Source organism: Nocardia sp. NPDC006982, from assembly GCF_042869435.1.
Taxonomy (GTDB): Bacteria; Actinomycetota; Actinomycetes; order Mycobacteriales; family Mycobacteriaceae; genus Nocardia.
On the sequence record NZ_JBIAFV010000008.1, the window covers coordinates 57672 to 171133 of the forward strand.

Annotated in this window: 110 protein-coding genes and 2 tRNA genes (1 of these 112 only partly in view); 47 read left to right on the plus strand and 65 right to left on the minus strand. The window is 65.9% G+C overall.

The window, feature by feature from the left end; all coding sequences use genetic code 11:
• Positions 1 to 227: 227 nt before the first annotated feature.
• Complete coding sequence (locus ACFYOW_RS29485; RefSeq protein WP_387293348.1) at positions 228 to 1040, plus strand: neutral zinc metallopeptidase; 813 nt, start codon at positions 228 to 230, stop codon at positions 1038 to 1040.
• A gap of 6 nt (positions 1041 to 1046) precedes the next feature.
• Here the strand turns inward: ACFYOW_RS29485 and ACFYOW_RS29490 are convergent, their stop codons facing one another.
• The 9 genes from ACFYOW_RS29490 to ACFYOW_RS29530 all read right to left on the minus strand — a co-directional run bounded on the left by ACFYOW_RS29490 (position 1047) and on the right by ACFYOW_RS29530 (position 10685).
• The gene (locus tag ACFYOW_RS29490) at positions 1047 to 1994 is read right to left on the minus strand and encodes an exopolyphosphatase (protein ID WP_387293349.1); all 948 of its coding nucleotides are present in this window, start codon (positions 1992 to 1994) and stop codon (positions 1047 to 1049) included.
• 178 nt (positions 1995 to 2172) lie between these two features.
• Positions 2173 to 2703, minus strand: a complete 531-nt coding sequence (locus ACFYOW_RS29495) for a DUF501 domain-containing protein (RefSeq protein ID WP_387293350.1) — start codon at positions 2701 to 2703, stop codon at positions 2173 to 2175.
• Entirely contained in the window at positions 2700 to 3344 is a 645-nt protein-coding gene (locus tag ACFYOW_RS29500) for a septum formation initiator family protein (RefSeq protein ID WP_387293351.1), read from the minus strand. The genes ACFYOW_RS29495 and ACFYOW_RS29500 overlap by 4 nt, the downstream gene beginning before the upstream one ends.
• A gap of 17 nt (positions 3345 to 3361) precedes the next feature.
• The gene (gene eno, locus ACFYOW_RS29505; RefSeq protein WP_387293352.1) at positions 3362 to 4648 is read right to left on the minus strand and encodes a phosphopyruvate hydratase; all 1287 of its coding nucleotides are present in this window, start codon (positions 4646 to 4648) and stop codon (positions 3362 to 3364) included.
• Positions 4649 to 4805: 157 nt separating this feature from the next.
• On the minus strand, positions 4806 to 5531 hold the full coding sequence (locus tag ACFYOW_RS29510) for a lytic transglycosylase domain-containing protein (protein ID WP_387293353.1): 726 nt from the start codon (positions 5529 to 5531) through the stop codon (positions 4806 to 4808).
• Between the two features lie 210 nt (positions 5532 to 5741).
• The gene (locus ACFYOW_RS29515) at positions 5742 to 7340 is read right to left on the minus strand and encodes an ABC transporter ATP-binding protein (protein WP_387293354.1); all 1599 of its coding nucleotides are present in this window, start codon (positions 7338 to 7340) and stop codon (positions 5742 to 5744) included.
• The gene (locus ACFYOW_RS29520) at positions 7337 to 8200 is read right to left on the minus strand and encodes an ABC transporter permease (protein ID WP_387293355.1); all 864 of its coding nucleotides are present in this window, start codon (positions 8198 to 8200) and stop codon (positions 7337 to 7339) included. The genes ACFYOW_RS29515 and ACFYOW_RS29520 overlap by 4 nt, the downstream gene beginning before the upstream one ends.
• A gap of 44 nt (positions 8201 to 8244) precedes the next feature.
• Positions 8245 to 9168, minus strand: a complete 924-nt coding sequence (locus ACFYOW_RS29525; protein ID WP_387293356.1) for an ABC transporter permease — start codon at positions 9166 to 9168, stop codon at positions 8245 to 8247.
• Positions 9168 to 10685, minus strand: coding sequence for an ABC transporter substrate-binding protein (locus ACFYOW_RS29530; RefSeq protein ID WP_387293357.1), 1518 nt, complete (start codon positions 10683 to 10685; stop codon positions 9168 to 9170). The genes ACFYOW_RS29525 and ACFYOW_RS29530 overlap by 1 nt, the downstream gene beginning before the upstream one ends.
• 315 nt (positions 10686 to 11000) lie before the next feature.
• Here ACFYOW_RS29530 and ACFYOW_RS29535 point away from each other — a divergent pair, with 315 nt between their 5' ends.
• The 6 genes from ACFYOW_RS29535 (at position 11001) to ACFYOW_RS29560 (ending at position 18314) form a co-directional block, all read left to right on the plus strand.
• Positions 11001 to 12194, plus strand: a complete 1194-nt coding sequence (locus ACFYOW_RS29535) for a TauD/TfdA family dioxygenase (RefSeq protein ID WP_387293358.1) — start codon at positions 11001 to 11003, stop codon at positions 12192 to 12194.
• Complete coding sequence (locus ACFYOW_RS29540; protein ID WP_387293359.1) at positions 12166 to 13176, plus strand: ornithine cyclodeaminase family protein; 1011 nt, start codon at positions 12166 to 12168, stop codon at positions 13174 to 13176. Before ACFYOW_RS29535 ends, ACFYOW_RS29540 begins: the two co-directional genes overlap by 29 nt.
• A 152-nt stretch (positions 13177 to 13328) precedes the next feature.
• Entirely contained in the window at positions 13329 to 14687 is a 1359-nt protein-coding gene (locus ACFYOW_RS29545; protein ID WP_387293525.1) for an alanine racemase, read from the plus strand.
• 53 nt (positions 14688 to 14740) lie between these two features.
• Positions 14741 to 15772 carry a PLP-dependent cysteine synthase family protein gene (locus ACFYOW_RS29550; protein ID WP_387293360.1) on the plus strand — a complete coding sequence of 344 codons (1032 nt, stop codon included), beginning with the start codon at positions 14741 to 14743 and terminating at the stop codon, positions 15770 to 15772.
• A gap of 151 nt (positions 15773 to 15923) precedes the next feature.
• Complete coding sequence (locus ACFYOW_RS29555) at positions 15924 to 17330, plus strand: MATE family efflux transporter (protein WP_387293361.1); 1407 nt, start codon at positions 15924 to 15926, stop codon at positions 17328 to 17330.
• A 66-nt stretch (positions 17331 to 17396) separates the two neighbouring features.
• Positions 17397 to 18314 carry a putative PEP-binding protein gene (locus ACFYOW_RS29560; protein WP_387293362.1) on the plus strand — a complete coding sequence of 306 codons (918 nt, stop codon included), beginning with the start codon at positions 17397 to 17399 and terminating at the stop codon, positions 18312 to 18314.
• Here ACFYOW_RS29560 and ACFYOW_RS29565 read toward each other — a convergent pair.
• The gene (locus ACFYOW_RS29565; RefSeq protein WP_040695304.1) at positions 18296 to 18871 is read right to left on the minus strand and encodes a TerD family protein; all 576 of its coding nucleotides are present in this window, start codon (positions 18869 to 18871) and stop codon (positions 18296 to 18298) included. The genes ACFYOW_RS29560 and ACFYOW_RS29565 overlap by 19 nt on opposite strands.
• A 120-nt stretch (positions 18872 to 18991) precedes the next feature.
• Positions 18992 to 19468, minus strand: coding sequence for a hypothetical protein (locus tag ACFYOW_RS29570; RefSeq protein ID WP_387293363.1), 477 nt, complete (start codon positions 19466 to 19468; stop codon positions 18992 to 18994).
• A 701-nt stretch (positions 19469 to 20169) separates the two neighbouring features.
• Here ACFYOW_RS29570 and ACFYOW_RS29575 point away from each other — a divergent pair.
• On the plus strand, positions 20170 to 21591 hold the full coding sequence (locus ACFYOW_RS29575; protein WP_387293526.1) for a stealth family protein: 1422 nt from the start codon (positions 20170 to 20172) through the stop codon (positions 21589 to 21591).
• Here ACFYOW_RS29575 and ACFYOW_RS29580 read toward each other — a convergent pair.
• From ACFYOW_RS29580 to ACFYOW_RS29605, 6 genes are all read right to left on the minus strand, one after another.
• Entirely contained in the window at positions 21542 to 22492 is a 951-nt protein-coding gene (locus ACFYOW_RS29580; RefSeq protein ID WP_387293364.1) for a phosphodiesterase, read from the minus strand. The genes ACFYOW_RS29575 and ACFYOW_RS29580 overlap by 50 nt on opposite strands.
• 172 nt (positions 22493 to 22664) lie before the next feature.
• Complete coding sequence (locus ACFYOW_RS29585) at positions 22665 to 23756, minus strand: glycerol dehydrogenase (RefSeq protein WP_387293365.1); 1092 nt, start codon at positions 23754 to 23756, stop codon at positions 22665 to 22667.
• Positions 23757 to 23847: 91 nt separating this feature from the next.
• Entirely contained in the window at positions 23848 to 24480 is a 633-nt protein-coding gene (locus ACFYOW_RS29590; protein WP_387293527.1) for a MazG family protein, read from the minus strand.
• A 188-nt stretch (positions 24481 to 24668) separates the two neighbouring features.
• Positions 24669 to 28283, minus strand: coding sequence for a transcription-repair coupling factor (gene mfd / locus ACFYOW_RS29595; RefSeq protein ID WP_387293366.1), 3615 nt, complete (start codon positions 28281 to 28283; stop codon positions 24669 to 24671).
• 147 nt (positions 28284 to 28430) lie between these two features.
• Positions 28431 to 29078 carry a TetR/AcrR family transcriptional regulator gene (locus ACFYOW_RS29600; RefSeq protein ID WP_040695316.1) on the minus strand — a complete coding sequence of 216 codons (648 nt, stop codon included), beginning with the start codon at positions 29076 to 29078 and terminating at the stop codon, positions 28431 to 28433.
• Between the two features lie 181 nt (positions 29079 to 29259).
• Positions 29260 to 29874, minus strand: a complete 615-nt coding sequence (locus ACFYOW_RS29605) for a TetR/AcrR family transcriptional regulator (RefSeq protein WP_387293367.1) — start codon at positions 29872 to 29874, stop codon at positions 29260 to 29262.
• Positions 29875 to 30178: 304 nt separating this feature from the next.
• Between ACFYOW_RS29605 and ACFYOW_RS29610 the strand changes: the two genes are divergently transcribed.
• From ACFYOW_RS29610 to ACFYOW_RS29640, 7 genes are all read left to right on the plus strand, one after another.
• A tRNA-Gln gene (locus ACFYOW_RS29610) sits at positions 30179 to 30249 on the plus strand.
• Between the two features lie 116 nt (positions 30250 to 30365).
• Entirely contained in the window at positions 30366 to 31856 is a 1491-nt protein-coding gene (gene glmU, locus ACFYOW_RS29615) for a bifunctional UDP-N-acetylglucosamine diphosphorylase/glucosamine-1-phosphate N-acetyltransferase GlmU (RefSeq protein WP_387293368.1), read from the plus strand.
• Positions 31853 to 32833 carry a ribose-phosphate diphosphokinase gene (locus ACFYOW_RS29620; protein WP_387293369.1) on the plus strand — a complete coding sequence of 327 codons (981 nt, stop codon included), beginning with the start codon at positions 31853 to 31855 and terminating at the stop codon, positions 32831 to 32833. The genes glmU and ACFYOW_RS29620 overlap by 4 nt, the downstream gene beginning before the upstream one ends.
• 112 nt (positions 32834 to 32945) lie before the next feature.
• On the plus strand, positions 32946 to 33521 hold the full coding sequence (locus tag ACFYOW_RS29625) for a hypothetical protein (RefSeq protein ID WP_387293370.1): 576 nt from the start codon (positions 32946 to 32948) through the stop codon (positions 33519 to 33521).
• A 57-nt stretch (positions 33522 to 33578) separates the two neighbouring features.
• Positions 33579 to 33839: a hypothetical protein gene (locus ACFYOW_RS29630; RefSeq protein ID WP_387293371.1), complete on the plus strand. Its 261-nt coding sequence runs from the start codon at positions 33579 to 33581 to the stop codon at positions 33837 to 33839.
• 27 nt (positions 33840 to 33866) lie between these two features.
• A complete protein-coding gene (locus tag ACFYOW_RS29635; RefSeq protein WP_387293372.1) occupies positions 33867 to 34430 on the plus strand; it encodes a hypothetical protein in 564 nt (187 codons plus the stop codon).
• Between the two features lie 36 nt (positions 34431 to 34466).
• Positions 34467 to 35117, plus strand: coding sequence for a DUF2461 domain-containing protein (locus tag ACFYOW_RS29640; protein WP_387293373.1), 651 nt, complete (start codon positions 34467 to 34469; stop codon positions 35115 to 35117).
• Here ACFYOW_RS29640 and egtD read toward each other — a convergent pair.
• The 4 genes from egtD to egtA are packed head-to-tail and all read right to left on the minus strand — an operon-like array spanning position 35114 to position 39671.
• Positions 35114 to 36085 carry an L-histidine N(alpha)-methyltransferase gene (egtD, locus tag ACFYOW_RS29645; RefSeq protein ID WP_387293374.1) on the minus strand — a complete coding sequence of 324 codons (972 nt, stop codon included), beginning with the start codon at positions 36083 to 36085 and terminating at the stop codon, positions 35114 to 35116. The genes ACFYOW_RS29640 and egtD overlap by 4 nt on opposite strands.
• Positions 36082 to 36915, minus strand: coding sequence for an ergothioneine biosynthesis protein EgtC (egtC, locus tag ACFYOW_RS29650; RefSeq protein WP_387293375.1), 834 nt, complete (start codon positions 36913 to 36915; stop codon positions 36082 to 36084). Before egtC ends, egtD begins: the two co-directional genes overlap by 4 nt.
• Before the next feature lie 28 nt (positions 36916 to 36943).
• Positions 36944 to 38284, minus strand: a complete 1341-nt coding sequence (gene egtB / locus ACFYOW_RS29655; protein WP_387293376.1) for an ergothioneine biosynthesis protein EgtB — start codon at positions 38282 to 38284, stop codon at positions 36944 to 36946.
• A gap of 55 nt (positions 38285 to 38339) precedes the next feature.
• Positions 38340 to 39671: an ergothioneine biosynthesis glutamate--cysteine ligase EgtA gene (gene egtA / locus ACFYOW_RS29660; RefSeq protein WP_387293528.1), complete on the minus strand. Its 1332-nt coding sequence runs from the start codon at positions 39669 to 39671 to the stop codon at positions 38340 to 38342.
• Between the two features lie 266 nt (positions 39672 to 39937).
• On the opposite strand from egtA, the gene ACFYOW_RS29665 reads away from it, so the two are divergent.
• Positions 39938 to 41116, plus strand: coding sequence for an aminotransferase class V-fold PLP-dependent enzyme (locus ACFYOW_RS29665; protein WP_387293377.1), 1179 nt, complete (start codon positions 39938 to 39940; stop codon positions 41114 to 41116).
• The gene (locus ACFYOW_RS29670; RefSeq protein ID WP_387293378.1) at positions 41116 to 42033 is read left to right on the plus strand and encodes a ribonuclease Z; all 918 of its coding nucleotides are present in this window, start codon (positions 41116 to 41118) and stop codon (positions 42031 to 42033) included. The genes ACFYOW_RS29665 and ACFYOW_RS29670 overlap by 1 nt, the downstream gene beginning before the upstream one ends.
• 91 nt (positions 42034 to 42124) lie before the next feature.
• Here ACFYOW_RS29670 and ACFYOW_RS29675 read toward each other — a convergent pair whose 3' ends face one another.
• Entirely contained in the window at positions 42125 to 42703 is a 579-nt protein-coding gene (locus tag ACFYOW_RS29675) for a TetR/AcrR family transcriptional regulator (RefSeq protein WP_387293379.1), read from the minus strand.
• Positions 42704 to 42818: 115 nt separating this feature from the next.
• Between ACFYOW_RS29675 and ACFYOW_RS29680 the strand changes: the two genes are divergently transcribed.
• Both ACFYOW_RS29680 and ACFYOW_RS29685 read left to right on the plus strand, forming a co-directional pair.
• Complete coding sequence (locus ACFYOW_RS29680) at positions 42819 to 43499, plus strand: lysophospholipid acyltransferase family protein (protein WP_387293529.1); 681 nt, start codon at positions 42819 to 42821, stop codon at positions 43497 to 43499.
• A 124-nt stretch (positions 43500 to 43623) separates the two neighbouring features.
• Positions 43624 to 45261, plus strand: coding sequence for a fatty acyl-AMP ligase (locus ACFYOW_RS29685; protein ID WP_387293380.1), 1638 nt, complete (start codon positions 43624 to 43626; stop codon positions 45259 to 45261).
• Between the two features lie 18 nt (positions 45262 to 45279).
• On the opposite strand, the gene pth is transcribed toward ACFYOW_RS29685, so the two are convergent.
• Together pth and ACFYOW_RS29695 are read right to left on the minus strand one after the other, a co-directional pair.
• Positions 45280 to 45861 carry an aminoacyl-tRNA hydrolase gene (gene pth, locus ACFYOW_RS29690; RefSeq protein WP_387293381.1) on the minus strand — a complete coding sequence of 194 codons (582 nt, stop codon included), beginning with the start codon at positions 45859 to 45861 and terminating at the stop codon, positions 45280 to 45282.
• 24 nt (positions 45862 to 45885) lie between these two features.
• Positions 45886 to 46497 carry a 50S ribosomal protein L25/general stress protein Ctc gene (locus ACFYOW_RS29695; RefSeq protein ID WP_387293382.1) on the minus strand — a complete coding sequence of 204 codons (612 nt, stop codon included), beginning with the start codon at positions 46495 to 46497 and terminating at the stop codon, positions 45886 to 45888.
• A 302-nt stretch (positions 46498 to 46799) separates the two neighbouring features.
• Here ACFYOW_RS29695 and ACFYOW_RS29700 point away from each other — a divergent pair, with 302 nt between their 5' ends.
• Positions 46800 to 48443, plus strand: coding sequence for a peptide chain release factor 3 (locus ACFYOW_RS29700; RefSeq protein ID WP_387293383.1), 1644 nt, complete (start codon positions 46800 to 46802; stop codon positions 48441 to 48443).
• A gap of 10 nt (positions 48444 to 48453) precedes the next feature.
• On the opposite strand, the gene ACFYOW_RS29705 is transcribed toward ACFYOW_RS29700, so the two are convergent.
• Positions 48454 to 49008, minus strand: coding sequence for a nuclear transport factor 2 family protein (locus ACFYOW_RS29705; RefSeq protein ID WP_387293384.1), 555 nt, complete (start codon positions 49006 to 49008; stop codon positions 48454 to 48456).
• A 100-nt stretch (positions 49009 to 49108) separates the two neighbouring features.
• Positions 49109 to 49987, minus strand: coding sequence for an Abi-alpha family protein (locus ACFYOW_RS29710; protein WP_387293385.1), 879 nt, complete (start codon positions 49985 to 49987; stop codon positions 49109 to 49111).
• A gap of 331 nt (positions 49988 to 50318) precedes the next feature.
• Between ACFYOW_RS29710 and ACFYOW_RS29715 the strand changes: the two genes are divergently transcribed.
• The gene (locus ACFYOW_RS29715; protein ID WP_387293386.1) at positions 50319 to 51641 is read left to right on the plus strand and encodes a hypothetical protein; all 1323 of its coding nucleotides are present in this window, start codon (positions 50319 to 50321) and stop codon (positions 51639 to 51641) included.
• Positions 51638 to 52561, plus strand: coding sequence for an Abi-alpha family protein (locus ACFYOW_RS29720; protein ID WP_387293387.1), 924 nt, complete (start codon positions 51638 to 51640; stop codon positions 52559 to 52561). Before ACFYOW_RS29715 ends, ACFYOW_RS29720 begins: the two co-directional genes overlap by 4 nt.
• 102 nt (positions 52562 to 52663) lie before the next feature.
• Here the strand turns inward: ACFYOW_RS29720 and ACFYOW_RS29725 are convergent, their stop codons facing one another.
• Positions 52664 to 54454, minus strand: a complete 1791-nt coding sequence (locus tag ACFYOW_RS29725; RefSeq protein WP_387293388.1) for an ABC-F family ATP-binding cassette domain-containing protein — start codon at positions 54452 to 54454, stop codon at positions 52664 to 52666.
• 374 nt (positions 54455 to 54828) lie between these two features.
• Here ACFYOW_RS29725 and ACFYOW_RS29730 point away from each other — a divergent pair, with 374 nt between their 5' ends.
• The gene (locus tag ACFYOW_RS29730) at positions 54829 to 55677 is read left to right on the plus strand and encodes an LLM class flavin-dependent oxidoreductase (RefSeq protein ID WP_387293389.1); all 849 of its coding nucleotides are present in this window, start codon (positions 54829 to 54831) and stop codon (positions 55675 to 55677) included.
• Positions 55678 to 55689: 12 nt separating this feature from the next.
• Here the strand turns inward: ACFYOW_RS29730 and ACFYOW_RS29735 are convergent, their stop codons facing one another.
• Complete coding sequence (locus tag ACFYOW_RS29735; protein WP_387293390.1) at positions 55690 to 56625, minus strand: 4-(cytidine 5'-diphospho)-2-C-methyl-D-erythritol kinase; 936 nt, start codon at positions 56623 to 56625, stop codon at positions 55690 to 55692.
• A gap of 76 nt (positions 56626 to 56701) precedes the next feature.
• Positions 56702 to 57472: an SDR family oxidoreductase gene (locus tag ACFYOW_RS29740; protein WP_387293391.1), complete on the minus strand. Its 771-nt coding sequence runs from the start codon at positions 57470 to 57472 to the stop codon at positions 56702 to 56704.
• Positions 57473 to 57548: 76 nt separating this feature from the next.
• Between ACFYOW_RS29740 and ACFYOW_RS29745 the strand changes: the two genes are divergently transcribed.
• The 3 genes from ACFYOW_RS29745 (at position 57549) to ACFYOW_RS29755 (ending at position 59398) form a co-directional block, all read left to right on the plus strand.
• The gene (locus ACFYOW_RS29745; RefSeq protein ID WP_387293392.1) at positions 57549 to 58148 is read left to right on the plus strand and encodes a TetR/AcrR family transcriptional regulator; all 600 of its coding nucleotides are present in this window, start codon (positions 57549 to 57551) and stop codon (positions 58146 to 58148) included.
• Between the two features lie 147 nt (positions 58149 to 58295).
• Positions 58296 to 58502, plus strand: coding sequence for a heavy-metal-associated domain-containing protein (locus ACFYOW_RS29750; RefSeq protein ID WP_063036709.1), 207 nt, complete (start codon positions 58296 to 58298; stop codon positions 58500 to 58502).
• On the plus strand, positions 58502 to 59398 hold the full coding sequence (locus tag ACFYOW_RS29755; protein ID WP_387293393.1) for a hypothetical protein: 897 nt from the start codon (positions 58502 to 58504) through the stop codon (positions 59396 to 59398). Before ACFYOW_RS29750 ends, ACFYOW_RS29755 begins: the two co-directional genes overlap by 1 nt.
• Positions 59399 to 59891: 493 nt before the next feature.
• Here the strand turns inward: ACFYOW_RS29755 and rsmA are convergent, their stop codons facing one another.
• The 3 genes from rsmA to ACFYOW_RS29770 form a co-directional block, all read right to left on the minus strand.
• Positions 59892 to 60773 carry a 16S rRNA (adenine(1518)-N(6)/adenine(1519)-N(6))-dimethyltransferase RsmA gene (gene rsmA, locus ACFYOW_RS29760; RefSeq protein WP_387293394.1) on the minus strand — a complete coding sequence of 294 codons (882 nt, stop codon included), beginning with the start codon at positions 60771 to 60773 and terminating at the stop codon, positions 59892 to 59894.
• A 31-nt stretch (positions 60774 to 60804) separates the two neighbouring features.
• A complete protein-coding gene (locus tag ACFYOW_RS29765) occupies positions 60805 to 61932 on the minus strand; it encodes a transglycosylase family protein (RefSeq protein WP_387293395.1) in 1128 nt (375 codons plus the stop codon).
• Between the two features lie 205 nt (positions 61933 to 62137).
• Positions 62138 to 62965 (minus strand): TatD family hydrolase, encoded by an 828-nt coding sequence (locus tag ACFYOW_RS29770; protein ID WP_387293396.1) that lies wholly within the window; start codon positions 62963 to 62965, stop codon positions 62138 to 62140.
• A 104-nt stretch (positions 62966 to 63069) separates the two neighbouring features.
• Here ACFYOW_RS29770 and ACFYOW_RS29775 point away from each other — a divergent pair, with 104 nt between their 5' ends.
• Positions 63070 to 63258, plus strand: coding sequence for a hypothetical protein (locus ACFYOW_RS29775; RefSeq protein ID WP_387293397.1), 189 nt, complete (start codon positions 63070 to 63072; stop codon positions 63256 to 63258).
• Complete coding sequence (gene metG / locus ACFYOW_RS29780) at positions 63255 to 64814, plus strand: methionine--tRNA ligase (RefSeq protein ID WP_387293398.1); 1560 nt, start codon at positions 63255 to 63257, stop codon at positions 64812 to 64814. Before ACFYOW_RS29775 ends, metG begins: the two co-directional genes overlap by 4 nt.
• A 212-nt stretch (positions 64815 to 65026) precedes the next feature.
• On the opposite strand, the gene ACFYOW_RS29785 is transcribed toward metG, so the two are convergent.
• Positions 65027 to 65779 (minus strand): isocitrate lyase/phosphoenolpyruvate mutase family protein, encoded by a 753-nt coding sequence (locus ACFYOW_RS29785; RefSeq protein WP_387293399.1) that lies wholly within the window; start codon positions 65777 to 65779, stop codon positions 65027 to 65029.
• An 87-nt stretch (positions 65780 to 65866) separates the two neighbouring features.
• The gene (rsmI, locus tag ACFYOW_RS29790; protein WP_387293400.1) at positions 65867 to 66724 is read right to left on the minus strand and encodes a 16S rRNA (cytidine(1402)-2'-O)-methyltransferase; all 858 of its coding nucleotides are present in this window, start codon (positions 66722 to 66724) and stop codon (positions 65867 to 65869) included.
• Between the two features lie 233 nt (positions 66725 to 66957).
• Here rsmI and ACFYOW_RS29795 point away from each other — a divergent pair, with 233 nt between their 5' ends.
• Entirely contained in the window at positions 66958 to 68559 is a 1602-nt protein-coding gene (locus tag ACFYOW_RS29795) for a dolichyl-phosphate-mannose--protein mannosyltransferase (protein ID WP_387293401.1), read from the plus strand.
• Between the two features lie 3 nt (positions 68560 to 68562).
• Here ACFYOW_RS29795 and ACFYOW_RS29800 read toward each other — a convergent pair whose 3' ends face one another.
• Entirely contained in the window at positions 68563 to 68922 is a 360-nt protein-coding gene (locus ACFYOW_RS29800) for a GntR family transcriptional regulator (RefSeq protein ID WP_387293402.1), read from the minus strand.
• 7 nt (positions 68923 to 68929) lie between these two features.
• Positions 68930 to 70228 (minus strand): arginine deiminase, encoded by a 1299-nt coding sequence (gene arcA, locus ACFYOW_RS29805; RefSeq protein WP_387293403.1) that lies wholly within the window; start codon positions 70226 to 70228, stop codon positions 68930 to 68932.
• A 109-nt stretch (positions 70229 to 70337) separates the two neighbouring features.
• On the opposite strand from arcA, the gene soxR reads away from it, so the two are divergent.
• Positions 70338 to 70823 (plus strand): redox-sensitive transcriptional activator SoxR, encoded by a 486-nt coding sequence (gene soxR / locus ACFYOW_RS29810; RefSeq protein WP_040695381.1) that lies wholly within the window; start codon positions 70338 to 70340, stop codon positions 70821 to 70823.
• Here soxR and ACFYOW_RS29815 read toward each other — a convergent pair.
• The 7 genes from ACFYOW_RS29815 to ACFYOW_RS29845 all read right to left on the minus strand — a co-directional run bounded on the left by ACFYOW_RS29815 (position 70792) and on the right by ACFYOW_RS29845 (position 78953).
• Positions 70792 to 71670, minus strand: coding sequence for an SDR family oxidoreductase (locus ACFYOW_RS29815; RefSeq protein ID WP_387293404.1), 879 nt, complete (start codon positions 71668 to 71670; stop codon positions 70792 to 70794). The genes soxR and ACFYOW_RS29815 overlap by 32 nt on opposite strands.
• A 103-nt stretch (positions 71671 to 71773) precedes the next feature.
• Positions 71774 to 72901, minus strand: a complete 1128-nt coding sequence (locus tag ACFYOW_RS29820; protein ID WP_387293405.1) for a glycosyltransferase — start codon at positions 72899 to 72901, stop codon at positions 71774 to 71776.
• Between the two features lie 127 nt (positions 72902 to 73028).
• Complete coding sequence (locus ACFYOW_RS29825; protein ID WP_387293530.1) at positions 73029 to 74870, minus strand: putative bifunctional diguanylate cyclase/phosphodiesterase; 1842 nt, start codon at positions 74868 to 74870, stop codon at positions 73029 to 73031.
• Positions 74871 to 74913: 43 nt separating this feature from the next.
• Complete coding sequence (locus ACFYOW_RS29830) at positions 74914 to 77061, minus strand: Rv1355c family protein (protein WP_387293406.1); 2148 nt, start codon at positions 77059 to 77061, stop codon at positions 74914 to 74916.
• On the minus strand, positions 77058 to 77822 hold the full coding sequence (locus ACFYOW_RS29835) for a hypothetical protein (RefSeq protein ID WP_387293407.1): 765 nt from the start codon (positions 77820 to 77822) through the stop codon (positions 77058 to 77060). The genes ACFYOW_RS29830 and ACFYOW_RS29835 overlap by 4 nt, the downstream gene beginning before the upstream one ends.
• 256 nt (positions 77823 to 78078) lie before the next feature.
• On the minus strand, positions 78079 to 78513 hold the full coding sequence (locus ACFYOW_RS29840; RefSeq protein ID WP_063036732.1) for an effector binding domain-containing protein: 435 nt from the start codon (positions 78511 to 78513) through the stop codon (positions 78079 to 78081).
• Positions 78510 to 78953: a GyrI-like domain-containing protein gene (locus ACFYOW_RS29845; RefSeq protein ID WP_040695392.1), complete on the minus strand. Its 444-nt coding sequence runs from the start codon at positions 78951 to 78953 to the stop codon at positions 78510 to 78512. Before ACFYOW_RS29845 ends, ACFYOW_RS29840 begins: the two co-directional genes overlap by 4 nt.
• A 241-nt stretch (positions 78954 to 79194) precedes the next feature.
• On the opposite strand from ACFYOW_RS29845, the gene ACFYOW_RS29850 reads away from it, so the two are divergent.
• Both ACFYOW_RS29850 and ACFYOW_RS29855 read left to right on the plus strand, forming a co-directional pair.
• A complete protein-coding gene (locus tag ACFYOW_RS29850; RefSeq protein WP_387293408.1) occupies positions 79195 to 80484 on the plus strand; it encodes a M20 family metallopeptidase in 1290 nt (429 codons plus the stop codon).
• A gap of 19 nt (positions 80485 to 80503) precedes the next feature.
• Complete coding sequence (locus ACFYOW_RS29855) at positions 80504 to 81226, plus strand: uracil-DNA glycosylase (protein WP_387293409.1); 723 nt, start codon at positions 80504 to 80506, stop codon at positions 81224 to 81226.
• A gap of 9 nt (positions 81227 to 81235) precedes the next feature.
• Here ACFYOW_RS29855 and ACFYOW_RS29860 read toward each other — a convergent pair whose 3' ends face one another.
• Complete coding sequence (locus tag ACFYOW_RS29860; RefSeq protein ID WP_387293410.1) at positions 81236 to 81943, minus strand: hypothetical protein; 708 nt, start codon at positions 81941 to 81943, stop codon at positions 81236 to 81238.
• A gap of 453 nt (positions 81944 to 82396) precedes the next feature.
• Here ACFYOW_RS29860 and ACFYOW_RS29865 point away from each other — a divergent pair, with 453 nt between their 5' ends.
• The gene (locus ACFYOW_RS29865) at positions 82397 to 83647 is read left to right on the plus strand and encodes a KasA/KasB family beta-ketoacyl-ACP synthase (RefSeq protein ID WP_387293411.1); all 1251 of its coding nucleotides are present in this window, start codon (positions 82397 to 82399) and stop codon (positions 83645 to 83647) included.
• Here ACFYOW_RS29865 and ACFYOW_RS29870 read toward each other — a convergent pair.
• The 3 genes from ACFYOW_RS29870 to ACFYOW_RS29880 are packed head-to-tail and all read right to left on the minus strand — an operon-like array spanning position 83644 to position 85525.
• Positions 83644 to 84495: a GNAT family N-acetyltransferase gene (locus ACFYOW_RS29870; protein WP_387293412.1), complete on the minus strand. Its 852-nt coding sequence runs from the start codon at positions 84493 to 84495 to the stop codon at positions 83644 to 83646. The two genes, ACFYOW_RS29865 and ACFYOW_RS29870, sit on opposite strands and share 4 nt — an antisense overlap.
• A gap of 42 nt (positions 84496 to 84537) precedes the next feature.
• Complete coding sequence (locus ACFYOW_RS29875; RefSeq protein WP_387293413.1) at positions 84538 to 85035, minus strand: DoxX family protein; 498 nt, start codon at positions 85033 to 85035, stop codon at positions 84538 to 84540.
• A 55-nt stretch (positions 85036 to 85090) separates the two neighbouring features.
• The gene (locus ACFYOW_RS29880; protein ID WP_387293414.1) at positions 85091 to 85525 is read right to left on the minus strand and encodes a universal stress protein; all 435 of its coding nucleotides are present in this window, start codon (positions 85523 to 85525) and stop codon (positions 85091 to 85093) included.
• Between the two features lie 110 nt (positions 85526 to 85635).
• Here ACFYOW_RS29880 and ACFYOW_RS29885 point away from each other — a divergent pair, with 110 nt between their 5' ends.
• Positions 85636 to 86526: an alpha/beta fold hydrolase gene (locus ACFYOW_RS29885; RefSeq protein WP_387293415.1), complete on the plus strand. Its 891-nt coding sequence runs from the start codon at positions 85636 to 85638 to the stop codon at positions 86524 to 86526.
• Between the two features lie 67 nt (positions 86527 to 86593).
• Entirely contained in the window at positions 86594 to 87397 is an 804-nt protein-coding gene (locus tag ACFYOW_RS29890) for an SDR family oxidoreductase (RefSeq protein WP_387293416.1), read from the plus strand.
• Between the two features lie 93 nt (positions 87398 to 87490).
• Here the strand turns inward: ACFYOW_RS29890 and ACFYOW_RS29895 are convergent, their stop codons facing one another.
• Positions 87491 to 87802, minus strand: coding sequence for a hypothetical protein (locus ACFYOW_RS29895; protein ID WP_387293417.1), 312 nt, complete (start codon positions 87800 to 87802; stop codon positions 87491 to 87493).
• A 246-nt stretch (positions 87803 to 88048) separates the two neighbouring features.
• Here ACFYOW_RS29895 and ACFYOW_RS29900 point away from each other — a divergent pair, with 246 nt between their 5' ends.
• Positions 88049 to 88672: an antibiotic biosynthesis monooxygenase gene (locus tag ACFYOW_RS29900; RefSeq protein ID WP_387293418.1), complete on the plus strand. Its 624-nt coding sequence runs from the start codon at positions 88049 to 88051 to the stop codon at positions 88670 to 88672.
• A gap of 69 nt (positions 88673 to 88741) precedes the next feature.
• Here the strand turns inward: ACFYOW_RS29900 and ACFYOW_RS29905 are convergent, their stop codons facing one another.
• On the minus strand, positions 88742 to 90289 hold the full coding sequence (locus ACFYOW_RS29905) for an AMP-binding protein (protein WP_387293419.1): 1548 nt from the start codon (positions 90287 to 90289) through the stop codon (positions 88742 to 88744).
• 188 nt (positions 90290 to 90477) lie between these two features.
• Here ACFYOW_RS29905 and ACFYOW_RS29910 point away from each other — a divergent pair, with 188 nt between their 5' ends.
• Positions 90478 to 91179, plus strand: coding sequence for a class I SAM-dependent methyltransferase (locus ACFYOW_RS29910; RefSeq protein WP_387293420.1), 702 nt, complete (start codon positions 90478 to 90480; stop codon positions 91177 to 91179).
• Positions 91180 to 91284: 105 nt separating this feature from the next.
• Here ACFYOW_RS29910 and ACFYOW_RS29915 read toward each other — a convergent pair whose 3' ends face one another.
• Positions 91285 to 91953 carry a class I SAM-dependent methyltransferase gene (locus ACFYOW_RS29915; RefSeq protein ID WP_387293531.1) on the minus strand — a complete coding sequence of 223 codons (669 nt, stop codon included), beginning with the start codon at positions 91951 to 91953 and terminating at the stop codon, positions 91285 to 91287.
• Positions 91954 to 92547: 594 nt separating this feature from the next.
• On the opposite strand from ACFYOW_RS29915, the gene ACFYOW_RS29920 reads away from it, so the two are divergent.
• A complete protein-coding gene (locus ACFYOW_RS29920) occupies positions 92548 to 93192 on the plus strand; it encodes an HAD family hydrolase (RefSeq protein ID WP_387293421.1) in 645 nt (214 codons plus the stop codon).
• A gap of 757 nt (positions 93193 to 93949) precedes the next feature.
• Here the strand turns inward: ACFYOW_RS29920 and ACFYOW_RS29925 are convergent.
• The gene (locus tag ACFYOW_RS29925; protein ID WP_387293422.1) at positions 93950 to 94519 is read right to left on the minus strand and encodes a TetR/AcrR family transcriptional regulator; all 570 of its coding nucleotides are present in this window, start codon (positions 94517 to 94519) and stop codon (positions 93950 to 93952) included.
• A gap of 122 nt (positions 94520 to 94641) precedes the next feature.
• On the opposite strand from ACFYOW_RS29925, the gene ACFYOW_RS29930 reads away from it, so the two are divergent.
• Genes ACFYOW_RS29930 through xerC form a run of 4 tightly spaced genes read left to right on the plus strand, consistent with a single transcriptional unit; the run spans position 94642 to position 96503 of the window.
• Complete coding sequence (locus ACFYOW_RS29930; RefSeq protein WP_387293423.1) at positions 94642 to 95463, plus strand: enoyl-CoA hydratase/isomerase family protein; 822 nt, start codon at positions 94642 to 94644, stop codon at positions 95461 to 95463.
• Positions 95464 to 95472: 9 nt separating this feature from the next.
• Complete coding sequence (locus ACFYOW_RS29935; RefSeq protein ID WP_387293424.1) at positions 95473 to 95661, plus strand: SDR family NAD(P)-dependent oxidoreductase; 189 nt, start codon at positions 95473 to 95475, stop codon at positions 95659 to 95661.
• Positions 95651 to 95998 (plus strand): SDR family NAD(P)-dependent oxidoreductase, encoded by a 348-nt coding sequence (locus tag ACFYOW_RS29940; RefSeq protein WP_387293425.1) that lies wholly within the window; start codon positions 95651 to 95653, stop codon positions 95996 to 95998. Before ACFYOW_RS29935 ends, ACFYOW_RS29940 begins: the two co-directional genes overlap by 11 nt.
• Positions 95934 to 96503 (plus strand): tyrosine recombinase XerC, encoded by a 570-nt coding sequence (gene xerC / locus ACFYOW_RS29945; protein ID WP_387293426.1) that lies wholly within the window; start codon positions 95934 to 95936, stop codon positions 96501 to 96503. Before ACFYOW_RS29940 ends, xerC begins: the two co-directional genes overlap by 65 nt.
• Positions 96504 to 96580: 77 nt before the next feature.
• Here xerC and ACFYOW_RS29950 read toward each other — a convergent pair.
• From ACFYOW_RS29950 to ACFYOW_RS29970, 5 genes are all read right to left on the minus strand, one after another.
• A tRNA-Ala gene (locus ACFYOW_RS29950) sits at positions 96581 to 96653 on the minus strand.
• Positions 96654 to 96738: 85 nt separating this feature from the next.
• On the minus strand, positions 96739 to 97812 hold the full coding sequence (gene glpR, locus ACFYOW_RS29955; protein ID WP_387293427.1) for a gephyrin-like molybdotransferase receptor GlpR: 1074 nt from the start codon (positions 97810 to 97812) through the stop codon (positions 96739 to 96741).
• Between the two features lie 328 nt (positions 97813 to 98140).
• Complete coding sequence (locus ACFYOW_RS29960; RefSeq protein ID WP_387293428.1) at positions 98141 to 98791, minus strand: GNAT family N-acetyltransferase; 651 nt, start codon at positions 98789 to 98791, stop codon at positions 98141 to 98143.
• Positions 98792 to 98803: 12 nt separating this feature from the next.
• Positions 98804 to 100063 (minus strand): gephyrin-like molybdotransferase Glp, encoded by a 1260-nt coding sequence (glp, locus tag ACFYOW_RS29965; RefSeq protein ID WP_387293429.1) that lies wholly within the window; start codon positions 100061 to 100063, stop codon positions 98804 to 98806.
• Positions 100064 to 100265: 202 nt separating this feature from the next.
• Complete coding sequence (locus ACFYOW_RS29970) at positions 100266 to 101222, minus strand: UTP--glucose-1-phosphate uridylyltransferase (protein WP_387293430.1); 957 nt, start codon at positions 101220 to 101222, stop codon at positions 100266 to 100268.
• 86 nt (positions 101223 to 101308) lie between these two features.
• Here ACFYOW_RS29970 and ACFYOW_RS29975 point away from each other — a divergent pair, with 86 nt between their 5' ends.
• From ACFYOW_RS29975 to mscL, 4 genes are all read left to right on the plus strand, one after another.
• Entirely contained in the window at positions 101309 to 101896 is a 588-nt protein-coding gene (locus tag ACFYOW_RS29975) for a 5-formyltetrahydrofolate cyclo-ligase (protein ID WP_387293532.1), read from the plus strand.
• A gap of 69 nt (positions 101897 to 101965) precedes the next feature.
• A complete protein-coding gene (locus ACFYOW_RS29980; RefSeq protein ID WP_387293431.1) occupies positions 101966 to 102262 on the plus strand; it encodes an FmdB family zinc ribbon protein in 297 nt (98 codons plus the stop codon).
• Between the two features lie 110 nt (positions 102263 to 102372).
• Positions 102373 to 103086 carry an SAF domain-containing protein gene (locus ACFYOW_RS29985; protein WP_387293432.1) on the plus strand — a complete coding sequence of 238 codons (714 nt, stop codon included), beginning with the start codon at positions 102373 to 102375 and terminating at the stop codon, positions 103084 to 103086.
• Positions 103087 to 103196: 110 nt separating this feature from the next.
• Entirely contained in the window at positions 103197 to 103604 is a 408-nt protein-coding gene (mscL, locus tag ACFYOW_RS29990; RefSeq protein ID WP_387293433.1) for a large conductance mechanosensitive channel protein MscL, read from the plus strand.
• Positions 103605 to 103738: 134 nt separating this feature from the next.
• On the opposite strand, the gene ACFYOW_RS29995 is transcribed toward mscL, so the two are convergent.
• The 9 genes from ACFYOW_RS29995 to ACFYOW_RS30035 form a co-directional block, all read right to left on the minus strand.
• Positions 103739 to 104410, minus strand: a complete 672-nt coding sequence (locus tag ACFYOW_RS29995) for an MspA family porin (RefSeq protein WP_387293434.1) — start codon at positions 104408 to 104410, stop codon at positions 103739 to 103741.
• Between the two features lie 75 nt (positions 104411 to 104485).
• Positions 104486 to 105160: an MspA family porin gene (locus ACFYOW_RS30000; RefSeq protein WP_387293435.1), complete on the minus strand. Its 675-nt coding sequence runs from the start codon at positions 105158 to 105160 to the stop codon at positions 104486 to 104488.
• 309 nt (positions 105161 to 105469) lie between these two features.
• A complete protein-coding gene (locus tag ACFYOW_RS30005; RefSeq protein WP_387293436.1) occupies positions 105470 to 106141 on the minus strand; it encodes an MspA family porin in 672 nt (223 codons plus the stop codon).
• Positions 106142 to 106203: 62 nt separating this feature from the next.
• Positions 106204 to 106878, minus strand: a complete 675-nt coding sequence (locus tag ACFYOW_RS30010) for an MspA family porin (protein WP_387293437.1) — start codon at positions 106876 to 106878, stop codon at positions 106204 to 106206.
• A gap of 505 nt (positions 106879 to 107383) precedes the next feature.
• Positions 107384 to 107569: a hypothetical protein gene (locus tag ACFYOW_RS30015; RefSeq protein WP_083898204.1), complete on the minus strand. Its 186-nt coding sequence runs from the start codon at positions 107567 to 107569 to the stop codon at positions 107384 to 107386.
• On the minus strand, positions 107570 to 108064 hold the full coding sequence (locus ACFYOW_RS30020) for a molybdenum cofactor biosynthesis protein B (RefSeq protein WP_157187336.1): 495 nt from the start codon (positions 108062 to 108064) through the stop codon (positions 107570 to 107572).
• Between the two features lie 80 nt (positions 108065 to 108144).
• The gene (locus ACFYOW_RS30025) at positions 108145 to 109602 is read right to left on the minus strand and encodes a trypsin-like peptidase domain-containing protein (protein WP_387293438.1); all 1458 of its coding nucleotides are present in this window, start codon (positions 109600 to 109602) and stop codon (positions 108145 to 108147) included.
• 128 nt (positions 109603 to 109730) lie between these two features.
• Positions 109731 to 111203 carry an ATP-binding protein gene (locus ACFYOW_RS30030; protein WP_387293439.1) on the minus strand — a complete coding sequence of 491 codons (1473 nt, stop codon included), beginning with the start codon at positions 111201 to 111203 and terminating at the stop codon, positions 109731 to 109733.
• A gap of 15 nt (positions 111204 to 111218) precedes the next feature.
• Entirely contained in the window at positions 111219 to 111905 is a 687-nt protein-coding gene (locus tag ACFYOW_RS30035) for a response regulator transcription factor (protein ID WP_387293440.1), read from the minus strand.
• Positions 111906 to 112263: 358 nt separating this feature from the next.
• Between ACFYOW_RS30035 and ACFYOW_RS30040 the strand changes: the two genes are divergently transcribed.
• Positions 112264 to 113462, plus strand: partial view of an ATP-binding protein gene (locus tag ACFYOW_RS30040; RefSeq protein ID WP_387293441.1) — the beginning only. It continues 1594 nt past the right edge of the window; 1199 of the gene's 2793 nt are visible here — the first part of the coding sequence; the start codon lies at positions 112264 to 112266; its stop codon lies off the right edge, out of view.

The following is a 113462-nucleotide window of genomic DNA, read 5'->3' on the forward strand; positions in this document are numbered from 1 at the left end:
CCGATGTGGCCGGGCATGCCAGAACTGCCGCCGGAGCAATCCGCCAACCGGTACTTCCATCTTGGAAATACCGCTTCAGCGCGCCTGGCCAGCGAATCCGAGGCAATGTCAAATATTCGTCGCCCGCGCTCGGTGACGCACAGCGACGGGAAAACCGGAGAATTTCCCGGTAAAGTTCGCCTCGCTGGACGGGGAAACCTCGTTTGTTGGCTGGACGGGGGAACCTGATGAAGCGCTCGAGCGCCCATGCGGCGCTGCTGCTCACCGTGATCGGCGCGCTGGTGTCGCTGCTCGGCACCGGGTGCGCGTCGGTATCCGCGGTGGATGCCGAGCCCGTCGTCGGCGCGCTGCCGGAACCTCCGCTGACCGCCAATACGCTGCACGCCGAGCTGCGCTTGCCGCCGCTGCGGTGTCAGCTGCCGCCGATCGAGATGAGCGCGGCGGGCCAGCGGCAATTCGTGCAGACCGAGCTGGACTGCTTGACGAAGGCCTGGGATCCGGCCGTGCGCGCCGCGGGTATGGGCCTCGCGCCGCTGCAACTCGTGGTGGTCGACAACGTGACGACCGGCTGCTCGAAACAGGTCCAGTCCACCGATCCCGCGTTCTATTGCGGCGGCACTGTGTACTGGCCGACCGACGATCCCATCCATCGGGGTTGGGGTTCACAACTCGGGCAATACCTGATGTTCGTCGTGATGCACGAATACGGGCACCACCTGCAGTCCTCCACCGGCATCCTGCGCAGCGCCGATCGGGATATCGATTCCGCGGGCGAGAAGTCACCGCTCGGCCTGGAACTCAGCCGACGCATCGAACTCCAGGCCCAGTGCCTGGCCGGTGTGATGCTGGCGGCAGCTCAGGCCGGCGGCATGCTGACCCCGGCCGAGGCGGTCGATTTGATCGATATCCAATCCGATACCGAGGAGGATCCGACCCACGGCACCGGCGTGAACAGCCGACGCTGGGTCGAATCCGGTTACCGCACCGCTTCCACGTCATCGTGCAATACCTGGGCTGCCGCGCTCGACGAAGTGGAGTAACCAGCCTCAGGCTATGGAAAGGGCGATGCCGTCGAGAATGTCGTGTTCGCTGACGATCAGGGCGGAAATGTCGGCGCGGCGGGACAGTTCGTAGGCGAGCACCTCGGTGATGACCGCGCCGCCGCCGATCACATCGACGCGGCCGGGATGCATGGGGCCGAGGGCGGCGCGCTCGTCGTGGTTCATGCCGATCAGGCGATCGCAGACCTCACGCACCTGGTCCAGGGTGAGGCTGGTGAGATGGACTCGCTCCGAATCGTATTCGGGCAGATCGAGGGCCACGGCGGCGATCGTGGTCATGGTGCCCGCGACGCCGACCCAGGTGTGCGCGCCGTCGACGGGGACCTTGGCGAAGGCCTCGTCCAGTCGTTCGGTGGCGAATTCCCGTGCGGCGGAGACCTGTTCGGCGGTCGGCGGGTTACCCGGCAGGCATCGCTCGGTGATGCGGACGCAGCCGATATCGGCGGAGAATGCGGCACGGACACCATCACTGTCGCCGACGACGAGTTCGGTGGAACCGCCGCCGAGATCGACGACAACGAAAGGCCCTGCCTCGCTCGCCAATTCGCCGACCGCACCGGTGAAGGACAGCCGCGCCTCCTCGTCACCGGTGATCACCTCGGCCTCCGCACCCGCCACCACGGTGCCGAGTTCGGCACGGGCCATGGCGAAGAAGTCCTCGCGGTTGGCGGCATCGCGCGTCGCGGAGGTCGCGACCATCCGCACCCGATCGACCCCCGCCTCCCGCATCAGCGCGGCATAATCGGCGAGCGCAACCCTGGTGCGCTCGATCGCCTCCGGCGCAAGCGCCCCTGTGGCATCCACCCCCTGCCCCAGCCGCACAATGCGCATCTCCCGGTGCACATCCGCCAACCGCCCATCGCCGAGCACCTCGGCGATCAATAGTCGAATCGAATTCGTCCCGCAATCAACCGCCGCTACCCGATCGCTCATTGCTCAGCTCCGCTCATATCAGCCCCGGCCAATTTCCCACTCGCGCGCAACGGCGCGTCCAGTCATCCAAGTTCATGCGCCGCCCGCCTCGGTGCGTGCGCTCATCGCAGCGCCCGCGCTGAGCACAGCGCGCACATTCTTTCCAGCGCCCGTGGTCAGTTCAAGCGCCGCGCGCACGTCATCGCCCGTCGGCCGGAGTGTGTGGCGGCTCGTATTTCGGCCAGTCTGCGGGGATTGCAGTGCCGCGGAGGCCGTGGTCGGCGGCCATGGCGACTGCTTCGTCGCCGAAGGGGTTGACGCCTGGGCCCTTGGCGAGGGCGTGGGCGATCAGGACGTGCAGGCATTTCACTCGTTCGGGCATGCCGCCGCCGGTGAAATCGGTACCGAGCGATTCGATTTCATCGCGCTCGGCCAGATAGCTCTCGTGGGCAGCGCGGTAGGCGGCGGCCAATTCCGGGTCGGTGGCGAGGCGTTCTGTCATTTCCCGCATGACGCCCGCGGATTCCTGCCTGCTCGCCTCTGCCGTGAGGCGGGGATCGGTCAGGTAGTAGAGGGTCGGAAAGGGGGTGCCGTCAGGCAGCCGCGGCGCGGTCTTGACCACCGCGGGCAGCCCGTCCGGGGTGCGGTAGGCGACGGCGAGTACGCCGCGCGGTTCGCGTCCGAGCTGCTTGGCGATGATCTCGAGATCGCGGTCGTTCGGTACGGTCACCTGGGTCCTTCCGGTGCTGGCTGCGGCGCGGGCGGCCCGGCCGGTGCGGCCACGGGCGCCGGGGCCTGCTGCGGTTGCGAAATACTGCGCCACAGGTCGGTGTACCAGGGCTCGGGTGCCTTCGACTGGGTCGGCGCGGCGGGCGGCGCGGGCGCTTCGATACCCGGCACCTGGACGATATAGGGCGTCTCCCCCGGCATAACCAGCCGCAACCGGTCCCTGGCCTCGGAACGCACGTAGGCCGGATCCTGTTGCTGCGCACGGCGATCCCGCAACTTGGCGAGATCGGCCTCGAGTTCGATGCGCTCCTGCGCCAGGTGCGCTGCCTCGGCGCGCTGGGCGAAATAGGTGCGCAGCGGAACGGCCAAGGTCAACGCGAGTGCGCCCACGACGACGGCCAGTATGACCGCCTTACCGGTGGACAGCCCGAGGATGGTGCGATCGTGCTTGTCCTCGTGCCCGCCGGAGCGCAGCCCGATCTTCTGCGGCTTGGCCTTGTCGGCGGATTCGGACCGCCTGCGGGTCGTCCGCTTCGGTGCGGCCGCCGGCGATTCGGCGGACGGGCGCGATCTGGCAGAACGCGACGTGCGGCGGTTCCCGCGTCCAGCCGGACTGGATCCACGCGCACGTCGCTCTGTCATACCGCTCCCCTAGCTGACTAGCCTTCGAACGCGAACCGCGGGAACGCGACGTCACCCGCGTACCGTGCGGAATCGCCGAGCGCATCCTCGATGCGCAGCAGCTGGTTGTACTTGGCGACACGCTCGCTGCGCGCCGGGGCGCCGGTCTTGATCTGACCGCTGCCGACCGCGACGGCCAGGTCGGCGATCGTGGTGTCCTCGGTCTCGCCGGAGCGGTGGCTCATCATCGTCTTGTAGCCGTTGCGGTGCGCGAGCTCGACGGCATCCAAAGTCTCGGTGAGCGTGCCGATCTGGTTGACCTTCACCAGCAGCGCATTGGCCGCGCCCTTGGTGATGCCCTCCTCCAGGCGCTCCGGGTTGGTGACGAACAGGTCGTCGCCGACCAGCTGCACCTTGTCACCGATCTGGTCGGTCAGCGCGACCCAGCCGTCCCAGTCGTCCTCCGACAGCGGGTCCTCGATGGAGACCAGCGGGTAGGCGGTGAGCAGTTCGGCGTAGAACTGCGCCATGTCGGCGGCCGAGCGGACGCTGCCTTCGAACTTGTATCCGCTGCCCGCGGTGTAGAACTCGGTGGCGGCGACATCGAGCGCGAGCGCGACATCGGTGCCCAGCTTCAGGCCGGTCTTCGAGATCGCGACACCGATCAGGTCGAGCGCTTCCTTGGTGCCCCCAACGGACGGCGCGAAACCACCCTCGTCACCGAGACCGGTGGACAGGCCCTTGGACTTCAGCACCGACTTCAGCGCGTGGTACACCTCCGCACCCCAGCGCAGCGACTCCTTGAAGGTGCTCGCGCCGATCGGGGCGACCATGAACTCCTGGACATCGACGCCGCTGTCCGCGTGTGCGCCACCGTTGAGGATGTTCATCATCGGCACCGGGAGCACGTGCGCGTTCGGGCCGCCCAGGTAGCGGAACAGCTCGAGACCCGAGGATTCAGCGGCGGCGCGGGCCACCGCGAGCGAAACGCCGAGCAGGGCGTTCGCACCCAGGCGGGACTTGTCCGGGGTGCCGTCCAGATCCAGCAGGACCTGGTCGACGGTGCGCTGCTCGACCGCGTCCAGACCGATGACGGCGGGCGCGATCTCGTCGAGCACACCCTCGACGGCCTTCTGCACACCCTTGCCGCCGTAGCGCTCGCCGCCGTCGCGCAGTTCGACGGCCTCGTGCTCACCGGTGGAGGCACCGGAGGGAACGGCAGCCCGGGTCAGGGTGCCGTCGTCGAGGGCGATCTCGACCTCGACAGTGGGGTTTCCGCGAGAATCCAGGATCTCGCGAGCTCCGACCTGTTCGATGATGGCCACGAAAACGACACTCCTTCGGCTGTTGGCACGGTAGGTCTGACGGGAAGGGCCGTGCGCTTGCGAGCCTAGCGTCCTCGGGCATTGCGCAGTAACCGGCACTCCGACGAATCATTTCGCGCTGTCGCGATAAGCACCCGTCGTTTCCTCCAAGGGGTGCTCATGCCCGGCGCCCGACGCTGTACGCGGCGGCGCGATCGCGGACGGTCAATAGATAGGCATTCGACTGGTTGTAGGTCAGCAGAGCCTGCTGCCAGCCGCGCTCGGAGGTCAGATCGCCACCGCTCGCGCACAGGTAGCGGGCCGCGGTGAGGGCGGCGTCATCGATATTCTGCGGATCGGCGACACCGTCGCCATTGGCGTCGACACCCCAGCGCTTCCAGGTCTCCGGGATGAATTGCAGTGGGCCCAGCGCCCTGTCGAACTCCGGGTCGCCGTCGAGCTTGCCGCCGTCGGTGTCCTTGACCAGTGCCACACCCGGCGCACCGTCCAGCGGGATGCCGATGATCGGCGGACGCACCGTGCCATCCACATCGACCTCCGAACCGCGATGGGTGCCGTGCTTACTCTCCACACTGGCGATCCCCGCGATGGTGGTCCAGGCGATCCCGCAGTCCGGCCGGGACCGGCCCATGATCGCCGCGGCATAGCCGTACGCCTCCAGCGAGACGCTCGGAATGCCGAGTTTGTCGGATTGCTCGTCGGCCCAGTCGCGTAACTGCACGGCGGTGCGGCCGGGCGCATCCAGATCGATCAGCGGCAGCGGCGTACCGGGACCAGGCGGGATGCCCTCGGGAATGGGCGGAAGATTGCGTTCGGCGCCGCAACCGGCGAGTACAAGGATCACCATTGCGGCGACCAACACGCCGATCAGCTTCGCGAGCATTCCTCCATCATCCGGATCCGAACGACCATCCCCGCGATGCACGCGTCGCGGCAAGCCAAGCGCCATGTACCCCTCCCCTGCAGAACCCGCATGCCCGGTGGTCACGCGCTCCGTGATCCGAGATTACCGAGCAGATCGCCGATAACGCAGCCGCCGATTCGTCGTCGCAGAACTACCGCGCGTCACGCACAAGCTGTGTGCGGGAAACGTCTAGCCGAGGAGTTCGCGGGTCGCGGTGTGCACCGGGGCGGTGAGGACCGCTGTCGCCGAGCCGGATTCGACAATGCGGCCGTGGTCGAGGACGACGAGGTGGGAGCAGTGTCCGGTGACCAGTGTCATGTCGTGGGTGATGACGAGCAGGCCGGTGTCGTGTTCGGCGCGGATGCGGTCCAGCAGGGTCATGATCGAGACGGCGGTGTTGTGGTCCAGGGCCGAGGTGATCTCGTCACAGACCAGCACGGCTGGTTCGGCCGCGAGCGCTCTGGCCAGTGCCACCCGCTGGCGTTGGCCGCCGGAGAGTTCGTGCGGGTAGCGGATGGCGAGCTCCGGTTCGAGTTCGACCGAGTCGAGTAAGTCGGTTATGCGCTGCGCCAGTTCTCGTTTCGGTACACCGCCGATTCGGCGCAGTGGACGGCCGAGCGTCTGGGCGACGGTGCGACGGGGATTGAGCGCGGACCGCGGGTTCTGCGTGACCAGCTGAATACCATTGCGGCCGTTGCGAGCTCGTCGACGGAGGCCGATCGGGATCGACGCACTTCGAAGTTCGAGCGATCCGGTCGCTTCCCGGTGCAGCCCGGCGACAACCCGCGCGAGAGTGGTCTTTCCAGCTCCTGACGCCCCGACGATGGCCAGTGCCGCGCCGCCCGGCAGCACGAAGTCGATGCCCGCCAATACCTCGTGCCCGTCGATCGAGGCCCCGATGTCTTGACCGCGCAGGACGGGCTCCGCAACCAACTCGACTGTCCTGGAGCGCACAGCTACCGCACCCTGTCCGTCGCTGGGTCGCGGAGCCGAGTCCCCGGTGTCGGCCTCTCGACCGAGTCGCGGCTCCGGAACCACCGCCACGCGCACGACCGATGCTGCACCCCCGTTCGATTGCGGTGAATTCGACATACCCGAACGAGCCGGCACAGGTGTGCGGCCGATTACATCGGTAGGCACCGCACCCAACTCGACCACGTCATCCGCGATCGCATGAATAGTGGCGGTGTCGTGCCCGGACAGCAAGATTGCGGCAGAGCGCTGAGCGGCGATATCGGCCAGCAGACGGGCGATTTCGGTGCGGAGGGAACCGTGCAGGCCGGCCAGGGGCTCGTCGAGAACGAGAATTCCGGTGTGGCGAACCAGCGCACGCGCAAGGGCCACTCTGCGCTGCTGACCGCCGGAAAGTTCGCCGGGCCGGCGGCGCAGGTGTTCGTCGGAAAGGCCGACCAACTCCAGCGTTTCGGCCACGGCGGCAGCGGGGTGGCGAACCTCGTCGAGCAGGGAACGCACACGCATCAACGGATTGAGGGCCGAACCGGGATCCTGCCCGACATAAGCGATGTGGTCACGCCGGAACCGTTGCAGTGCACCAGGATTCAATGCGAATACGTCCTGCCCCGCGACCACGGCCGATCCCGCGGATCGCCGGGCTCCCGTTGGCAGATGCCCGAGCAGTGCCCGCATCAACGTGGTCTTGCCCGATCCCGACGGACCGGTCAGGGCGGTGACCTTACCCGCCGCGACGCTGAAACTCGTGGGCTCGAACAACTCCTGACCATTCGATCCGCATACGGTCAGCGCATCGACGACGACAGACGCATTCATCCCCGCTCCTCCAACGCATTGCCTGCGACCGGCGACTCCGCGCCGGTCGGCCCCAGCGACTCGGAACCGCGTGCCCATCGCCGCGGACGGTGCTGATCGAACGAGGTCACCGCGAGATTCACACTGACCGCGACCACCGCGATCGCCAGGCTCGGCGCCAGCACGGACCACGGGTTCAGGAGCATGCCGGAGGAGTTCTCGCGCACCATGACCGCCCAGTTGCTCGCGCCGAGCGTGGTCGGTAGTTGGAGGAACGATGCGGTGCTGACCACATACACGCCCTCTACGAAGCGAAGACCGAGTTGCGCGGCCAAGACCTCGCGTAGATTCGGAATCACCTCACGAAATACCAAGTGCGGCAGAGTTTCACCGCTCGCTTGGGCGGCCTCGACATAGCCGCTGGCAGCGACTCCCGCCGCAGCGGCCGCGAAAACTCTTGCACAGTACGGAGTGCCGAAGAGCAGAGCCACCACGACCATTCCGTAGACGTCCGCATCCGGCCAGGCCGTCAGCACCAGCAAGATTCCGAGAACCGCGGGAAGCAGGATCGCGAAATCGGCGATGCCTTCGATCAACGCACCGACCCGAGGACGCAGTGCCGCGACCGCACCGAGCACGCACGACAACCCGGTCACCGCGACCGCGATCACGCCCGCCAGCAACAGCAGGCCCCAACCACCGTAGAGCAGTTGCGCCAGCACATCCCGCCCGAGTCGGTCTGTGCCCAATAAGGTGTCCGCACCCGGGCGCCCGAACGGTATCCCGACAGCCTCCTCGGCGGGCCGAGTCGCCAGGCTCGGCCCGAGCGCAGCAGCGATAACCACCACCAGTGCAGGCAATGCGGTGAGGAATCTCTTCACCTGCGATCTCCCGATCCGAGCCACCGGAATCCGCTGCGCGCCGGTCATATCCGCCCTCGCAATGCCCAGGCCCGAATCACGTCTGCCATGGCCAGCATCGCCATGATGACGATCCCGGTCAGCGCGACCACCGCGGCGATCAGCGAGGTGTCCCGATCGGCGACCGACCCCGCGAGCACCGCACCGAGTCCCGGGTAGTTGAAGATGGTCTCCACCACCAGCGCACCACCGAGCAGCATGCCGACCGTGGTCGCGAAACTCGCCACAATCGTCGGCAGCGCGAACGGCAGCACATGCCTGGTCAGCACCGTGGTGGTCGAAAGCCCGTCCAGCACCGCACTTTCCACATGCGGCGAGCGCGCGGAGTCGAGCAGGGCCGCGCGCACCACCCGGGTGTTCCAGCCGGTCTGCGGTATCGCCAGTGCGAGCACCGGCAGCACCAGCATGTCCGGACTGGCCGGAAATCCGGAACGCCCGGTAATGGTGACGGCAGGCAACCAACCGGCGCCCAAGGAGAACACCAGGATCAACAAGGTCGCGATGACGAACTCCGGAATCGCCGCCGCCGCTGTGGTAGTCGGCTGCAGGAACCGGGTGGCCGCGCCCCGCCGCGTCGCCCACCAGCCGCCGAGCAGCAGCGACGCGACCACGGTCACCAAGAAGGCGAGCCCGCCGAGCAGCAGCGTCGGCGGGAACTTGTCGGCCAGCAGCTCATTAATCGATCGCCCGCGCGCGGTGCGACCGAAATCACCGGTCGCCACACCGGATATCCACTCGACGAACCGCACCGGCAGCGGCCGGTCCAGGCCGAGTTCGTGTTCCTTCGCCGCGATCTGCTCCGCGGTGGCGTCGCGGCCGAGCACGGCGCGGGCGGAATTGCCCGGCAGCAGATCGACGGCCGCGAACACCGTCGCCAGCAGCGCGACCAGCAGCAGGACGCGCCGGATGAGGAGTCGGGCGAAGGACATCACTCCGCGAGCCAGGCCCGTTCCAACTGCACCCTGGCGAAGCCGCCCAGGGTCGGCACATCGCGCACCCGGGAAGTCGCGATATCGATGCCGTCGGCCATGCCCCACACCAGATAACCGCCGCGGGCGTACTGGATCCGCTGCACGTCACGGCAGGCCGCCGCGTATTCCGAGTCATCGGGCGCGGCAAGTGCTTTCGCGGTGGCCGCATCGAATTCGCCATCCTTGAAGGCGGTTTCGTTGCGATTGGATGTCGAGGACATCAGCTTGGTAGCGAAGAACAGTGTGGAGTCGTTGGTGCCCCAGGAGACCGTGTAAAACGGCGCCTTCAACCAGGTCTGGTCGTAGAAAGTGTTCGACTCCTGCGTCACGACATCGAGGCGCAGCCCGATATCGGCCAGCTGGGTGGCGATCACCTTCGCCGATTCGACCTCGCCAGGGGCCTCGGCCTTGGTGAGGAACTGGTAGCCGCGCCCGGTATCGAATCCGGCATCGCGCAGCAGCGTCTTGGCCCGGTCCACATCGCGGCTGCGCTGCGCAATGGTGTTGTCGTACAACGGATCACCAGTACCGAGGATGTCATTCGCGACGGTGCCGTACCCCGAATGCACCTGATTCACCAGGGCCTTGCGATCGACGCCCAACCGGATCGCCTCGCGCACCCGCGCATCGGCGAACGGCCCGTCGGAGGTCCGCATCGCGACCCCGACCATGGTGTCGTTCGACCGCCGCACCACCCGCAGATCACCGCGCCCCTCGGCGGTGCGTCCCGCGATCGCACCGACATTCGAGGCCAGATCGATCTGCCCGCCGAGCACCGCATTGCCCAATGCCGTCACGCTGTCGAACATGGTGACCTCGATGGCATCCAGCAGTGGCGCCGGACCGTACCACCGATCGTTGCGCACCAGCCGGGCATTGCCACCCTGATAGGACTCCAACCGGAACGGCCCGGTGCCGATGGCCTTGGTGAAATCGCTGGTGTCCTTCTTGACGGTGAACGTCATCAACCGAACCAGTAGCGGTAGTTGCGAATTCGGTTCGGGCAGCGCGATGACCACCCGGTTCGGACCGTCCGCGGTGATGTCCTCAACGGCGGCAGGCATTTTCGACGCACCGCCGACGGTCCGCAGGCGACGCAGCGACCACACCACATCATCGGAGGTGACCGGGGTTCCGTCGTGGAAGGTCGCGCCGTCGGCGATGGTGAAACTCCAGCGGCGTCGCTGCGCGTCGGCTTCCCACCGACTGGAAAGGCGCGCAGCAACATTCGGGTTCGCGCCCGGTACCGTGAGCGCGTCGTACACCAGCGAGGCGATGAGGAAGTCGCTGTCATTGCTCAGATTCGCATGCGGATCGCGTTCGATTCGCGCCGCGCTGCCGAGCGCACCGACCCGCAGGGTGCCACCGCGCCGCACGGGGCCGTCCGAATTGCCGCCGTCCGAACATGCGGCGACCAACAGCACCGCGCCGACACCGAGTCCCGATCGCAGGAGTTGTCGTCGATTCCATTCCATGGTGCTGCCTCCTCGAACCTCAACGAGTTACCCGCGCGCGACCCGCAAACCCTAGCGAATCTAGCTAGGACAGGCTAGCCTAATAGGGTTCCGGCCGTTGAGTTTTGCCGCACCACAGCTATCAGTCACCACCCCGAAAGCAATGCCGCAAATTTGCTACATCTAGCTGCGGCAGGCTTCGACCTCAGCCGTATGCGCTCGCTATTTTTACGACTTGTTTAGGTAAGGCTTGCTTAACACGGCCAGACCCACTAGCTTCGCAGATCGAATCGTCATACCCCCGCTTTTCGACCCGATGCGAAGAAGGGATCACTGGTGAAAGGCGTTCTCTCCGAACGTAAGACGCTTCACCCACTAGATATCGAACGGCGCGAGCTGCCGACCACCGCCGGACATGCGGTGCGCGCTCTCGCTCGCGAGATATGCATCACCGTCGACTCCTGGCCCGATGGCACCACCGACCTCGCGCGCACGCTGACCGATCCGGCATTGCTCGAGCAAATCGATGCGCGTGTCGGCGAGTTGCCCGACGCGGTACGTGTCGCCCTGCGACCGCCCGCCACCGCGGCCGGCGCCACCATCGTCGGCAAACTGCCGTTGACCGATGCCGAATGCGGCCCGACCCCGCCGAGCTGGGTCGAGGCGGCCCGCTGGAGTGGCGAAACCGACCGCCGCGCAAGCTCATTCGAACTCGATATCGCGATGCTGCTGCTCGCCCGCAGCGCGGGTGAACCGTTCGGCTGGCAGGGCCAGCAGGGCGGTCGGCTGGTCAACAACATCGTGCCCTCGCCCGGTCACGAACACGAACAGTCAGGCGCGAGTAGCAAAACCCTGCTCAGCCCGCATACCGAGGACGCCTTCCACCCGGACCGGGCAAACCTGTTGATGCTGGCGTGTCTGCGCAATCCGGACGGCGTCGGCACCACCGTCTCCTCGGTGCGCCGCACCGAGCTCACCGCTGACGAGCGCCGACTACTTGGCACGCCGACCCTGCCGATCCTGCCCGACGTCTCCTACGGCACCGGTCACGAGCACTACTCAGCATTCCCGTTGCCGACGCTGTGGAGCACCGAATCAGTCGACGACACAGCGGATTTGACGCTTCGCTACGATCCGGCATACACCCCGCTCGACGACGCCGATACCGAATTCCGGCTGGCCTACGCGCGCCTCACCGCGGAGCTCGAACGCGTCTGCGTCACCGCCGCGCTGACCCCCGGCGAGCTATTGCTGGTGGACAATGACGTGGCCGTGCACGGCCGGGTACCGTTTACCGCGCGCTATGACGGCACTGACCGGTGGCTCAAGCGCGTCAACGTCCGCCTGCCCGAACGCCGACGGCGGGCCGCCGAGGCCGACGAAAATGGTTATGGGCAACGGATCGTCGCCCCGTTCCGAGCGGCAGGCGACCCGCTCGCGATCGACGGTGTACCGGCCCGGGCTACCACCCGGACCGCAGTAAGGCTGGATACGACACAACATGATCGAGGAACCGTTGAGCACCCGTGACCGGAGCACACCACTGCGTGTGCTGAGCCGCAGCGATCTCGCCGACGTGCCCATCACGCCCGCCGATGTGGTGCGCGCGGTGGAGGAAGCGTATCTCGCCTTCGCCGCGGGCGATTCGGATAATCCGCGCAAACTCAGCGTCGCGAATCCGGACGGCTGGTCGGTGGCCTACGCCATGCTCGGGCGTGACGGCCGGCGCCGGGTGGTCGCGATGAAAACCTCCTACAAATTCGATCCCGGCCACGACCGCAGCACCAAGCGCTACTACACGACCATCACGCTCTACGACGACAGCACCGGCGCGCCGATCGCCATGATGGACTGCGCCAGGGTCGGCGCACTGCGCACCCCTGCGGTGTCAGCCCTGCTGGTGCGCGAGACCGCACGCCGCGGCGCGGAGAGCGTGCTGCTGATCGGCACCGGCACCCAGGGCCGAAATGCCCTGCCGCACTTGCTTGCCGCCAATCCGCAGCTGCGCAAGCTGATGCTCTACGGCACCCATCCGGAGGGTCTGGCGGCGGTGCGCGATTACCTCGCCGAATACAATCCGCACGCGTTGCTGGAGACCGTCGAGGATCCGCGCGCGGCCGCCGGTACTGCCGATGTGGTGTTGGCGACGGCCGGACCGGGCACCGAGGTCGGGATCAAATCCGAGGATCTCGCACCGGGATCCACCGTGGTGCTCGTCGGCTACGGTTTGGCGCCGTCCACGCTGGTCGACGCCGATCGCGTAATCGCCACCAGCGCCGAGCAAATGGCGCTGACCGGCACCGATATGGCCGGTCCCGACGGTAGATTGCGCACCGTCGATGCCGAACTGCCACAGATCCTGAGCCGTCGCGCGATCGCCCGGCGCTCCGACGACGAGCGGATCTTCGTCTACAACAGCGGGTTGGTGCTGACCGATATCGCCGTCGCACACGCACTCGCCGAACGAGCCATTGCCGAGGGCCGCGGCACGGAGGTGCCCCTGTGGGACTAGACATCGGCGCCGTCGAGTTCGACAAGAAGGTACGCATCCCCGGCACCGCCGAACCCGACGGCACGCTGCTGTTCGACGACGGCTCGACCCGCGACAAGGTCGAACTCGGCGATGATCGGTCGGGTACCGAGACTGCCCCTGATCCCGCTGTACTGGCGGCAGTGCGGGGCCTGCTGAGCATTTGCGCACCCGCCCTGCCCGCACACACCGACGACTGGGAGCGCAGGCTGCTCGCCGATCCGAATCTGCTCGGCGATATCGCCTTTGCGATCGGTGGGCCGTTCCATGTGATGTATCCGTCACGAGTCGCGGTGAATATCAACGGATTTCAGCAGGTATTCGAGCAGGCTGGTGTAGATGGGGTCGTCTACTTCGGCAAGAAGGCCAACAAGGCGGCCTGTGTTGCCCGCGCTTGCGCCGAGTATGGCGCGGGCGTGGACGTTTCCAGTGTGGGTGAGCTGAATGCCGCACTGTCACAGGGTGTTCGCGGTGCCGAGCTGATGGTCACCGGTCCCGCAAAATCCGACGATCTGCTGTGGCTTGCCGTGCGGCACGGCGCATCGATCGCCGTGGACAGTCTCGACGAGCTCGACAGGCTGGCCGCATTCACCACCCCCGCCGCCGCGGCCCGCGTACTACTTCGCGTGCTGCCCAATGGATCCGCGAGCCGATTCGGCATGACCGCAGCGGAATTGGACCGCGCGATTTCGGTGATCGGCGCGTCCGGCACCGTCGGCCACGAATCGATTCGCCTACAGGGCTTCAGCTTCCACCTGTCCGGCTACGATGCCGTCGCACGCGCCGAACAGGCCGGCGAATTGATCACCCGCTGCCTGGATGCGCGCACACTGGGCCATCCGGCCTGCACCATCTCCATCGGCGGTGGATTCGGCGTCGACTATGTGCCCGCGAGCGCCTGGACGGAGTTCACCGATCACGCGAACGGTCAGTGGTTCCACGCGGGGAAGTCGTTCGATTCGTACTACCCGTACCACTTCCCGGCGCCCGGCCCGGCCATGCTCACCGCCGTCCTCGCGCATAACGCACTCGCGCAACGGTTGCGCGACAACGATATCCGGCTCGCCGTCGAACCCGGCCGGGCACTGCTCGACCGCGCCGGATCCAGCGTCTTCCGGGTGCAGGGCAGCAAGACCCGCCACGTCGACGGTCACCCCTACCAACTGCTCACCGTGGACGGCACCAGCCTGAGCCTGTCCGAGCAGTGGTTCGACAGTGAATACCTCCCCGATCCGATACTGTGGCCGCCGCGCCCGGGCGAGCTCACCCCGACCTGCGTCGGCGCGGCCAGCTGTCTGGAGTCCGACATGCTCAGCTGGCGGCGCGTCCCGTTACCGAGACGAGCCGAGGTCGGCGATCTGCTGATCTATCCGAATACCGCCGGTTACCAAATGGATTCGAACGAATCGGCCTTTCACGAACTGCCGATTCCGCCGAAGGTGGTGCTGCACGGCACCGGCGATCGACTCCGCTGGACGCTCGACGCCGGATGACCCGGCACCCCCATTCGACCAATACCCCTACGGCCCCGAACGAGGAGACCTCCATGCCGCTCGTCACGCGCGTGACGGATCTGATCGGTCGCACCCCGCTATTCGAACTGGCGACCACCGCGACCGGCACCCGGCTGCTGCTCAAACTCGAGCAGTTCAATCCGACGGGTGCGGCCAAGATCAGGATGGCGCGCGCGATGATCGACGATGCGGAGCGTCGAGGTTTGCTGGGCGATGGCGGTCATATTATCGAGTCGACATCCGGGAATACCGGGCTCGGCCTCGCGGTAGTAGCTGCCGAACGTGGGTATCGCTTCACCGCAGTGGTCGATCACCACGCATGTAAGGACAAGCTGCGCGCGATGCGAGCAATGGGTGCGGAATTGGTATTCGTCGCCGATGACGGTGACGACAACCTGGCCACCTCCGCGCGGGAAGACCTGGCCGAGGCGATGGCGGCCGGACAGTCCGACGCGTATTTCACCGAACAGCACAACAACGACGCGAACGCGGTCGGCTACTACGCCGTGGCCGAAGAATTGCTCGAAGACGTGGAGCGCGTCGATATCCTGCTCTCCGCGGTGGGCACCGGCGGTTCGCTGTTCGGCACCGCGACCCGACTGCGCCAACTCGGCTGCACACCACGGGTGATCGGCGTGGAGCCGGTCGGATCGATTGCCTTCGGCGGGCCGGGCGGGCCGTACTGGCAGTCCGGTACCGGCACCCCACCCGGCGCCACCATCGGCACCGCCGTGGACTATTCGCTGCTCGACGAGGGTGTCAAAGTTTCCGATGTCGCGGCCTTCGCCACCGCTCGCGCGGTCGCGGCCAAGCTGGGCCTGATGATCGGCGGCTCTGCGGGCGGCTCGGTACACGCCGCGCTCACCCGCCTCGAGGAGTTCCCGCCCGGCTCGACCGTGGTCACCATCGTCTGCGACGGCGGCGAGAAGTATCTCGACACGGTCTTCGACGACGAGTGGATGCGCGAACGCGATCTTCTCGACGCCGCCACCGAACGCGATGTGCACGCCATGCTCGACCGCTACGCTCCCGTCCGCCACGGCCAACTTGTCGAGGCGCGATGAAGCACATGCGGGCTTTCGATCACCGTTGCGCGACACCCCGTACGTCTGAAATGATCACCTTGTTAGGGTTACCTAACCAAAATGAAGCTCAGCGACGAGTCGGGACGAGGCGCATGGCGTTCGATTTCGGGATTCGACCGGTGGAGGTGCGATGCTGAATCTGTCCACCTTCCGTGCCGATGGGCGACAGCTCACCGCGCTGGCGGCACCGATCGCACTCACCCAACTCGCGCAGATCGCGGTATCCACTACCAATATCGCTCTGATGGGCACGCTCGGTGTGCGCGAAGTCGCCGCGGGCGGGCTCGCGATGGTGCTGTTCAACCAGATTCGCACCATGTGCGTCGGCCTGATCACTGGGACCGGGAATCAGATCGCGTCCTCGGTGAGTGCGGCGGATAAGCGTGGTGAATCCGCGGACGGGGAGGTCCGCGATATCGTCCGCTCGAGTTTCCTGGTCGCCACCTTCGCCGGAATCATCGGCGGCGCAGTGCTGATCGGACTCGGCTGGGCGCTGCAATGGCTCGGCCAGGACGCGGGCGTACTCGCCGACGCGCGACCGCTCATGCTCGCGCTTGCGCCTGGACTGCTGCCCTGCCTGTGGTTCCAAGTACTGCGGCAGTACACCGTCGGTATGCAGCGTCCGCAGGCACTGCTGCTGGTCACCCTCGGTTCGGTGGCGCTGAATCTCGTATTGGCCCTTACCTTCATGCACGGCTGGGTCGGCCTGCCCGCGCTGGGACTGACCGGCATCGGCATCGCGTCCGCACTGGTCCACCTGATCACCTTCGGCGTCTTCTCGGCGATGGTGCGTGCCGATGCGACGCTCGGCGCGACCCTGCCGCTGCGTCCGTGGCCGGTGCACATGCCGACCATCCGGGCCGAACTGAAACTCGGTACGCCGATCGCGCTCACTTACGGTTCGGAAGCTGGCATGTTCTCCGTGCTCGCCCTGGTGATGGGCAGTATCGGACCGGCCGCGCTGGCCGCGCACAATGTGGTCTACCAGATCATCTACATCGTCTTCCAGGTCGCGATCGGCCTGTCGCACGGCGCGTCCATCCTGGTCAGCCATGCCGTCGCGCGCGACGAATACGGCCACGCCCGTGCGCTGGCCTGGTTGGCGCTACAGCATGCGGGCATCGTCGCCGCGGTCACCGGCGTGGTCTATATCGCCGCGCCGAAACTCGTGCTGAGCCCCTTCCTCGAACCCGGTGACACCGCGACGATCGAACTTGCCCGCTCGCTGCTGCTCATCGGCATCGTGCTCCAATTCTTCGATGCCGCACAGAACATCGGCACCGGCCTGCTGCGCGGTCTGAAGGAAACCAAGGCGGGCTTCCGCCTGTCCCTGGTCGGCTACTGGCTCGTCGGCCTGCCCACGGCCCTGCTGCTGGCCTTCCCGGTCGGCCTCGGCGCCGCGGGCGTCTGGTGGGGTCTGACCGCGGGTCTGGCCGGCACGGCCGTCCTCATGCTCCGCCGCTACTTCGCTCTGCTCGACACCGCCGCTTCCACTCACCGACACTCTCTCCCGCAATCCCTACCCACCCCTTCCTGACCTCGTGAAATCCGGACCTAACGGGCGGCGGAAAGTGTTGTGCAGCAACCTGATAGCGTGCGGGGAATGCGGCAGAGCCTGGCATTGAGTTGTGAGCGGATCTCCGCTGAACTGCTCGACCACTTCGACGGGGTCGGGATGGTGCGCGGCGAGTACGTGTTCCGCGCGGCCGGGAAATATCCGACACCCGAATCGGTTTCGAGCTATCTCGTGCCGTATCTGCGACATATTGCGAAGCGAGCGAGCGGAACGACGATCTGGTATCGCACCATGGAAGCCGATACCGCCGAATGCAATATCCTCGACGGCGTCGAAGAGATCATCGACGAGCCGCATAAACTGCTCGGCCTGCGCGGTATTCGCCGAGCGCGTCGTTTTCCCGACGCATTCTTCGCCGAACTCGAGGGCATTGCACAGGTGCGCGACGAGGGCGCGGATATCGGCGTGCTTTTCCCCTTCGTCACCTATGTCGACGAATTGCAGTGGGCCATCGAGCAAACCAGGGCCGTGATCGGCGACTGCCCAGTCGCCACCATGATCGAGATCCCGTCGCTGCTGCTCGAGGTCGACCGGGTCGTGACCACCGGGGTGTCCCGGGTGGTGATCGGCTGCAACGATCTGTCCTCGCTGCTGCTCGGCCAGGCGCGCGCCAGCCTACGCCCGGTACGCCCGGTTCCGCCGCTGCTGCGCGCGATCGAGCGCGTCACCATGGTGGCCGCCGCCGCGGGCGTGCGGACCGCGGTCGCGGGTTATCTGCATCCGGACCTGCTCGCGGCCTGCGCGAACCTCGGCGTCGACGAATGCGTGCTGCACTACTCCGATCTGCCCGACGTGCTGGGTGAGCAGTTCGCGGACCTGCCGGATCTCGATGTGCTGCAAGCGATCAAGCGCAAGACGCGCGCCGCGATCGCGGTATACGAGGCGGAGCGGGCGGCCGGGTCCGATCCCGGCCACCCGCACGCCCATCAGACGTTGACGCCGTAATCGCGGGCGATACCCGCGAGCCCGGAGGCATAGCCCTGACCGATGGCACGGAACTTCCATTCGTTGCCGTACCGGTACAACTCCCCGAACACCATGGCGGTCTCGGTGGACGCATCCTCGGTGAGGTCATACCGGGCCAGCTCGGCGCCGGTGGTCGCGTCGACCACGCGGATGTAGGCGTTGCGGATCTGGCCGAACGACTGTCCGCGCGCATCGGCATCGTGAATGGAGACCGGGAAGAAGATATTGGTGATCGTCGGCGGCGTCGCCGCCAGATCGACATTGATCACCTCGTCATCGCCTTCGCCCTCACCGGTGAGATTGTCACCGGTATGTTCGATCGTGCCCTCGGGCGAGCGCAGATTGTTGTAGAACACGAAGTGCTGATCGGACAGCACGCGCTGATTCGGCCCGGTGGCGAGCGCACTCGCATCGAGGTCGTAATCGGCCCCGGTGGTCGTTCGCACATCCCAACCGAGCCCCACCGCAACCTTGGTGAGGTTGGCGGCCTGCTTCGACAGCGAGACATTTCCGCCTTTGGCCAATGTGACGCTCATGATCCCCTTCCATTCGACGCGTTCGCGCCGCCTTTCATCACGATTATTACTCTGTACCGGACAGCTTGTGCCGGTTCAGTTCTCAATACTGGACCCTTTCGAGCGACCTGCAAACAGTCGCTAGCGGATCCACGCGCGCAGTGTCTGCACGCGCCCTTCGAGCGCATGCAATTCGCTCGCGTCCAGGACGGTGCGCTCGATTCCGTGCGCCACCGCGAAGGCCGACTGCCGGTGGTCATCGATGACTTCGACATCGATCTGGACCGCGACATAGTCTGTCGCACCGGGCATTTCCTCGGCGATAACCCGCGCCTGCCCGCGCGCACACAGCGCGACATTGCCACCGCCGAGAATCAGCAGTGCGACATCGGGCCGTTCGCGCAAGCGCGCCAGCGAACCGCGATCGAATTTCAGGCTGAGCAGAATCCGCCGATCATCCGCGCGCACCGGCCAGGACACCGGAATCGCATGCGGCGCTGGGTCGGTGGTGACCAGCACCGCGATCGTCTCCTGGGGCCATTCCGGGAGTACGTCCAGTTCGGGATGATCGGCCGTAGAGTGGTCTTGACGTTGCACGGGGCTCGCTCCGGCTGCCATGTTCGTCACCTCTTGATCGCTGCAACGCGGCGGGCTGTGCCACGTTGCCTGCAAGTCTAAGGTGCTGTGGCCCTTGTTCGCTGGCGCTGCGACCTTTGTCCGAAGTGCTCACAGGCACCTCTCAGGACACCGATACGACGTCGCCGGGTGATGGGCAGCACCCTGGCTCAGTAGCGGGCCATCTCCTCGCGCGGGATTATGCGGTAAGGCTACCCTAATTTCAATGGGACAACTAGGCCCAGCCCTCTGTCCGGGACACCCCTCGGGCGTCCGGATTGACGGTTGGGCACAGTCGATGCATCATTGCTGGCAGACCCTGTTCAGCAGGGCTTCTCCATTCGCCGGCCGATGTCTGTCCGGTCCGCGTGCTGCTCTCGGTACCGCTCGGCCGCCGCGCCTTGCCCGCACCGACAGCATTACCCAAGAAGACGCGTTGGCGTCCGGCCGTGAGTGAGGTGAGAACGACATGGTGTACCGATCGTCTGAGACCCGGCTGATCACTTCGTTCCTGCACTACGGCATCGTCCCGAATTTCTGAATTCGGCCGCGCCGGGCACGGCATCCGCAGACGACGTCCGTCGACGTCGTCCGCGGCGGTGGCCGGGTGGTAGCGCGGCACCACGGGACATTTCGGCACACATACGGACGTGGGGAGCAGACACATGGTTGATACGGGGGCAAGGAATTCCGGCGCGGTCGATATGGTGGCGTGGCCGACGGCGGGCAATCTCGTCGTCTCGCCCGCGATGCTGGACGACCTGGGCTATCTGCGCGGCGAGTTGGCGGCCGCGGAGGTGCCGTTCCTGCTGGTTCGCGATGGCGGACATCGGCTGGCACTGGCCGCGGATGCCGCGCACCGGACGATGGTGCGTCGGGTGACGGCCACCGCGATTGCCGCGGGTTTCGCGTGTACCGAGGTGCAGCACAATGTCTTCCGGCTCGGTCGCGATGCCGATCCGGCGCATTACGTGGATCTGGAGCTGTGGGAGTACCACGGCGACACCGTCGAATGCCCGCGGCCGAATGTGTTCACCCGCAATGTCTTCGACCTCGCCGATGTCGAGCGCACGGAAGTTCGCCTGTTCGACCGCAATTGGCCGACATTGACGGATATGTTCGCGCCACAGCCGACCGATGTCGGCTTCGATATCGATCTGGTGTTCTCCTGGGTCGATGGCACCGATCCCGAATTCCGTGCCCGCCGTGCGGGAATGCTGGCCCAGGTCGTGGTCGGCGAGGGCGATGACGCGGATGCTCGGATCCGCCAGATCGACGAACTGAAGTACGCACTGCGCTCGGTGCACAAGAACGCGCCGTGGATTCGGCGGATCTTCATCGCGACCGATTCCGCGGTGCCGGAATGGCTCGACGAACATCCGCGGGTGACGGTGGTGCGCGCGCTCGATCACTTCAGCGATACCAGCGGGCTGCCCACCTTCAATTCCCATGCGGTGGAATGCCAACTGCAGCATATCGACGGGCTAAGCGAGCATTTCCTGTACTCGAACGACGATATGTTCTTCGCCCGGCCGGTGCGTCCGTCGATGTTCTTCAGCCCGGCCGGGGTGAGCCGGTTCATCGAGGCAGGCACACGGATCGGGCCGGGCCGAAACAATGAACGGCGCAGTGGTTTCGAGAATGCGGCGCGGAAAAACCGGGAGTTGCTGGCCGGGCGGTTCGGACATGTCATCACCCGGCATCTGGAACACACCCCGGTTCCGTTGCGGCGCAGCGTATTACTCGAGATGGAGCAGGAGTTCGCGACCGACTTCGCGCGGACCAGGGCGAGCAGATTCCGTGCGGCCACCGATATTTCGGTGACGAATTCGCTGTACCACTACTACGCCATGCTCACCGGGCGCGCGGTGCCGCAGGAGATGGCGCGGATGCGCTATGTCGATACCACGAGTCGACGCGGGCTCGCACTGCTCGACGCACTCGCGGTAAACCGTGATGTCGACTTCTTCTGCCTCAACGACGGCAGTTTTCCGGAGGTCCCGGAGGCCGATCGGGTGCGGGCGGTGTCAGAATTCCTGTCCACCTATTTCCCAGCCCCCGCGCCGTGGGAGCGGGTCAGTGCACGGCCTCGTCATCTTCCGGACTCTGCGCCCGGCGCCGCATGACCCGCGGGATGCGCGCGGCGGGCGGGATCACGATGCCCTCCTCCGCCAGTTTGCGCGCCGCCTCTTCCGGGGTGGACGGGGAGCCGACGGTCGGGCCGCGATCGATCGGAACCACCGAGTGGACGATGGTGTCCGGATAGATGTGCACGTAGTTGAAGGCCTGCGCGCCGTCGCGGCCGCGCAGGCCGCCCTCGGCGACGGCCAGATCCTGGCTGTAGCAGGTCGCCGAGGCGACCGAGACCGGGATGCCCGCGAACGTGGCACTGGTCGAAAAGTGCAGGTGCCCAGCAAGAATCGCGCGCACGTCGGTGCCGTCGAGCACATCGGCCAGCCTGCGCTGATCACGCAGTTCGACAGTGACCGCGAGATCGAGCACGCACGGCACCGGCGGGTGGTGCATCGCCAGAATCGTGCCGAACGGTGCGGGTTCGGCGAGTACCGATCGAAGCCAGGACAGCTGTTCGTCGCGGATTTCGCCGTAGTGGTGGCCGGGGACGCTGGTGTCCAGGGCGATGATGCGCAGGCCGTCGATCATGTGCACCCGATCCAGCGGCTTCGTCGACGGGCGCTCGCCGAGCAGAGTCCGGCGCAGTTCACCGCGATCGTCGTGATTGCCGGTGACCCATACGATCGGTGCGCGCATTCGGCGCGCGAACGGTTCCACGATGGCGCGGAGCTTCTCGTATGCGTCCGGCTCGCCCCTATCGGTGAGGTCACCGGTGAAGACGATCGCCGTCGGGCGGATACGGCTGGCCGCGGCCTGGTCGAGCAACTGTCGAAGACGCAGATCCGCGTCCACATCGCCGTACAACTCGCCGTCGCCGGCGATCAAATGGGTATCGCTGAAATGGAACAGCACATGATTCGGTCGCGGGTGCTCCGCGACTCTGCTGGTGGGCACCGGACCGAACGTCCTCCCCGGCGGATTCGCCCGCCATTGGCTTCGGGTTCCATCGCCAGGATAGCGAAGACCTATTGACAGACTGCCCGCCCCACGGTGACGAACTGTTTGCGGGAAGGTGAGAGTTCGGTGTCGTCACACCCGGTCCGAGCGTTTCCGGGCGCGACTGTTCTCAGTGGGTGCCGAGGGTGTCCGCGGCGCGGAGGGCGTCGAGGACCATGAGGGCGTCGACAGTGAAGGGTTCGTTGTGGATTGTTTCGCCGGGGGCGGTGGCGCGTTCGGCGATGGCGGTCAGGGTTCGGTTGTCGGGATCGGTCAGGCCGAGGGCGGCGAAGGTGGTCGGTAGGCCGACCGATGTGCAGAACTCGAGAACCGTTGAAATCTCTTCGCTGGGAGCGCCTTCCAGCACCAACTGGGTGAGGACGCCGAAGGCTACCTTTTCGCCGTGCAGGTACGGGTGGGTTCGGGGGGCGGCGGTCAGGCCGTTGTGGATGGCGTGGGCGGCGGCGAGACCGGAGGATTCGAAGCCCAAACCGGAGAGCAGGGTGTTGGCCTCGACGATGCGTTCGAGGGCCGGGGTGATGGTGTGGTTGCGGACCGCGGCTAGGGCGTGGGTTCCGTCGGCGAGCAGGGTGTTGTAGCAGAGTTCGGCCAATGCGGTGGCACTGCGAGTGGATGCGCCGCCGCGCATATTCCGGACCCGCGCGACACTGCAGGTCCGCGCCTCGAACCAGGTCGCGAGCGCATCGCCCATCCCCGCGGTGAGCAGCCGCGCCGGAGCCTGCGCGATAGCGGACGTATCGACCAGCACCAATGCCGGATTCCGCCGGACCAGCTGATAGGCCTCGAATTCCCCGGCGTCGGTGTAGATCACCGACAACGCACTGCACGGCGCATCACTGGACGCCGTCGTAGGACAACTGATCATCGGCAGTTCCAGATCATCGGCCACCGCTCGAGCCGTATCGAGCACCTTGCCCCCACCGGCCCCCAACACCACCGTGCTCCCGCTCTCCTGCACAGCCGCGGTCACCCGCGCGATCTCGGCCCGACTGCACTCACCCCCGGACCGATGCACCGAATACTCGATCTTCGCCTCGGTAAGCGACTCCTGCCACGTCTGCGCCAACAACCGATGCGCACTTGCCCCCGCCACAATCATCACCGGCCCCGCGATCCCCAACCGCGTCATCTCCGCCCCGAGCGCCCCTGTCGCATCCCGCCCCTGCACATAATGCCCCGGCGAAGAAAACACACTCAGCATCTGCCACCTCCCGATCGCCGACTCCGTATCGCAAACGCTACGCGCCCCCGATTGAGCCATCAGGTGTATTCGAAGCTTGCCGAACGCCCGCCTACCGCGACCAGTACTTGCGCCAATCGGCGGCCGATAACGGGACACGTTCGCCGCGGGCGACTTCGGCGGCGTCCTCGGTGGCGCGGATTTCCGATGCGAAGGACAAGGTGGCCTTGCGTAGGCGTTCTTCGGCGCTGTCTTCACCGCCCAGGTGGACGGTGCGGAGATCGTCGGGAATCAGATCTTCGGGCAGGCCTGCTTTGAGGCTGCGGGAGCGGATCTTCTCGGCCAAGGCCAGGGCGGGTTGGGCCATGGCTATGCCGTCGAGGCAGGAACGGCGGGATTTTTCGGCGGATTTGCGTTCCTCCCAGGCTTTTTCCTGGGCGGCGATTTTTTCCGCGACCGTGGCCGACGCGTCGATGGGTTCGTCGGCTAGGTGCGGGCTGCGGTTGACGAGTTTGGCGACCAGTGCGGCGGCGACATCGTCGACGGTGAATTCGCCTGCGGCCTGGGCGATTCGGGAGTGGAACAGGACCTGCAGCAGCAGGTCGCCGAGTTCTTCCTTGATGGTTTCGGCGTCGTTGTGCTGGATGGCGTCGAGTAGTTCGTAGGTTTCCTCGAGCAGATAGGGGCGCAGCGAGTCGTGGGTTTGCGTCACCTCCCAGCCGCCGAAGTTCCACAGCCGGTCCATCACCTCGACGGCGTCGCCTAACCCCGCCGCCACCAGGGCGGCATCGGTTCGGCCGGATTCGGCCGCCGCCCGCTCAGGATCATCGGCGACCGCTTCCGGCACCGCGTGCTCATGGGCACCATTGGCCCGTCCCGCCTCCGCCGCCGCATGCCGGGCAGCCCGTAGAACGGCTTCGTCGCGGTCCGAACTCATCGAGCCGCCGTGGCTTCGGTGGCGACCCGCAGCTCTACGAAGCCCTTCGGCTTGCCATCCAACTGCAGCAACAGGTCGGCAACGAATTGCAACAGGACGACATCGCGCACCCGGTCGGCGCCGACACTGTCCTGCACCCGGGGCAGCGGCAACTGCACCACCCCACTCGCCGCGCGATAGCCCGCGCTCGGGTACAGGCGCTTCAATCGCATCTGCTTGGAATCGGGCAGGCTCATCGGCGAAACCTTCAATGTGGTTCCGGTGACAGCGATTTCGGTGACATCGTATTCGCGAGCCAGCAGGCGCAGTTTCGCCACCGACACCAACCTGCCGACCTCGACGGGCAGCGGCCCGTACCGGTCGACGAGCTCCTCGACAACCGACTCCAACCCCGGATCATCTTGCGCCGCTGCGAGTTTGCGATAGGCCTCCAACCGGAGCCGATCGCTGGTTATGTAGTCGGGCGGAATGTGCGCGTCCACCGGGAGGTCGATGCGGACCTCCTTGACCTCCTCGGTCGTGATCGGCTTACCGTCGGCGGCGGCCCGATATGCCTCCACCGCCTCACCGACCAGCCGCACATACAGATCGAAGCCGACGCCGGCCACATGCCCGGACTGCTCGGCGCCCAGCACATTTCCGGCGCCACGGATTTCGAGGTCCTTCATGGCCACCGCCATACCCGCGCCGAGATCCGAGTTCTGCGAAATGGTGGCGAGCCGGTCGTAGGCCGTCTCGGTGAGCGGCTTTTCCGGCGGGTAGAGGAAGTAGGCGTATCCGCGTTCCCGACTGCGGCCGACGCGCCCACGCAACTGGTGCAGCTGCGAAAGTCCGAGAGCGTCCGCGCGCTCCACGATCAACGTATTCGCATTGGAAATGTCGAGCCCGGTCTCGATGATGGTGGTGCAGACCAGCACATCGAATTCACGCTCCCAGAATCCCTGCACGGTCTGTTCGAGCATGTCCTCGTTCATCTGACCGTGCGCGACCACCACCCGCGCCTCGGGCACCAGATCCCGAATCCGCTTGGCGGCCTTGTCGATCGACGAAACCCGGTTGTGCACATAGAAGACCTGGCCGTCGCGCAGCAGCTCACGCCGAATGGCCGCGGTGACCTGCTTGTCGTTGTACCCGCCGACATAGGTGAGCACCGGATGCCGCTCCTCGGGCGGGGTGAGGATGGTCGACATCTCGCGAATGCCCGCCAGGCTCATCTCCAGGGTGCGCGGAATCGGCGTAGCGGACATGGTCAACACGTCGACGTGCGTGCGCAGCGCCTTGATGTGCTCCTTGTGCTCGACACCGAAACGCTGTTCCTCGTCCACGACGACCAGGCCGAGATCCTTCCACCGCACGCCGGTCTGCAGCAGCCGGTGCGTACCGACCACGATATCGACGGTTCCGTCCGCCATCCCCTCGAGCACTGCGCGGGATTCGGCCGGATCGGTGAAGCGGGACAGGCCCTTCACGGTCACCGGGAATCCACCGACGCGGTCGGTGAAGGTCTGCAGATGCTGTTGCGCCAGCAGGGTTGTCGGCACCAGCACAACGACCTGCTTGCCGTCCTGCACCGCCTTGAATGCGGCGCGCACGGCGATCTCGGTCTTGCCGTAGCCGACATCACCACAGACCACGCGGTCCATCGGGACCGCCTTCTCCATATCGGCCTTCACCTCGGCGATGGCGGTCATCTGGTCGACGGTCTCGGTGAACGCGAACGCGTCCTCCATCTCCTTCTGCCACGGACTGTCCGGTCCGAACGCATGTCCGGGCGCGGCTTGGCGCGCCGCGTACAGCTGCACCAGCTCACCGGCGATCTCGCGAACCGCCTTGCGCGCCTTGCGTTTCGTATTCGCCCAGTCGGATCCGCCGAGCTTGGACAGACTCGGCATCTCACCGCCGACATAGCGCGAGAGCTGATCCAGCGATTCCATCGGCACGAACAGCCGGTCACCGGGCTGACCGCGCTTACCGGGCGCATATTCGATGACCAGGTATTCCCGCCGCGCCCCGCCGACGGTGCGTTCGATCATCTCTACGAACCGGCCGATGCCGTGCTGATCGTGCACCACCATATCGCCGGCGCTCAGCGCCAGCGGGTCGACTTGATTGCGGCGCTTGGCCGGTAGCCGCTTCCCCTCCGCCGGTGCGGTGACCCGGTTGCCGGTGAGGTCGGATTCGGCGACGACAACCAGACCGGCGTCATCGAAGACCAACCCGTCGTGCAGCGAACCGCACAGCACACCGACCAGTCCGGGCGTCGGCTCGGCACCGGCTGTCAAAGCAGCTGCGGGCACGTCGGCATCCGAGAGGCGTTCCAGAATGCGTTGCGCCGTACCGTGACCCGCCACGACCACGACCGCGCGTCCACCGGTCAGCACATGTGCGCGCAGCGACGCGAAGATCGTCGCAACCAACTCATCGGATCCGCGCGCCGCAGGCCCGGCCAGCACCGGCAGCACGACCTCGGCGGGATCACCGGAGGTCAGCGGGCTCAGACTCCACCACGGCAGACCGTGTGCGTTTGCGCTGTCATGGATTTCGGGCAGCGCGCGGTAACCGGAGGCGGCCAGATCGAGTCCGTGCCCGCCCAACGGCGCGGCACCGCCGAACGAGGCGGCGGTCCACGATGCCTCCAGGAACTCCTCACCGGTGCGCACCAGATCGGCTGCGCGCGTGCGGATCTTCTCCGGATCGCACAGCAGCAGCTGGGTGCCCTCCGGCAAAACCTCGGTGAGCAGCCGCAATTCGCCGGGCTGCAGCACCGGCAGCAGCGCCTCCATGCCCTCGACCGGAATACCTTCGGAAAGCTTCTCCAACATCTCGACCAGCGCCGCATCGGCGGCATTCGCCACCGCGACCTCGGCGGCGCGCGCGCGTACAGCCTGGGTGAGCAACAGTTCCCGACACGGCGGCGCGACGACCACATCCACCGTCAGATCGGTCAGCGAGCGCTGGTCGGCGACCGCGAAGGGCCGCAGCTCGGTCACCTCGTCGCCCCAGAACTCCACGCGCACCGGATGATCGGCGGTGGGCGGGAACAGATCGAGGATGCCGCCGCGCACGGCGAACTCACCGCGCTTGCCGACCATGTCGACGCGGGTGTAGGCGAATTCGATCAGGCGCAAGAGCAATTCGTCGAAATCGAACTCCGCGCCGACACGCAGCACGATCGGTTCGATATCACCGAGGCTCGCGGCCATCGGCTGCATCAGGGAGCGAACGGTCGTCACCACGACCCGCAGCGGTTCCGGAAATACCGGATCCTCCGGATGCGCCAGCCGCCGCAGCACCTCTAGCCTGCGCCCCACGGTGTCGGCACCCGGCGACAGCCGCTCATGCGGCAGCGTCTCCCAGGACGGGAACTGCGCGATGGCCGCGCCGAGGATTTCCTCCAGCTCGACCGTCAGATCGTCGGCTTCGCGCCCGGTCGCCGTCACCACCACCAGCGGCCGCTGTGCCGCGATCGTCGCCGCGACGAACGGCCGCACCGCCGAGGGCCCGACCAACTCGACCGGCGACTTCCCGACCAGGTCAGCGACGGTCCGCAAGGCCGAATCGGCCCCGGCCACCGCGGCCAGTCCGGCAAGGGGTGGACGGTGGGTGGACATCGAACGCTCCTGAGCTCAGGCGAGGTTTTTAGGACGGCCAACCGAGTCTAGGCTCCCCCGACTCCCCGAGTCTTTGCCGGGATGAGTTACCTATCTGCTCACGAAATCAGTCGACACGTCACAACCTACCAACGCGCTGTGACACGTTTACGGCACGTAACGGCGTAGGCGGCGGGCGGCGAATTCCCGGAAGTACGAGAGCTTCTCCGGGGGCACGATCGCCGGGAGCAGGAAGTACCAGGCCCGTTCCATCCTGGTCGCCATCTGATCGATCGAATCGGTGCCGACCGCCGTGATATGCACGCCCGCGGTCATCTCCTGCAGTAGCAGGCCGATCACCTCGGCGTCCAGATCGGCCTCGAGGTCGCCCTGGGCGATGGCCCGCTCGGATAGTACGCGGTAGGTATCGCCCCAGGTCTTGGCGATATTGTCGCCCTGGGCGCCGCGGTAGTCGCCGATCTGATGGGTCAGCTTGAGCATCGCGCCGACCATTGGATCGTTCATGGATAGGTCCGCGACGACATAGGTGATCCCGATACATGCCTCGAGCGCGGGCACTCTCGGATCGAAGAAACCCTGGCACGAACTGACCAGACGCTCATTGCCCTGGTCGACCACGGCGCGCGCTAGCTCTTCCTTCGATCCGAAGTGAAAGTACAAGGCGCCCTTGGTCACGTTCGACTGCGCGATGATCTCGCTCAGGCTCGCATTCGCATATCCCAAGCGCAGAAAGACATCGGCAGCGCCCGCCAGGACGGAATCGCGGGTGATCTCCGCGCGCGCTTGCCTAGCCATCAGATCCGCCTGTCATCCTTAAAACCAGCCATCCTGAAGTAGACCGACATCCCGAAGTAGACCGACTTACCGCTCGAACAGCACCCTGAGGATGGGTGAACCGTACCACCAGGTGAGCGCGCGCCAGCGAATTCGAGCATTCGGACGGGCACACTGCGCAATTTGCTGGCTACCAATGCGGTCAATCTCCCCGACCGGCACGCCATTCCGAGCTCAGCTGCGGTCGGGCTTCCAGATGACTGAGGCCGTTCCAGCACAGGTTCACCAGATGTGCCGCGACAACCTCTTTCGACGGTTTGCGCTCGTCCAGCCACCAGGTCGCGGCGGTCGAGACCATGCCCACCAGTGCCTGCGCATACAAGCCGGTCAGACTGGTATCGAAACCGCGGCGCTCGAAATCGCCTGCGAGAATATGCGCGACCTGATTGGTGGCCTCGTTGAGCAGGCTCGAGTAGCGGCCCTCCGCGGTAGCTGCGGGCTGGTCGCGCACCAGGATTCGGAATCCGTCGGTGCGTTCCTCGATATAGGTCAGCAGTGCCAGCGCGACCTGTTCGAGCCGAATTCTGGACCGATTCTGGGTGAGCGAGGAGGTGATCATGTCGAGCAGCATCGACATCTCGCGGTCCACGACCACGGCGTAGAGCCCCTCCTTGCCGCCGAAGTGTTCGTACACCACGGGTTTGGAGACCTGCGCCCGCTGTGCGATCTCCTCGATCGAGGTCGCGTCGTAGCCGCGCTCGGCGAATATTGCGCGACCGATCTCGATCAACTGCTGCCGCCGCTGAGTACCCGTCATCCGCGGCCGGGATACTCGTTGCGGTTCACCCGAAGACAACGCCCCGCCTCCCTGCGCATGACCCGAACTTTTGCCGACAACTGTTCCAGACAGCTCCGCCCGCGCGCGCGTCGCCCCGCCGAAGACGGCAATCGAGGGGCCGATTTCGGCGTTCGCCCAGATAACGCGACCAGTGTGAACTCGTCTCGGCAACGGGTACCCACGAATTCCGCGAAGCGGTTCGACTAACCGGAGGTCTTCATGCGAGGATTCATGCCGTGCCGCTGGCGCAGTGGCGGGTTTCGCAGATCCGCCGGTGTGACAATCCGCCGTAGTGTAATGGCAGCACCTCTGATTTTGGTTCAGATAGTTCAGGTTCGAGTCCTGGCGGCGGAGCACACCGGCACGATGGCTTATCGTTGGCCGCGCACATCGCTGACCAAGCACGACGACAGCGCTGACCAAGCACGACGACAGCCCCAAGCACGATGACAGGCAGCCGAGGGAGATCCATGCCACAGCAGACCGCCGTCGTCGTTCTCGCAGCCGGTGCCGGGACGCGAATGCGGTCGAAGACTCCTAAAGTGCTGCATTCGCTGGCCGGTCGAAGCATGCTCGCGCACGCGCTGCATGCGGCCAACGAGATCGACCCCGCGTTCCTCATCACCGTGGTAGGACACGATCGGGAACAAGTCGGCGCCGCGGTCGCCGCCGTCGCCGCCGACCTCGGCCGCGACATCACCACCGCCATTCAGGAAGAACAGCTCGGAACCGGCCACGCGGTGCAGTGCGCGCTCGCCGCGGTTCCCGAGGATTTCACCGGTGACCTACTGGTCACCTCCGCCGATGTGCCGCTGCTGGACGGGCACACCCTGTCCGCACTGCTCGACGAACACCGCAGCTACACCGAACGTTCGGCGGTCACGGTGCTGACCTTCGAACCGGACGACCCGAACGGCTACGGCCGCATCGTGCGCAATGCCGACGGCCAGGTCACCGAAATCGTCGAACATGCCGACGCCACCCCCGCGCAATCGGCGATCACCGAGGTCAACTCGGGTGTCTACGCCTTCGACGCGACCGTGCTGCGCACCATGATCGGACGTCTGTCCACCGCCAATGCCCAGCACGAGCTGTACCTGACGGATGTGCTGCGGCTGGCTCGCGAGGCCGGACATCCGGTGCACGGCGCACGGCTGCTCGACTCGGCCAAGGTCACCGGCGTCAACGACCGGGTGCAGATGTCGCAGGCCGCACGCACCCTCAACCGCTACATCCTCGAACGGCATATGCGCGCGGGAGTCACGATCATCGATCCCGCGACCACCTGGGTGGACGCGAACGTGAAAATCGCCAGGGACGCCGAAATCCGGCCGGGTGTGCAGTTACTCGGCGGCACCGTCATCGGTGAGGACGCCGTGATCGGACCGGATTCCACGCTCACCGATGTCATCGTCGGCAACGGCGCGCACGTCGTTCGCACCCACGGTGATCAGGCCGTGATCGGTCCCGGTGCGAATATCGGGCCGTTCAGCTATCTGCGCCCGGGCACCGTTGTCGGCGATTCCGGAAAGCTCGGCGCATTCGTCGAAACCAAGAACGCATCGATCGGCGCGCACTCCAAAGTGCCGCACCTCACTTATGTCGGCGACGCCACCATCGGTGAGCACAGCAACATCGGCGCCTCGAGCGTTTTCGTCAATTACGACGGTGTGAAAAAGCACCACACCGTGGTCGGCTCGCATGTGCGGACCGGCAGCGACACCATGTTCGTCGCACCGGTGACGGTGGGTGACGGCGCTTATACGGCGGCGGGTACTGTGCTGCGTAGAAGCGTTCCGCCGGGGGCACTCGCGGTTTCAGGTGGGCCACAGAAAAACATTGAGGGCTGGGTGCAGCGCAACCGTCCGGGTACGGACGCGGCACGGGCGGCGGCGGAAGCCATCGCGACCAAAGAGATGTCGGGTCAGGCAATCGAGCAAAAGGATGGCAAACAGCAGTGACCGCGTCATGGATCGATAACCAGAAGAACCTGATGCTCTTCTCGGGACGCGCTCATCCTGAGCTGGCCGAGCAGGTGGCCAAGGAACTCGACGTCCACGTCACCCCGCAGACCGCGCGCGACTTCGCCAACGGCGAGATCTTCGTCCGGTTCGAGGAGTCCGTGCGCGGCTCGGATGCCTTTGTGTTGCAGAGCTTTCCGGCTCCGCTGAACCAGTGGCTGATGGAACAGCTCATCATGATCGACGCGCTCAAGCGCGGTTCGGCCAAGCGGATCACCGCGGTGCTGCCGTTCTACCCGTACGCCCGTCAGGACAAGAAGCACCGCGGCCGCGAGCCCATCTCCGCCCGCCTGGTCGCCGACCTGCTCAAGACCGCGGGTGCGGACCGCATCATCACCGTCGACCTGCACACCGATCAGATCCAGGGCTTCTTCGACGGCCCGGTCGATCACATGCACGCCCAGCTGCAGCTGGCCGAGTACGTGCGCAACAACTACAGCCTCGAGCACATCACCGTGGTCTCCCCCGATTCCGGTCGCGTGCGCGTCGCGGAGAAGTGGGCCGACTCGCTCGGCGGCTCGCCGCTGGCGTTCATCCACAAGACCCGCGACCCGCTGGTGCCGAACCAGATCAAGGCCAACCGCGTGGTCGGTGAGGTCGAGGGCCGTACCTGCATCCTGATCGACGACATGATCGACACCGGTGGCACCATCGCCGGTGCGGTCAAAGTGCTCAAGGCGGCAGGCGCCGGTGATGTGGTCATCGCCGCGACGCACGGCGTGCTGAGCGATCCGGCCGCCGAGCGCCTGGCCGCCTGTGGCGCCAAGGAGGTCGTGGTCACCAATACGCTGCCGATCGACGAGGAGAAGAAGTTCCCGCAGCTGACCGTGCTGTCGATCGCGCCGCTGCTGGCTCGCACGATTCGCGAGGTCTTCGAGAACGGTTCGGTCACCGGACTTTTCAACGGCAACGCATAGGTTTCACACTTCGTCGCGGCTCGGACCCAGGTCCGGGCCGCGACGTTTCTGTTTGTAAGGCTCGCTTCGGCGTGGTACCCATGGCGGGTACGGATGACAAACAGGGGGCGCCATGTCGGATTCGGAACCGCATATCAATCTCGGGAAGTCGCAGGATCCGACGCCTGCCGAGCCGCCGCAGGACATCGTGGACGCGACCAAGGTCTGGTCACCGGAGCCGGGTGTCGATCCGACGTTGGCTTATCAACCGGGACAACAGTTTTCGCCGGAAACCGCCCCACCGTACACCCCGCCCGCGGGTTATCAGCAGCCCACCGCCTATCCGCCGCCACCGTATCCGCCGAGCTACCCGCAAGCCGGTCCGTACGTCGGACCGCCCGGCTATCCACAAGCGCCCGGTGCGTATCCCGGTTACCCGTACCAGCCCTATACGCCACCTCGGCAATCCGATGTCCCGATCTTCTCGATCATCAGCTTCTCCTGCCTGGCGGCGACCGCACTGTCGGTGGTGATGTTCTGTGGCCTGCCGATCGTGATCACCGGACCGGCGGGCGTCGTCCTGGGCATCATCGGCCACAACAAGGGCGAATCGCTCGGCAAATGGGCGGCCATCACCAACGGCGCGGTGCTGGCGATCGCGGTCGTCCTGGTCATCGCCTTCGTCGGGTTCCTCGGGGCTCTCAGCTGACGGATTCGCACGCGTCGGATCCCGTTTGCCCCCGATGTCGAGGGGGATACTGGGGGTATGGACCGTGACCCGCTCGATATGGACATGGGGGACGACGACCAGGAAGACGAGATCCGCGCATACCGGCGAAATGTCGAGGATCCGCCCGACGACCTGCGCATTCGCTATCACGAAAGTGAGGATGACGGTCGTCTCGGCATCGGCGATGAACTCGATCAGGAGTGGACCCGTCATCGTAAGGCCGCCGAACTCGCCGAGGAGGACGAGCGCCCCGCCGAGGTCGCCGCGATGGAGATCGTCGACGATACCGACCTATAGCCCGCTCCCCGCCGACAGGAGAGTTCGATGAGCACGCCGCAGCAGGGACCCGAGCGAGGCGATAGGTCGCCCGAGAAACCGGTCGGCGAATCCGAGCCGCTCGAATCCTCGCAACCCGTCGAACCCCCCGCGCAGACACCGGACCAGGGGGCGGCTGCCGAAACCGCGCCTGATCTCGCCGTACAACCGCAGCCGTCGAGTGACCCCGTGCAACCGGAACCGTGGAATGACAATGCCGCGGCACGGTACGACCGGGACCAGCCCGGCACCGTCTATCCGCCGATCAGCGACGCCACACCGGGTACCTCAGACGGTGGCAATCCCCCCTACACCCCGCGGCCCTACACCACGCCGGGACCGCGCTCGGGTTCGCAGACCCTGTCGATCATCGGCTTCGTCTGTGCGGGCATCTCATTGCTGTTCTGCCCCTACCTATTCGGCCCGGTCGGCATCATTCTCGGCATCATCGGCCACAAAAAGGGCGAGTCCCTCGGCAAATGGGCCGCCTTCGTATCCGCCATTTCCCTGGTCATCGGGCTCATCCTGATCTATGCCGTCTTCAGCGGCAGCATGATCCCGGACTCCGACTGACCGTGCGCTGGACTGGGTAGGGCTAGCGTGGTCGGCATGAGTCGATTCGGTGGGTTCCCACTCGCGGGGCTGGACTTTTACGAGGATTTGGAAGCCGATAACTCGAAGGCCTTCTGGACCGCGCACAAGGATGTCTACGAGCAGTCGGTCAAGGCGCCGATGGTCGCGCTGACCGCGGAGTTGGAGGCGGACTTCGGGACCGCCAAGATTTTCCGGCCGTACCGGGACGTGCGCTTCTCCAAGGACAAGGTGCCCTACAAGACGGCGCAGGGCGCGGTGGTCAGCGTTGCGCCGGGTACGGGCTGGTATGTGCAGATCAGTGCGGCCGGACTTTTCGTCGGCGGCGGGTTCTATGCGGGCTCCCCCGCGCAGATCGCCCAGTTGCGCGCAACCATCGATGACGAGGTCCGCGGCCCGGAGCTGGAGGCCATCCTGGCGAAGCTCACCAAGGCCGGATTCACCATCGGCGGCGAGCAGCTCAAGACCAAACCGAAGGGGTACGACGCCGACCACCCCCGCATCGATCTGCTGCGGCACAAATCGCTGACCTGCAGTAAGGAATACGGCGCACCGGCATGGTTGGACAAACCCCGCGCCGCGAAGGAGGTCCGCACCGCCTGGGAGACGATGCGGCCCTTCATCGATTGGCTGGGCGCGGTGGTCAGTGGTGCGCCCGCTCGGACCTAACGGCGAGCGGCGAGGACGAGGGCGAAGCGGTCGTCCGGATCGGTCCAGACCTGTTCGGTATCGAATCCCGCTGCGGCCAGTTCGGCGTCCAATCCGTCGATACGGAATTTGGCCGAGATTTCGGTGCGCATCTGCTCGCCGCGCGCGAACTGGACAGTGAGGTCCAGCTCACGGATCTTCACGGTCATATCTTCGGTGGCCTCCAGTCGCATTTCGATCCACTCTTGTTCGGTATCCCAGGTGGCGACGTGGGCGAACTTGTCGGGCTCGAAGTCGGCGTCGAGGCGACTGTTCAAGACATGCAGTACATTTCGGTTGAATTCGGCGGTGACGCCGGCAGCGTCGTCGTAGGCGGGAACCAGCACGGCGGGGTCGATCACCAAGCCCGCGCCGAGCAGCAGCTGCTCTCCCGGCTCCAGCACCTCGTGGATGCTGGACAGGAATTCGGCCCGTTCGGCGGGGACCAGATTGCCGATGGTGCCGCCGAGGAAGGCGATCATGCGGCGGCCGCCGCGCGGCAGATTGTGCAGGGTGTCGGTGAAATCGCTGACCACGCCGTGCACCGCGAGGCCCGGGAACTCGGCAGCGATCTCCGCGGCGGCCGACCGCAGCGCTGAGGACGAGACATCCTGCGGAACATAGGTTTTCAGCGGTCCCTCGGCGGTCAATGCGGAAAGCAGCAGCCGCGTCTTGGCGGCCGACCCCGAGCCGAGTTCGACCAGGACCTCGGCCTGCGCGGTACGGGCGATCTCGCCGACTACCCGCTCCAGCAGTGCGCGTTCGGTGCGGGTCGGGTAGTACTCGGGCAGTTCGGTGATCTTCTCGAACAGTTCACTGCCTCGGGCGTCGTAGAACCACTTGGGTGGCAACCACTTCGGGTCCGCGGTGAGGCCGAGCATGGCATCCGCGCGCAACGCCGAGGTGAGGTCGTCATCGGATAGGTAGATCTCCAGCGTGGGTGCGGTCATAGGAGCGAGCCTTTCGTGCTTGGAACGTCTAACAGCGGTGTGACGGACAGCGCGCCTGGGCGGGCGCTGACCAGCTGGCGATCCGGAATCGGCTGCCAGCGCGGGTCGTCGTCGAAGGGCTCCGAGGACAGGATGGCGAAATCGTCAGTCACCAGGGCGGATAGCGAGTGGTAGACGGTGGTCGCCCACAACTGCCTGCCATCACCGAGCAGGAAATTCAGTCGGGCACCCGGGGATTGAGCCAGTACGGCCGAGACCAGCAGACTCAATGCCGCAGGCGCCGCCGCCCACGAACCGTCGGGAGTGTCGGTCGAGAGCAGACTGCGCAGGATCACCCAGAGCGTGGCCGCATCGGTCGCGGATTCGGCCTCCAGCAACTGCACCGGCTCGAACAGCGGCCCCGCACCGAGTTCGGTTGCGGTAGAGCCGAATTCTGCGGCGACCGCGCTGAGGGCCCGCCGCCAATCGGGCACCATGCCGTTATGGCTGAATGCCCACCGACCGTGCGTGAACGGTGCACAGGCATTCCGCTCGACCGGCATCCCCACGGTCGCCGAGCGAACCGCCGCCAAGACCGCCCACGACTCCAGTTGCGGCAGGACCTCTTCCACCGCCGGATCGGTCCAGACGGGCGCTGAGTTGCGATACCGGCTGACGGTCACACCGTCGTCGTCACGCCACCAGGCCACCCCGAACCCGTCCGCATTGATCGTCCCGCCCCCGCGCATATCCTTCGGCGCCCACGCCTGGGTCCGCAGGGAATGCGAACCGAGCGTCAACATGTCGCCCACGCGCACCGGCGGACCGACGTAACCGAGTTGACGACACATCAGCGCCGCCCTTCCGCCGTCGATACCCTCACTCGCCCTCGCCTTTTCGCAGGTCGCGGGCCAGGCGGAAGCCGGAGAAGATCTGGCGGCGGATGGGGTGGTCCCAGTTGCGGAAGGTGCCGCGGCAGGCGACCGGATCGGTGCCGAAGGAGCCGCCGCGCAGGACTCGGTAGTCGCCACCGAAGAACACATCGGAGTATTCGGCGTACGGGAAGGCGCGGAAGCCCGGATAAGCCTCGAAACCCGATGCGGTCCACTCCCATACGTCGCCGATGAGCTGATGCACACCGGCCGGGGAGGCACCGGCCGGATATGCCCCGACCTCGGCGGGTTCCAGGTGCCGCTGGCCGAGATTCGCGGTGCCGGAATCGGGTTCGGCATCACCCCACGGGTAGCGGCGGGACGTGCCGGTCTCCGGATCGAAGCGCGCCGCCTTCTCCCATTCGGCCTCGGTGGGCAGCCGCTTGCCTGCCCAGGCGGCATACGCCTCGGCCTCGAACCAGCAGACGTGCACCACCGGCTGCTGCGGACGCACCGGCGTCATCACGCCGAATCCCCGACGCCACCAGTGCCCGGCCGGATCGCACTCCCAGAACTGCGGCGCCACCAGGCCCGCCTGCTGCCGGTGCGCCCAACCGTGTTCGGACCACAGCTCGGGCCGCTCGTAGCCGCCATCGGCGATGAAGGCCTGGTACTGGGCATTGGTGATCGGTGCGACATCGATGGCGAAGGCGGGCACGTGCACCGGATGCGCCGGACGCTCATTGTCCAGCGCCCACGGGTCGGTCGAGGTGCCCATGACGAATTCGCCTGCGGGAATGACGACTTCGCCACCGACCGGAGCAGGCGCCGTCGGTGCGGCCGGCGCGGACAGCACCGCGGGGCCGGTGCGCAATTGATGGGTGGCGAGCATGGTTTCGTCGTGCTGCTGCTCGTGCTGGGCGATCATGCCGAATGCGAAGCCACCGTCGACCAGCGGATCACCGTGTAAAGCGCTGGTTTCCAACACATCCCACACCTTGTCGCGCACGGTGCCGACGTAGCCACGGGCCTGGGTGGGGTCGAGTAGTGGCAATTCGGGGCGATTGGCGCGAGCGTGTTTGAAGGCGTCGTACAGCTCGTCGATATCGGCGCGTACCGCGTCGCGGCGGCCGACATCGCGCACCAGCCAGAGCTCTTCCTGATTGCCGATATGGGCGAGGTCCCAGACGAGCGGGCTCATCAGTCGCGAATGCTGGGCGACCAGCTCTGCTTCATCGAGGGTGGTGAGGCCGATGGTGCGATCCCTTGCGCGGGTGAGCACTTCGGCGATCCGGTCACGCAATTGTTCGGTGCCGGAATTGTCCGTTGCGGGGTGCTGAATGGTCACGATGGGTATCTCCCGAACTCGTTGTGGTCGGCGATTCGAGGTGCGGCGCCGCGAGTCACGGATGGTCCTCGGGCTGATCCGCACTGCGCGAAACGAGTTCATCGGTCGGGGTGCGACCGGCGCGACATCGTTCGGCGGCGGATTCGATCTCGCGGGCCGCCACCGGACTCGCCGCATGTGCCGCGGCCAGGGTCAGCAAATCGACCGCGACGCCACGGATTTCCGGATCGGCCAACCCGCAGCGCGCTGCGTCGAGCCAGCGGCCCGCGAGTGGCGCGGCGAGCGCCGTCGCCTCGGCGACAACCGACGGAGCCGAAAGCAGGGCGTCGAAGATATGGATCGGGACGGTCCAGTCGTTCTCGGGCTGAGCGTCCAGATAGCGGACCTCGAGGTGTCCGGAGGCCCGTACCGGCGGGAACAGCGTGGTCAGGTGATAGTCGAGATCCCCGACATCGGGACGTCGTCCGATCTCGTCGTCCAGCGCACCGGACAACCAGTCCGCAAAAGTCGCCTCCGGCGGCGCTGACCAGCCGATGTCGCCACCGTTGCCAGATATGCCATCGGGGCGGCGAACGCACAGCAGCGGGACATCCAGGGCCCAGCGCGCATAGCCGGCGATCGGATCCGACCAGGACTCCACCGCGGGACGGGTGCGCGCGTGGTCCAGACGCAACCAGGTCCGCATGCGCTGGGATGCCCAGGCACCCGCCGGTGCCCCGTGTAATTCGGGTGAGCAGGCGAAGGCGGCGAGTAGCGCGGGACCGATCGTGTACAGCGCATTCCACCGCGCGGTGACCTCGGCGCGGTCCGCACCGGCATCGACGCTGACCTGCGTCGCGGCGGTATTGCACATCATCAATTTGCCGAAGGGGCCGATACCGCTGAAGGACTCTTCCATGGCGCGATAGCGCGGTAACCGCAGGACCCGTTTCGGGCGGCGGTCCGCATCGGCGGCGGCGGAGACGGTGCGGATGGATCGGGATTCGAGTAGATCCCGCAGCATCCGAGCATCGGCGTGCAAACCCTCGCACAGCTGCGCGGCAGCGGCGAACGGGGCACTGGAGAGTTCGATCTGACCGCCGGGTTCGATGGTGACCCGGCTGCCCCCTGGCAGCGGAAGTGCCGGTGAATCGGGGGCGATGGACCCCGGTGCATAGGGTCCGAGTGCATCTGCGAGTGCAGCCAGTTGCGGGCGGGGAGCGGCCGATGGGCCGGACGACGAACGCTCACCCTGCACGGTGAGCCATTCCAGTTCGGCGCCGATGAGCGTCGGTGGCCCCAGCTTGAAACAGATTTTCTCGAGATAGGCCTCCGCCGCGGCCCGCGAGGACAGTTCGCCGTGCGCGAGCGCCATCACCCGCTCCGGATGTTCGAGCGTGACCGCCATAACAACCTCCACCATGTGCAACCGGTAACCGTAGCTATGCTGCGTAGGCGCTGCCGGTCGTTGTTCAGGTAGTTCTGTATCGCCGTGGCTGCCGGTCGTATTCCGATGCAGCGACCCAAACCAGGGTAGCGAGGGGCACCGACAAGAAATATGACAAGAATCTGAATTCGTGGTCATGCACAGCGAAGGACTCGCGCACGGTGGCCCGGACCTGCGTCGACTCGTGCGACGGCCCAATGCCCCGATTTCGGCGATACTGTCGAGCCATGCTCGACGAGAATCGCGTACGCGCCGAAATACCGGCCTACGGCGCCGGATCCGATCTGGTCTTCCTCGACAGCGCGGGCTCCTCGTTACCACCCCGAGTCGTCGTCGATACCGTTGTGGCACATCTGCGACGCGAGGCCGAAATCGGCGGCTACCGTGCGGCGAACGAGCGACTCGACGATCTCGCCGCCGTGAAAAGCGATATCGGCCGACTCGTCAACGCCGATCCGACCGGCATCGCGCTCAGCGACAGCGCGACCCGCGCGTGGGCCGACTTCTTCTACGCGGTCCCACTCGTGCCCGGCGATCGCATCCTCATCTCCGGCGCCGACTATGCGAGCAATGCTATTGCGGCGCTGCAGCGGGCCAAGGCGACGGGCGCGGTGGTCGAACAGATTCCCAGCGACGGCAGCGGCCAGATCGACCTCGACGCACTCGCCGGCATGGTCGACGAACGGGTCAAGCTGGTGTCGGTGCTCCACGCCCCGACCAATGGCGGTCTGGTCAACCCGGCCGCCGACGCCACCCGGATCGCGCATTCGGTCGGCGCGCTGGTACTGCTCGATGCCTGCCAGTCGGCGGGGCAGCTGCCGATCGATGTGACCGAACTCGATATCGACGCGCTCTCGGTCACCGGCCGCAAATGGCTGCGCGGGCCGCGCGGCACCGGATTCCTCTATGTGCGACCTGAATTGGCAGCGTCGATGGAGCCGCAGCGGCTGGATCTGCACAGCGCGCAGTGGACCGGCCCGAAGGAGTACGCCCTGGCGCCCGATGCGAGTCGCTTCGAATTCTGGGAATGCGATGTCGCGGCGCGACTCGGACTCGGTGCGGCTGTGCGGTATCTGCTCGAGCTGGGGCCCGAGGACGTCTACGACGCGATCGCGGTCCGCGCGGAACATCTGCGCAAATCGCTGCCGGAAATCGACGGAGTCACGGTGCGCGACATCGGGATTCGGCACAGCGGCATCGTTTCGTTCACCGTCGACGGCAAATCCGCCGTCGAGGTGCGCGATCGCCTTGCGGCGCAGAATATTACGGTGACGGCGAGTCATGCCAGCTCTACGCTGCTGGATATGACCGCCCGTGGCCTGGATTCGGTGGTGCGAGCCTCGCCGCACTGCTTCGTGAGTTTCGAGGAGCTGGACCGGTTCGTCGGCGCGGTCGCGACGCTCTGATGTCACCTCGCGAACTGGTCGTCCTCGGCACCGCGAGTCAGGTTCCGACCAAGCAGCGCAACCACAATGGGTATCTGCTGCGCTGGGGCGAGGAGGGCATCCTCTTCGATCCGGGCGAGGGCACCCAGCGGCAGATGACGTACGCGGGCGTATCGGTCACCGATATCACCCGGATCGCGGTGACGCATTTCCACGGCGACCACTGCCTCGGACTACCCGGCATCATCCAGCGGATCAATCTGGACAAGGTCGTCCATCCGGTCGATGTGTACTACCCCGCCTCGGGTGAGCCGTTCTTCGATCGCCTGAGCAATGCCAGCTCGTTCTATCGCACCGTCGAGCTCCGGGCGCATCCGATCGCCGATCCGGGTGCGCTGGACGCACCTGGTGCACCGTTCGTCCTCGAGGCGGTCGCGCTATCGCATCCGGTCGACACCTTCGGCTACCGGCTTACCGAACCGAGCGGTGTGCGCATCCTGCCGGAGCGGCTCGCCGTATTCGGCCTGCACGGCCCGGCGGTCGGAGAACTACAGCGCACGGGCAGTATCGAATTCGACGGGCGCACAATCACGCTGGCCGAGGTCAGCGAGCCGAGGCCGGGCCAGAGCTTCGCATTCGTGATGGACACCCGCCTGTGCCCGGGCGTGCTGTCCCTCGCCTCGGGCGTGGACATGCTGGTGATCGAGGCGACCTTCCTGGACGTCGATGTGCAGCTCGCCGAGGAGTACGGTCACCTGACCGCGGGCCAAGCCGCCCGAGTCGCCGCCGAAGCCGGTGTGCGCACCCTGGTCCTGACCCACTTCTCCCAGCGTTACCGCGACCTCGACGCCCACCTCGCCGAGGCGGCCCTGCACTTCACGGGCGAGACAGTCATCGCCACCGATTTAGCGAGAATCCCTCTCCCGCCGCGATATTGAGCTCGAGCGTCTTTGTCGAGCGTAGTCGAATGGTCGTTTGGGGTGGGGTTTTCAGCAGCCATTCCGACTGCGCTCGATGGTGGTCGGCGCGTCAGGTCAGGTGCAGCTGGATTGTGTGGGCTACCAGGGTACGGAGATCGGCGGTGGGGGCCACTAGGCGGAGGCTGCGGTTGGCCTGGAGGGCGGCGATGCCGTGGAGGTTCGTCCACAGGTTGATCGCGGGGTTGTCGGAATTCGGGGCGGCGGCCTCGACGAGAGCTGCGAAACGCTCGAACAACGGCAGGGTGATCGCGCGCAGATTCTCGCCGGAACCCTCGAGCAGATCGTGGCGGAACATCAGGGTGAACATCTCGGGGCGCTCCCCCGCGAATTCGACGTATTCGGCCGCCATGACCTGCAGCTGCTCGCGCGGCGTGGTCGTCCCCGCCGCCGCCTGCGCGAACCGCTCGATGAGATCGGCGAAACCACGTGCGGCGATGGCGGCAAGGAGCGCGCGGTGTGTCGGAAAGTGCCTGCGCGGCGCCCCGTGGGAGACCCCGGCCGCGCGGGTGATCGCACGCAGACCCAGCTGGGCCGCGCCGACCTCCTCGAGCATGTCGACCCCGGCACCGACGAGTCGTTCCCGCAACGGCTCGCTCGCACCCATGGAGACATTGTCTACCGCGCTCATCGATTTCCTCCTAGTCGACTGCGTCACAGAGGACGAAATACCCTTTCGACAAGCATAGACACTGTCTACACTGGTGCGGTAGACAGTGTCTACGACAACTCTCTCGGAGGCTCATGTGTGGTACCGGTTGTTCAAGTACGTTCTGGTCGGCCCCCTGCTGCGGCTGCTCGGCCGCCCCGAGGTGGACGGGCTGCGGCACGTACCCCGCACCGGACCGGTAATCATCGCGGCCAACCATGTCGCAATGCTCGACTCGATGTATCTCGCGCTGGCCCTGCCGCGCCGGGTCACCTTCCTCGCCAAGCAGGAGTATTTCACCGGGACCGGATTGAAGGGCCGGTTCCAACGCTGGTTCTTCACCGTCGCGGGTCAGGTCCCGGTGAACCGCACCGGCGGCACCGCCGCCGCGGACGCACTGACCGCCGCGACGAAAATCCTCGAATCCGGCGACGTCTGGGCCATCCATCCGGAGGGCACCCGGTCACCGGACGGCTGCATCTACCGCGGCCGCACCGGCGCACTGCGCGTCGCCATGGCCACCGGCGCTCCGGTCATCCCGGCCGTGCTGTCGGGCACCGACAAGGTGAATCCGCGCGGCCACCGGCTGCCGCGCTTCGGCAAGGTGCACATCAGCTTCGGCACGCCGCGCTACTACCCGCAGCCCACCCCGACCAACCCGGCGCCGGACACCTGCGAGGTCCGCGCCGCGACCGACGAACTGATGCGGGAATTGGCCGCTCGATCCGGCCGGGACTACGTCGATCGCTACGCGGCAACTTTCTCGACTCGCCCATAACCCCACCGCGACACTGGCGTGTCCTCGGAATGGTTAACGCGGGGACGAATTGGCGGGATAGTTGGGGAGCAGGCCGGTTCACCCATGTCCGGCCACCGCACCGGGGTGACAAGGGAGTTGGACTTTGAGCAGGTTCACCGACGAGATGTATGCAACGGCACAAACCTCGAGTCGCGGATTGGTGACCGGGGAGCCCAACGCGCCGTTTCGGCAGACCTGGGGTGAGATCCATCGAATCGCACGACGGATGGCGGGCGGTCTCGCCGAAGCCGGCATCGGACACGGTGACGCGGTAGGCGTGCTGGCCGGGATGCCGGTCGATATCGCACCGGCCTGTCAGGGCATCTGGATGCGCGGCGCGTCGATCACCATGTTGCACCAGCCGACGCCGCGCACGGATCTGGTGGTCTGGGCCCGCGATACCGAGACCGTGCTGTCGATGATCGAGGCGCGCGCGGTTGTGCTCGGCGCGCCCTTCGAGGCCGCCGAACCACTGCTGCGCGAGCGCGGCATCACCGTGGTACGCATCGATCAGCTGCGCGAGTGCCCGGAGACCGATCCGTTACCGACCGTCGAGACCGATATCGCGTTGCAGCAGTTGACATCCGGGTCGACCGGATCGCCGAAGGCAGTGCGGATCACGCACGGGAACTTCTATACCAACGCCTACGCCATGTTCGATCGGGTGAAGTTCCAGCTCGACGAGGATGTGATGATCAGCTGGCTGCCCCTGTTCCACGATATGGGGATGGTCGGATTCCTCAGCGTCCCCATGCAATTCGGCGCCGAAGTGGTCTGCGTGACGCCGATCGACTTCCTGATGCGTCCGCTGCTGTGGGCCGAGCTGATCGACAAGTACCGCGGCACCGTCACGGCAGCACCGAATTTCGCGTACTCACTGCTGGCTCGCCGGCTCAAGCAGGCCGAGGACGGCGCCTACGATCTCAGCAGCGTCCGATACATGTGGAACGGCGCCGAACCCGTCGATCCGGACACCATGGAGAACCTCGCCGCGGCCGGCAAACGCTTCCGGCTCAATCCGATGGCGCTCACCCCGGTCTACGGCATGGCCGAAACCACACTGGCCGTATCGGTTCCGGATCCCGGACACGGACAGGTCCTCGACATCATCGATGCCGATCTGCTCGAGGCACTGGGCAAGGCCGTGCCTGCCCACGATCACCACGGCAATGTCCGCCGCATGCCCACACTCGGCTATCTGGTCGACAATCTCGAGGGTCGGGTCGTCGATGCGGAGCGCCAGCCGCTGCCGACGCGTTCCGTCGGCGTGATCGAACTCCGCGGTCCCGCGGTCACTTCCGGCTATGTCACGGTCAACGGGTTCCGCCCGGCACAGGACGCGGACGGCTGGCTCGACACCGGCGATATCGGCTACTTCACCGATGAGGGCCTGATCGTGGTGTGCGGCCGGATCAAGGACGTCATCATCATGGGCGGTCGCAATATCTACCCGACCGATATCGAGCGTGCCGCCATGCGCGTGGCGGGGGTGCGTCCTGGCAACGCCGTCGCGGTCCGCCTGGACGCGGGTGAGAAACGCGAAAGCTTCGCCGTCGTGGTGGAAAGCAACGACCACCAGAATGCCGATGAGGTCAAGCGCATCGAACGCGAAATCGTGCACGCCGTGTTCTCCGAAGTCGGTGCCCGCCCGCGCACCGTCGCAGTGCTCGGCCCCGGCGCCCTCCCGAAAACCTCTTCGGGCAAGCTGCGCCGCTCCGCCACCGCGATCCATCTGCGCTGAGCCGCAGTCGAATTCGGCCTAGTGCAATTGGTTCTGGGCCGGTTCGAGTCCGACGCGCAGTAGCAGTTCGACCGCGTCGGCGGCCTGCTCGACGATCACCGGCACTTCCTTGCGCTCCACCGACGAAAACGGTTTGAGCACGTAGTCCGCTGGGTCCTGGCGACCCGGCGGGCGGCCGATGCCGATGCGGGTGCGCAGATAGTCCTTGGTGGTGAGAGCACTGGAGACCGACCGCAATCCGTTGTGCCCGCCCTCACCGCCGCCGCGCTTGAGCCGGACCTGACCGAACGGCAGATCCAATTCGTCGTGCACGACGATCACCTCGGTCGGCGGCACCGAGAAGAATTTCGCCAGCGCCGCGACCGAGCGCCCGGACAGATTCATGAACGAGCGCGGCTTGGCGATCAATACCTGACGCCCGTCCAGCCTGGCCTGCAATAGATCCGCACCGGACTTCTTGTGCACAGCAAAACGGCCGCCGACGCGCTGCGCGAGCACGTCGGCGACCAGAAAGCCGATATTGTGCCGGGTGCGCTCGTACTCCGAACCTGGGTTGCCAAGTCCGACCACGAGCGCGGGCCCGGTCGAGGATTCGGTCATTCGGATAACCGATCCGGGGAGTTCTTACTCGGCGCTCTCGGCGGCGGCCTCGGCGGCGGCAGCGGCGGCTTCCTCGGTCTCCTGCGCGGAGGCCGGGGCGGCGATGATGTTGACGATCAGCGCCTCCGGGTCACCGGCCAGGGTGACGCCCTTCGGCAGTTCGATCGCACCGGCGGTGATCTGGGTGCCCGCCTCGACGCCCTCGATCGAGACCTCGATGGCCTCCGGGATGTTCAGCGCGTCGGCCTCGATGGACAGCGTGGTGGTGTCCTGGGTGACCAGGGTGCCCGCGCCGGCCTCACCGGTAAGCGTGACGTTCACATCGGCGGTGACCTTCTCGCCGCGCTTGACGATCAGCAGGTCGGCGTGCTCGATGTAACGGCGAATCGGGTGCACCACAACGGATTTGGTCAGCGCGAGCTGCTTCTTGCCGTCGATGACGAGGTTCAGCACCGCATTGGTGCCGTGCTCGCGCAGGATGGCGGCGAAGGCCTGAGCGTTGAGCGAGAGGTGCTGCGGGTCGGCGGCGTGGCCGTACAGCACGGCGGGAACGTTGCCCGCGCGACGGGTGCGACGGGCGGCGCCCTTGCCGAACTCCGTGCGGACGGCGGCTTCGAGAAGGTTGGCGTCGGACATGACTGGATCTACTCCCTACGGCTCTTCCGGGCTGTCAACAGTGCGCCAGGGACTGTTTCCCCCCTGGCAAATGGTTGGTCTACTCGTCGGGCGAAGACCGAACGAGGACGGCCGAGAGCCGAGCCGCGTCGATCACGGTGAACGCATTACGTCTGCGGTCACCCTCGCCGAGACAACCCGAACACCATAGCGCAAGTGTTTATATCCAGCTGAATCGGGTGGTCGGACTGGCCGGATTGTCGTCACCCCGGTCGCGTACGCTGGAGCGGTTGCCGATCGGCCGTGAAGAAAGGTTGTTGCAGTTGACCGCCTCCACTGAGGGTGTCGTCACGCCCGCCCCGCGTGGGTTGCCCGCCGAGGTCGCCCGGCGACGCACATTCGCGGTGATCTCCCATCCCGACGCGGGCAAGTCGACGCTCACCGAGGCGCTGGCGTTGCACGCCAGGATGATCTCCGAGGCGGGCGCGATCCACGGCAAGGCCGGACGCAAGTCCACCGTGTCGGACTGGATGGAGATGGAGAAGGCCCGCGGCATCTCGGTGAGTTCGACCGCGCTGCAGTTCAACTACCGCGCCGCGGGCTCAGATATCGATAACGTCATCAACCTGGTCGACACCCCCGGCCACTCGGATTTCTCCGAGGACACCTACCGCGTGCTCACCGCCGTCGACGCCGCCGTCATGCTCATCGACGCCGCCAAGGGTCTCGAGCCGCAGACACTGAAGTTGTTCCAGGTGTGTCGCCATCGCGGCATCCCGGTCGTCACCGTGATCAACAAGTGGGACCGTCCGGGCCGAGCGCCCCTGGAACTGCTCGACGAGATCAGCGAGCGGATCGGCCTCACCCCGACGCCGCTGTTCCTGCCGGTCGGCATCGCCGGTGACTTCCGCGGTCTGCTACGTCGCGGTCCCGAGGGTGCGGCCGTCGAATACATCCACTTCACTCGGACCGCGGGTGGCGCGACCATCGCACCGGAGGAATCGATAGATCCAAAATCGGCCGAGACCCGCGAGGGTGAGGCGTGGACGACCGCCGCGGAGGAGAGCGAACTGCTCTCGGCCACCGGGCAGGACCACGATCAGGAAATGTTCCTGGCCGGGCAGACCTCTCCCGTCATCTACGCCTCCGCGATGCTGAATTTCGGTGTGCGGCAACTACTGGAGACGCTGGTCGCACTGGCGCCCGCGCCCGGTTCGCGCACCGATATCGGCGGCACGCCGCGCAACACCACCGATCCGTTCAGCGCGGTCGTATTCAAGGTGCAGGCCGGAATGGATGCGGCACACCGGGATCGGCTCGCCTTCATGCGGATCGTCTCCGGCGAATTCGAGCGCGGGATGGTCGTCACGCATGCGCAGACCGGTCGGCCGTTCGCGACCAAATACGCGCTCACCGTTTTTGGACGAGAGCGCTCGACCGTCGACACCGCCTACCCGGGTGACGTGGTCGGCCTCGTGAATGCCACCGCGCTGGCACCGGGGCACACGTTGTTCGTGGACAAGAAGGTGGAGTTCCCGCCGATCCCGTCCTTCGCGCCGGAGCATTTCGCGGTGCTGCGGGCGCAGAGTGCGGGTAAGTACAAGCAGTTCCGCAAGGCCATCGACCAGCTCGATTCCGAGGGCGTGGTGCAGGTGCTGCGCAATGATGCGCGCGGCGATGCCGCACCCGTGCTCGCGGCGGTCGGTCCGATGCAGTTCGAGGTGGTCACGGCGCGGATGCTCGCGGAGTTCAATGTCGAAACACATATGGAGCACCTGCCTTACACGCTGGCCCGGCGCACCGATGCCGAGTCGATGGCCGAACTCGATCGGCAGCGCGGGGTCGAGGTGTTCACCCGCTCCGACGGGGCGCTGCTGGCGCTGTTCAGCGATAAGTGGCGGTTGCAGTACATCGAGAAGGAGCATCCGAAGCTCACGCTCGAGCCGCTGGTCGCGGCGGCGGATTAGGGATTGCCGTTCATCCGGCCTCGGGTTCCGCACCCTCCGGTGCGGGCTCCCGCCGCAGCGGGGTGGCGCCGGGCTCGCGCTCGACCGACGCGATGCCGTCCTCGCGCGTGATCAGCCCCCATCGACTCGATGTCAGGCGCAGGCTCGGCAGATCGCTGAGCGAGAGCACCACCTCATAGGTGCGCTCGTATCCGGTATGCGCAATGCGCCAGCGACCGTCATTGCAGCGGACGTAGCGATCGGTGTAGAAAGCCGCGCCGCGCAACAGCATGTTGTGCGCCGGTATCAGCACGGTATCGGCGAGATACCAAGTGCCGGTAGCGTTATCGCCGTCGACATCGATCTCCGGATGGTCGCATCGGTGCTCGGTGATGACGTGCGGACCGAGGGTGTTGCGCATGAACGCCAGGAACGCATCCCGCGACTCGAACTGCAGGTATTCGCTGTAGGTGGCGGTCGCCTCCGGGATCATGGTGTCCGCGAATTCATCCCACGACTTGGTGTCGAGGGTGCGCAAATACCTGAACTTCAGGCGACTGATCGCTGACACAGCATCCTGGTCCATAACTCAACAATCCCATTCGAAGTCGCCGCGCTACGGAGATTGGGAGATTTGTATCAGATTGCTATCACTTCGAGCCGAAACCGGCTGTCTACCGGGCGGGTCAGTTTCCGATGGTGAAGCAGGTGTTGCAGAAATCGCTGCCGAATTCGGTCAGCCGCAGACTCTTGCGCACGATCTTGGGGGCGCGCCCGGCCTTCTTCAGCGCCGCCTCGACCACCGGCTGCACCTCGAGCACCATGTAGCGGCTGAGCACCACCGGGTCATCGGAAACCTGGGTCAGGCCGAGACGGTTGAGGTTGATCAGATAGGTGCGGGCACGGTCCGGATAACGGACACCGGCCTGTTCCGGAACCGAGGTGAGATCACCGGTCACCAACTCCGAGCCGATGCCGAGCGGACGGTTGGTGCGCACATCGACCGACGGCTGCGGACCGTTCAATGCCATGAACCGCAGAATGCGTGCCTCGTCCGGAGCCAGCTCGTCGAGGATCCGGTCATAGGCGGGGTGCACGTCATCGGTGAAGTAGACATCGGCCGAGCGGGCGAGCAGCGCATCGCCGCGGCGACGCAACTCTTCGCTACTGGCCGAGTGCAGCGGCGCGCCGATGCCGATCGGCGCCGGCTGCGGCGTGCCATTGGAAGTCGGTACGTAGCTGACGATTTCGCGCACCGACCCCTCGGTGACGCCGAGCGCGCTGCGCGCGATGGAGCGCAACGCATTACCGGTGCGCTCGGCGATATCCGCAGACGACTCACCGTCGAGCGCGGCCTGGGTAATCTCCTTGGTCACCTCATAGGTCGTCTCGACGGCCCACTGACTGCCGCGTACCACGGTGCCCGCCGCGAGCCCCGCCGCTCGGAACACACCGCGAATCAGCCGCGCCTCGTTGCTGATCTGCCGCTGTTCGACATCCGAGCTGCGCTCTACCGAGCGGGAACCGGCCCGGGCTATGTCCTGTCCGGTCCTGTCGTCTGTCACGTTCTCTCCGATGTATTGCCAAGTGAACGAATACGCCCACAGATTATTGCCCGCCAGCCTTCCAGGTATGCCTTACCGCGAGCCGAGTGGGCCAGCAAACACGCCGACCCCTGCTGTCGGACGCGTGATTGTCGCCATTGTCTCCGCCGCCGGTTGACACGACGACATTCTGGACACACAGTGTGACTGATGTCTCAGACAATCTGCTGTGGCCCGGGACACTCGCGATGGACCGGCGTCTAGACCTCACAGTAGGGTCCGTCTGCCGACTGGGTGCTAGTTTGGGTTGCCGGTGAGGCGGCGGTCACCGGTATATCGGCAGGAGGGTGTCGTGTTGGAGAGTGTTTTCGGGGTGCACCCGACGGTCCTCCTGGAGTTAGTGACTATCCCCCTTTTCACTGGCATCATCGGATACATCACCAACTGGACCGGCATCCTGATGTTGTTCAAGCCGGTTGCCTTCCACGGTATTCGTTTACCCGGATTGCGCGCACTGTTTCCCTTCCTGCCCAAGCGAATTCAGGTGCTGCCGCTGCTGAGCTACGACGGCCGAATGGGCTGGCAGGGCATTGTGCCCTCGCGCGCAGACAAAATGGCGAGCATCGCGGTCGACAAGGGGCTGGCGAAACTCGGTAGCGTCGCCGACTTCTATCGCGAGCTGGAGCCGGACAAGCTCGCCGAACATCTCGCCACTATCGCCGACGCGCAGATCAAGGACATAGTCGAAGAAATCCTGCGCCGCGAACATCCGCAACTCTGGTACAACCTGCCGACCGGTGTGCGCGAGATGATTCACGCGCGGGTCCGCCAGCAGCTGCCCGATATTCTGCGCGAGCTGACCGAGGAATTGGGCGCCAATATCGATCAGCTGCTGGACGTCAAGCAGATGGTCATCCGTTATTTCCAGGCGCGTCCGCATCTGCTCAACACCCTTTTCCAGGTGCTCGGCGCCAAGGAACTGCGGTTCATGCAGAACTTCGGTTTCTACTTCGGCGCGCCGATGGGTGTGGTGCTGGTCGCCGTTTTGCATGTGACCGGCTGGTCGTCCCTGGTGGTGCTGCCGATCGGCGGTGTCATCATCGGCTGGGTGGTCAACTGGATCGGCCTGAATATGATCTTCGCGCCCGCATACCCGAAGTGGTGGTGCCCGTGGCGGCAGGGTCTGCTGATCAAGCGGCAGCTCGAAATCACCGACGGCTATGCGGAATTGGTCTCCAGTCAGGTGATGACCGTCGCCAACATCGGTGACGAGTTGCTGAACGGCCCGCGCTCGGACCGGACCATGCAGATGCTCGAGGACACGCTGCGCCCGGCCGCGGACCGTGCGCTCGGACCGGCGCGGCCCGCGGTGAAGTTCATGCTCGGCAGCCGGGAGTACGACTCGCTGCAGTCGACGCTGACCACCGAGGCGATGACCATCGCGCCGATCGCCTTCGCGGATCCGGACTTCAATGTCCAGCAGGGCAGGCAGATCAACGACTACATCGCCAAACAGATGTCGGCGCTATCGCCCCCCGACTTCGTGGATATGCTGCGAGCGGCCATCAAACAGGACGAATGGCTCCTTTTTCTGCATGGCGGCGTGTTGGGGCTCTTCGCCGGATACGCTCACATCCTGATCTTCGGAACGGGAGTGGCGACAACATGGCTATGACGGATGCTGGCGGCGACGATCTGCGGGCCGCCAGGCAGGGCGCCGAGCGAACCGAGCAGTCCGAAGTGGCCGAAACCCCAAGAACTTCCGAGTCGTCGACATCCGGCCAATCGACGGAGATCGCGCGCCTGCCCGTTGGCGCGGTCGAGCCGAAGCGGCAGGTCAGCTCGGTGCGCAAGACCGTTCGCGCGACCACCGGGGTCGCCAGGGTCGCGGTGAGCGCGGCCGCCGAGGTGACCGCGTGGGGCATCGACACCGCACTCGGCGTCGGGGCCACCGTGGTGCGCGGCAGTATCGCGGGAACTCCCCCGCGCGAGGTGCTCGCCGAGGCGGAGGCCGAGGTTCGCGACGCGGTGCGGCGCGCGTTGCGTCTGCCCGCGACACCCGAACAGCCCACGACCGATGCCGTTCCCACCTTGCGTGAGCAGGGGGCCGCGCTGCTGCGGCTGTCGGCGAGCACGCAGGGCGAACACCACGAAACCCACCCGGCCTTCGCGCGCATGCTCGAGGAGCTGACCCCCGATGAGGCGCGCATCCTGCGCTTCCTGCACCTCGACGGCGCGCAGCCCTCGATCGATATCCGCGCCGGACGACCGCGCGGCATCGGCGTCGAGCGAATCATCTCCGGACTCAACCTGATCGGTGAGCACGCGGGTCTGCGCTTCCCCAACCGCATCCAGCAGTACCTGCCGAACCTGCGCCGCCTCGGACTGATCGAATTCGTCAAGGAACCGGTGGGCAATCCGAACCGCTACCAACTCCTCGAAGCCCAATCCCCGGTGCGAGAAGTGTTGAAGCGCTCCGGTTTCGGCACGAAGGTCTACTACCGCAGCATCGCGCTCACTGGCTTCGGCGCGGACTTCGTGCAAACCTGCCTGCCGCTCGTCGTCCAAGACGGGCGCGTCTCCGGCACCAGTTAGCCCGCCGCCGACGGTAGTCAAATGGTGGTCGCAGGTGGGGTGTAAAGCCACCATTAAACTACCTTCAGCGAGGTGAACCGCCATTTGACTGCCGTGGCGGGGTCAGGCGCCGTCGGCTAACTCCAGCCAGCGCTCCTCGGCGGATTCCTTTTCGGCCAGTATCTGTTTCAGCTCTGTGCCCAGGGTGATCAGTTTGTCCGGATCGGTGGCCGCATCGGCGAGGGCGGTGTGCAGACGTTGCTCGCGTTCGGTGAGCTTGTCGATGGCGCGCTCTAGTTTGGCCAGCTCCTTGCGCGCGGCGCGGTAAGCGGCGGAGTCGGTCGCAGGGGTTTCGGCGGGCTTGGAGTCGGCGGATCGCGTTGCGGCCGAGCTCGATGCGGCGCGCTTTTTCAGGTATTCGTCGATGCCGCCGGGCAGATTTGTGAGCTTTCCATCGCCGAACAGGGCCCAGGTGGAGTCGCAGATGCGCTCGATCAGATAGCGGTCGTGGCTGATCACGACCAGCGTGCCCGCCCAGTTGTCGAGCAGGTCTTCCAGTTGTTGCAGGGTGTCGATGTCCAGGTCGTTGGTCGGCTCGTCGAGCAGCAGGACATTCGGTTCGGACATCAGGATCCGGGTCAGTTGTAGCCTGCGGCGCTCGCCACCGGATAGGTCACCGACTGGGGTGCGCTGACGGGCCGGAGTGAAGCCGAGGCGCTCGGCCAGTTGGCCCGCGGAGATTTCCTTATCGCCCAGCATGATTCGCTGCGCGATCTGCTGTACCGCCTCCAGCACCCGCAGATCGGTCGGGAGGTCGTCGAGTTCCTGACGTAGCCAACCGATCTGGACCGTCTGGCCCTGAATGCGTTTGCCCGCAGCGGGTTCGACGGCACCGGCCAGCGTACGTAGCAGGGTCGTCTTGCCGGAGCCGTTCACACCGACCAGGCCGACCCGCTCCCCCGGCGCCAAGCGCCAGGTCAAGTCGCGCACCAACTCGCGGCCGTCCGGGGTGGTGAGGGTCGTGTCCTCGAGTTCGATGACGACGCGGCCCAGGCGCTTTCGCGCGAAGGCGGCCAGCGAGACGCTATCGCGCGGCGGCGGCACATCGGCGATCAGCGCCTCGGCCGCCTCCACCCGGTAGCGCGGCTTGGAGGTGCGGGCCTTCGCGCCGCGCCGCAACCAGGCCAACTCCTTGCGCGCCAGATTCGCGCGCCTGGCCTCGGAGGCATCGGCCTGTCGCGCCCGCTCGGCGCGCGCGAAAATCCAGTCGCCGTAACCGCCCTCATAGCTTTCGACCTTGCCGCCGACGACCTCCCAGGTGTCGGTGGCGACGGTGTCGAGGAACCAGCGATCGTGGGTCACGACCACCAGCGCGCTGCGACGCTCCAGCAGATGTTGCGCCAGCCACTGCACGCCCTCGACATCGAGATGGTTGGTCGGCTCGTCCAGGACGAGCAGATCGAGGTCGCGAACCAGCGCGGCGGCCAGTGCGACGCGGCGGCGCTCGCCACCGGAGAGATTGTCGACGGAAGTATCCAGACCGAGGCCCTCGATCCCGATGCCCGCCATCACCGAACGGATGCGCGGATTCGAGGCCCACTCGTGTTCGGCCATATTGTCGGTCATCGCGTCATCGGCCAGTCCCGCCAACACCACGGATCCGACGGTCGCGCCCACGGGAAGTACACCGCGCTGGGTCACCACCGCCATGCGCAGCCCGCCGACCCGACTTACCCGGCCGCTGTCGGGCGGCTCGAGCCCGGTCAGCACCTCCAACAGGGTGGTCTTGCCGCCGCCGTTCAGGCCGACGACACCGATCCGCTCGCCCGCGTGAATGCCGAGCGAAACATTGTCCAGGAGCGGTTTGATACCGAAGCTCTTGGAGACCTGTTCGAGATTGATCAGGTTGGACATGGATCCTTCCGAGTCATGCGCCGGGCGAGCACTCGCCCCGCGCAAGCGTACCGAGCATCCCGAACCACCCGCCGCCCCACCGAACGCCCGAGCGTCCATCCAGGTGTCACGGCCCGGGACCACTGCACGCCGCACCCTTGCTCTCCGCTCCGACGGCCGCGTCCGATCCTGATCAGCGCAGTCGGCAAAGGTGCAACCCTGTCGGGATTCGGAGACTTGCGCGGCGAACGGTGTTCGTTTAAAGTCAGCGGTAGCGAACAACGTTCGTCACGAACGGTGTTATGGCGCTCCTGAGACACAGCCGCAGAATGGGAGCCCGCCTCGCGATCGAGGTGAGTGAGGCGGCACGGTTTCAACTACCCCTGGAGGTTCTCATGCACATCGGACTCGGTCTGCCCATTTCCGATCCCGCCGCCCTGCTCGACTGGGCCCGCCGCGCCGATGCGGGTCCGTTCTCCACGCTCGGTCTGCTCGACCGGCTCGTCTACGACAATCCCGAACCACTGGTCGCCCTCGGCATGATCGCCGGCGCCACCAGCCGCATCAAGGTGCAGACCGAGGTGCTCATCGCGCCGCTGCGCGAGCCGACGCTGCTCGCCAAGCAGGCCGCGACCCTCGATCGCATGTCCGGCGGCCGCCTGGTGCTCGGCCTCGGCGTCGGCGGTCGCGAGGATGATCACATCGCCTCCGGCACCGAGCTGCGCTCCCGCGGCCGTCGCATGGACGAACAACTCGAGATCATGCGCCGCCTGTGGTCCGGCCGGCCGTACGGCACCGACTGCGGACCGATCGGTCCCGCGCCGCTGCGTCCCGAAGGACCCGAACTGCTCTTCGGTGGTTTCCAGCCCGCCGCCATCGATCGCGTCGGCCGTTGGGGTGGCGGCTTTCTCGCCGCCGCCGCACCGTCATGGGCCGGTGGCCTGTTCGACACCGCCCGCCGGTCATGGAAGGAATACGGCCGCGACGGCGAGCCCCGCATTGTCGCCCAGGTCAATGTCGCGCTCGGCGCACCCGACCTGATCGAAGACGCCCGCGCCTCGATGGGCGCCTACTACGAATTCAGCGGTCGCGCCGAGTTCATGCTCGCCGGAATGCTCACTACACCCGACGAGATCCGCACGGCCATCAGCCAATTCGAGGATCTCGGCGCGGATGAGGTCATGCTCTACTGCTACGGCCGCGACGCCGACCAAGTGGACCGCCTCGCCGACGTCATCGCATAGCCGGCGAAACCGTCAGCGCTTGCCCGGCGTGTCGCTGCTGATGACGCGAGCGCCGGGCACCGGTCCGCTGGCCGTGCGCACGCTGCGGCATACACCGGCACCGGCGAGCTCGGCCGCGACCGCAACCGCGCCGTCCTCGCTGTCACACAGGAATGCGCAGGTCGGGCCGGAGCCGGAGACCAGCCCGGCAAGCGCCCCGGCCCCGACGCCCGCACGCAATGTCCGTCGCAACTCGGGCTTCAGCGACAGCGCGGCCGCCTGCAGATCGTTACCCAGCAGGGGCGCAAGCTGTTTCGGGTCACCGGAGGCCAGTGCCTGCATCAGCGCCTGCGGCTCGCCGAGCCGGGGCGGGGTGCCGTTCTCGCGTAGTCGGTCGAGTTCGGTAAAGACCGCGGGCGTGGACAAGCCACCCTTGGCCAGCGCGAGTACCCAGTGAAAGGTATTGCGGGACAACACCGGAAGCAGCCGCTCGCCGCGGCCGGTGCCGAGCGCCGTTCCTCCGTGCAGTGCGAACGGCACATCGCTGCCGAGTTCGGCTGCCACCGCGAACAATTCGTCGCGGGTCAGCCCGACATCCCAGAGTTCGTTCAAGCCCACCAGCGCCGCGGCGGCATCCGCACTGCCGCCTGCCATGCCACCGGCCACCGGAATGCCCTTGTTGATGGCGATTTCCACCAGCGGTGCGCGGCCGGCGAGATGGGCGACCCGCACGGCGGCCTTCCACACCAGATTGGTGCGATCGGTCGGCACATCGTCGGCGCCCTCGCCGCTGACCCGCACGGCGAGCGAGGCGGCCGGTGCGAGTTCCAGATCGTCGCTGAGCGAGAGGGCTTGGAACACGGTGGTCAGATCGTGATAGCCGTCCGCGCGCACGTCACCGACGCCTAGGTGGAGGTTCACCTTGGACGGCGCGCGCACAATGACGGGACTTGGCACAACTGACAACACGGTGCTCAAGCCTATCCCGTGGGTACGACAGGTGCTGAGCTCGAGATGAGACATTCACCGCCCATGTGTCGGACGGTTACAACAGCGCCCCGCCGGTGGCATCGATCCACTGTCCGGTGACCCACCGCGAATCGTCCGAGGCGAGGAATGCGGTGATATCCGCGATATCACCGGGCCGGCCGATTCGATTCAACGGCGACATTCCGGCCACCAACGCCTCGGTCTCGGCATTGCGCAACCAGTTCGCGTTCATATCGGTATCGATCACACCCGGCGCGACGGCATTCACGGTGATGCCGCGGGTGCCGAGTTCCTTTGCCAGCGTTTGGGTGAACGTATCGATCGCGCCCTTGGTCATCGCGTAGGCGATCAGCTGCGGCATTCTCGCCCCGTGCGTGAGGCCGGTGGAGACATTGACGATGCGGCCGCCGTCGCGCAGCCGATCCAGCCCCAGCTTGGTGACGAAGAACGGCGCCTTCGCATTGACGGCGAAGACTCGATCGAAGGCGGCCTCATCGGTGCCGCCGATCGGTTCGCGGATGCCATCGATGCCCGCGTTGTTGACGATGACGTCCACGCCGTCGGCCTGTGCGTCGAATGCGGCCCACAGCGCCGCGGCATCTCCGGGCACGCCGAGTTCGGCCTTGATCGCGAAGGCCGCACCGCCCGCAGCCTCGATGGCGACGACGGTTTCCTTCGCCGCCTGCTCATTGCCGTTGTAGTGCACGGCGACCCGCGCACCGTCTCGGCCGAGCCGCTGCGCGATGGCCCGGCCGATGCCGCGGCTCGCGCCGGTGACCAGCGCGGTTTTGCCGTCGAGCCGGCCGGATTGCAGCAGTGCGCCCATGACGGGTTCCTTTCTCTAGCGATCACTACAGAAAGGACATTAGCACATTCTCTAGCGAGCGCTATAAAATGCGGACATGAGTGCACCGACTAGGGGACGCCCCCGCTCGTTCGATCGGGACGCCGCGCTGGAAAAGGCGCTGCGACTGTTCTGGGCGCGCGGTTACGAGGCGACCTCGATCGGCGACCTGACCGCGGCGATGGGGATCGGCGCACCGAGCCTGTACGCCGCATTCGGCGATAAGGCGACGCTGTTCAACGAGGTGGTGCAGGTCTTCGGCACGCGCTACGGCAGCTTCATCCCGCGCGCGCTCGCCGAGGAACCGACCGCCGAGGCGACGGTTCGCCGCATCCTGCGCGAGGCGGCGAAGGAGTACACCCGGCCCGATTGCCCGCGCGGCTGCCTGGTGATCAGCGCGGGACTCAATACCACCAGCACCGAGATCGCCGACATGCTGCGCGCGCTTCGCAATCGGAATGTGGCGACATTCGCCGCGCGCATCCAGGCTGATATCGATGCGGGCTCATTGCCGCCGGAGGCCGATGCGGCCACGCTCGCACGATATGTCGGCACCGTTATGCAGGGCATGTCGCAGGCGGCCCGGGATGGCGCGAGCGCCGCCGAACTGGAGCGGGTTGCCGAAATGGCCATGCACGGTTGGCCTTCCGCCGTTTGATTCGGGAACTATCCCGACCTCTGCGGCGACTAATCGACGAAACCTCGGCGCAACTCACCCTTGCGTTCAATACCCACCGGGGGTATGTTGATTGGCGTCGGGGATACCCCCGCACCGTATGATCGAATGTGAGCGAAGGAGTCGGAGATGGCCACGAGCACCTACACCGTCACGGGGATGACCTGCGGACACTGCGTCAGCTCGGTCAAGACGGAGATCGGCAAGATCGATGGCGTGACCAGCGTGGACGTCGACCTCGCCAGCGGTGCGGTCCGGGTGGACAGCACCGCACCGCTCGCCGACGCCGATATCGTCGCCGCCGTCGACGAGGCGGGGTACGAGGTCGCCGTCTGATGCAGGCCCGGCTGAGATTCGCCGCGATCGGCGGCGGTCTCGTCGCGCTGTTCGGTGTCGCACTCGGTATCGGCGCCCTGGTGGGCGATCCGGCCGTGTCGGCACCGGACCACGGCGCGATGGCGCACACCGAACAGGACACCGGTCTGTCGGATTCGCGATCCGGCTACACCCTGACAGACCTGAGCGCACCCGCTGATCCGAATCGAGCCGGGGCCCTGCGTTTTCGGATCACCGGACCGGACGCAACTCCGGTCACCCGATTCACCACCCAGCACGACAAGAAGCTGCACCTGATCGTGGTCCGCTCGGATACCACCGGATATCGGCACGTGCACCCGACCATGGACGACACGGGCACCTGGTCGATCGATTGGAATTGGACAGCGCCCGGCACCTATCGCGTCTTCGCCGATTTCGTACCCGAGCAGGGGCCCGGCGATCTGGTCCTGAGCCGCACCGTCACAGTCGCGGGACCGGCTGAACTCCAACCACTTCCACCCGAGTCGCGGTCGGCAACGGCGGACGGTTACCAAGTGCGCATGGCGGGTGATCCGAGCACCGCGGGCAGCGAACTTCGTTTCACCGTGACGCGCGACGGCGCGCCGGTGACAGACCTCGAGCCGTATCTCGGCGCGTACGCGCATCTAGTGGTCTTGCGCGCCAACGACCTTGCCTACCTGCACGTCCATCCGCAGGGCGAAATCGGCCGCACCCCAGCCGGTCCGGAGGTCGGCTTCCATGCCAAGACCCCGAGTGCGGGCGCATTTCGGTTGTATCTAGACTTCTCCCACGGCGGTGTCGTACATACCGCCGAGTTCACCGCGCGCGTCGAATCATCCACAGCGCCATCCACATCCGATGGTGGGCACCATTCGGGTGGCGGTCACCCCTGACCGCATCCGCCGACCACCGCATGCTCGAGCTTGCATTCGGGGCGATGACCTGCACTTTCCATGCGACACGCGGAGTGTGGCGGCACGCGTGAATTAATTGCCGCAGCACATGAATCCGGTTCCGCGACCAACAAGGCAAAAGTTGGTTATCCACAATCCGTTTCGCTCGCGGCGACGCCCCAGCAAGCGAACCGCTTGGATAACGCCGTGCATGATCCCGCCCCACCCACCACAGAAACCGACCAGTCCGGCAATCGTTCGCCATTGCGCCGATATCGCCCCAGCCGGAGCGCCCTAGCGCATAGCCAGCCCGTCCCGCGAGGCCAACGCACCCAACCGATCACCTTCACCCGCAACGAGATACACGCGGGTTGAACCATCACGCGCGCTTCGGGCCACATCTGGGCGGCAGAGCGGACGATAGCCGCAGTGTCGGCGATGTCACCGCAGCCGGTCCAGTCCGATAGCAGTCAGGCGACACCAGGATGCGGGCTCACGCCTGGGCGGCGAGGCGGACGAAGGCTGCGGTGTCCAGGGTTTCGCCGCGGGCGGTCGGATCGATTCCGGCGGCGACGAGGCGGCGTTCGGCTTCGGCGGGAGAACCGGCCCAGTTGCCGAGGGCGGCGCGCAGGGTTTTGCGGCGCTGGGCGAAGGCGGCGTCGACTACCTCGAAGACGCGGCGGCGGTGTGCTTCGTCCATCGGCCACGGCGGTTCGGCGTAGCGCTCGATGCGGACCAGGCCGGAGTCGACCCGGGGCACCGGCCAGAACACCTGGGTGCCCACCGCGCCCGCGCGGCGCACCGTGCCGAAGAAGCCCGCCTTGACACTCGGGACGCCGTAGACGCGACTGCCGGGCTCGGCGGCGAGACGGTCCGCGACCTCGGCCTGCACCATCACCAATGAGGTTGTGATGCTGGGCAATTCGGCGAGCAGGTGCAGCAGCACCGGCACGGCGACGTTGTAGGGCAGATTCGCCACCAGCGCCGACGGCGGCGCAGGCAGTCTGTCCGCACGAATCCGCAGCGCATCGGCTTCCACAACGGTCAACTGCCCGGCCAGTTCCGGGGCGCGATCGGCGACGGTCACCGGAAGATGTTTCGCCAATACGGGATCGATCTCGACGGCGATGACCGAATCCACCACATCGAGCAGCGCCAATGTCAGCGAACCGAGCCCCGGTCCGACCTCGAGCACCGCATCCCCGCGCCCGACCCCGGCCGCCGCGACAATCCGCCGCACCGTATTGGCGTCGTGCACGAAGTTCTGTCCGAGCTGCTTGGTCGGCCGCACGCCGAGTCGCTCGGCCAGTGCCCGCACCTCGGCGGGCCCCAGCAGCGCAGCACTCCCACGGGCGGAAATATCGGGTTCGGACACGTCCGACAACGTATCAACCCGCCCGCTGTGATCAGCCGATGCCCAGGCGACTCGTGCAGGCGGGCCAGGCGCCCCAACCCTGGCGGGCGCGGGTGACTTCGGCAATGGCGATCTGTTCTTCGCGGGTGGCCAGGTCGGCGCGCGGGGCGTACTTGAGACCGCCCTGACGTTCCCAGGTGCCCTGGTCGAATTGAATGCCGCCGAAGTAGCCGTTGCCGGTGTTGATGCCCCAGTTACCAGTGGACTCGCAGCGGGCCAGCGCATCCCAGATATCGCCGTCACGCACCGGCGGCACCTCGGTACCGGGCTTGGCCCCCTTGCGGACGGTCTTCGGCTGAGCCGTCACCTTCACATTGGAAGCGATCGGCCGCCGACTGACCTCCTGGCCGTTGACCATGGTGACCGCGAACGTCACATCCTGCACGCCGGGCGCACCCTGACTCTCCACCACGGTCCGGCTCATGTTCAGGGTCGGATCCTCGATCACATTCTCCGGCGGATCCAGCGGCACCGTCTCGACCTTGTTCTCGACGCGCTGGCGGGTCACCACGATCCGCAGCCCATCGGTGAGCGGCGTGGTCGCCGCAGGCTCGACGGTATCCTGCTCGATCAGCGGAATGCCCGCCGCGGTGAGGAACTCACCGACGGTCGGCGCGGCCAGTCGAACATCGACCGGATTGCCGATGCCGTCGAGCAGCGATACCGCGCGCGGGCTGGCGATCTGCAGCGCGGCGCCCTCGAGCGGCAGCTTCTCGTTGCGGGCCGGGGAAACGAATACCTCGCGGGGCAGGTGCAGCTGGTCCACCACATCGCCCGCGGTCAGACCGGTCGACCACACCTTTTCGGGCTTGCCGTCCAGCGATATCGCGACCTCGCGTGCCCGGTTGTAGGTGATGGTCGCGCCATCGGTGATCGCCGCGGCCAGCGCGGGCCGGACCAGGTCGCGGTCGTTCACGTCGAACCCCGCGGCCTTCAACACCCCGCTGACGTTGCGCGACATGGTGGTCTGGGTCATCTGCTCACCGTCCACGACGACCGTGACCGTCTTACGGTTCACGATTGCCATCGCGGCACCGACGATCAGCGTCACCAGCAACGCCGCAACCGCCGCGTACAGCAGCGGCGAGCGGGACTGGTTGATCCTCGTGAATGGAGACATGGTCACAGTACGATAACGAAGGGGTCAGCGGTCTACAACCGTAGTGTTACGAGCGGCGGGTATCAATATCACAAACGAATATCGACGCCGCAGGTAAATCACAAAACGTGCCGACCGAAGTGACCTAGGACACACTTACCGGCCCAAATGTGAAACAAGATCAGGTGAAATTGCGAGCCGCTCGCGATTCCGCCTGATCTCGAATTCAGATGCCGTAGATACGGCGGGCGTTGGCGGTGGTGATTTCGGCGAGGGTCACCGGATCCTGGTCGCGCAATTCCGCTAGGGCGCGCACGGTGTAGGGAAGGCAATACGATTCGTTGGGTGCGCCACGGAATGGATGCGGCGTGAGATATGGCGCATCTGTTTCGACCAAGATCTGGTCATCGGGCACGACCTTGGCGGCCTCGTGCAATTCGTGCGCGTTCTTGAAACTCACCGTGCCGGAGAAGCTGAGGATGTACCCCTCGGCCACACACGACATCGCCATGTTGGTGTCCGAGGAAAAGCAATGGAAGATCACGGTTTCCGGAGCGCCCTCGTCCAGCAATACCGTCAGCAGATCGTGGTCGGCCTCGCGGTTGTGGATCATCAGCGGTTTGCGCAGACGTTTGGCCAGGTCGATATGCCAGCGGAAGCCCTCGACCTGATCCTCGATAGCGGCGCAGCCCTCCAACTTGCCCGGCCAGAAGTAATCCAGGCCGGTTTCGCCGATCGCGACCACGCGCGGGTCGGCGGCCAACCGCTCCAGTTCGGCCTTGGCCGCATCGTCGAGCGCATTCGCCCGCGTCGGATGCAGCGCCACGGCGGCGAACACTCGCCGATCCCAGTTCGCGGCCTGTACGGCCCACTGCGCCGCGGCCAGATCATCGGCGACGGTGACCACCTGGCCGACCCCGACCGAGGCCGCGCGATCCACGATCACCGCCGTCGACTCCGCATCGGTCGCCCCGCAGGCATCCAGATGCGTATGCGCGTCGACCAGCGGCGCGAGCGGTTCCGGCAGCTCGGGCGCGGCCCGTTTGGCGCTCATCGGCGAACTCCGGCGGACCCGAACACGGGCGCGTCACGGCGGTAATCGCCTCCAGGGATATTCAGGTGAGCGTCGGAATCCACGCGCATTACAGTAGATGCACCATGAGCGAGCGAAGCGAGCGATCAATCAACACAGCCGCCAGTGCGGTCATGCCGGAGCCGAGCGTCAGCGAGGCGCAGGCGCCGAGCGTCAGCGAGGCGCAGGCCGCGAGGGAGCGGAGCGAGCGAGCCGAAGGCGCAGCCGCATTTGCGGTCATGCCGGAGCCGAGCGTCAGCGAGGCGCAGGCATGAGCGCAGCTGACCGCCCCGCCTTCTACATCACAACGGCCATCGCATACCCGAACGGTGCGCCGCACATCGGGCATGCGTACGAGTACATCTCGTCCGACGCCCTCGCCCGCTTCAAGCGGCTCGACGGTTATGACGTCTTCTTCATGACCGGCACCGATGAGCACGGGCAGAAGATGCAGCAGACCGCGGTGGCCGAGGGGGTGCCGGTGGAGGAACTCGCGGCGCGCAACTCGGATGTGTTCGAGGCGATGGACAAGACGCTCGACATCTCCTACGACCGCTTCATCCGCACCACCGATGACGACCACCAGGTGGCCAGCGCGGCGATCTGGGAGCGGATGCTCGCCAACGGCGATATCTACCTGGACAACTACTCGGGTTGGTACTCCGTGCGCGACGAGGCGTTCTACACCGAGGAAGAAACGACGCTGCTCGAGGACGGCACCCGGATCTCGACCGAATCGAAGACGCCGGTCACCTGGACCGAGGAGTCGAACTACTTCTTCCGGCTGTCGAACTACCAGGACAAGCTGCTCGCGCTCTACGACGAACATCCCGAATTCATCGCGCCCGCAACGGCTCGCAACGAGATGGTGAGTTATGTGAAAGCGGGTCTGAAGGACCTGTCCATTTCACGCACCACCTTCGACTGGGGCGTGCCGGTGCCCGGACATCCCGATCACGTGATGTACGTATGGGTGGACGCGCTCACCAACTACATCACCGGCGTCGGCTTCCCGGATACGGAATCCGTTGCGTTCCAGCGGTTCTGGCCTGCCGATGTGCACATCATCGGTAAGGACATCACCCGGTTCCACACCGTGTACTGGCCCGCGTTCCTGATGTCGGCCGGGATCGAGTTGCCGAAACGCGTTTTCGTGCACGGGTTCCTGTACAACAAGGGCGAGAAGATGTCCAAGTCGGTCGGCAATGTGGTCGACCCGCTGGCGCTGGTCGACGAGTACGGCGTGGACGCGGTGCGCTTCTTCCTGCTGCGCGAGATCTCCTACGGCCAAGACGGCAGCTACAGCCACGAGGCGATCGTCGGGCGGATCAATACCGATCTGGCCAATGAATTCGGCAATCTGGTGCAGCGCAGCCTGAAGCTGGTCGCCCGCGACTGCGGCGGTGTGGTGCCGACGCCGGGCGAATTCACCGAGGCCGATCGCGCCCTGCTCGACCGCGCCAACGGGCTGCTGGAGCGCTGCCGCACCGAATTCGATGCCCAGCAAATGCATTTGGCACTCGAGGCGATCTGGCTGACGCTCGGTGAGGCCAACCGCTACTTCTCCGCGGAGGCGCCGTGGGCGCTGGCCAAGACCGGCACCGAGGAGTCGCTGGCCCGCGAGGCGACGGTGCTGTATGTGACCATCGAACTGCTGCGCATCGTGGCGATTCTGGTGCAACCGGTGATGCCCGAATCCGCTGGCAAGATCCTCGATCTGCTGGCAAGCCAGAACCGCGCATTCGCCGATATCGCGACCCCGCTGGTCCCCGGCACCCCGCTCCCGGAGCCCGAAGCGGTCTACCCGCGTTACGTGGAGCCGAAGAAGTAGTCGGCCGAAGGCGATACGTAGCACGAGGCGGCTACCGCATCTGGGATAAACAAGACGCGCCGCTACTAGGGTGACCACTACCAGCTGTGCCCGGACGATCTGCTGACCGAGCTCAATGGCGCCGCCGATTACGCGAAGATCACCGCCTTACTGAGGCGCTACCGCTCGATAAAGCGGTAGCGCTTCAGGTTCAGCCGGATCGCCCGGGAAGGCTACTTCCAGCGGTCGAGCAGCCGATTGATCTCGGCGGTCAGCGCCCACTGCAGCATGGGGCCGAAGGTGATGCGGCCAACGCCCTGCTCGGCGAAGACGGCCTTATCCGACTTATCTGGCAGCCCGACAGCACTGATGGGCAGCGGCAATTCGCTGGTCAGCCTGCGCATATCGGTATCGGAGTGCCGGCCGGCCGGGAACAGCGAATCCGCACCCGCCGCGGCGGCCAGCCGCAGGCGCGCGATGGCACGATCGACGCGGTCGCTCGCGTCACCGTCCTCGCGCATGAACAGGTCGGTGCGCGCATTGATGACCACATGTACGCCGGCCGCGTCGGCGAATTGCCGCAAACCATGCACGAAATCGGCGTGCTCCTCGGGCGTGCGCAACCGGCCGCCCTCGCTGTGCACCGTGTCCTCGACATTGAGGCCGATCGCACCCGCATCCAGCAGTCCCTCGATCAACTGGGCGGGCTCGAGGCCGTAACCGGATTCGATATCGACGGAGACCGGAACATCGACCGCGCCGGTGATCTGCCGGACGCGGGTCAACAGCTCCGCGAATGTCATCCCTTCCTTATCGCTGCGTCCGACCGAATCGGCGACCGGATGACTACCGAGGGTGAGCGCCGAAAATCCCGCCGCGACAGCGACATTCGCCGACCACGCATCCCACACCGTCGGAAAGACACCGGGATCGCCCGGGACATGCAATTCGAGAAACGCCTTCGCCTTGCTTTCCAAAGAGGTCATGACACCGATCATCGTCGCGCCCGTGATCGATAGCACTATGACACTCCCCATCCGGCCGCCCGGGAGTGTCGGCGATGGCGAGTCACGCTAGGAACTGTCACCGCCGTTGCGGCGGGCCGTCAGCACCGCGTCGTACAGTTCACGACGGGAAACGCCGGTCTCGGCGGCCACCTGGGCGCAGGCGTCCTTGAGGCGAATACCTTCGGCGGTCAGCGATTCGACCTCGTCGACCAGGTCGGCGGGATCGGCCGCGATGGGTTGTGCGCCTTCGAGGACGACGGTGATTTCACCGCGCGCCCCATCGACCGCCCAAGCGGCTAGTTCGCCGAGGGTTCCGCGCACGACCTGCTCGTAGGTCTTGGTCAGTTCCCGGCAGACCGCAGCCCGCCGGTCCGGACCGAGCACCTCGACGGCGTCGGCCAGGCAGTCGGCGAGCCGGTGCGGCGCCTCGAAGAACACGCAGGCGCGCGGCTCGGTAAGCAAGGTGCGCAACCACTCTCGACGCTGGCCGGATTTGCGCGGCGCGAACCCGTCGAAGCAGAAGCGTTCCACCGGGAGCGCGGACAGTGCCAGTGCGGTGGTCACCGCCGACGGTCCCGGCAGGCAGGTGACCGGCAGCTGACGCTCGACACAGGCCACCACCATGCGATACCCCGGATCGCTCACCGACGGCATGCCAGCATCGGTCACCAGCAGCACCGTGCTGCCCCCCTCGATCTCATCGAGCAGTGCCGGAATCTTGGCGGATTCCACGTGGTCGTCGAACCGCAGAACCCGCCCGGTGATCTCCACCTCCAAGGCCTTGGCGAGTGAGCGGGTGCGTCGGGTGTCCTCGGCCGCGATGATCTCGGCGGATCCGAGCGCCTCGCGTAGCCGCTGTGAGGCGTCGCCGATCTCGCCCATCGGCGTCGCCGCGAGCACCAATCGCCCCACCTGGTCCGCCACCGCGCTCCTTTCCCTGGACCGAGTAGTCCCAAGGCAGCGTATCGGCCCGATGCCGCCGACCACGCCGCGGACTGCCACCGCCCTACAATCCCCTCTGCGCCGCACCCCGTGGAGCTCCGCATCGAATGGCGGCACTCATGGAAAAATCCGTGAATGCAGCTCAGGGTGTGATTCGCGCGGCGGCGCGCTCACCGGTGCGGGTCACGGTGGCGCGCACAGCATACGATCGGGGCGTGACCCAGGTGACCGACCAGCGCGCGACCGTAGCCGGGGCCGTGCCCTCTTGGTCGAGCCCCGCGCCCCTGCGTCCATCGCCCGACTTCGGGCCGCTCGACAAGCTCCAGGGGTGGGTGGTCACCGCGATACTCACCGCGATCGCGGCGTTGACGCGGTTCATCCTGCTGGACTATCCGACCGACGCCTACACCCCGGTCTTCGACGAGAAGCATTACGCGCCACAGGCCTGGCAGATCCTCACCGGCGGCGGCGTCGAAGACAATCCCGCATACGGGTTGGTGGTGCATCCCCCGATCGGCAAACAGCTGATCGCGGTGGGCGAGTGGATGTTCGGCTACAACGGCTGGGGTTGGCGATTCAGTGCGGCACTGGCGGGCACGATCCTGGTGCTGCTGGTCATCCGGATCGTGCGCCGGATGGCGCGGTCCACCATGGTCGGCGCGATCGCGGGCATTCTGCTGATCGCCGACGGACTCACCTTCGTCTCCTCGCGCATCGGCATGCTCGACATCTTCATGGGGGTGCTGGTCACCGCCGCATTCGGCTGTCTGATCGTGGACCGCGACGAGGTGCGCGCCCGAATCGCCAAGGCGGACTACGAGGGTCGGATCGATGCGAGCGAATGGGGTCCGCGACTAGGAGTGCGCTGGTGGCGCTTCGGCGCCGGTGTACTGCTCGGACTGTCCTGCGGCACAAAGTGGTCCGGGATGTACTTCATCCTCGCGTTCGGGCTCATGAGCGTCTATTTCGACGTGTCCGCGCGGCGCGCCTACGGTGTGCGGCGGCCCTGGATCGGCACGGCCGTGCGTGATGTCGGGCCCGCGCTGTACTCGTTGGTGCTGATTCCGCTCGGGGTGTATCTGGCCAGCTACTGGGCCTGGTTCGCCAGTGAGGACGGTGTGTTCCGGTATGCGGTCGGCAATCAGGTCGGTCGCGACGGTCGGTGGTCGTGGCTGCCGAATGCGCTGCGCTCGCTGTGGTACTACAGCGGCGAAACGCTGCGGTTCCACGAGGGGCTGACCAATTCGGCCGGTAACCATCACCCCTGGGAATCCAAGCCGTGGACCTGGCCGATGGGGCTGCGGCCGATGCTCTACTACTACGCCGACAGCGGCGTCACCGGGTGCGGTCAAACCCAGTGCGTCAAGGCCGTGATGCTGATCGGCACCCCGGCGATCTGGTGGATCGCATTCCCGGTGTTGGGCTGGATGCTGTGGCGCACCGTGGTCCGTCGGGACTGGCGCTATGCGGCGGTGCTGACCGGATACGGCGCCGGACTCATTCCCTGGTTCTTCACCCTCGATCGGCAGATGTACTACTTCTACGCCGTGCCGCTGGCCCCGTTCCTGGTGATGGGCATCGCGCTGGTGTGCGGCGATATTCTCGGCCCGGCCCGATCGGTGCACATACCGCGAAGTCCGGCCGGCACCTATCTGCCCGCGGTGCCGAGTGAACGGCGCAGTCTCGGACTGCTCGCGGTCTGCATCTACCTCGGCTTGGTGATCGCCAATTTCATCTGGCTCTGGCCGATTCTGACCGCGCTGCCGATTACGCCCGGCAACTGGCACGACCATCTCTGGCTGCCCAGTTGGCGCTGAGGACTAACTCTCCAGCGCCGTCTTGACGTACTTCAGGGCCGCCTCGTCATCGAGACCGAGCCGTCGAATGGTGGCGACGTAGTCGGTCGCGGCGCGCCCTGCCAGATCCTTGGTCGGGTCACCCGAGGACGCGATGAAAGATCCTTGCCTGCCCCGGGTTTCGACGACCCCGTCGGCCTCGAGTTCCCGATAGGCACGGGCGACCGTATTCGGCGCCAGCCCGAGTTGCGCGGCCAGCGCTCGCACCGTCGGGATCTTCGTTCCCGCGGTCAACTCCCCCGAGCGCACCTGCGCGATGACACCCAGCCGCAGCTGCTCGTAGGGCGGAATCGACGAATCATGGGTCACGGTAATGGTGAACATCGCACGCTCACACGTCATCTCGGGACAGCGGGCAGGACATGCACCGCGGTCCGCCACGGCCGGAACCCAATTCGGAGCCCGGGATGCGCAGCACCTCGATGCCCGCATCCTCGAGCCGCGCATTGGTCATATCGTTGCGCTCGTATGCGACGACCACGCCGGGCGCGAGCGCCAGCGTGTTGTTGCCGTCGTCCCACTGCTCGCGTTCGGCGGTGACCACATCGAGCCCGGTATCGATGACCCGCAGCTTGCCGATGCCCATCGCATCCGCGGCGGCGGGCAGGAACGGATCGGGGCCGCGCATGCTCACCCTGGCTTGATCGTTGCGTCCGCCGTAATCGTCCTCGCGATGAATCGTGAACGCGCACAGCGAATCCCGGACCGCCGGATACATCACGACGGCATCGGTGTCGACCATGGTGCACACCGTGTCCAGGTGCATGGTCGCGCGACTCTGGGCTATCGGGACGACCAGCACCGTGTGGGCCAGATCGTCGTCGAACAGGCTGCGCGCCAACGCTTCCGCGCCCGCGGGCGAGGTGCGCTCACCGACCCCGACCGCGACCACGCCGGGCGCGAGCAACAGCACGTCACCGCCCTCGATCGGCGCGGTATGCGATTCGTAGGCCCGTCGCACGCCGAGGAAGCGCGGATGGAATGCGTAGATGAGATCGGTCAGCGAGGTCTCGCGAATCCGGGCGGGCAGGGCGAGCGAGGTGATCGCCACCCTCGGACCGACCCAGAATGACGAATCCCTGGTGAACAGCAGATTCGGCAGCGGATCGATGACGAAATCCGCACCGTGGTGCATGCGCCGCACCAGCGAGGTGTTGTCGCCCTCGAAGGGCAGTTCGCCGAAGGTCATCCCGGCCATCAGGATGTTGGCCAGATCCCTGGCCCGGACGCCGCGCAGGAAGGCCGCGAGCTCGTCGGCCAGCATATGTCCGAGTTTGCGTGCGTCGACCGCGCCGGAGATGCCCTGGATGCGGGCCGCCCCGCTGACCGAGAGGGTTTCGGCGAGCAGATCGGCGAGCAGCAGCACCTCGACGCCGCGTTCGCGCAGCACCCCGGAGAAGATGTCGTGCTCCTGCTGGGCCCGCTCGACCCAGGGAATGCCGTCGAAGAGCAATTGATCGTTATTGCGCGGTGTCAGCCGCCGCAATTCATCGCCTGGCCGGTGCAGCAGCACCGTGCGCAGGGTCCCGACCTCCGAGCTGACCGCCAGCCGACCGCCCGGATCGCCGACACCGTCCAACTCATCGTCCGCACCGCCATCGTGCCCCGCCCGCACCGCGTCTGCTCCCATGATCCGACCGTAGTTCGCCGAGGGCGTAAGAGCACGCAATTGGGTGTCTCCGATTCCGACCCCAGCACACCCTAACCTGAAGTATGGTTTAGGTGAATGGAGGAGCGCGATGTCGACAACCGATTGGCGAGCGAAGGAGCTGACCCCCGGGCAGCTGTCCGAGCGTAGCGGAGTAGCGGTCTCCGCGTTGCACTTCTACGAACGCGAGGGTCTCATTTCGAGTCGTCGCACAAGTGGAAATCAACGCAGATACGCCCGCGAAACGCTGCGCCGCGTCGCCTTCATCCGCATCTCCCAGCGGGTCGGCATTCCATTGAGCGAAATCCGCGCCGCACTGGACAAACTCCCCGAAGGCCGCACCCCGACCCGGCGCGACTGGGAGACCCTGTCCACCGCGTGGCAGGCCGACCTCGACGACCGCATCACCCAGCTGACTCGCCTGCGCGACAACCTGACCGGATGCATCGGCTGCGGCTGCCTGTCGCTCGGCAGCTGTCGACTGGTCAACGAACACGACCGCCTCGGCGAACAGGGGCCGGGCGCCCGCGTACTCGATGTGACGCTCAACTGCCCATCGAAGCCAGCAGCCTGTTGAACCGATCGCTGGTGCGGCGAATCACGAATTCGTAGGGGTAGGCGAATTTGCGCGCCCACCAATAGCCGAAGCGGATATCGAAGGAGGTGTAGACGAGGAACCGATTGCGCTCTATACCGCGCAGGATCGCCGCCGCAACATATTCCGGCGAGGCGGCATGCTTGGTGAACGCGGTGGTGAGTCGCTTGATCCTCGGGTTTTCCTTGTCCACTCCGACCAGCTCGACACTCTGCACCAATGGTGTGTTCACCGCGCCGGGCACCACCAGATGCACCGAAATGTCGTGGTGCCGTAAGTCGAATCGCAGCACTTCGGAAACGCCGCGGATGCCGAATTTGCCCGCACTGTAGGCGGCATGCCACGGCAGCGCGAGGATTCCGGCCGCCGAGGAGACATTCACCAGTGCCCCACCGCGTTTCGCCCGAACCATCGGCGGCACGAAGTTCTCGATCACATGGATGGGGCCCATCAGGTTGACCTCCACCATCTTGCGCCAATGCCGGTGCTCGAGGTTCTCGACGGTGCCCCAGGTGGAGGTGCCCGCGATATTCATGACGATATCGAGGCTGCCGAATTCGGCGTGCACGTCGGTGGCGAAGGCGGTGACCGCGTCGTAGTCGGTGATATCCAGGGCACGCGCGGTGAGCACGGTGCCACCCGCCTCCTTGATGGTGCGAACCGTATCCTCGAGGCCCTCGGCATTGATATCGGTCAGCACCAGTTCGGCACCCCCGGCCGCGCACGCCAGGGCGGTCGCCCGGCCTATCCCGCTCGCCGCCCCGGTGACCAGCACCTTCGCATCCCGCACTGTTTTCCTGCGCCCAAAGCCAAGCACACCGGATCCCATCTCGAATATCCCCAATCGGTTGCACGCAGGGTACGCGGCACCGATCACGTTCCGACGTTCATACGGCCGAAGCGGGTCGCGGAGTTCGAATCGGGACGGCAGGTCAGCGCCCGAGCACCGCAAGCATCCCTGCCACCGCCCGCGGCCAAGTGAACTGCTCAGCCCGGCTGCGCGCCGCCTTCCGGCGACCGGCGGTGGGCATCGCGAGCACATCGGTGACGGCCTGGGCGAAGGCGGAGGGGCGATCGTCGGCGACGGCGCCGCATTCGGCGGTGACGATATCGGCGAGCGCCGAGGATCGGCTGGCGACGACCGGCGTACCTGCGGCCAATGCCTCCAATGCGGCGAGTCCGAAGGTTTCGTGCGGTCCCGGTGCCAGCGAAACATCGGCGGTCGCCAGTAGTTTCGCCACCATTGCTCGGTCGGTGATGAATCCGGTGAAGTGCACCGCAGGCAGACCGCCGGTCAACGTCGGCAAAGAACGAGCCCGACGCTCCAGGGCTTCGCGCCGCGGTCCCTCCCCCGCCACGACCAGCCTGGCCTCTATCCCCGCCTTGCGCAGTGCGCCGATGGCTTCAATGCTGCGATCGACCCGCTTCTCCACCGACAATCTGCCGCAGTGCACAAGCAGCGGATGTCCCGGCACGCCGAGATCGGCGCGCAGGCGGTAGTCACGGCGGAGCGGGCTGAACAGCTCCAGATCCACCCCGAGCGGCACCAGTTCGACATTGGGCGCGTCGATGCGCAGGAACTCCGCGCGCGCGAATTCCGTTGTGCAGACCACGATGTCGTAGTCGTCCGCGGTGCGCCGATTCGCGATATCGGCGCATCGGCGCGCCACCGAGCCAGGCATGACCTGGCCGAGTAGTCGGTCCAGGCGCTCGTGCGAGATCATTACGCTCGCCACGTCGCGGGTGCGGGCCCAGCGTCCGAATCCTCGCAGCGTCAGCCGGTCCGACACCTCGAGCACGTGCGGCCGCAACCCGGCAAGCACATCGGCCACTCGGCGCGGATCCGCCGCCCGATAACCGCCGGTCCACGGAATCGCCAGGGCCGGCAGGGTGATCCGCACCGCACCGGTCGGCAAGATCTCCTCGGCCCGGCGCGGTCCGGGCACGATCAGCACAACCTCGTGCCCGGCGGCCACGTACCCCTCGCCCAGGTGGTGCAAAGCGGTGCGCAGCCCACCCGACCGCGGACCGTAGAAGTTCGCCAGCTGCACGATGCGCACATCGCCGATCGTGCAGCGAATCGGGTTCCCCCCGGAACCGGTGCGCCCAACACCGCATGAACACCCGTGAAAGAACCTGCTAACGGGTGCGACGGCGCAGCAGTCCGACACGCGGGACCGAGGCCGGTCACGCGCGCGTGGTACCCCGGCCCGCCCTGGGCAGATCGAGATCCAGCGGGATGCGCCCGACGGCCAGATGCGCCTCGACCTCGTCGGCGGGCATCGGCCGCGCGATCAGAAACCCTTGCGCCCGATAGCAACCCAGCCCGACCAGGGTCCGCGCGGCCACCGGCGTCTCGACGCCTTCCCCGACCACACCGAGCCCGAAGGACCCGGCCAACCCGATAATGGATTTCACGATCGCCAGATCGTCGGTGCTCGCGCCGAGGCGCTGCACGAAGCCGCGGTCGATCTTCACCGCGTCGACCGGAAGCGCCTTCAGATGCGACAGTGAGCTGTATCCGGTGCCGAAATCGTCGATGGCGATCTGCACACCCATTCGCTTGAGTCCGCGCAGCGTGACCTGGGTGCGCGCCAGATCCTGCACGACCACATGTTCGGTGATCTCCAGGCAGACCGAACTGCCGTCGATCCCGAACAGCCGCAGAATATCCTCGATCCGCTCCACGAAATCCAGGCTGACCAGCTGAACCGGCGAAACATTTATCCGCATCACCACATTCGCCGCCAGCCCCCGCCTGCGCCATTCGGCGAATTGCGCACACGCCGAGCGAATCACCCAGCGCCCCAGCTCACCCGCGAGATTGGTGGCCTCGGCGACCGTGACGAACGCACCGGGCGGCAGCAGCCCCCTGGTCGGATGCAACCAGCGCACCAGCGCCTCGAGCGCCACCACCCGACCGGTGCGCAGATCGACCTCGGGCTGATAGTGCAGCAGCAGCGAGCCGTCCGAGACCGCGCCGCGCAGATTCAGCTCCACATCGTCCTGCAGTTCGAACTGCGCGCGCATGGCGTCGGTGAAGACCGCGACACCGTTGCCGCCGCCCGATTTCGCCGACAGCAGTGCGTGATCGGCCCGGCGCAGCACATCCGCGACCGTGGTCTCCCCCGGAATACCCACCGCGACACCGACGCTGGCGCCGCGGCTGACCGATTCCCCGCCGACGGTCACCCGCCGTCCGATAAGCTGCTGAATCCGCGTCGCCTCCAATTCGGCCGCCACCGCATCCATCGGTTTGGCAGGCACGATGACGAATTCGTCGCCGCCGAGTCGGGCGATCATGTCATTGGAATCGAGATTCTCCCGCAGTCGCGAGGAGAGCGTGCGAATGAAGTTGTCCCCCGCGGTATGTCCGAGAAAATCGTTGAGCGCTTTGAGCCGGTCGAGATCGAGGAAGAAGGCGGCCACCGGGCCGGGACTGCCCTGTCTGAGCCGCTCCTCCATATGTTCGAGCAGCGCCCGCCGGTTGGCCAACCCGGTCAGATCGTCGTGCAGTGCGATATATCGCAATCGTTCCTCGGCCACGACGCGCGCCTGCAACTGGGCGAATAGTGCGGCGATCGCCTTGAGCACGTTCAGTTCCCGGGTGCTCCAGTCGCGATCGCCCTGTTTGATGAATCCCAGCACGCCGGTCGACTCGCCGCGCGACAACAGCGGCACCGCGGCCATCGCGACCTGCGGAATACCCGACGAACGCCGGATCGTCTCCTGATAATCGGCGGATTGTTGGGACGGCCGCACAATGATCGGCTCGGTGGCGTGTTCCAATTCCCGGAATACCGAGTCGGCGTGCTCGAAATGCACGATCTTCAGCGGGTCCGGATCCGGTATGTCACCACGGTGCGGCCACTCCGCGATGAGCACGGTCGCCCGCTGCTCTCTATCGGTATGGCGGAGGTAGCTGAAGTCGACATCGAAATGCTCGACCAGTCTGGCCAGCACGCGTTCACTCGCCGCCACCATCGTCGTGGCGTCGACGCCCATCAACTCGGAGGCGACCTGAGTCACCAATGAGTCGAGCGTTCGCCGAGGCACCCTATCTCCGATCGCGCTAGCTGCGGTTGCCCGCGCCCGGCACTGGAAGCCGCCTGCTGCGGACCGTGGCTGCTGCCGCATAACTCAGGCGAAGCACCAATGCCATGATCTCATGCCCTGGCACTCCCAGCAGGTCCAGGAAACGGCCCTGAAGTGTCGTAAGTGTATCCGCGAAATCCGGTGAAATCCCTTTCAGCTCGTCGGGGTGCCGCGCATAAAGGAACACGGGCGAGACCGGTTGCACCGCAAGACCGAGCCGTTGCGCCGCGATCCAGACCCGCTGCACGGCCGTGCCGCCGCGGGCGTAGTCGGCAAGTGATACCGACTCTGCTCCGGATCGACGCGGAAAAGTTATCGCGACCAGCGCCGAACTCGACAGCACGCGATCGCGGCTGTATTCGCCGAGCGCGGTCCCGCCGGACCATTCGCGCAGCCGATCCATCACATCCGAGCGCTCCCCGATTCGGATTTTGGCCTGCTCGTCGGCGGCCAATTCCATACTCCGGATATCGATCCCGGTGCGCGGATCCTCGCCGGGCCAGCGCAGTTCGCCGAACATCTCCTGATGCAGGCGCGGGGTCAGATAGCGAATGCGATCGGATTCGCCGAGTAGCGCGGCCGCGGCGGCGAGCTCATCGGGGGCGGTGATGGCATGGACCACCGCATCGGTGGCGGCCGCGTCCAGGGCAGGCAGGATATGATCGGCCAGCGGCACGCCCGCGCCGAGGTGTCGATTCGTCTCGCGGGTCAGCGTGGCCGGATAGTCCGCGGCCAGTGCGGAATCGGTGCCGTTGCCGAGATGTAGCACCACGGAAAACGGGGTGGAGTCGTTCTCGATGAACTCGTGCGCGCCGAGTATGCCGTGCGCGGCGGCCGCGGCACGGGCGTTGTAGAGCGCCGCGCCGATCGATACCGCGCTGGCGCGATAGCCGATATCCATTGCCGACGAGCGGGTTCGGACGAGATCGATGCGTAGCTCGTCGCCATCGACGCGCAGGTACCACGGTTGGGTATTGCCGCCCGACGGCGCCCGCTGCGCGGATTCGAGGACCTTCTCGACGGCGGACCCGTCCGGATCCGGTACACCGACTTCGGGCACCGGAAACTCGTCGGACACCTTCTCGCACACCGGCTCCGGTTCGGCCAGCTCGTCGAGACCACGCTCCAGATCGAACCGGGTCCGACCCGAGGACAGCTTCTGTCCGAGCCCGACCCGGCGCACCGCCGCCGCGACGATGGCCGCGCCCAGCTGTACGTCACCGCCGAGTTGCGGCCAGGTCGTCACGGTTTGGTCGATCTCGACCAGACTCGCCGCCATCCGCGCCGATAGCTCCTTGGGGTCGAGAATCCGCATGACGTGCGGCGCCTTGTCTTTGGTGGACAACCCGCGCAGATCCGCGCCGACGGTCGCGCCGAGCAGACCGTGGAACGTCGGACGGTCCGGTTCCAGGTCATAGCGCTCGACGTCGAGCAGGCCGCGATCGCTGGTATCCATCAATAGCGGAAGGCGGTGTCGGCGTGCACCTTCCCGGACAGCGAACTTGATATCGAGCGAATCGCATTCCTCGACAACCAGCGACAGCCCGTGCAGGAATGCGTCGACGGTGTCCTCGTCCACGCCCGCGGTGGCGACCTCGACCGGCAGGTACGGATCGAGTTCGGCGATCCGGCGCGCGGTCACGATGGATTTGTTCACACCGATATCGAAGATCCCGCCGGGCACCCGATTCAGATTCGACAGCTCGATATCGTCGAAATCGGCCAGGCGCAATAGGCCGCAGGTGCCTTCCAGTGCCAATGTGTAAGCAACCGCGTGCCCGACGCTCTGTCCGACGACCCCGATCGCGAGACCGGCGCAACGTTCCTGTTCGGCGCGGGTGAGCTTGTTCTGGTTGCGGTCCAAGCGAATTGCCCGAAATGTCTTTTCACCGGGCAATCCGACGAGTGTGCGCCGCCAAGGGTAATAGACCCATCGGTCGGTTTCTGGCCCACCGAGGTCCGCAGGCGGCCGACGCACCTTGGCGAGCTCGGCGCGCAGCACATCACGCAGGTCGAGAATGCGGACCTGCGGCGATTTCCGTAATTGCACGAGGATCCGGGCGTCGTCTGTGGCATTTTCATCGAGAATCAGCGGGCGGTGGTCCGCGGTGAGCTCACCGTTCATGCCTGCGCCAATCCTCCGATCCCTGATCCACCCGAGGGCGCTCGGCCGTGCGGCGACAACCAGGCATCGAGTGCCGCACGCTCCAGCGCAGTCAACGAACTCTGCAATTTGGTGGCTAATGACCGATATGTCCGGGCATCCCACCACATCGGAATGGTCCGATAGCGGTCGTCAGGATAGGGCACCGCCGGTATCCGATCGGCGACATACCCACCACTCGTGCGGTACAGACCGATATTTCGCGTGGCAGTGGTGGCGAAAGCGAATCTGGCATCGAGCAGCCGGGCGGCGTGCACGACACAGCGGGAGACCGCTGCCGCGAGCGCGGCACGATGCTCGGCCGCTCGGGAGACCCAGACGGCTTTCACCTCGACCACACCTTCTGGTATCCGATCGGCAACCATCGCGCGCAACTCGGCGGCACCGGGTCGACCGGCCCAGGCGCGCAGTGCGTGCACTTCGTCGGCCGCACCGTAGGGCCCCTGCGCCCGCAATCCCGCGACGACCGCGCCGGACGGATCCACGGCGGCGAAGAACAACGACGTCGAACGGCCGTCGACAACGCTGTCGTATTCCAAAGCGTGATCAACGCCGTAATGCCGGTAAACCTGCAGCGCACCGCGCAGATAACGACGCCACAGATCAGGATGAGCCTGCGGAGTGGCGACATGAAAGACATATCCGGAATGCATGTCGCGAAACCGCAACACCTCGGCATCGCGCGTGCCTCCCGGGCCGACTGCGATTGTTTCGACAGTCATGGTGTTCCTACTCCGTTTGCTACCGCACATCTGCACGGTCATCGAGCCGGCCTGACCGACTCGCCAGACGACTCGCCGATCGGTTGAGTTTGCCTAGGGCAGTATCCGTCATACGACAAGAATTGACCAGATATCTGGTTAATCTTCCGAAAACTTATTGTCCGTCCCCAAATTACCGCAGGTCAGACCACTCGAACATGCCATCGAATAGATCGTGGAGACCAGTCGGTACTGACGCAGCTAATGTGCGGCAATCTCAAACCAGGATGGAGATGAACAGTTCGACCGACTCCGGCCCACGCCAGATCTCGATTTCCTCCCGGTACGCACGGGTGATCTCGGCAGATGCCGTCGCATCATCGACCTGGGCCCACACATCCTCGACCGGATCGTGATAATCCCCGTTCGGCTCGAACCGAGCGTAGACACCCTTGGGCACCTTGACGAGTACGTCACCGACCGGAACCGCACTCGGATCGGAGTATTCGAAACACACGACGGCGTTGTAGTTACCGGCCGGATCCGGCACGTACACCGTGTACATAGGCTGGTCGTCGCCCGCGCGGTCACGCAGCCGATCCTTGAGGAATTCGATCAGGTCGCTATTGCTGACCTTGAAGCTCGGACGTACCCGCGGCACCACCAGACCGCCGTAGATGGCCTCGCGGCGCACCACGATCGCGTATGTCATCGCGCCTCGACCGCCAGGTAGAGATCGATCTTGTAAGCGTGCGGATAACACTCGAAATCGCCGGTATACGTGCGTTTTATCTGGTTGTGTTCCTCGGCATAGGCGATCTGCGTCCACAGGTCCGTCATCACCTGCGGAAAGTTACCGACCGACGAGAACCTGGCATAGGTGCCGCGCGGTAGCCGCGCCACCAGGTGGCCGCGGGTGACCTCGCCGAAGGATACGCACTCATAGCCGACGATCTGAGTGTTGTAGGTGCCGAGTTCACCGGAGTAGTCGGTGTAGGCGCTGGCCAGTTGACCGCCGAGTTCCTGATGCAGTACCGCCGCCCACGCGGCCTCGAGGTCGTGGTCCCGCAGTTCCCCGAGCGCACGTTTCGGGCTGCGCACCGGGAGCCCGGCAACCCACGTCTCGTCTCGCTCGACGATTTCAAACTGCATGGAAAGACTCTTTCGAGGTGAACCCGGGGGCGTTGCCCGCATCCGGTCGGCCAGAAAGGCCATGCTATCAACTCGACCGCGTGGTCCGGCTCACATGTCCGGGTCGTTATGCACACCTCCCCGCCGCCTCGAACTGGTCGTGCGACCTGTACGCAAACCAGCGGCTATCGATGCATAGTGGACAGGATCGCTTCGTCTATCGCCGAGCGTGTGGCATCCCGACACGACGAACGGAGTTCAGATGACTGCAGGCGCGATGTATGACGAATTGGACAGGCGCGCGGCACAAGTGGCCGATCAGGTCATCGAGTGGCGGCACCATCTGCACCAGCATCCCGAGTTGTCCAACCGGGAGTCGAATACCGCCGCACTCATCGCCGATCATCTGCGCTCGCTGAATCTGGACGAGGTGCGCACCGGCATCGCCGGAAACGGCATCGTCGGCGTACTGCGCGGCGGCATGGGCGGCGACCGGACGATCGCACTGCGCGCCGATATCGACGCACTGCCGGTACCCGACCTGTGCGGTGCCGATTACGCATCGAAGGTCGTGGACAACGACTATCCCGGCGGACCGTTCCCGGTCTCGCACGCCTGCGGCCACGACTGCCACACCGCGATGCTGATGGGTGCCGCCTCGGTACTGACCGGCGTGCGCGACCGGCTGCCGGGCACCGTGCTCTTGGTCTTCCAACCCGCCGAGGAGGGCCCGCCGGTCGACGAAAAGGGCGGTGCGAAGCAGATGATCGACGAGGGCGCACTGGACGATCCGTCGCCGACCATGGCGTTCGGCTTCCATGTCACGCCATATCCCAAGGGCTACATCGGATATCGCATCGGCAATCAGTTCGGCGCCTCCTGTCTGGCGAAGATCACCATCACCGGACAGCAGGTACACGGGTCCACACCGTGGATGGGCGTGGACCCGATGCCCGCCGCTGGCGCCGTCATCACCGGCATCGGCCAGTTGTACCGGCAGGTCAGCGCATTCGATCCGTGCACCGTCAGCATCGGCCACGTGCAGGATGTTGGCCGGTTCAATATAATCGGGCAGACCGTGACGCTGTGGGGCACCATCCGCTGCGCGGTCGAGACCGATATGGGCGATATCCAGAAGCGCCTTGACACCCTCGCCGCGCATTCGGCGCAGGCCTACAACTGTTCGGCGACAGTCGAATACCTGCAGGACGTGCCCGCCGTGCACAACACCGAGGAGTGGATCGCCGCCGCGCTGCCGACATTCCAGCGCGTCGCCGGGGCCGATAAGGTCACCCCGACGATTCCGACGCTCGGCTATGACGATGTCTCCGAATTCGTCAACAAGTACGGTGGTCTCTATGTGACCCTCGGTGTGCAGGATTCGGAAATCGACCCGAAAACGGGTATGCCCGTGCCGATTCCGGGTGGCCGCGGTATGGCGATGAATCACAATCCGCACTTCTATGCCGACGACGGCCCGCTGGTCACCGGCGTGCGATTGCACGCGCACGTCGCACATGACCACCTGACCGGCCTACTGGCGCCGCAATGACCTGCGGCACCATGTGATCGTGTGCGAGACCATCGCCGAACTCGATGCCGCGGTCGCGGATTGCTTCGCCTGCCCGCGGCTGGTCGCCTGGCGGGAACGAGCGGCCAGGGAAAAGCGCGCCGCGTACCGTGACGAAACCTATTGGGGCAGGGCGGTTCCCGGCTACGGTCCGGATCACGCCCGGTTGCTGATCGTCGGGCTCGCCCCAGCCGCCCACGGCGGCAACAGGACCGGGCGAATGTTCACCGGCGACCGCAGCGGCGATTTCCTCTACGCCGCCATGTACAACGTCGGGTTGACCAATCAACCCACGGCGGTGCACCGCGATGACGGACTGCGGCTGATCGGCGCTCGGGTCACCGCGCCGGTGCACTGCGCGCCGCCCGACAATAAACCGACGCCCGACGAGCGGGACCGCTGCAGTCACTGGTTGAAGACCGAATTGGGCCTGCTCGCCCCGACATTGCGTGCGGTGGTCGTACTCGGCGCGTTCGGCTGGCAGGCACTGCTTCCGGTACTTGCCGCCTCCGGCTGGACCGTGCCGCGTCCGCGCCCCAAATTCGGGCACGGCGCTCACGTTGTGCTGCCGCCGACCGTCGATGATCATGCGCCGCTGCATCTGTTCGGCTGCTACCACGTCAGCCAGCAGAACACCTTCACCGGTCGGCTCACTCCCGACATGCTCGAAACAGTGCTGGCCGCTGCGGCGACCGCTGCGGGCCTTCCTGGCCGCCGGAGCTGAGCGCAGGACTCAGGACGGCGCGGTGATCTTGGTAATGACGGTGCTGCCCTCGTGGGGCGCGACGGTGACGAACTGTCGATAGGTGCGCACGGTCGCATCTAGTCGGAACTCGGTGATGAAGACGTCGAAGCGACCGTCGAGCATCGGGGTGATCATGACGCAATGCTGGGTGCCGGCCGGAATAGATTTGATGCCCGCGTCGATCAATGCGACCGAGGACACCGCCGCATCCGCTGTTGTCAGTGCCCGGGCATCCGAGGCCGAGCGGGTCACGTAGTAGGCATATTGGAAGGCCAGGATCACATCCGGCCCGGATTCGATCGACCCGGTTCCGTTGCCGCGCACCAGCTGTTCGGTGCGCGTCGGCTCGCAGTTCGGTCCGCCGCCGAGCACTCGATCGGTCATCGTGGCCGTCGACTGCCTGGTATTACTCGCCTCGGCGGTGTACACGAGCACCAATGCCACCGCCGCCAGCGTCCCGAAGATCGCGGCACTGCCGACCAGCCAGGGCCGACGCGGCGGACGCCGCTTCCGACGGTGTGGGCGCGTCGGCGGGAGGACACGTGGTGCGGGTCCGGGCGGCAGCATGCCCGGCCACAGCGGATCGGCTGAGCGACTCACGCGCCTGCTGACGTGCCGGGGGATGGCAGCCGGCGGGGTGGGTGAACTCTGCGCGGCGGCATTGCCGCCGGACTCGGCTGTGTTCGACGACACCATGCTCTCGCCACACCCCTTCACCGGTGCCGCTGGGGCGACCCTTTCAATGCCGTTGTGCAATAACAAGATTGCATAGATGCGCCGGTAAGGCGACAGAATGGGCCGGAGAGAACCGGTCAATGGACCAGCAAACTACGCCCGAACGACCCGCGGATGAACGCGGTTCCTGCGACTTTGGAGGTTTCCCACAAGCGCCGGGCCGAAGGTTAGTAACGACGGGCATACCGTGATCAATCCGCGCCGGTATGCTCTTCCGGGAACGATGTCCAGCGAAAATACCAGCTCAGCAGTGCATTTCGGTGCATGCGGCGGCATAGTAGAACGCCTGCGACGATGCCGCACGACAACGATGTCCGGCCGCCGTAGCCTGTCGAACGCCTGTCCACTTCAGCTAAGGCACTCGCCAGGACACCGAAAACCGCGTTATCGGAAGAGAAACCAGGAGCGATTCTCGTGCGAAACCTCTTTGCTACCGACGGGCGATTCCCGAATGTCGTCGTGACGAGTCTCGCGGCGACCACCTCCATCGCGGGTGATGTCGACGCGACCTGGAAGGGACTCCTCAACGGCGAGAGCGGGATCGACGTGCTGGAGGATCCCTTCATCGAGGAGTACGACCTCCCCGTCCGCATCGGCGGTCACCTGAAGGTTCGCCCCGAAACCCTGCTGACGCGGGTCGAACAGCGTCGGATGGCCTATGTGGAACAGCTCGCGACGGTTCTCGGACGCGAGGTTTGGCGCAATGCGGGCAGTCCGGAAGTGGATCCCGAGCGGCTCGGTGTGGCCATCGGCACCGGGCTCGGCGGCGCCGATGCGATCACCGATGCGAACAACAAGCTGAAGAACGGTGGCTACCGCAAGATTTCGCCACTGGCCGTGCAGATGATCATGCCGAACGGCCCGTCGGCGGTCGTCGGTCTCGAATTGAAGGCCAAGGCAGGCGTGATCACGCCGGTTTCGGCGTGCTCGTCCGGGTCGGAAGCGATTGTCAACGCGTGGCGCATGATTGCGATGGGTGACGCCGATATGGTCGTCACCGGCGGGGTCGAGGGATACATCGACGTACTCCCGATCGCGGCCTTCACCATGATGCGCGCGATGAGTACCCGCAACGACGACCCGAAGGGCGCCTCGCGTCCGTTCGACAAGGATCGTGACGGTTTCGTCTTCGGTGAGGCCGGTGCGCTGATGGTCCTCGAGACCGAGGAGCACGCCAAGGCTCGCGGCGCGACCATCCACGCGCGCCTGCTCGGTGCCGGAATCACTTCCGACGGTTACCATTTGGTCGCTCCCGCCCCCGATGGCGACGGCGCGGCACGAGCGATGACCAAGGCCATGCAGATCGCAGGTCTCACCCCGAAGGACATCACCCACATCAACGCGCACGCGACCGCGACCCCCATCGGTGACACCGCCGAGGCGAACGCGATCAACAAGGCCGTGGGCAACCACGCTTCGGTGTACGCGCCGAAGTCGGCATTGGGACATTCGATCGGCGCGGTGGGCGCACTGGAATCGATTCTGACCGTGCTCAGCATCCGCGACGGCGTCGTGCCGCCGACCCTGAACCTGGACAACCTCGATCCCGAAATCGATCTGGATGTGGTGCACGGCGAGGCGCGCAACCAGGAGATCGAGTACGCGATCAACAACTCGTTCGGTTTCGGCGGGCACAATGTCGCACTGGCCTTCGGCCGGTACTAGCGGACGAGAATGGCACGCGGATAGAGCAGCTGGAAACCCAGCTTCTGCACGTTCTGCTGCGACTTCGAACCCGGCAGGGTGGTAACCACCGCGAGGTCGCAACCGGCGGCCGCCGCGGCGGCGAGGCGCATCGACAGCAGTGCGCCCTGCACGCCGCGGCGCCGGAATTCGGGAAGGGTTGCCGCACCGCATAATTGGGCTACGCCGTCGCTGAGGCGCAGGCTCGCGCCGCCGGCGGGCTTACCGTCGATCATGGCGAGCGAGCCGACGAAACCGCTCGTCGCGGTGAGGTCCCGCTCGGCGCGCTCGATGGCCTCGCGCGGGAATTCCTCGTGCGAGGCGACACCCTGGGTGTCCGGCGTGGCGAAGCCGTCGACGACGACGTTCACCCAGGTCTCGAATTCGTCGTGCCCGACATCGCGGATCTCGATATCCCCGGCCGGTTGCGCCTGCCGCCCCGGCTCGAGCCGTAGGCCCAGTACGTTCTCGAATCCGAACAGCACGTAGCCGCGGCGCGTCAGGCGTTCGACAACGGCCGGATCGGCCAGCGTGGAGACCTCGATCTGGACCGGCGCCTCCCGCTCGGCGAAGGCCTGTTCGACCGCTTCCAACTCGGCGTCAGCGAAGGCAGCGCCGTTCATGCCGATGCCGACCACCTTGTCGAGCGGTGAACCCGGGCCCGCCCACACCGCAAGGCCACCGCCGATGGGGCGCACCAGCACTCGCTGCTGTGGGTCGCGACGGGCGGCCGCGCGAGCGCCCTCCTCGATCAGCGTGCGTTCGGCGTGCTCGACCCGCGCGGCGAGGTCCTGTCCGGCGAACAAACCCGGGGCGAATTCAGTCGGCATGAGGCATTCCTACCTTGTCGGTAGCACCGGATTCACCTGCTTTTACCGCCGGGCGGGTTCGGCGTGTCGCTTGTTGACACGAACGAGCTCGGCATCCAGGGAAAATGTTCCGGCACCGACGATGAGTAGGAATGCGCTCCCACACAGTTGCGCGAGATCGGTGCGGGACTCGTGCAGGAAGGCCCACCATCCGGACTTGCCTGGGAACAGTGCCGCATCGCCCCAGAGCAGTGGCAGTTTGGTGATCAGCAGCGCACCGATCATGTCGACGATCATCGGGACTGCCGCAGCCCGTGTCAGCAGTCCAACGAGGATCAATCCTCCGCAGGCGGTTTCGAAGACACCGTCGACCGGTGCGACGAATCCGGGTGCCGGGATGCCGACCCTGTCGAATCGGCCGACGCCGAGGGTATCGGGATAGACGAACTTCTGGATGCCTTCGGACAGGAAGATCACGCCGACGAACAGGCGGATCAGGACAATCGACGCGGGTGCGTTCGTCGTGGCCAGTCGAGTCGACCAGGTACCGAGCTGGGACATACGCTGAGCCTCCGCCCGTAAGACCGTAATACATTGCGCGCCAAGCACATTAGATTCACTTGTGGCCGTCCTGAGCAATGAGGACCGAGCAGTCGGCGTGCCGGGCGGCCTTCTCGGCGGTCGCTCCGATGAATCGACCCCAGATCGCCGAATGACCACTGCGGCCCAGGACCAGCAGATCCGCCTCGTGGTGTGTGGCGGCGACGGCGAGTTCATGCGCGGGGTGCCCGGCTCGGATTTCGGCTGCAATAGCTATGCCGCGCTCGGCGGCCGTCTCGGCAGCCGCGGCGAGCCAGCGGCGGCTGGCCACCTCCTCGACCGAGAGCTCCTCCTCGATTTCCCCGATCACCGGTCCATAGTGCGGCCGATGCTCCTCCACCGCGACCACGGTGAGCACGGACTTATTCGCGGCGGCCAACTCGAGTGCCATCCGCAGAGCTTCCCTGGCGCCGGGCGAGTCGTCGTATCCCACCACGATCCGCTGGAACACACTTCCAGTGTGATCCTCGGTCCGGCGGCGCGCTATCCGACCACGGGCGGTGGTCCGAATCCGACTCCAGAAGGTGGTTCGGCAGACGGTCGGCGAACTATCGTGAGCGCATGCCTGTTACCGACGGTACCGAACCGCCAGTCATACCCGGTGTGCGCCGGTCGTTCGTGACAGCTCGCGATGTCCGGTTCCACGTCACCGAATCCGGACCCGAGGACGGTCGCCCGGTCGTGCTGCTGCACGGCTGGCCACAGCACCACTACGCCTACCGAGATCTCCTCGCCGACCCGCCCGAAGGACTCCGGATCATCGCCCCCGACCTGCCCGGATACGGCTGGTCGGGTCCCGCGCCGCACCGCTGGTCGAAGGAGGAAGTCGCCTCCGATGTATTTGCGCTCCTCGATGCGCTCGGCCTGGAACGGGTGCTGCTCGTCGGCCACGACTGGGGCGGCTACATCGGATATCGCATGGTGCTGCGCGAACCCGACCGCTTCGACGGCTACCTGGTGCTGAATATGGCCCATCCGTGGGTACCGCCGACGACGGTCATGCGACAGATCTGGCGCTTCCTCACCTACCAGCCGCTGGTCGCCACGGTGGGCGTACCCCTGCAGCAGCGCACCCGCTTCCTCGAATGGCTCATCAGAGGGGCGATCACCGACCGCAGCACGGTCAGTCCCGAGGTGATCCGCGTCTTCGCCGACCGCTTCCGCGATCCGGTCTGCGCCCGCGCCGCCACCGACACCTACCGCACCTTCTGGCTGCGCGAAATCCCGGATGCCGCACGTCATCCCGAACGCCGCCGCATCACCATCCCGATCCGCGTCCTCTTCGGCGTCGACGACCCCGCTGTCCACCGCTCCCTAGCCGCCGCCGAAACCGCCCGCGGCGCCGACGACTACACCTTCGAACCGGTAACCGGCTGTGGACATTTCGTCGCCGACGAACGCCCCGAACTCGTCCGTGCCCGCCTGATCGAACTCGCGGCAGATACGAAGTAGCCTATGCCACTGCGGCTTTCGCGCCCATACCTGGATAATGCGACCTTTGGCCGAACCGAGGAGAATCATGAGTCGACTGGCAGTCGTGACCGGTGCGTCGTCCGGCATCGGAAAGGCAACTGCCGCAGCCCTGGTGGCGCGCGGCTTCCGAGTGATCGGAACGAGCCGGCATCCGGAATCGATCCCGGCGGCCGACCGAGTGGCGGATGTCGACTATCGCGCGCTCGATCTGACCGATACCGAGTCGATCCGCGCATTCGTCGACGGGCTGGATGGCGTCGATGTGTTGATCAACAACGCAGGCGAAAGCCAGGCCGGCCCGCTGGCCGAACTACCGACCGCGGCGGTCGAACGGCTGTTCCAGCTCAATGTGCTCGGGCCGGTCGCGCTCACCCAGGCGGTGCTACCCGGAATGCGGAGCCGTGGATATGGGCGGGTGGTCATGGTCGGCTCCATGCTCGCCAGCTTTCCGATGCCGTACCGGTCCTCTTACGTCGCAACCAAGGCAGCCGTGCGGGGATTCGCCACGGCGGCCCGATTCGAGGAATCGCCGTTCGGCGTGTGGATCACCGCCGTCGAACCGGGCCAGATCGATACCGGGCTGCGTGAGCGGCGCACCAGGTACATCGACGAGAACTCCCCGCACACAGCGGATTTCACCCGTTTCATGACCGCTCTCGACCAGCAGCAGGCCAAAGGCATTACGCCACAACGGGTTGCCGCCACCATCGTCTCCGCCGTCGAGGACCGGCGGCCGCGGCCGCTGTATGCGGTCGGCAGCAACGCACCCGCCATGTTCGCGCTGCGTCGCCTATTGCCGCGCACGGTCATCGAGAAGGTCATCGCCAGGGCCTACGGGTTGTCCCGATGATCGCCCGCCGGCTCAACGAGCACATCCGGTTCGACCAGGTCCGGCATGGCGGCGTATGCGACACCGGCAACGGCGGCAACTGACCGGCGTTATTCATCTGTACCGCGATACCCCCGTCCTCGGTAGCGTCGAAGTCACCGCGATAACGGCCCGACCGGCATCGCGGATGATGCGGTCGAGGTCGTCGATGATGTCACTGATCGCATCGCGGGTCCGATCCGCCTGCGCGGATGCGGGCGGATCGCGGTCGAATTCGATACCGATCTTGTTGAGCTGCAGTCCGGTATCGAGCAGACTTCGAACCAGGTTATCCGCAATCTCAGCGAAAGCGACTGTGCCACTGTCCAATTCGTCGCTCTCGGGCTGTCGATGCGGGGTGATGCGGTCGAACTGCTTGTCCCACATAATAATTCCTCTTGCCGGACAGGTTCACTGACTGCCATGGCCGCCGATTGCCTGGAATTCGTTCAGCGCCGGAAGTACCCCGCATCCACCTACCGCAAACTCCTGAAGCCACAGCGGCGGTCTCCCGCCCCCAACAAACGTTGCGCGAAGTGTGCTGAGCCTATTGCCATGAGCGCCGCAGCGGGGCAGTGTGAACATGTCGGTGGCGCCACCGGGGCGCTGCCCTGAACACCGAGGGAGTCGCTCGTGTACGCACGTTCTACCACTATTCAGGCGCAACCCTCCGCTATCGACGCCGGGATTGCGCACGTACGTGACGAGGTAATGCCGGCTTTGGAAGACATACGCGGCTGTGTCGGACTATCGTTGCTGGTCGATCGCCAGTCCGGCCGGTGCATCGTCACTACCTCATGGGAAACCGAGGATGCGATGACCGGCAGCGCCGACCGCGTTCGCCCCATTAGGGATCGCGCGGCCGCGGCATTCGGCAGCGGTGACACCCAGATCGAGCAATGGGAAATCGCCGCCCTACATCGTGACCACCGCGCACAGCAGGGCGCCTGCGCCCGCGTTGTCTGGATCAAGACGAACCCGGATCGACAGGACGCTGCGATCGAGACCTACAAATCCCAGGCCCTACCCGAAATGGAATCCCTCGAGGGGTTCTGCAGCGCGAGCCTCCTCGTCGAGCGCGCATCCGGCCGTGGCGTCTCCTGCGTCACCTTCGATACCGCCGACGCCATGGAACGCAACCGCGAAGACGCAACCGCCCTGCGCGAGCGAATCACCCGCCAAGCCGGTATGCAGGTGGTCGACATGTGCGAGTGCGAGTTGGCCATCGCCCACCTCCGCGTCCCCGAATTGGTGTAAACGCACGGCTGCGGCTCTCGACCGAATGATCGGTCGGGAGCCGTCGCCGCTATACCGTTGTCCTGGGCATCAAGCTCCGTAGAGCGCCCGGAGTTCACGTTTGTACACTTTGCCCGATTCGTCCCGTGGCAAAGCCGCGACCACACGCACGTGCGTCGGAATCTTGTAGCGAGCGATCCGGTCGGCGAGTCCCGCACGAATTCCACTCTCGGTAAGTATTGCCCCGGATCGCGCAACTACATGAGCCGCGACCGCTTCCCCCAAATCGCCAGCATGTGGGACGCCGAATACGGCAACGTCCTCTACCCCGGCGAGAGCAGCAATAGCGGCCTCGATCTCGGCAGGGTAGATATTGACGCCTCCCGAGATAATGATCTCGCTGGAGCGCCCCGTGAGGTAGAGATAGCCGTCGTCGTCGAGGTACCCGGTATCACCGACGTCGAGGAAGCCTGGGATGGGGCTGGCTTGTGCGTCGCGGTTGAGGTAGCGGAAATCGGGCCAGTAGTCCGCACCACGAACGAACACATTCCCGATCTCGTTCGGCGGCACCGGTTTTCCATCTTCGGTAGCCACCACCACATCGGAACCGTCGGCACCACGACCGACGCTCCCCGGATGTTCGAGCCATTCCGCGGCACTGATCCAGGTAACGGTGCCCGCCTCGGTGCAGCCATAGAACTCGATCACGGCATCACCGAACCACTCGATCGCAGCGCGTTTGACAGCGGGCGGGCACGGCGCCGCGGAATGGATGAGGTGCGTCAGACTGGAAACGTCATAACGACAAGCGATTTCGGCAGGCAACGACAGCAGCCGCGACAGCATCGTCGGCACCACCTTGGCCTGGGTAATCCGACGCTCCTCGACAAGCTGCAGAAATCGCTCCGGATCCCAACGCGGCATGATCGTAATATTGGTCCCCATACGCAGCGCCAACACCGCCACCGCATTGGGACTGGTGTGATACAGCGGCCCGGCCACCAACATCTGCCCACCCGGGGTCAATCCCATCCGTTTCGCCGTACCGCCCGCGATGGACAACAGCTGATGCGGCGTCATACGTTCGCGGAGAACGCCTTTCGGTGTTCCCGTAGTACCCGATGTGTAGATAAGCCCCATCGAATCCGCAATCGCACCATCGAGATAACCGAGCGGTTCCGAATGACCCCGGATCCACTGCTCAACCGTGCTGTGCCGACCGGTGGGCTGCGCCAACCCCGCGTCGAGCCCGGCTTCCTCGAGCATTTCAGTCGGCATAGCGACCTCGACAATCACCGGCCTCACCCCGGCTGCCTCACAAGCATTCTCGATGGTGCCGATGAATTCGGTATGCGCAAGAACGACGCGCGCACCGCTGTCTTCGAGGACATGCGCAACCTCGCCGGCCCGCCAGCCGGTATTGATGGGAACAGGATTGGCCCCGCAAGCGGCGATAGCAAGGGACACCTCGAGAAACTCGATGTCGTTCCGCGACATCACCGCGACGCGATCACCACGCGCAATCCCATTCGAAACGAATGCCGACGCGAGACATCCAGCGCGGTGATGCGCCTCGGACTGGGCGCGCACCCGTCCTCCGCAGACAATCGTCGGAGCAGCCGAGGACGCATCGTTCATGAACGCATTCTGTCAGGTACGAAATTGGTGAGCGGTGCTCATGCGCTGGTACGCCGATGAACTCGGCAGCGCAGGTGATGGACGACCTGCTCAGAAACGAAGTTCGCGAACGGCGGGATCTGCGGCCAGCTGGTGGCGAAGTCATCGGCGACATTGACAGACAGCAAGGTCACTGATACTCATGTGCTATGACTGGGCCGGATGATTTCGAGTTCGAAGCCGTCTACCGAGGCACGGGTGGTCCGTTCGGGCCGGGCGTCAAACCGCCCTGGAGTATCGGGGAACCCCAGCCGGAACTCGCCACGCTGATCGAGCAGGGCAAATTCCATGGCGATGTCCTCGACGTCGGATGCGGAGAGGCGGCGATCTCGCTGTATCTGGCCGAGCAGGGCTACACCACCGTGGGGCTGGATCTGTCGCCGACCGCGATCGAGCTGGCCCGCGCCGAGGCGACCAGGCGCGGCCTGGCCAACGCCTCCTTCGAGGTCGCCGACGTCACCTCCTTCACCGGCTACGACGGTCGCTTCGACACGATCGTCGACAGCACGCTGTTCCACTCGATCCCGATCGAGTCGCGGGCGGGCTACCAGCAGTCGATCGTGCGCGCCGCCGCGCCGGGCGCGTCGTATTTCGCGCTGGTGTTCGACCGGACCGCCCTGCCCGAAGTACCCGTGCCGGGCCCGGCGCCGGTCACCGCCGACGAACTGCGCGAGGCAGTGGAGAAGTACTGGCTGATCGATGAGATCAGGCCGGCACGCATCCATGGCAACCTGCCGGTCGGCGACTTCGGCCCTGCCGACGGCCCGAGGTTCCGATTCGAGGGCATCCGCGACGAACCCAGTGGCCGCAAGTCGGTACCCGCCTGGCTGCTGTGCGCCCGACTGGGCTGATCCTCCCCAAAGCCAGTCCGCGCATCCCGCTGGGCAGCAGGCTGGGCCGCGCCGAAGATGACTCCCCCATGGAATTCCGAGCCGACCCGGTGCCGTGCGTTCCAGCTAACCGTCGACCGGCCGAGAGGTTCGGGGCGGCAAGGCCTGGGTGACGCGCCAAAGGCGGCGGGGTAGGTCGCCCTCTTCGAAGGAGTGGACCTCGGTCAGATCCCATCCGTCGGCGACGGCATCGACCAGCTCACGCGAAAAGAAGTGGACCGCGAACCCGCCCTGTTCGTAGATGTCGTCTCCGTGAGAGATGCCGGTCTTGTAATGCGCGTCGCCAACGTGGCGGACGGTGTAGATGAAGACGCCGCCGGGTCGTAGCACCCGCTTGATATCGCTCGCCAAGTCGAGGATCTGCTCAGTGGACAGCGCCATGCACAACAGCATGTGTGCGAAAACGCCGTCGAATGCGTTGTCGGGCAGCGGGATCGGCGTACGCGCATCGTGTTCGAGTGTTCGCACCCGGTCGTCGATACCGGCGGTAGCGGCGGCGTGCCGAAGCTGGGCCAAGCCGACCGCGCTGAAGTCGGTGGCGGTGACCTGAAAGCCGGATCGGGCCAAATACAAGGCGTCACGTCCGTGGCCGGCGCCGAGTTCGAGGACATCTCGCACAGCAGCCGCGCGGAAGGACTCGGCGGCGTGGACCGCAGCACGGGACGGCCGCTCACCGTACATACCGGGATGGGAGCGGTAGGTCTGTTCCCAGTGCTGGCGCTGGTCGTGGCCCATCACGACATACTCCATCACGGCCGGCAATCGGGCGGCTTGTCGGGGTTCGGGTGCCGTCGACCCGGCCATGGCACAGCGGCGCTACATGGCCCATAGGGGCCCGCTGCTGATGCCCGCGGTCAGCAGCAGCGACCGACAGCTCGGCGCGTCGGAGCAGCAGCGTAAATCCATGAGCAGCAGCACTTCTCCCGCGCCGAGCGAATCGGCATACGGCTGCCGGTGATCTCGGCTACGACGCCGGTGAGACCTTCGGACGGCACTTTGTGGAGCGGATCACCAAGACCCGCTCCGAGTGGTACCTCGCCGTACCCCTTGGTAGGTTTCGGCTTGTTCGCGCAACGTCGCGCCTCACCTCCAGCCTTCGACTCGCGGAACCTTCCTTCGATCCACAGTTTGTGCGCCTCTTTCGTCATGGAAGCAGGCGGGAATCATCACACCCACGCAGCCGATTCGCGGCCATTCTCTACGGCGAAGTCGTCAGCGGCACCGATAGAGCCTTCACTCATCGCGCCGCGACGACACTGCCCTCCTCATGCTGCCCGCCCTGCTCATCGCGGGCGTGGCTGTCCCGTCCCATCAAGCCTTGGAGAACCGGTGGTAACTGCACTACCTCACCAGCCCGTGGAACTCGACGCGGTCATCTTCGACTACAACGGCGTCATCGGCCTGCAGCCCACTATTCCTATGTGGAGCAGGCTCGCCGAACTCGCCGGATGGCAGGCAGACCAGCTCGGGCTTTTCCAAACCGCCTTCTGGAGCGCCCGCGAACCCTACGATTCCGGCGAGTTCGACGACGCGGACTTCTGGACCACCGTGCTCGGATATCGCCCGGACCCAGAACTGCTCACCCGGTTGCGTGCCGTCGACACCGCGATGTGGACCCGGACCGACGACCGCGTCGTCGCACTGCTCCACCTTGTCCGGCGGGCAGATCTGCCGATGGTGCTGCTCTCCAACGCGCCCCATCCGGTCGGCGACGCCCTCGATGCCTCCGATTGGCGCACGCTGATGAATGACGCCCTCTACTCGGCCCGGCTCGGCATGAACAAACCCCACCCCGACACCTACCGAAACGCACTGGCCGCGACCGGAGTTCGCGATCCCGGCCGCGTCCTGTTCGTCGACGACCGTGCCGACAACTGCCAAGCCGCCGCCCGCCTCGGTCTACGCACTCTCCACTACGCCGGCGCACCCGCCGATATCGAGGATCACCTCCGCCTCGCAACCGTCGCCGCGTAGGTCCCTGCGAGTCTCACGAAATCAAAAAGGCGAGTGCTCTACCCGAGCACTCGCCTCCCATTTGTGGGCCTTGGGGACCTTACTACAACACGAAATCGCAGGTAGAAGCCCTGGAGACCCTGCGCCGGAAGCTTCCCGACCCCACCACACCCGCTTCACCGCCCGCCGATCGACCCAAACCCGGCAGGACACGCCACCTCGGCACCGATCAGGTCCAGGAACTCATCGCCGGATATAAGAGTGGAGAGACGGTGTACCAGATGGGTGCCCGGTTCGGTATCGAGCGGCGGACGGTCAGCGACATCCTGCACCGGCACGATGTGCCGATGCGCCGCCGGGCTTATCTCCCGAGCAGATCGATGACGCCATCCATTTGTACGGCCTCGGCTGGTCCCTCGCCCGTGTCGGCCAACACTTGAGTGTCGATCCCACCACGGTGCTGGCCGAACTCCGCCGACGCGGCATCCCTACACGTGATGCCCACGAACGACCACGCGCATAAACCAAGCAGCATCGACACAAACAAACGGATGTCGCAGGTTCGCGCCCCCGGCGGGGCACTGTAAGGATGGGACTGGCGCTGACCAGTGATTTTGCTGGGGAACGCTGACGGTCGAAGCGGCATACGGCCACTCGGCGTCGGATTGACTCCGCTATCGTCGCTGCAAACGAGACGAGGAAGGCCGCATCACTTCCTGCGTGATGTGGCCGAGTCGGTTGTCGCCAGTGCGGGTCCGTCCCAGGGGTGCTCCGGGGTTTACGAGTGGCGGTGCCAGCCCTCGGTAAAGAGGGTCAGGAACCGGTGGGGGGACAGCCCGATGGGGGGCTGCCCCAACCACGCCGCCGCGTTGGCGGTGGCCAATATTTCATGTGTTTGCAGGTCCGGTCGCACCCGGCCGGCGTCTCGGGCGCTGGTCAGCAGGTTGGCGGCGGCGCTGCCCAGCCTGCTGCAGGCCTCGTGTAATGGCGATGACAGATCCTGCAGGGAGCTCTGTACTGCGCCGGGCAGGCCGCTGTAGGTGTTCAATGCGTCGACCAGTTCGCACATCCAGGTGAAAAGACCGTCGTCAGCATCGGTCAGGGTGTCGGCGCGGGCCGTGAGGTGGTCGAACAGGTCGCGGACCACTGCTTCCAGCAGTGCCTCCCGGTTCGGGAAATGCCGATACAGGGTCGCAATATTCACACCGGCCCGGCGAGCCACCTCTCGCAGTGACGCATCGACGCCGTCGGTCGCGAAGGTGGCGCGCGCGGCGTCCATCAGTTGGTCACGGTTGCGACGACCGTCGCCGCGCATCGCCACGTCAGTCGCTCGATCAGAGGTGTTCATGACATCCATCCTTCCGCCGCCGACCGACCACTTGCTAAACGAAGCACTGCTTCGTATATTCGAAGCACTGCTTCGTTTAGCAAGTCCAGGATAGCCGGACCCAATCTCAGGAAGGTATTTGGATGCCCAAAGAACTCGACGACTGGCATTCCCGAGTCGGTGGTTTCGTCGCCCGCCCGAACTTCGACACCTACGCCGCGAAGTATTCCGAGTACTTCGTTATGCAACGCCGCGACGGCATCATCGAGCTGCGGATGCACACCGACGGCGGCCCCGCGCGTTTCGGTTTCGCCACGCACAACGCGTGGGCGCAAGCGTGGCAGGAGATCGGCAACGACCCCGACAACGAGGTGCTGATCCTCACCGGTACCGGCGACCAGTGGCTCGGCGTGCCGGACATGGGCGCGGGCCTCGCCGACGCCACGCGACCGAAGGACTTCGCCTACGAGCACGGTTTCTACGACATGACGAAACTGCTGGAGAACTTCGTGTTCGGGATAGATATCCCGACGATCGCGGCGATCAACGGGCCGAGCGTGGCGCACACCGAGTTCGCCCTGCTCTCCGATATCACCCTCGCCGCGGAGACGGCGACCATTATCGACCCGCACCTGCTGGCCGGCAGCGCACCGGGTGATGGCCAGCAACTCACCCTGCAGGAACTCATCGGCACCAAACGAGCCGCCTACCACCTCTACACCGGGCTGCCCATCGGTGCCCAGCAGGCCCTGGAACTCGGACTGGTCAACGAGGTCCTGCCCGCTGATCGCCTGCTGCCGCGTGCCTGGGAGCTCGCCGAGACGATCGTGAGCCGCCCCCGCACCGCACGCCGGTTGACGCACGCTATCGCGCAACGCCCCTGGAAGCGACGGCTGGTGCAGGACTTGGGATTCGGTGCCGCGCACGAAGCGTTCGGCTTGTACGCTGACGGCCTCTTCCACTAGCGAGGAGCGATGGTGCGCAGCGGATTGGCCGATCGGGTGGCGGTCGTGACCGGAGGCGGTCGCGGCATCGGGGCCGCGATCGGCGAGGCATTGCATGCGGCGGGAGCGTCGGTGGCCGTGGTCGACGTCGACACTGCCGGGGCGCAGGCGCTGGTGCGCCGGTCGCGTCCGCTGTTACGCCGTCGACGTGACCGATGAGGAGTCGGTGCGCCGGGCCGCCGAGCAGGTGACCGCCGAGCTCGGCAGTTGCGACATCCTGGTCAACAATGCCGCAGTGAGTATGCCGGGCGCCACTGTCGACACTCGCTATGGTGACTGGGAGTGTGTGCTGCGGGTGAACCTGTCGGGTGCGTTCCTGTGGACCAGACAGGTGCTACCCGCCATGCGCGACAAGGGTTTCGGCCGCATCATCGGCATCGCCTCGATGAGCGCCAAGACGGCGCCGCTGCGACAGTGCCGATCTGGCCGACGTGGTAACCCTGCTGGCGGCAACGGGCTTGCGGCGCAGTCAGATTCTCGGCGTGCTCTGGACTGACATTGATCTCGAGGCCGGGACTCTACGCAGTACCGGCAAGGTCGTGCGCGTCAAAGGTGAGGGCCTGGCACGCATAGACCGCGACGACGACCCCAAGAACCGCCGGGGAACAATCGCCCTGCCCGACTTCGCCGTTGAGATGCTCGAGCGGCGCAAAGCGGTACTAGCGGCCCGCAAGCTGGCCGCCCCGCCGGACCCGGACACACCGACACTCGACCTGATATTTCCCTCGGGTGTGTGGACGCTGCGCGACCCCCAGAACGTCGGCCACGAATGGCAGCGGGTACGTGAAGCGCTGGGCATAGCCGATGACATCACCGCGCACAGCTTCCGCCACGGCGTCGCGACGATTCTCGATGACGCGGGCCTGTCGGCACGGATCACCGCTGACGTACTCGGCCATGCGGACCCCGCTATGACCCAGCGGCGCTACATGGCACGCGGGCGAACTCACCACGCGGCGGCGGAAGCACTCGAACGCGCCGTCAACGGTCCGGGGAATTAGTTGGGAGTTTGTTGGAGGATTAGCCGCTTCCGGTTCGTCTCACCGAACCAAAAAGCGGCCTTGACCTGCAAAAAGAGTGGAGCTAAGGGGAATCGAACCCCTGACCTTCTCGATGCGAACGAGACGCGCTACCAACTGCGCTATAGCCCCGTGCGGCTCCGGGGAACCGCGCTGTGACACTGTATCAGGCGGGGTGGGCAGACTCCGAATCGTGTGGGTGACCTGGGCGGATGGGTCAGGCGCCTGCGGCGCGGCGCATATCGCCGGTGCCGCGGCGCAGGGCGCGGGCGGTGGCGGGGTCGAAGGTTTCCAGGTGGTCGAAGGTGGGGTCTTCGTCGTCCACCTCGATGAGGGCGGAGCGGCGGCGCAGGGCGCGGGCGGTGTCGCGGTCCATGACGCGCTGTTGGGCGCGCTGCTCGGCCTCGCGCTCGGCCTCGATGTGCTCGCCGCGGCTGCGGGCCAAGCGGGCGAGACGACGACGGCGGATTTCCTCCTCCATGCGGACCTGCCTGCGCAGGTACGCCAGGTAGGTCACCAGGACGAGCGCGGAGCCGCCGCAGCCCCACCAGAACATGGGGCTCAGCGCCACCGAGAGTCCGCCGAAGGCGAGGGCGGCCAGGACGAGGCCGAGCACCGCGCGCTGACGGAAGGTGTAGCGGGCCGCACGCGCGATGGCGTCGGCCTCCGGGTCGAAGCCGCCGCGGCCGCGCCGGGTCGGCACGAAATCCGAATCGTCGGAGTCGGATTCATCGAATCGGGCGGGCGCCGCCGTCCGGGCCGGGGGGATTCGGGCACCGGTCGATTCGGTGTGCTCTAAAGCCACCCGGTCATCATCGGCGGTCGCCGGTTGCTTCGCAGCCGTTCGGGCCGTTGCGATTTCGGCATCATCGGAATCGGCGGCATCGAGTTCTTCGGCGTCGTCGTCGAATTCACTATCCGCACCGTCGAATTCGTCGTCCGTGTCCTCGATTTCGGCATCGGATGCCGCCGACTCGGCTTCGGACGGGCTGTCCGCGGGATTGTCGTCCTCGGTGACCTGCTCGTCGGCCGGTGGGGTCATCCGGTCCTCCGCATCATCGCTGTGGGAAAGCTTTCTCTGCACTCGGGTCGGGCGGTAATCCGGATCACTGTCATGTCCCGCGGCCGGGCCACTCTTCGTGCGCCGCTTGGAACCTCCGCGGTGCAATACGCGGGTCGCCAACGCCGCGTCGGTCGTCTGCCTGATCCTGGGGTGCCGGTCGGCGAGGATCGGGAACAGCACAAAGACCCAGAGCACGACCAGGCCGATCCATAGGATCGAATTCGGCATCTCGCCTCTGCACCTCCGTCCCCGCCGCATCGTCCGCTCGGCCTTTCGACCGGGTCGCACCGCGCCCCGTCGCGGTGCGTTCGCTCGCCGCAAAACGCCTCGGACGGACGGAACGTCCGGCCGCCGTGAGGCGTATTCGGCACTGCCTCACAGGCTGATTTGCCGGTGGCGCGGGACGCACCTCCGACGTCCGTAGGTTAATTCCGTGGCGCATCAAGTTCGGTCAGGCGCGCCGTGCACATACGCCACACCTGTCACAGTTCCACCATTTTCGCCGCGCGCCGAAGTCAGCCGGGCGCGTCGAAAACAGCACGGACGTACAGGTATTTCAGGGCAGCGTGGCCCGGCCATCGCGCACCAGTCGATCGACGACGGTCCCCGCCACCTCCTCGACGGTGATGCCGACCAGCAGGTGATCGCGCCAGGCCCCGTCCACATCGAGGTACCGCTTCAGCAGGCCCTCCTCGCGGAACCCCACATTGCGCAGAACCGCTTGACTGGCCAGATTTTCCGGCCGCACGGTCGCCTCGACCCGATGTAATCCGACCGGCCCGAAGCAGTGGTCCAGGCCGAGCGCCAACGCAGCCGTCGCCACGCCCTGGCCGCCCAAATCCTTGGCCACCCAATAGCCGATCCACGCCGAACACAATGCACCGCGCACGATATTGCCGACGGTCAACTGTCCGCTGAACGCGCCATCGACCTCGATCACGAGCGGAATCATCGCACCACGCCTGGCCTCGGCCTTCAGACTCGACCACAGCGACGGCCAGTTCGACACGTGGTTGCGTGCCTCCCAGGCACCGCGCCCGGTCGGCTCCCACGGCTCCAGATGCGCCCTGTCGCGCAACCGGATCCGGCTCCATGCCGCCGCATCGCGCAACCGCACCGGACGCAATGTCACCTCCCCGGCCGCGACGTGCACCGGTCCCAGATGCGCGGGCCAGCCGGGATGCTGCGTGACCCGGAATACATTCATCGTCTCCACGCCTCAGCCACGCTGTGCGAGAAATGCGACCCGGACCTCGTCACCGGTCCTGATCTCGGTGTCGTCCGGGTCGATCACGATCAGACTGTTCGCCTCGGCCAGCGTGGCGAGCAGATGCGACGAACCGCCCGTGCCGCCGCCCAGCGGCTGCACCAGGTAGTCGCCGGTGGCCTCATCGCGCATGAGTTGCGCGCGCAAATAACCCTTGCGTCCGGCCATCGAAGTGATCGGGGTGATCGTTCTGGCTCGGATGATCCGGCGCATGGGATGTCTGCGCCCCAACGCGATTCGGATCAACGGTCGCACCATGACCTCGAAAACAACCAGTGCGCCAACGGGATTCGACGGCAGCAAAAAAGTCGGTACCTCATCGCGCCCGAGCCGACCGAAACCCTGCACGGAGCCGGGATGCATGGCGACCCTTGCGATTTCGAGTTCACCGAGCCCCTCGAGTGCCTCACGGACCTGCTCCGAGGCCCACCCCCCGATGGCGCCCGCGATCACCACGACCTCGGAGCGAACCAGCTGGCCCTCCACCACATCGCGCAGCCGCCGCGGGTCCGAACTCACGATGCCCACCCGGTTCACATCCGCGCCCGCGTCGCGCGCGGCGGCGGCCAGCGCATAGGAATTCACGTCGTAGACCTGCCCCGGCCCCGGCGTCCGGTCGATGTCGATCAACTCACCGCCCACCGAGATCACCGACAGCCGCGGGCGCGGATGCACCAGCACCTTGTCCTGACCGACCGCGGCGAGCAGACCGACCTGCGGCGCACCGATGATGGTGCCCGCACGCACCGCGACATCGCCGGGCTGCACATCGTCACCGATGCGCCGGACATAGTCACCGGAGCGCACCGGCTCGTACACCTTGATCCGAGCCCGGCCGCCATCGGTGAAATCCAAGGGCAGCACGGCATCGGCCAGCGTCGGCAGCGGTGCACCGGTGTCGACCCGCACGGTCTGGCGCGGCTGCAATCGGATCGGCTGCTTGGAACCGGCGACCACCTCGCCGACCACCGGCAGCGTCAGATCGACGAGTTCGCCGTCCTCGTCGCGGATATCGGTGCCCGCGGCGGACACATCGACGCTGCGCACCGCATATCCGTCGATCGCGGCCTGATCGAAGCCGGGCAGCGGCCGCTCGGTGACCACATCCTCGGCACACAGCAGGCCTTGCGCCTCGGAGATCGCGACCCGGACCGGCCGGGGCGCGACCGCCGCAGCCGTCACCTTGATCTGCTGATCCTCAACCGAGCGCATCCAGCCCTTCCTGATCTCTCCGCACCGACCCGATTCCGCGACCGCGCAAGCGAACCCGCGCGGCTCTGCCCGATCCGCGGTGTTCCCGGGGCTCTACGTGGTTACGCAAGCTGCCGCCTCCGAGCCCGTCGCTCACACCGCAGATGAACCATCATTCGTACCCGACGGTCCACTATCGGCGAAACCCCGACGCCCGCGCCTATCAGTCGTAGGTCGTCAGCTGTGGGTCCCAGTCCGCACTGAGCCGATGCTGCAGCCACTCCCGCAGGGCGGGGCCGTATTCCTCTCGTTCCAAAGCGAAATCGACCGCAGCACGAAGATAACCGCCCGGGTTGCCCAAATCGTGGCGCGACCCACGGTGGACCACCACATGGACCGGATGGCCCTCCTCGATGAGCAGTGCGATCGCGTCGGTGAGTTGTAGCTCGCCGCCGGTACCCGGTTCGATCCGGCGCAGCGCGTCGAAGATGGCGCGGTCCAACAGATATCGGCCCGCGGCCGCATAGGTAGACGGTGCGTCCGCAAGCGCGGGCTTCTCCACCATTCCGTTGACCCGCAGCACATTCGGGTTCACCGCATCGGGTACCGGCGCGACGTCGAAGACACCATAGGCGCTGACCTGATCCTTGGGAACGTCGATGGCGCACAACACAGTTCCGCCGCGCTTGCGCCGGACCCGGCTCATCACATCGAGCACACCGCACGGCAGCACCAGGTCGTCGGGCAGGAGTACGGCGATGGCGTCCTCGTCGTCATCGAGGGCGCCCTCGGCCTGGGCGACGGCGTGGCCGAGGCCGAGCGGCTCATCCTGGACCACCGAGGTGACATCCAGCAGCGCGGGCGCCTTGCGCACCTTCTCCAACAGCTGGAACTTGCCGCGCTCGGCGAGCGTGCCCTCCAGCACCAAGTCCTCGACGAAGTGTGCGACCACGCCGTCTTTACCCGGCGAGGTCACGATGACCAGCCGCTCCGCACCGGAATCGGCGGCTTCCGACGCGACCAGTTCGATGCCAGGAGTGTCCACCACCGGCAGCAACTCCTTGGGCACGGTCTTGGTCGCGGGCAGGAACCGCGTCCCGAGTCCGGCCGCGGGCACGACGGCCGTGCGGAAACACGACACGACCGCGCCATTCGCGGATTGTCCGGCCTTTGCTGTCATACGCCTACCCTATCCATCCGTCACCGGCCCGAAGCGGCCATCACGCCGACTCGGGTCCCGGTGAGCTTAAGGTGATCACTGTGGAGATGCCCGGCGAGCGCGACAAACATGCCTGGCGGGCGGAAATAGGTGCTCGACGGGCCGCGATGACCAGCGCCGACCGGGAAAAAGAGGCGCGTGAGCTGGCCCACAGTGTCGCCGAGCTGGACGTCCCCGAATGGGTGTGCGCGTATGTGCCGGTACGCGGGGAACCCGGATCGACGGCGATGCTGACGGCTCTGCGTACGGCAGGCGCGCGGGTGCTGCTGCCGGTCACCGGACCGCCGGGACCGCTGCAATGGGCCGAGTTCACCGGCATCGATGACCTGCGGCGCGCCAGATTCGGACTGCTGGAACCCGTCGGCGAGGTGCTCACCGATGCGATCGCGCTGGCGGAGCTGATCCTGGTCCCCGCGCTGGCGGTGGACCGCCGCGGTGTACGGCTCGGCCGCGGCGCCGGATACTACGACCGGACCTTGCCCGCGGCCCGGTCGACGGCGCGGCTGATCGCAGTGGTCCGCGACGACGAACTGCTCGACCGGCTCCCCGAGGAACCGCACGATCTGCGCATGGGCTGGGCCCTCACACCGCACGGCGGACTGCATCGATTGGGTGGCGATGAGGATGCGGAATGAAATGCCGATTAGCGGTGTTGGCACTGTCGGCTGTAGAGTGCCAGATTGACGAACCCTGCGGAGGATGCTGTGCCAACTTATTCATATGCGTGCACCCAGTGTGACAACCGCTTCGACATCGTTCAGTCCTTCACCGATGAGGCGCTGAGCGTCTGCTCTGAGTGCTCGGGCAAGCTGCGCAAGCTCTTCAACTCGGTCGGCATCGTGTTCAAGGGCAGCGGTTTCTACCGCACCGACAGCCGCGGCGGCTCCTCGACCGCCAGCGAGCCCGCGAAGTCGGACAGCGGTGCAGGCAGCTCGGCGTCGAGTTCGGATTCCGGCTCGTCCAGCAGCACCAGCACGACCAGCACGGCCGTCGCCAGCTGAGTTTGCCCTGGTAGAAGCAGCCCTGTGGGAGTTATCCCCAGAGCTGTCGTTATCCACAGGGCACGTCTTTCCCGGGCGAGTCGCAGTGCCGGTGGCCATAGGCTCCTGGCATGGCTCCCCTGGGCATCATTCCGTCGGGCAAGACCCGATCCTTCGCCGACCTCGGCCGCGGCGACTCGTTGCGTTCGGCGATCTGGAATAGGGCGAGTCGGAATAGACCGCCCTGGGCGGATGCGCTACTCGCCCGACGTCTGCTGGCGGCAGCACTCACCGCACTCGCGATCGTCCTTTTCCTGCGCGGCGATCCCAGCAATACACGCACCGAGGTCGTGGTCGCCGGACGCGATCTGCCGCCGGGCCATCTGCTCGAGGCGACCGATCTGCGCTCGACACCGCGCGAATCCGCCACACTGCCCGCGGGTGCGGTCGCCGATATCGGCGTTTTGGTCGGCGCGACGCTGACCGGCGGGATGCGCACCGGTGAGGTATTCACCGATCTGCGCATCGTCGGACCGCGCCTGGCGGCGGTCGCCACCGGCGCGGGCGATGCCCGCATCGTGCCCATCCGGCCAGCCGATTCCGCGGTCGCGGAGATCCTGCGGGCGGGTGACCGGGTGGATGTCATCGGGGCCGAGGAGCAGAGCGGTCCCGGCACCCGGCCGGCCCGGCTGCTCGCGATCGACGCGGCGGTCGTACTGGTCTCCGGTCCCGGTGACCGGCGCGGCGCGCCCGAACGCGTGGTGCTGGTCGCGATGGACGCCGAGCACGCCACCGCGGTTGCCGCCGCCTCGCTGCGCACCGCACTGACCGTGGTTTTTCATTGACCGTGGTTCGCCGAGAATTTGCCATCAAGGTCAACTAGCATCGGTCGATACGGCAGCCCGAACCGCCGAGCACAACGAGTCAGCTCCCACCCGAAGAGGAGATATCGGCAATGCTCAAGGGTTTCAAGGATTTCCTACTCCGCGGAAACGTCGTCGACCTGGCAGTAGCCGTGGTGATCGGTACCGCGTTCGTCGCGATCGTCACCGCCTTCACCAATGGCATCATCAACCCGATTCTCGCCATCTTTGGCGAACGGGACGACCTCGGCCTCGGTTTCCAGTTGATTGCCGACAAACCGGCGACCTTCGTGCAGGTGGGTCCGCTGATCACCGCGGCCATCAACTTCGTGGTCATCGCGGCGGTGCTGTACTTCGTGCTGGTGCTGCCCGCACTGCACGCGAAGAAGCGATTCGGCACCACCCCGGACACCAAGCTCAGCGATTCCGAGGTGCTGATCGAGATCCGCGACCTGCTCTCCGACAGCCAGCGCAGCGCGGGTGGACGCCACGAATTCTGAATCGAATTCCCCTGCCCGACAACATGAGCAGGAATTCGACTGCGCCACAATCACATACGGTAATTCGCTGCACCACAAGGCAAACGGGCCCGTCGCACGTGCGACGGGCCCGTTCACGTACTCGAGCGGAAGACTCAGCCGAGGCTGAACGGCTGACCCCACAACGTCGTCCAGGTGATGACGTTGTCGGTCTCCACCTCGACGCTGACGAAGGCACGCGCCTGGGCGTAGCCACCACAACCGCTGAGACCGATGGTCTCGTCGGCCCAGGTGACCGAGCCGCTGCCGTTCTTGAACTTGTTGCGCTTCTTGTGCGCCTCGTTGCCGAAGTCGTCGGCCTGCTCGAGGTCGAGCACATAGAACGACTGCGCCTGACCGGGACCGAGACTCAGGTTGGCACCGCTATTGGCGCTCACCTTCGGCTTGACGTTCTGGCTGTCGCTCCAGTCCAGCCCACCGGTGACGCCGCCGTCGACGCCACCGCCGTCGATATTCACCTGGCAGGCAACGACATAACCCGGGAAGATCGCGCCGTTCCAGCCGTCGGTCACATCGACCTGTGCGCTACCGGACACCCATGCATTGCGGTGCACGGGTGTCGCGCCCATGGACGGATTGACATTGGCCGATTCGCCGACCAGCCGAATGGTGAGAACCGTTCCGTCGGAAAGCGTTTTGACGATTTGACCGCCCGGCAACGGAATGAAGGTGTCGGCATTCGCCGCACCGGTGGACAACAGGCCGAGTGCCAGCGCGGCGGCGCCGCCGAGCCCGGCCACGCGCGCCACAAACTTACGATCGATCATGATTGGTACTACCCCTAGCGATTGAGTTCGATGAATTCGATTCGGCGAGTAGAGATTCGACAGATCCCACCGCGGTCAGCCGATGCTGAACGGCGCTCCGTACAGGGTGACCTTGGAGTAGTTGTCGCCGATGATCTCGACGACGGTGTAGGCACGCGCCTGGGCATAGCCCGCGCAGCCCTGGATCTCGATCTCCGCATCCTGATACTCGACCGAGTAGCGACCCGGCTTCAGAATGTCCTTGTAATCGATCTGAACGAACTTGACATCGCCCGGGCCGAGGTTGAGGCCGATCGACCCACCGAGCGAACCGCCCGAGAGGTTGATGCCGCCGGAAACCCCGGCCGAGATCGCGTTATCGGCGATGCTCACCTGGCAGCCGACGATATAGCCGGTGCTCAGCTGCGAAGCGCCGTGCGTCGAGGAGTTATTGGTACCCGGCGCCCCGGAGGCCCCGTTGTTCGGGCCGATGGTGCCCTCGGGAGTGACAGACACATCGGCAATGGCGTTACCCGAGACCCACACGACTCGGCCCGCGCCATTCGCGGCCAAAGATGGTGAAATCAGGGCGCGTTCACCCGTCCGGCTGACGGTCACGCCCGGGCCCAGCTTCTGGCCGTCCGGCAACGGCACAAAAACGTCGGCGTTGGCAGCGCCGGTCGAAAGCAGGCCCATCCCAGCAGCGGCGGCGACAACGGCACCCGCGATGCGGACACCTCGACGCAGACCGCTGGTGCGGTTCTTGCTCATACTTCCCCTCATCGGATTCTAGCGGTCGGCCTCGGGGTACCGAGGCCGAAAAACCCTTTCATGCGGACACCGCTCGCTGGAAAGACATTGGCCATCAAGCGGTTTGCCGACAATCTCGTCGGTGGACGATCTTGGGTGCGCCCAATATTAGTGGTTTCCGCCGAATTCCTGTGAGATTTCGCACATGTTACCGCTCGATCCGCTACGATCTGCGAATTTGGCTGGGTGCCAGGGGGTTTCACAACGAAACGGGCCCGCCGCGAATGCGACGAGCCCGCTTGCGTTTTCAGGGTGTGCTGCCCCTGTCGATCAGCCGAGGCTGAACGGCTGGCCCCACAGCGTGGTCCAGGTGATGACGTTGTCGGTCTCCACCTCGACGCTGACGAAGGCACGAGCCTGGGCGTAACCGGCGCAGCCGGTCAGACCGATGGTCTCGTCAGCCCAGGTGACCGAGCCGCTGCCGTTCTTGAACTTGTTGCGCTTCTTGTGCGCCTCGTTGCCGAAGTCGTCGGCCTGCTCGAGGTCGAGCACATAGAACGACTGCGACTGGCCGGGGCCAAGGGTGAGGTTGGCGCCACTGGTCGCGCCGACACCACCGGTGACATTTTGACCATCACTCCAGTCCGCGGTGCCCTCGACACCTCCGGTGGCGCCGCCACCGGAGATGTTCACCTGGCAGCCGACGGTGTAGCCGGGGAAGATCGAGCCACCGCCGTCACCGGATACCGAGACCTGAGCGCTACCCGAAACCCATGCGTTGCGGTGCAGCGGGGTCGAGCCCATGGACGGGTTGATGTTGGCGGATTCGCCGGTCAGGCTGATGGTGACCACGGTGCCGTCGGACAGCGTCTTGGTGATCGAGCCACCCGGCAGCGGCACAAAGGTATCGGCGTTCGCGGCGCCGGTGGAGAACAGGCCAAGAGCGACAGTGGCAGCGGCGCCGACACCGGCCACCCGTGCCACGTTCTTACGGTTGATCATGCTGATAATCCCTCGAGGGTTGATTCGCTTGAGCGAGAAGAATATTCGTGGATTGACCGACGTCAGCCGATGCTGAACGGCTGCCCGTAGAGGGTGGTCTTCGAGTAGTGGTCACCGATGATCTCGACGACGGTGTAGGCACGCGCCTGGGCGTAGCCCGCGCAGCCCTGGATCTCGATCTCGGCATCCTGATACTCGACCGAGTAGCGACCCGGCTTCAGAATGTCCTTGTAGTCGATCTGCACGAACTTGACCTCGCCGGGGCCGAGGTTGAGGCCGATCGAACCACCGAGCGAACCGCCCGAGAGGTTGATGCCGCCGGAAATACCGGCCGAAATGGCGTCGCTGGCGATGCTGACCTGGCAGCCGACGATGTAGCCGGTGCTCAGCTGCGAAGCGCCGTGCGTCGAGGAGTTGTTGGTACCCGGCGCCCCGGAGGCACCGTTGTTCGGGCCGACCGTGCCTTCCGGCGTCACGTTCACATCGGCGACAGCATTGCCCGAAACCCAGACCACACGGCCGGCACCGTTGGCCGCCAACGAAGGCGAAATCAGGGCGTGCTCACCAGTTCGGGTGAGCGTCACATCGGGACCATTCTTCTGGCCGTCCGGCAACGGCACGAAGGTGTCGGCATTGGCAGCACCGGTCGAAAGCAGGCCCATGGCCACGGCCGCGGCAGCGCCGACGCCCGCGATCCGGGCACCGCGGCGCAGACCGTTGGTGCGGTTCTCGCTCATACTTCCCCTCATCAGGTTCTAACAGTCAACCTCGACCATCGAGGCTGGACGTTGGTCCTCTCAGGCCCAGCTCAGTTTGTGCCCCGATTGTTGCCGACATGTAACCGGCTGTTATTTCGGCGCAACGGTCAGCGCTGGCATCGGAACCGAGCCGGGTTCCGCCGAGTCGGCAAACGTACGTGCCGCACCCGGGCCCGCGAGGTCCAGCAGCGTGGGTGGCTCGTGGCGAGATTAAACCGACCAGTAACGGTCTGGCAACGTAAGTTTTCGTTAAGATCAATGTGATCTAGATCACACCATCTCAAATGCTCATATTGCTTGACGTGCATAAACAGGAAATAAGCGCCACCCGAACGACCCCAAAAGGCTGCGGCAGTCGCAACGATGCCGATGGTAACTACGGGACAGCACCGTACTTGAAGGTCAAGCAAACTTCAGCGTGAGGAATTCGCAATGGATGAAGGCGCAATCGCGAACGATGGTACGTGGCTGGACCGTAGATGAGTCACGAGCCGTGATGGGGTGGCACCTGCGACCGGAGCCAGTCGTCGGATAACGATTCGGTCTCGTCGCCGCGCTCGTCACCGGTCGTCTCCGGGAGGACCTCACCGAAAATTTTTGCCAGACGCGCCGCGTCCCTCGCCCGGCGTGTCGCCGGACGAGGGTCGTCGGAGGAGTCCGCGGCGGTAATTTATTCCGCCAATCCGGACAGCTCGCCGATCACTCGGCTGGCGAGCGGACCGAGGGTTGCCATGCCGTCGCGCACCGCAGCCCGGCTGCCCGGCAGGTTTACCACCAATGTGCTGCCGGAGATTCCGGCCAGACCACGCGAGAGGCCGGCGTCGAGCGAACCAGCTACCCGACCGGAGGAACGCAGCGCCTCGCTGATCCCCGGCAGTTCCCGGTCGAGCACCTGCGAGGTGGCCTCCGGCGTGACATCGCGCGGGGACATGCCGGTGCCGCCGACGGAGATGACCAGGTCGACACCGCCGATCACCGCGGTGTTGAGCGCATTGCGGATCTCGACCTCATCGGCCTGCACCGATACCGAAGCGTCCACCAGGAAACCCGCCTCGGTGAGCAGCTCGGTGACCAGCGGCCCGAGCGAATCCACACCTCCATGCGCCGTTCGATCGTCGACGACCACCACCAGAGCACGCCCCGCGACAGGAGCATCGATTTCCATGTTGGTAACCGTAGCGTCCAGATCGACGAGGTGGGCGTCGGCTCCCGGCCGTGCCGACAATCCGCCGGGCAGGACCCGCATCATCGGCCACCGTCCGCGGCCGCACCGGACAGCGTCACGTCGACTGTCTTGGGGTTGTTGCCTTGTTCATCGGTGTAGGTGACCTTCACCTTGTCTCCTGGCTGATGGGAACGGACGGCGGCAATGAGTGCGTCGCCCGAGTCGATGGTCCGGCTGTCCACCTTGGTGATGATGGCGCCGGCCGGAATACCTGCCTTGGCGGCCGGACCGTCCGGGGTCGCCTCGAGGACCCGTGCGGCGGTGTCCTGCGGGCGCAGTTTGATGCCGATCTGGGCGTAGGTGGCGTGACCGGTCTTGATGAGTTCGTCGGCGACCCGGCGGGCCTGATCGACCGGGATGGCGAAGCCGAGGCCGATGGAACCGCTCTGCTGACCGGTCGCCTCGCTGCCGCCGAGGCTGGCGATGGCGGTATTGATGCCGATGAGCTTGCCGTTGGCGTCGACCAGCGCGCCACCGGAGTTGCCCGGGTTGATCGCGGCGTCGGTCTGGATCGCATCGATGACCGGCTGCACCTGGCTCGGGGTGCCCTCACCATTGGTGGAGACCGGACGGTTGAGCGCCGAGACGATACCCGTGGTCACCGTGCCCGCCAGACCGAGCGGCGAGCCGATGGCGATGACCGGCTGGCCGACCGCGAGATTCGACGAGCTGCCCAGTTCGATCGGGGTCAGTCCGTCCTTGCCCTGCACCTTGATCACGGCCAGATCGGAGACCGGATCGGCGCCGACCAGGGTGGCCGGTGCGGTGGTGCCGTCGGCGAAAGCGACCTCCATCTTGGCGTTGGCGCCACCGCCGGAGGCGACATGGTTATTGGTGAGGATCAGACCGTCGGAGGACAGCACCACACCGGAACCCTCGCCCTGTGCGCGATTGCTGGCGACCTTGATCATCACCACGCTCGGCAGCACCTTCTGCGCCACCGCCTGGGTGGAACCGGCCGGTGCGTTGGCGACATTGCTGACATTGGGCTTGGGCGCGTCCAGGGCATTGGTCACCGTGGCTTGGCCGTTATCGGAGCGGGTGACCAGCGAGCCGACCGCGCCACCGACACCACCGCTGACGAGTGCGAGCGCGACCGCGCCTACGACGAGACCGGTGCGGACCGGGCGGCGCGCGGGTTCGGGCTGCGGCTCGGCGGCGAATACGGCGCCGGCATAAGGCCCGCCGGGCGGGATGGGCGGGGCGTAGGACGGCTGGGCGTATTCCGGCCCCGCCTCGGGACCCGGGAATTGCTGAGCGTATTCCGGACCCGCTTCGGGACCGGGGAATTGCTGAGTCGGGTTGGGCGGCATGCGTTGCTGCCAGATCGTCGGACGCGGCGTCGGTTCCTGAGACCCGTATCCGGATTGCGCGTAGGTCTGGCCCGGTGGTGCGACCGGGATCTCCTGGGTCGGATGCGGACCGGACGCGGCGTTATCCGGCTGCGGTGTCGAGCCTTCCTTGGAATCCTCGGTCATTTTTCTCCTTACGTCTTCGACCAGCTTGGCGACGACGACTGAGAGCGGACTGAGACGCTGCTTTCAGTTTTCCGAGTATTGCGGACGGGGGCCGGTAAGGCCCGCCATCACCTTAGTCTCGAACGGCGTCAATCGGTTACGGAGTCGGCCACACCGTCTAGCATGCTCGCCGCACCCGGCAGCACGATCCGGATCAAGGCGCCGCCGCGCTCGGAGGTTTCGATAGTGATCGTGCCGCCATGCTTGGTCACTACCTGTTTGACGATCGCTAGGCCGAGCCCCGAGCCCGGCATGGAACGCGACGCCGTGGTCCGATAGAAACGGTCGAACACCAGCTCCCGCTCGGCGGCGGGGATGCCCGGTCCGGCGTCGTCGACATCGAGCTCGAGCAAGCCGCGACCGGTTTCCCGCATGGTGACCTTCACCTGCACACCCGCCGGACTCCACTTCGCGGCATTGTCGAGGACATTCAGAATCGCCCGCTCCAGGCCGGCCTCGTGGCCGTATACGAACCAGGGCTGCAGTTGCGCGGCGAACTCGATGGAACCGCGGCGGCGTCGGGCCCGCTCGAGCGCGCGCTCGGCCACCTCGCCGAGATCCACTCGCTCGTAAACGGTTTCGGGTGCGTCCTCGCGGGCCAAGTCGACGAGATCGCCGACCAGCGTCGACAATTCTTCGATCTGAGCCATCACATCCGCGCGCAGTTCGGCCATGTCCTGTTCCGGAATCTGCGGTGCGCCAGGGCGACTGGAGGCGATCAGCAATTCCATATTGGTGCGCAGCGAAGTCAGCGGCGTGCGCAATTCATGTCCGGCGTCGGCGACCAATCGGCGTTGCCTACCGCGCGATTCGGCGAGCGCGCGCAACATTGTGTTGAAGCTCTCTGTGAGCCTGGCGAGTTCATCGTCACCCGTTACCGGAATCGGTGTCAGATCATCGGTGCGGGCGACCCGTTCGGTTGCCGCGGTGAGCCGTCCGATCGGGCGCAGCCCGGTGCGACCGACCGCGGTACCCGCTGCCGCTGCCAGCACAACACCACAACCGCCCACGACGAACAGCAACCAAGCGAGCCGGTCCAATACCTCGCGGGTCGGTTGCAGTCGCTGCGAGATGACCAGCGTCGCGCCGGAATGCGTCGGCATGGCGAGCACCCGCTGATTACTCACGGTGCGCAGTGACGAGGGCAGCTCACCGTTCGCGACCGCGAGTTCCTGGGCGCCGACCGGCGGAATCGTTTGCTGCGGCGGCATATACGCCTTGTCTTTCGCGTATATCAACGCCACTCCGACATCATTGGAGTACAGGCCGGCCAGCACGATCGACTGGAAACCCAAACTGTCGAAATTATTGTTGATCATGGTGTTCGCGCGCGCCCGGAGCTGTGCGTCCACATCGGCGTTCAGTGCGCGGGCCACCATGGCATAGGCGGCGATGGAAGTGACGGCCACGGCGATGGCGACCACCGAGGCGGCGAGCAGGGTGACCCGCCAGCGCAGGGAGACCGACCTGGTCAGGGGCATGGGCGGGCGCATATCCGGCGGTTCCGAGGGATATGCGCCGAGCGCGGCGACCACTTGCCGCTTGGGATTGGTTCTGGCCATGGGGTGTCGACTCGCCTACGGGGGTGTTTCGCGCAGCACGTAGCCGACACCGCGCACGGTGTGGATGAGCCGGAGCTCGCCCTCGGCCTCGGTCTTGCGGCGCAGGTAGCCGATATAGACCTCGAGCGCATTACCGGAGGTGGGGAAGTCGTAGCCCCAGACTTCCTCGAGAATGCGGCTGCGGGTCAGCACCCGGCGCGGATTGGCCATCAGCATTTCCAGCAGTGAGAACTCGGTGCGCGTCAGGCTGATCGAGCGGTCGCCTCGGGTCACCTCGCGGGTCACCGGATCCAGCGACAGATCGGCAAACGTCATGGTCTCGGAAACCTCGCCGGGATCGGTGGCCCGGCGACGCAACAACGCGCGCAATCGGGCCAGCAATTCCTCTAGTGCGAAAGGTTTCGGCAAATAGTCATCGGCACCGGCATCGAGCCCGGCTACCCGTTCGGAAACCGAATCCCGCGCCGTCAAAACCAGAATCGGCAGATCGTCTCCGGTGCTGCGCAAACGTCGGCAAACTTCGAGCCCATCCATCCGGGGCATCATCACATCGAGCACGAGTGCGTCCGGTCGCTGCACAGTTGCTTTCTCCAGTGCGTCCACTCCGTCGACCGCGAGATCGACGGAGTAGCCGTTGAAGGTCAGGGACCGGCGCAGCGATTCCCGGACGGCACGATCGTCGTCGACTACCAGAATGCGCATGCCCCCAGTTTGACCGCATCGACTGAGAGTCGACTGAGAGGGCGCCGCCCGACACGCCGCGCCAGCATCGATGCCGCCCACTAGGGGCTGGACGAGCGACCAGCAGGTTTGTGATCACGTACAGATCTCGACGGAATCCGGCAACCGTTTTGGGCGACGAAAGCCGTTCTGAGTAGCCATATTCGAGTGAATTACAGAGTGACTGCCCCAGATTGCCGTTAGTCACTCTGCGCGGTATGTTCCCTGCGGTAAAAAGAAGACCTCTAGTTGGTTCTCAGCGGGTTGAATCAAAACCGAACAGCCACGCGCCATCCGGGGGCACACGTGCAAGCTCGTGAAGCGGAGGCAACGGAAGCGGATGGAAGCTGCACCGCGGTCCTGGCAATTCAGTCTGTCCAACTGGTCGGTCACTCGCAAGGTTGGCATCGTGCTGGTCCTGCCCGTGCTGCTGGCCACCGTCTTCGCCGTGCTCCGCATCAACAACGAACTGCGCACCATGTCCCAGTTGGACGCGGCGACCGAACAGGTCATCATCATTCGCCCGATCGTCAAGTTCGGCACGGCCACCGAACAACTCGCGGTCGCGGCGACCGCCTCCTGGGGTAACACCGCGGATCCGGCGACCGACGCGGCATTGACGAAATTCGATCAGGCGCTCGCCGATCTGGAGGCCGGAATGCGCACCACCAAGGTGAGCACCCGGGTCACCTCCGAATTGGCCTCGGCCGTCGCCACCGGCACCACCATGCGCAATAGCCTGCGCAACGGATCGCCGATGATGGTCGGTGAGCAGGCCGACGAGATCGCGGTTCGCATCGGCAATGCGTTTGCGCTGTCGCCCTCGGTCGAGGACCTCAACATCCAGCGCTACTTCCTGCAGATCGGCGCGATCCAGAACGCCCGGCGGGTACTCACCCAGCAGCGCATGATGATCGGCTCCCCCGATGCCGGCCGCAATCCGAGCGTGCGCGCGAAGGTGCTCATCTCGGCCGGCGCCGAGATGACCATGGTCAATACCTACGGCATCATCCTGCTGGACAATGCGCCGAATATGCGGCCACTGCTGGACGCGGTCGGCGTCCGCCTCGGCGCATTCAGTCAGAACGGCGGGGATCCGACAACGAATCCGGCCGTACTGGATTCACTACAGGTCAGCTCGGACACCTACGAGAAGACCACCAACTCCCTCGCCGACACCATCGATAAGGCGCTGGCGCATCGGACCACCGAGGCGCAGACCGGTGCGCTGCGCGAGACCACGATCGTCATCGGCATGCTGCTGGCCGGTCTTGCGCTGGCCCTCGCCGTCGCGCGCACCCTGGTCGTACCGGTGCGCAGGCTGCGCCGCGACGCGCTCGAGGTCGCCCACGTCAAGCTGCCCGACGAACTCGCAGTGGTGCGCAGCGGTGGCGCAACCCCGGAGATCACCCCGGTCGGCGTGCACACCACCGACGAGGTCGGCCAGCTGGCCCGCGCCGTCGACGAAATCCACGAGCAGGCGCTCAATCTCGCCGCCGATCAGGCCCGACTGCGACTGCAGATCGGGAATATGTTCGA

Bases quoted from the DNA above. Each gene is read 5' to 3' on its own strand.
- ACFYOW_RS29500 (WP_387293351.1), bottom strand. From the start codon at position 3,344: ATGACAGAGCGACGTGCGCGTGGATCCAGTCCGGCTGGACGCGGGAAC.
- arcA (WP_387293403.1), bottom strand. From the start codon at position 70,228: ATGGGAGCAGACGCGGTGCGGGCGGGGCACGATGGCGGTGCGGACGAT.
- ACFYOW_RS29925 (WP_387293422.1), bottom strand. From the start codon at position 94,519: ATGAACACCTCTGATCGAGCGACTGACGTGGCGATGCGCGGCGACGGT.
- soxR (WP_040695381.1), top strand. From the start codon at position 70,338: ATGTCGACAACCGATTGGCGAGCGAAGGAGCTGACCCCCGGGCAGCTG.
- ACFYOW_RS29885 (WP_387293415.1), top strand. From the start codon at position 85,636: ATGCCTGTTACCGACGGTACCGAACCGCCAGTCATACCCGGTGTGCGC.
- ACFYOW_RS29830 (WP_387293406.1), bottom strand. From the start codon at position 77,061: ATGAACGGTGAGCTCACCGCGGACCACCGCCCGCTGATTCTCGATGAA.
- ACFYOW_RS29705 (WP_387293384.1), bottom strand. From the start codon at position 49,008: ATGGACCAGGATGCTGTGTCAGCGATCAGTCGCCTGAAGTTCAGGTAT.
- ACFYOW_RS29930 (WP_387293423.1), top strand. From the start codon at position 94,642: ATGCCCAAAGAACTCGACGACTGGCATTCCCGAGTCGGTGGTTTCGTC.
- ACFYOW_RS29915 (WP_387293531.1), bottom strand. From the start codon at position 91,953: ATGGGCCACGACCAGCGCCAGCACTGGGAACAGACCTACCGCTCCCAT.
- ACFYOW_RS29850 (WP_387293408.1), top strand. From the start codon at position 79,195: ATGACTGCAGGCGCGATGTATGACGAATTGGACAGGCGCGCGGCACAA.
- ACFYOW_RS29585 (WP_387293365.1), bottom strand. From the start codon at position 23,756: ATGCTGAGTGTGTTTTCTTCGCCGGGGCATTATGTGCAGGGGCGGGAT.
- ACFYOW_RS29770 (WP_387293396.1), bottom strand. From the start codon at position 62,965: ATGAGCGCCAAACGGGCCGCGCCCGAGCTGCCGGAACCGCTCGCGCCG.
- ACFYOW_RS29905 (WP_387293419.1), bottom strand. From the start codon at position 90,289: ATGAACGATGCGTCCTCGGCTGCTCCGACGATTGTCTGCGGAGGACGG.
- ACFYOW_RS29845 (WP_040695392.1), bottom strand. From the start codon at position 78,953: ATGCAGTTTGAAATCGTCGAGCGAGACGAGACGTGGGTTGCCGGGCTC.
- ACFYOW_RS29670 (WP_387293378.1), top strand. From the start codon at position 41,116: ATGTCACCTCGCGAACTGGTCGTCCTCGGCACCGCGAGTCAGGTTCCG.
- ACFYOW_RS29775 (WP_387293397.1), top strand. From the start codon at position 63,070: ATGAGCGAGCGAAGCGAGCGATCAATCAACACAGCCGCCAGTGCGGTC.
- ACFYOW_RS29575 (WP_387293526.1), top strand. From the start codon at position 20,170: ATGGTGGCGTGGCCGACGGCGGGCAATCTCGTCGTCTCGCCCGCGATG.
- ACFYOW_RS29895 (WP_387293417.1), bottom strand. From the start codon at position 87,802: ATGTGGGACAAGCAGTTCGACCGCATCACCCCGCATCGACAGCCCGAG.
- ACFYOW_RS29590 (WP_387293527.1), bottom strand. From the start codon at position 24,480: ATGGACCGGCTGTGGAACTTCGGCGGCTGGGAGGTGACGCAAACCCAC.
- ACFYOW_RS29525 (WP_387293356.1), bottom strand. From the start codon at position 9,168: ATGTCCTTCGCCCGACTCCTCATCCGGCGCGTCCTGCTGCTGGTCGCG.
- ACFYOW_RS29935 (WP_387293424.1), top strand. From the start codon at position 95,473: ATGGTGCGCAGCGGATTGGCCGATCGGGTGGCGGTCGTGACCGGAGGC.
- ACFYOW_RS29605 (WP_387293367.1), bottom strand. From the start codon at position 29,874: ATGACGGGTACTCAGCGGCGGCAGCAGTTGATCGAGATCGGTCGCGCA.
- ACFYOW_RS29565 (WP_040695304.1), bottom strand. From the start codon at position 18,871: ATGAGCGTCACATTGGCCAAAGGCGGAAATGTCTCGCTGTCGAAGCAG.
- ACFYOW_RS29490 (WP_387293349.1), bottom strand. From the start codon at position 1,994: ATGAGCGATCGGGTAGCGGCGGTTGATTGCGGGACGAATTCGATTCGA.
- ACFYOW_RS29555 (WP_387293361.1), top strand. From the start codon at position 15,924: ATGCTGAATCTGTCCACCTTCCGTGCCGATGGGCGACAGCTCACCGCG.
- ACFYOW_RS29970 (WP_387293430.1), bottom strand. From the start codon at position 101,222: ATGACAGCAAAGGCCGGACAATCCGCGAATGGCGCGGTCGTGTCGTGT.
- ACFYOW_RS29540 (WP_387293359.1), top strand. From the start codon at position 12,166: ATGATCGAGGAACCGTTGAGCACCCGTGACCGGAGCACACCACTGCGT.
- egtA (WP_387293528.1), bottom strand. From the start codon at position 39,671: ATGGCGGTCACGCTCGAACATCCGGAGCGGGTGATGGCGCTCGCGCAC.
- ACFYOW_RS30030 (WP_387293439.1), bottom strand. From the start codon at position 111,203: ATGGCCAGAACCAATCCCAAGCGGCAAGTGGTCGCCGCGCTCGGCGCA.
- ACFYOW_RS29890 (WP_387293416.1), top strand. From the start codon at position 86,594: ATGAGTCGACTGGCAGTCGTGACCGGTGCGTCGTCCGGCATCGGAAAG.
- ACFYOW_RS29815 (WP_387293404.1), bottom strand. From the start codon at position 71,670: ATGGGATCCGGTGTGCTTGGCTTTGGGCGCAGGAAAACAGTGCGGGAT.
- ACFYOW_RS29570 (WP_387293363.1), bottom strand. From the start codon at position 19,468: ATGGCAGCCGGAGCGAGCCCCGTGCAACGTCAAGACCACTCTACGGCC.
- egtD (WP_387293374.1), bottom strand. From the start codon at position 36,085: ATGACCGCACCCACGCTGGAGATCTACCTATCCGATGACGACCTCACC.
- ACFYOW_RS29560 (WP_387293362.1), top strand. From the start codon at position 17,397: ATGCGGCAGAGCCTGGCATTGAGTTGTGAGCGGATCTCCGCTGAACTG.
- ACFYOW_RS29995 (WP_387293434.1), bottom strand. From the start codon at position 104,410: ATGATCGATCGTAAGTTTGTGGCGCGCGTGGCCGGGCTCGGCGGCGCC.
- ACFYOW_RS29515 (WP_387293354.1), bottom strand. From the start codon at position 7,340: ATGAATGCGTCTGTCGTCGTCGATGCGCTGACCGTATGCGGATCGAAT.
- ACFYOW_RS29720 (WP_387293387.1), top strand. From the start codon at position 51,638: ATGACGGATGCTGGCGGCGACGATCTGCGGGCCGCCAGGCAGGGCGCC.
- ACFYOW_RS29630 (WP_387293371.1), top strand. From the start codon at position 33,579: ATGGACCGTGACCCGCTCGATATGGACATGGGGGACGACGACCAGGAA.
- ACFYOW_RS29695 (WP_387293382.1), bottom strand. From the start codon at position 46,497: ATGTCCGACGCCAACCTTCTCGAAGCCGCCGTCCGCACGGAGTTCGGC.
- ACFYOW_RS30000 (WP_387293435.1), bottom strand. From the start codon at position 105,160: ATGAGCAAGAACCGCACCAGCGGTCTGCGTCGAGGTGTCCGCATCGCG.
- ACFYOW_RS29640 (WP_387293373.1), top strand. From the start codon at position 34,467: ATGAGTCGATTCGGTGGGTTCCCACTCGCGGGGCTGGACTTTTACGAG.
- ACFYOW_RS29730 (WP_387293389.1), top strand. From the start codon at position 54,829: ATGCACATCGGACTCGGTCTGCCCATTTCCGATCCCGCCGCCCTGCTC.
- ACFYOW_RS29600 (WP_040695316.1), bottom strand. From the start codon at position 29,078: ATGGCTAGGCAAGCGCGCGCGGAGATCACCCGCGATTCCGTCCTGGCG.
- ACFYOW_RS29870 (WP_387293412.1), bottom strand. From the start codon at position 84,495: ATGCCGACTGAATTCGCCCCGGGTTTGTTCGCCGGACAGGACCTCGCC.
- metG (WP_387293398.1), top strand. From the start codon at position 63,255: ATGAGCGCAGCTGACCGCCCCGCCTTCTACATCACAACGGCCATCGCA.
- ACFYOW_RS30020 (WP_157187336.1), bottom strand. From the start codon at position 108,064: ATGGAAATCGATGCTCCTGTCGCGGGGCGTGCTCTGGTGGTGGTCGTC.
- ACFYOW_RS29835 (WP_387293407.1), bottom strand. From the start codon at position 77,822: ATGACTGTCGAAACAATCGCAGTCGGCCCGGGAGGCACGCGCGATGCC.
- ACFYOW_RS29975 (WP_387293532.1), top strand. From the start codon at position 101,309: ATGCCCGGCGAGCGCGACAAACATGCCTGGCGGGCGGAAATAGGTGCT.
- ACFYOW_RS30005 (WP_387293436.1), bottom strand. From the start codon at position 106,141: ATGATCAACCGTAAGAACGTGGCACGGGTGGCCGGTGTCGGCGCCGCT.
- ACFYOW_RS29765 (WP_387293395.1), bottom strand. From the start codon at position 61,932: ATGTCTCCATTCACGAGGATCAACCAGTCCCGCTCGCCGCTGCTGTAC.
- mscL (WP_387293433.1), top strand. From the start codon at position 103,197: ATGCTCAAGGGTTTCAAGGATTTCCTACTCCGCGGAAACGTCGTCGAC.
- ACFYOW_RS29755 (WP_387293393.1), top strand. From the start codon at position 58,502: ATGCAGGCCCGGCTGAGATTCGCCGCGATCGGCGGCGGTCTCGTCGCG.
- ACFYOW_RS29510 (WP_387293353.1), bottom strand. From the start codon at position 5,531: ATGCTCGCGAAGCTGATCGGCGTGTTGGTCGCCGCAATGGTGATCCTT.
- ACFYOW_RS29800 (WP_387293402.1), bottom strand. From the start codon at position 68,922: ATGTTCACCATTACCGTGACCCATGATTCGTCGATTCCGCCCTACGAG.
- glpR (WP_387293427.1), bottom strand. From the start codon at position 97,812: ATGCCGAATTCGATCCTATGGATCGGCCTGGTCGTGCTCTGGGTCTTT.
- ACFYOW_RS29485 (WP_387293348.1), top strand. From the start codon at position 228: ATGAAGCGCTCGAGCGCCCATGCGGCGCTGCTGCTCACCGTGATCGGC.
- ACFYOW_RS29960 (WP_387293428.1), bottom strand. From the start codon at position 98,791: ATGAATGTATTCCGGGTCACGCAGCATCCCGGCTGGCCCGCGCATCTG.
- pth (WP_387293381.1), bottom strand. From the start codon at position 45,861: ATGACCGAATCCTCGACCGGGCCCGCGCTCGTGGTCGGACTTGGCAAC.
- ACFYOW_RS29665 (WP_387293377.1), top strand. From the start codon at position 39,938: ATGCTCGACGAGAATCGCGTACGCGCCGAAATACCGGCCTACGGCGCC.
- ACFYOW_RS29860 (WP_387293410.1), bottom strand. From the start codon at position 81,943: ATGGTGTCGTCGAACACAGCCGAGTCCGGCGGCAATGCCGCCGCGCAG.
- ACFYOW_RS29530 (WP_387293357.1), bottom strand. From the start codon at position 10,685: ATGGAATGGAATCGACGACAACTCCTGCGATCGGGACTCGGTGTCGGC.
- mfd (WP_387293366.1), bottom strand. From the start codon at position 28,283: ATGTCCACCCACCGTCCACCCCTTGCCGGACTGGCCGCGGTGGCCGGG.
- ACFYOW_RS29910 (WP_387293420.1), top strand. From the start codon at position 90,478: ATGACTGGGCCGGATGATTTCGAGTTCGAAGCCGTCTACCGAGGCACG.
- ACFYOW_RS29740 (WP_387293391.1), bottom strand. From the start codon at position 57,472: ATGGGCGCACTGCTGCAATCCGGCCGGCTCGACGGCAAAACCGCGCTG.
- egtC (WP_387293375.1), bottom strand. From the start codon at position 36,915: ATGTGTCGTCAACTCGGTTACGTCGGTCCGCCGGTGCGCGTGGGCGAC.
- ACFYOW_RS29840 (WP_063036732.1), bottom strand. From the start codon at position 78,513: ATGACATACGCGATCGTGGTGCGCCGCGAGGCCATCTACGGCGGTCTG.
- ACFYOW_RS30010 (WP_387293437.1), bottom strand. From the start codon at position 106,878: ATGAGCGAGAACCGCACCAACGGTCTGCGCCGCGGTGCCCGGATCGCG.
- glmU (WP_387293368.1), top strand. From the start codon at position 30,366: ATGCCACAGCAGACCGCCGTCGTCGTTCTCGCAGCCGGTGCCGGGACG.
- ACFYOW_RS29635 (WP_387293372.1), top strand. From the start codon at position 33,867: ATGAGCACGCCGCAGCAGGGACCCGAGCGAGGCGATAGGTCGCCCGAG.
- ACFYOW_RS29785 (WP_387293399.1), bottom strand. From the start codon at position 65,779: ATGACCTCTTTGGAAAGCAAGGCGAAGGCGTTTCTCGAATTGCATGTC.
- glp (WP_387293429.1), bottom strand. From the start codon at position 100,063: ATGCGCTCGGTTGAGGATCAGCAGATCAAGGTGACGGCTGCGGCGGTC.
- ACFYOW_RS29625 (WP_387293370.1), top strand. From the start codon at position 32,946: ATGTCGGATTCGGAACCGCATATCAATCTCGGGAAGTCGCAGGATCCG.
- ACFYOW_RS29725 (WP_387293388.1), bottom strand. From the start codon at position 54,454: ATGTCCAACCTGATCAATCTCGAACAGGTCTCCAAGAGCTTCGGTATC.
- ACFYOW_RS29750 (WP_063036709.1), top strand. From the start codon at position 58,296: ATGGCCACGAGCACCTACACCGTCACGGGGATGACCTGCGGACACTGC.
- ACFYOW_RS30035 (WP_387293440.1), bottom strand. From the start codon at position 111,905: ATGCGCATTCTGGTAGTCGACGACGATCGTGCCGTCCGGGAATCGCTG.
- ACFYOW_RS29875 (WP_387293413.1), bottom strand. From the start codon at position 85,035: ATGTCCCAGCTCGGTACCTGGTCGACTCGACTGGCCACGACGAACGCA.
- ACFYOW_RS30025 (WP_387293438.1), bottom strand. From the start codon at position 109,602: ATGACCGAGGATTCCAAGGAAGGCTCGACACCGCAGCCGGATAACGCC.
- ACFYOW_RS29675 (WP_387293379.1), bottom strand. From the start codon at position 42,703: ATGAGCGCGGTAGACAATGTCTCCATGGGTGCGAGCGAGCCGTTGCGG.
- ACFYOW_RS29985 (WP_387293432.1), top strand. From the start codon at position 102,373: ATGGCTCCCCTGGGCATCATTCCGTCGGGCAAGACCCGATCCTTCGCC.
- ACFYOW_RS29550 (WP_387293360.1), top strand. From the start codon at position 14,741: ATGCCGCTCGTCACGCGCGTGACGGATCTGATCGGTCGCACCCCGCTA.
- ACFYOW_RS29745 (WP_387293392.1), top strand. From the start codon at position 57,549: ATGAGTGCACCGACTAGGGGACGCCCCCGCTCGTTCGATCGGGACGCC.